Below are 89,349 nucleotides of genomic sequence, written 5' to 3' on the forward strand. Positions count from 1 at the left end.
CGCGCCCCGGCGCGGCGAAACCTCAGCCCAGTGTCGCGAGCGCCGGGAAGGTTTCGAGCAGCCAGTAAGAAAACGCCGAAAAACCCCCGGTCAGCATCAAAAGGCCGATGGTCCACAGAAGCAGCCCCATGATCCGCTCGATCCGCTCCATATGCCGCTTCATCCAGCCCATGACACCCTTCATCCGGGGGAAGAAGGCCGCGACCAGCAGGAACGGAATGCCCAGCCCCGCCGCGTAGATGGCCAGAAGGAAGGTGCCCCTCGCCACGTTCGCCTCGGACGCCGCGAGCGACAGGATCGCGCCCAGTTGCGGGCCGATGCAGGGCGTCCAGCCGAAGGCGAAGGCAAGGCCCAGAAGATAGGCGCCGAAGGCACTCCCCCCTTGGTCGCCCGCGTCCAGCCGGGCCTCGCGGTTCAGAAAGGGGATCGTGAAGATGCCAAGAAAATGCGCGCCGAACACCATGACCACGATCCCGGCCAAGGTGTTGAAGATGCTTTGGTTTTGCAGAAAGAACGCGCCGAAGGCACTGGCCGCGAATCCCATGAACAGAAACACCGTAGACAGGCCCAGCACGAAAAACAGCGCCGCCACCGTCGCCTTGCGCGACGATTTCGCGCCCTCGGACAACTCCGTCACGCTCACGCCCGACATATATGCCAGATAGGGCGGCACGATGGGCAGCACGCAGGGGCTGAGGAAACTCAAAAGCCCCGCGACCAGCGCGATGAGAAGCGCGGGCAAGAGGCTCGCGTCGATAAGGTCTATCCCGAACATGCTCCCCCTCTACCCGGCCCCGCGCCCGCCGTCACCTGCCACAACGTCACATCCGGGCGATGGACTTGTAACACCTTCGGCAGTATGTGCTTTGCCATGGATCACGACGTGGAAATCGACGCCATCGGGCTTCTGTGCCCCTGGCCGGTGCTGAAGGCAGGCAAGGCCCTGCGCGGGATGCAGCCCGGTCAGGTTCTGCGCCTGCTCGCCACCGACCCGGTCGCCGTGATCGACGTGCCGCATTTCTGCGCCGAGGAAGGGCACACGCTGATCTCGACCGACGACGACGGTGCCGCCACCGCCTATACGATCCGCAAGGGCGCCTAGCCGCGCGGCCCATCACAACCGCCTGATACCAAAAGAAAAAGGGGAGCCCATGGCTCCCCAGTTTCGCTGATAAGGCTCGTCATTGTACCGCCCGGTTGTTTTCTGCCTGCGGCCCTATCCGCGTCAGGGGCGAGCGCACCCGCCCCGTGTCTCGTCTCATCCGGCGTCGCGCGCCCGCGCAATCGCAGGCACCGCCCCGTCGGTCAGGAAGTAGGCCACCCCCTGCGTCAGGTCGAATTCACGCACATGGAGCGTGATCGTCTCGCCGGTGTCGGTCACGAAGGTGAGCGGCCCTTCGCTTTCCGACCCGATCATCGCGGCGGGCACGCGGAACGCGCCCGACCCGTGTGTTTCGCCGCCTCCGATGGTCAAGAGAATGCGAAGGTCCATCCGCTCGGTCTCGTGACCATCGACCAGAAAAGACCCCCGGTAATCTCTCAGTTCCATCGTCCGCGCTCCTCAGCTACAGCCGCTCGTCGCGCCGCAGGTGTTGCACTTCATGCAGGTGCCGTTGCGCACCAGCGTGTAGTTGCCGCAGTCGCCGCAGGCCTCGCCCTCGTAGCCCTGCATCTTCGCCTTGGCGCGGGCGTCCATCGTCATGACGGTCCCGGTCCCGAGCGAGGTTGCGGGTTCCGCGACCATCGAGCCTCCGGCCATGCCCCCCGACGTGGCGGGCACCAGCGTGTTCAGCGCCGTGAGCGCGTCGTCGGTGCCCGTGGACTGACCGCCCTGAAGCACCACCAGTTCCTGCGGCAGACGCTTGCGCAGGTAGCCGGTCGAGGACACCTGTTTCAGCATCTCGAGCGAGCGGGTCGCGGCGGTCTCGGACATTTCCTTGACGTTGGCGACGCCCTCTTCCTGACCCCGGCCCACATCGTCGAAGGACGAGCCTTCGGGCTTCACATGGGCCAGATCTGTGCGGTCGAGGTAGGACACGGCAAGCTCGCGGAAGATGTAGTCAAGGATCGACGTCGCGTTCTTGATCGTGTCGTTGCCCTGCACCATCCCGGCCGGTTCGAACTTGGTGAAGGTGAAGGCGTCCACGAACTCCTCCAGCGGCACGCCGTATTGCAGGCCGACCGACACGGCGATGGCGAAGTTGTTCATCATCGCGCGGAAGCCCGCGCCTTCCTTGTGCATGTCGATGAAAATCTCGCCCAGCTGCCCGTCCGAGTATTCGCCGGTGCGCAGGTAGACCTTGTGACCGCCGACGATGGCTTTCTGGGTGTAGCCCTTGCGGCGATCCGGCATCTTTTCGCGGCCCGCGCGGGCGACTTCCTTGATGACCACCTTCTCGATGATCTTCTCGGCCAGCACTTCGGCTTTCTGCTGCGGCGTGCCGGTGGCGAGGATTTCCTCGGCCTCGTCGTCGTCTTCGACCAGCGCGGCGGCCAGCGGCTGCGACAGCTTGGAACCGTCACGGTACAGCGCGTTCGCCTTGATCCCCAGCGACCACGACAGTTCGTAGGCGCGCTGACAATCCTCGATGGTCGCGTCGTTCGGCATGTTGATCGTCTTCGAGATCGCGCCGGAGATGAACGACTGGGCGGCGGCCATCATGTAGATGTGCGCATCCGTCGACAGGAACCGCTTGCCCTTCTTGCCGCAGGGGTTGGCGCAGTCGAACACCTTGTAGTGCTCTTCTTTCAGGTGCGGCGCACCCTCCAGCGTCATGGTGCCGAGCGCGTGGTCGTTGGCCGCTTCGATGTCGCCCTTCGAGAAGCCGAGGTGCTTGAGCAGGTCGAAGGTCGGGTCGTTCAGCTCGTCGCCAAGGCCAAGGTCGTTGCGGCAGAACTCTTCGCCCAGCGTCCACTGGTTGAACTGGAACCGGATGTCGAAGGCGGACGCGAGGCCCTTTTCGATCTTCTGGATTTCGGCATTGCCGAAGCCTTTGTTCATCAGTGTCTGGGTGTTGATCCCCGGCGCGTTGCCAAGGCTGCCGTGACCGACCGCATAGGCGATGATCTCTTCGATCTGGGCCGAAGAATATCCAAGCTTTTCAAGGGCTGCCGGGACGGAGCGGTTGATGATCTTGAAGTAGCCGCCACCGGCCAACTTCTTGAATTTCACCAGCGCGAAGTCCGGTTCGATGCCGGTCGTATCGCAATCCATGACCAGACCGATGGTCCCAGTCGGCGCGATCACCGACACCTGTGCGTTGCGGTAGCCGTGCTTTTCCCCCAGCGCGAGGGCTTCGTCCCACGACGACATGGCGAGGTCGACGAGCGCCTTGTCCGGGCAGCCTGCGTGGTCAAGGGCGACCGGCTTGATGTCCAGCGCCTCGTAGCCGTCCGTGGCGCCATACGCCGCCGTGCGGTGGTTGCGGATGACGCGCAGCATGTGGTCGGCGTTGCGCTTGTAGCCGTCGAAGGCGCCAAGCTCACCCGCCATTTCAGCCGACGTTGCGTAAGCCACACCCGACAGGATCGCGGTCAGCGCCCCGGTCAGCGCCCGGCCCTCTTTCGAGTCGTAGCCGAGACCCATGTTCATCAGCAGGCCGCCGATGTTGGCGTAACCCAGACCCAGCGTGCGGAAGTCATAGGACAGTTGCGCGATTTCCTTCGACGGGAACTGCGCCATCGTCACCGAAATTTCCAGCGTCACGGTCCACAGGCGCGTGGCGTGCATGTAGTCCTCGGCCTGGAACGTGCCGTCCTTGAGGAAGGTGAGCAGGTTCATCGAGGCGAGGTTACAGGCCGTGTCGTCGAGGAACATGTATTCCGAGCACGGGTTCGAGCCGCGGATCGCGCCGTCTTCCGGGCAGGTGTGCCATGCGTTGACGGTGTCGTGGTACTGGATGCCCGGATCGGCACAGGCCCATGCCGCGTGACCGATGTTCTCCCACAGATCGCGCGCCTTGATGGTCTTGGCGACCGAGCCGTCGGTGCGGCGGATCAGTTCCCAGTCGGCATCGGCTTCGACGGCCTTGAGGAAGGCGTCGGTGACGCGCACCGAGTTGTTCGAGTTCTGGCCCGAAACCGAAGCATAGGCTTCCGAGTCCCAGTCGGTGTCATAGGTCGGAAACTCAATGGATGCATAGCCTTGGCGGGCGTAGTCGAGAACGCGCTTGATGTAGGTCTCCGGGATCGCGACCTTTTTCGCGGCGCGCACGGCGTCTTTCAGCTGCGGGTTTTCTTTCGGGTCGGTGGCGGCGTCGATAGAGCCGTCCCAGCCGTGGATCGCGGTGAAGATGTCGTTCAGGTGACGCTCGTGCATCTTGGAGCCGGCGACGAGCGAGGCGACCTTCTGCTCTTCTTTCACCTTCCAGTTGATGTATTCCTCGATATCCGGGTGATCGGCATCGACGATGACCATCTTGGCCGCGCGTCGCGTGGTGCCGCCCGACTTGATCGCACCGGCGGCGCGGTCGCCGATCTTGAGGAAGCCCATGAGGCCCGAGGATTTGCCGCCGCCCGACAGCGGCTCGTTCGCGGCGCGCAGAGACGAGAAGTTGGTGCCGGTGCCGGAGCCGTATTTGAACAGGCGGGCTTCGCGGACCCACAGGTCCATGATGCCGCCGTCACCCACCAGATCGTCGCCGACCGACTGGATGAAACAGGCATGCGGCTGCGGATGTTCGTAGGCGGAGGCCGACTTGGTCAGCTCCTTGGTTTCGAAATCGACGTAGTAATGACCCTGCGACGGACCGTCGATGCCATAGGCCCAGTGCAGACCGGTGTTGAACCACTGGGGCGAGTTCGGCGCGGCCATCTGTTTGGCCAGCATGAAACGCATTTCGTCGTAATAGGCGCGCGCGTCTTCCTCGGTCGAGAAATAGCCGCCCTTCCAGCCCCAATAGGCCCAGGCACCCGCGAGACGGTCGAACACCTGCTTGGACGATGTTTCGCCGCCGAAACGCTCGGCCTTGTCCATGGCGTCGAGCGCCTTGGTGTCGGGGACGTGGCGCCACAGGAACTCAGGCACGCCGTCTTCCTTGACCGGCTTCAGCGCGGCGGGAACGCCCGCCTTGCGGAAATACTTCTGCGCGATGACGTCGGAGGCCACCTGGCTCCAGCTTTCCGGGATCTCGATATCGTCGAGCTTGAACACGATGGTCCCGTCCGGGTTGCGGATCTCGGAGGTCGCGCGGGTGAACGTGATCGCGTCGTATGCGTCTTTGCCTGCCTCGGTGAACTTGCGTGCGATTTTCATTTTGGCCCCTGTGTCTCTCAATGCCGGTCACTGGATGGATCACTGCTCACGCTGACCCACGTCTCAACTCGTGCTGGCGGGGCCGGCGCGAAGGGAAAAACGGCCCCGGTCGCCGGAACATCGTTTCCCGGCAACTGTCGCGGCCCCTTTGTTGGGGTCCGATGTGAGGCTAACTATCCCTACCCGCCGACAGCCACTATATGTTGTGGCTTTCCGACCAGCACAAACAAACTGACGTAGGGGGGCGCACCCGTCAACGCGTTTTCAGGCCCCGTTAACCTCTTTTTTTCGTTGACGCTGACGCGCGGTGATTCATCCCCAACCTGCCCGCGGAGAGTCGTCGAAAAAGGCGTCGGATTTTCAGGCCTTTCTGTCATCAAACTGTCAAAAAGGATGAGTGTTGTGGGTAACTCGGGTCGCGGCGCTACATATTGCGTGCGCGCCACAGTCCAGCACTCAATGTTCGATTCTGCATCGTTTCGCACAAGATTCGAGCCGAGAGCACACCACATATATTGTTAATGAACCAAATCGGACACCAGATATGGGTAGTCCAAAAGGATATAGGTCGCAGAATCGCATCCCGCCGATTCCCGGTCGACGGCCCACGCGGGCGGGAGGACGGATGCAGGACGAGGGGAATGGTCGGGGCGGCGAGATTCGAACTCACGACCTTCTGTACCCAAAACAGACGCGCTACCAGGCTGCGCTACGCCCCGACGTGCGCCTCTCTACAAAGAGCGACGAGTGATGGAAAGACCTATTGCGCGGCGCAGGACCAGGCGGCCGCGTCGCCGAAGGCGGGATGGCGCATTTCGGCCCCCGCCTCGATCCCGATGGCCCCGGCCAGACCGCCCCGGATCTCGAGCACGGCCAGAATGTCGTCGCCCCCCCGGATCGGCGTCAGATCGCCCGGCACCGCATTCTCGTGCACGTTGCGCACGACGCCGTCGGCCCCGACGAAGATCATGTCGAGCGGGATCAGCGTGTTCTTCATCCAGAACGAGGCCGGGCGCGGGCTTTCATAGATGAACAGCATCCCCTGCCCGGACGGCAGGCTTTCGCGAAACATAAGCCCCTGCGCGCGCTCCGCGTCGTCATCCGCGATCTCGACCGAGAACCGGGCGGTTCCGAACGTGCCCCGCAGATCGACCTGAGCTTCGTCACAGGTCTGGGCCGTCAGGGGGCCGGCCAGACACGCGGCCAGCAAAACACTCGTTACTTTCACGTCAGTCCTCTCCGTCCAAGGCCGCGTCCCAGGATGTCACCAACAGCGCCATGCGCCCGCGTTCGCCCATCGCCGCGCGCATCCCGATGGCTTCGCCCGGTTGCAGGTCGGCAAGACCCGACCGGCGCAACACCTCGACATGGATGAACACGTCTTCCGGTTTACCGAAGGCATTGGCGAAACCAAAGCCCTTACCCTTGTCAAACCATTTCACCCGCGCCGGTTCCAACGGATCGGCGCGCGACAGGTCCAGATCCTCGGTGAACGTGCTGGTGATCGTCTCTTCGCTTTCGGCGGCATGAATGGCGAGCACTTCGACCGCCTGCATCCCGCGCGGCGTGTCCTGCACGACGATCTCGATCCCGGCCCGGTCCGCGACCGAGCTTTGACCGAAGTTCCGAAGCACGTTGGCGTGTAGAAGAATGTCAGGCCCGCCCTGATCGGCGACCACGAAGCCAAACCCCTTGGCGGGGTCGAACCACTTTACCGTGCCACGCTGTACATAGCGGCCCGACGCTGTGTCGTCGTCCATGTCAAAGCACACCTTGTTGTCCAGCATCCCCAATTCCAAATGTGGACGATTGTGCAAAATGAAACAAGATGGCCGACCCTGACTTTTTCGACAGGACGCACGTTTTTCACCAAAGAATCACGGCTGTAAACGCTGGATTTTCCACGATGTTTGTGCTGACTCACGCGTCCAGCGGAATCGGTCGTGCAGCCGGAACGCGCCGTCGGCCCAGAATTCCATCTCGGTCGGGACGATCCGAAAGCCACCCCAGAACGGTGGCCGCTTGGGATGCGTGCCGTGGGTCGCGGTCACTTTCGCCACCTCCGCCATGAGCGATGTCCGGCTGTCGAGCGGCTGGCTCTGATGCGAGGCCCAGGCACCGAGACGGCTTTTGAGCGAGCGGGAGTCGTAATAGGCGTCGGCCTCCGGCCCGTCCGCGCGGGTCGCGGTGCCCCGCACCCGCACCTGACGCCGCAGCGTCTTCCAGTGCAGCACGAACGCCGCGCGCCCCGCCTGCTCGATCTCCTGCGCCTTTACCGAGCCGTAGTTGGTGTAGAACACGAACGCCTCGGCCTCGATATCCTTCAAAAGCACCATGCGCACATTGGGCATCCCGTCGGCGTCGACGGTCGACAAGGCGATGGCGTTCGGGTCGTTCGGCTCCGACACCTCGGCCTCGGCCAGCCAGGCCCGCGTGATGGCAAACGGGTCGTCGCCCGCGAAAATTCCAGTCCTGTCCGACATGACGCTCCCCGTTCCGACGCCGCCTGCCCCTTGGGCAACTTGCCTGCCCAGCAGGCTTGAAGGCCCCGTGGCAATCTCATAAACCGGGCTAACACGTAATCGACGGGACGGGGAACAGGCAATGTCGGGCGGATTGATGGACGGAAAACGCGGGCTGATCATGGGGCTCGCCAACGACAAATCAATCGCCTGGGGGATCGCCCGGGCCTGCGCCGAGGCGGGCGCCGAACTCGCCTTCTCCTATCAGGGCGAACAGATGAAAAAGCGGGTGGGTCCGCTGGCCGAACAACTCGGCTCGAACATCGTGGTCCCCTGCGACGTGATGGACGAAGCCTCGGTCGACGCGCTGTTCGACGAGTTGAAAGAGAAATGGGGCAAGATCGACTTTATCGTTCATGCCATTGGTTTCTCGGACAAAAACCAGCTTCGCGGGCGCTATGCCGATACCACGCGCGAGAATTTCACCATGACGATGGACGTGTCGGTCTATTCCTTCACCGCCGTCGCCCGGCGCGCCGCCGACCTGATGCCCGATGGCGGGTCGATGCTGACGCTCACCTATTACGGCGCCGAACAGGTCATGCCGCATTACAACGTCATGGGCGTGGCCAAAGCCGCGTTGGAGGCATCGGTGCGGTATCTGGCCGAAGACTTCGGAAAGGACGGTATCCGCGTGAACGCCATTTCCGCCGGGCCGATCCGCACCCTCGCCGCCTCCGGCATCGGCGACTTCCGCTATATCCTGAAGTGGAACGAGCTGAACTCGCCGCTGCGCCGCAACGTGACCATCGACGACGTGGGCAAATCGGCGCTGTATCTGTTGTCCGACCTCGGCTCCGGCGTGACGGGCGAGACGCATCATGTGGACGCGGGCTATCACGTCGTGGGCATGAAGGCTGTCGATGCGCCGGATATCGACGTCACCGTGAAGAAGGAAGACTGACATGGTCGACAATCGCCTGCCCCATGAAAAAGGCTTCCACGTCAGCTGGGACCAGATCCACCGCGACAGCCGCGCGCTTGCCTGGCGGCTCGACGGCAAGGGGCCGAACGACGGCGGGTGGAAGGCTGTGGTCGCGATCACCCGCGGCGGGCTGGCCCCCGCGATGATCGTCGCGCGCGAACTGGACATCCGCACGGTCGATACGATCAGCGTCAAAAGCTACAACCACCAGACCCAGACCGAGCCGGTCGTCATCAAATCGCCGGACATGGACGTCTGCGGCGACGGCACCGGCGTTCTGGTGGTCGACGATCTGGTCGACACCGGCAAAACGCTCGAGGTCGTGCGCGACCTGATGCCGAACGCGCATTTCGCCACCGTCTATGCCAAGCCCAAGGGCAAGCCCATGGTGGACAGCTATATCACCGAGGTGAGCCAGGACACGTGGATTTTCTTCCCGTGGGACATGGCGCTGCAATACGTTGAGCCGTATCGCGGCAAGGACTGACAGGCCGCTGCGCCAGACGAAAACCAGACGCCCGCGCATGGCTCCATACGCGGGCGTTTTCTTTTGCGGTCAGGAGTTTAGCCGATGGCTTTCAGCCCCGACCTGAACCGGCGCATGTTGTCTTGATAATGCAGCGCCGAGGCGATCAGCCCCTGTTTCGTCGCCTCGTCGAGCTCACGCACGACCTTGCCGGGCGATCCCAGCACCATCGTCCCGTCGGGGATCACCTTGCCCTCGGTCACCAACGCCCCGGCCCCGATCAGACAGCCCTTGCCGATCTTCGCGCCGTTCAGCACCGTCGCGCCCATGCCGATGAGCGATCCGTCCCCGACCGTACAGCCATGCAGCATCGCCTTGTGGCCGATGGTGACATTCTCGCCCAGCGACAGGGGAAAGCCCATGTCGGTGTGAAACACGCAGTTTTCCTGCACGTTCGTGCCCTTGCCGATGGTCAGGCGTTCGTTGTCGCCGCGCAGGGTGCAGCCGAACCAGACGCTCGCCCCCTCTTCCAGCACCACGTCGCCGATCAGGTTTGCATCGGGGGCGACCCATGTGTCCTCGTGGATGGTCGGCGCGATGCCGTCGAGTTCATAGATCATGCGTCTGCCTCGGTGAATTCTGCCTGAAGTTGGCGGATGAAGGGCGTGAGGTTGGGTTGCTGCGACTTGCGCAGCCGCTCGGCCGATACGATCACCTTCAGCTTCTCGAACGTCGCGTCGAGGTCATCGTTGACCAGAACATAGTCGTAGCCGTGCCAATGGCTGATCTCGTCCCAGCTTTTTTGCATCCGTTTTTCAATGGTTTCGGGCGCATCCTTGCCGCGCGTTATCAGACGGCGCTTCAACTCGGCAATCGAGGGCGGCAGGACGAAGATCGACAGCACATGGTGGCTGAGGCTGGAATCCTTGATCTGCTCGGCCCCCTGCCAGTCGATGTCGAAGAGCACGTCGCACCCGTTCTCGATCGCGTCGCGCACCGGGGCTTCGGGCGAGCCGTAGAAATGGCCGAACACATGGGCATGTTCGAGCATCTGACCGTCGGCCACGAGCTTCTTGAACCCGGTCTCGTCCATGAAACGGTAGTCCTTGCCGTCAACCTCGCCCTCGCGCGGGGTGCGCGTCGTGGCCGACACCGAAAACGCCAGCGTCGGGTCCCAATCCATCAGGCGATGGGCCAAGGTGGATTTCCCCGCGCCCGAGGGCGACGACAGGATGATGAGAAGGCCGCGGCGTTTCATGTCTGCCTCATTCGATGTTCTGAACCTGCTCACGCATCTGGTCGATCAGGGCCTTGAGGTCCAGCCCGATCCGCGTCAACGGCTGGAATCCGGCCTTCGAGCACAGCGTGTTGGCCTCGCGGTTGAACTCCTGCATCAGGAAGTCGAGCTTGCGTCCGCGCGGCTCATCTCCGGTCAGCAGACTGCGCGCCTGCGCGACATGGGCGGTCAGTCGGTCGAGTTCCTCGCGCACGTCCGATTTCACGGCGATCAGGGCCAGTTCCTGTTCGATCCGGGTGCCGTCCATCGTCTCGGCACTGTCCATCACGCGGGCGAAGGCGGCTTTCAGCGTCGTCGCCTGATCCTCGCTGCGGGCGTCGAGCAACGTCTCGGCCTCGCCCACCAGCGACTCGATCTCGCCCAGTTGGGCCGACAGCACGTCGCGAAGCGCAGCACCTTCGTGTAGGCGCATGTCGTTGAAGGCCGACAGGAGCGGCGGCAGGTCCGCGATCAAGGCCTTGAGAAGCGGCGCGGTATCGTCCTCGGTCTGCGCCGTTTCGACGACACCACGCATGGCGGCGACATCGGCGGCACTGGTGCCCGCCAGTTCGATCCCGTTGCGGGCGGCGGCGGCGTTGATTTCGGCCAGCATGGCGAGCGCCCGGTCGAGCCCGGCGGGATTGATCGCCAGCGCCCCCTCGTCCGCATCGCGCGTGATCCTGAGCCCGACGGTCACATTGCCCCGCGCCACGGCACCGGACACGGCCTTGCGGACCGCGGGTTCCAGCCCGTCGACCCAGTCCGGCACGCGAATCCGCATGTCCAGCCCACGGGCATTGACCGAACGGATATCCCAGCTCCAGCTCCAGGGGTGCAATGCGCCCTTGAGCGCCGCGAAGCCGGTCATCGAGTGGGTCAAGCGTTAACCCTTTCTTCAGGTTTCGCCCCAATCTGGACGAAATTGTGGCAGATTAAGGCATCGGTAAGGAACGCCGGTCATTCGTTAACAGAGGGTGCACGACGGGGCAACGTGCAGCACGAACAGGTAGTGTCATGAAGATCGAGTATCTGAAGGGTTCAAACGTCATTTCCATCGCTCCGGCGCGCGCGCAGGCGCATTTTCCGTCCATCGCCCGCGTGGACGCCTATTGGGACGCGCTGCGCAACGGGCGGGTGATGCCGACACGTGGCGACGTGGACCCGCGCGGTATCTCGGACGTTCTGGAATACGCGTTCGTCTTGGAAAAGATCGCGCCGGGCGTGGCGCGGACCCGGCTCGCGGGGATGCACCTGAACGATCTCATGGGGATGGAAGTGCGCGGTATGCCGATCACCGCCATGTTCCTGCCGGAAGGGCGGCGGGAGCTTCAGATGGTACTGGAATCGGTGCTGGAAAGCCCGGCCAAGGCGCGTCTGACGCTTGAAAGCGACTCGGGCCTGACGCGGCCCAAGCTGGAGGCGCAGATGGTGCTGCTGCCGCTCAAGGACGAACGGGGGCGTCCGACACGCATCCTTGGGGCGTTGCAGGCCAAGGGCAAGATCGGGCGCGGGCCACGCCGGTTCAGGATCACCACGCAGTCGGTCGAACCGCTCCTGTCCGACACCGGGCCGCAGTACCCGATGGCCGAAGACCGCGCCCAGGCCCGGACCCAAGCGGCGGAACAGACAGCGGCATTCGATGGCGCAGAGGCGGGAACCGCCCCGTTCCTGCGCCTCGTGCACGACGCGGACGGGAGCGAGGGGTAGCGGACGTCCGCGTCGGGGAAGCCGCCGCCTGCCATCGCGGACGGCGGCTTTCCGGTGCATCCAGACGAAAAACCCCGCGCCGAGGCGCGGGGTTTCTTGTTCAAGCATCGGGTGCCGGTCAGGCCGTCGCAGCCGCCGTTTCGATCTTGCCGCGCCCCGAAAGCTCTTCGGCCACGAGGAAGGCGAGTTCGAGCGCCTGCGAGGCGTTGAGGCGCGGATCGCAGGCCGTGTGGTAACGGTCCGACAAATCCTCGTCCGTCACAGCGCGCAGACCGCCGGTGCACTCGGTCACGTCCTTGCCGGTCATCTCGAAATGCACGCCACCGGGGATGGTGCCTTGATCGCGGTGGACGGCGAAAAACTCCTGCACCTCGGCCAGAACCTGTTCGAAGGGCCGGGTCTTGTAGCCCGAGGCCGACTTGATCGTGTTGCCGTGCATCGGATCGCAGGACCACACAACGTTCGCGCCTTCGGATTTCACCGTCTCGATCAGGCGCGGCAGATGCTCGGCCACCTTGCCCGCGCCGAAACGGGCGATCAGCGTCAGGCGCCCGGCCTCGTTCTCGGGGTTCAGCTTCTCCATCAGAACCTTGAGGTCCTCTTCGGTCGTGGTGGGGCCGCATTTCAGCCCGACCGGGTTGATGACCCCGCGCGCGAATTCGACATGCGCGCCGTCCGGCTGCCGCGTGCGGTCACCGATCCAGATCATGTGGCCCGACCCGGCGACGACATTGCCGGAGGTCGAATCGACCCGCGCCAGCGCCTCTTCGTATTCGAGCAGAAGCGCCTCGTGCGAGGTGTAGAAATCCACGGTGGACAGTTCGTGGTTCACGTCAGACGTCAGGCCCGCGGCACCCATGAAGTCGAGCGCATCCTGAATACGGCCAGCCATATCCCGATACTTCTCGGCCTCGTCGCTTTCCGTGAACCCCAATGTCCAGGAGTGGACCCGGTGGATGTCGGCAAAACCGCCCGTCGAGAACGCGCGCAACAGGTTCAGCGAAGCCGCCGACTGGGTGTAGGCCTGAAGCATCTTCTGCGGGTTCGGGATGCGCGCCTCGGGCGTGAAATCCAGATCGTTGATGATGTCGCCCCGGTAGCTGGGCAACTCCACGCCATCGATGGTCTCGGTCGGGGCCGAGCGCGGCTTGGCGAATTGCCCGGCCATACGACCGACCTTCACCACCGGAACCTTGGCGCCGTAGGTCAGCACCATCGCCATCTGCAACATCACCTTGAATGTGTCGCGGATGTTGTCGGCGCTGAATTCCGCGAAGCTTTCGGCGCAATCGCCGCCTTGCAGCAGGAACCCCTGCCCGCGCGACACCGCGCCCAACTGCTTTTTCAACCGGCGCGCTTCGCCTGCGAAGACGAGCGGCGGATACTTGGACAGCTGGGCCTCGACCTCGGCCAGCGCGGCCTCGTCGGTATAATCCGGCATCTGAACCCGCGGTTTCGCGCGCCATGCCGATTTCGTCCAGTTGGTCATTTTCTTCTCCATCGCTCGGGCCCCGGGATTTGCGCCGTGCTCATGTTAGCGTCAACATTTCCGGGGAACATGGGGTGTATACCCACGCACCCGCCTCAAGGCAAAACAAACTTGCCCCGATCCGCTGGACGGGGGATTGCAAAAGTGCGTTAAATACTCAATCCCGCGTTGGACCAGCCAGACACAGACGTCACGATGCCACCAGCCACCGCCCTCCGCACCGACAGCACGACGCGCCGCTTCGTTTTCGTGCTCATGCCCGAGTTCACCCTGCTGAGTTTCGCGGGGGCGCTGGACGCGCTGCGGCTGGCCAATCGGCAGGTCGGACACAAGGCCTATGAGTGGCGCCTTATCGGTGAGGGCGGCGGAACGGCCACCTGTTCGGCCGGCTCCAGCTTTCAGCTAGACGGCGATCTGGACGAGTTGCGCCATGACGACACGGTGATCCTGTGCGCCGGAACCAACGTGACCAAGCACACTTCGCCCAAGCTGATTTCATGGCTCCGGCGCGAGGCGCGGCGGGGCGTGACCATCGGCGGGCTGTGCACGGCGGCCTATGCGCTCGCCAAGGCCGGGCTGCTCGACGGCAAACGCGCCACCATCCACTGGGAGAACCATGACGGCTTTCTCGAGGATTTCCCCGACGTTGACCTGACCAAGTCGATCTACGTGATGGACGGCAAGATCATCACGACGGCGGGCGGCACGGCTTCGATGGACCTAATGCTGTCGCTGATCGCGCGCGATCAGGGGGCGGACGTGGCGAATGCGGTGGCCGATCAGCAGATCTACACCTCGATCCGCACCGACCGGGACACGCAGCGGCTATCGGTTCCGACCCGGATCGGCGTGCGGCACCCCAAGCTGTCGACGGTCATTCAGAAGATGGAAGCGCATATCGAGGACCCGATCAGCCCCGCGACCCTCGCCGCCGAAGTGGGCCTGTCGACCCGGCAGTTGGAGCGGCTTTTCCGCCGCTACCTGAACCGCTCTCCCAAGCGGTATTACATGGAACTCAGGCTGGGGCGGGCGCGCAACCTGCTGATGCAGACCGACATGAACGTCATCAACGTGGCGCTGGCCTGCGGCTTCACCAGCCCGTCGCATTTCTCGAAATGCTACCGCGCGCAATACGGCACGACGCCCTACCGCGAACGCGGCAGTCAGGGCGCATCGGCGGACACCTAGGCGCGCGGGCCGCTCAGTCTGCGGGTGCCAGCCGGTAGATCGCGCCCCGATCCTCGGAAATGAACCAGACCGACCCGTCCGGCGCTTCGGCCACGTCGCGCACGCGGGCGGTTTCGCGGGTGCGGATCACCTCTTCCGACCAGTCCTCGGGGTCGAGAACGTGAAGCGAGTCGAACTTCAGGCTGCCGATGACGAAGTGACCGTCCCACCCCGGTATCGCGTCCGACAGAATCGCCATGCCGGAGGGCGCGATGGAGGGATCCCAGAAGTGTTCGGGCTGCGCCATGCCTTCGGCTTCGGTCCCGACACCTATTTTCGAGCCGTTGTAATTCGTGCCGTATGAAATCTCGGGCCAGCCGTAATTCGTGCCGGGTTCGATGCGGTTGATCTCGTCCCCGCCGCGCGCGCCGTGTTCGACGGCCCAGAGCCGACCCTCACCGTCCATCGCCGCGCCTTGCGGGTTGCGGTGGCCGTAGGACCAGATTTCGGGGAGCGCCCCGTCCTGACCGACGAAGGGGTTGTCGGACGGAACGGTGCCGTCGCGGGCGACCCGCACCACGGTGCCGTTGTGATGCCCAAGGCTCTGGGCGAGGTCGGCCTTGCCCCGTTCGCCCACCGTGACGAACAGCGTGCCATCGGCGGCCTCGGTCACGCGCGAGCCATAGTGCTGGGTCGTGTTGCCGCCTTCGGCCATCTCGAAGAGCACCCGGCCCCCCGTCAGCCCGTCTCCCGCCTCGTTCAGCCGCGCGACCATCAGGGCGGTGCCCGCGCCGCTGTCCTGCGGTTTGGAATAGGTCAGGAAGATTTCGCGGCTCTCGCCGAAATCGCGGGCGACCGCGACATCGAGCAGGCCACCCTGCCCCTGCGCCACCACCTGCGGCACGCCGGACACCTCGGTGCGACCGCCCTCGGCATCGACGCGCACCAGCGTTCCGGCGATTTCGGTCACCAGAAAACCGCCATCCGGCAGGAAATCGACGCCCCACGGCATGTCGAAGCCGTCTGCGATCTCGGTGATCTCCATCGGGCCCGCTTCGGTCTCGACCGTGGCGGCATGAAGAGGAAACGCGACCGTCAGGGTCAGCGCGGCGGCGAGCGGGAGGGGGTTCATCGCGGTCATAGACAGGACGATGGGGGGCTTTGACAGGCTGGACAATCGCGCCCCACGACAACGTGACCGCACGTCAGCCAACGACAACCTGTGCGAGCCGCGCAAGCACCCCCCTTTTCATTCCCGAAATCATCGCTAGGGTGAGTGCAGGACAACGATCCAACAGGGAGAAAACACATGAAAAAACTGCTTCTCGCAAGCAGCGCCTGCGCACTTGTGGCGACGGGCGCCTTTGCCGAAAGCCATATGTCGGAAGCCAAGATCGGCATTCTGCTCGGCTTCACCGGCCCCATCGAATCGCTCACACCGCACATGGCGCAGAGCGCGGAACTCGCGCTGAAGGAAGTGAACGACTCGGGCATGTTCCTCGAAGGCGTGACGCTGACCTCGGTTCAGGCCGACACCACCTGTGTCGACGCCTCCGCCGCGACGGCAGCGGGCGAAGGCCTCGTCTCGAACGAAGGCGTGATCGCAATCATGGGCGCGGCCTGCTCCGGCTCCACCACCGCCGTTCTGGCCAACGTGGCGCTGCCCAACGGCATCCCGATGATTTCGCCCTCGTCGACCTCGCCGGCGCTCACCACCGTCGAAGACAACGGCCTGTTCTTCCGCACCGCCCCGTCGGACGCCCGTCAGGGTGAAGTCCTCGCGCAGGTGCTGTCGGACAAAGGCGTGACCTCGGTCGCCGTGACCTACACCAACAACGACTACGGCAAAGGCTTTGCCGATGCGTTCTCGGCGGCCTTCGAAGGCATGGGTGGCTCGATCACCACGACGGTGCCCCACGAAGACGGCAAGGGTGACTACTCGGCCGAAGTCGCATCGCTCGCCTCGGCTGGCGGCGACGTACTGGTCGTGCTCGGCTACGCCGATTCCGGCGGCAAGGGCGTGATCCAGTCGGCCATCGACACCGGCGCGTTCGAAACCTTCGCGATGGGTGACGGCATGTATGCCGACTCGCTGATCGCGGACCTCGGCGACATGCTCGTCGGTTCCTACGGCACCATTCCGGGCGCCGAAGGCGAAGGCGCGGAAGCCTTCGTGTCGATCACCGACGCGGCCGGCATCAACGGTTCGTCCGCTTTCACCCGTGAAAGCTATGACGCCGCCGCCCTGCTCGCCCTCGCGGCCTTCAAAGGCGGCGCGGCGACCGGCGAAGCCATTGCGGCCAACGTCATGGACGTGGCCAACGCACCGGGCGAGCCGATCCTGCCGGGTGAGCTTGGCAAGGCGCTCGAAATCCTCGCGAACGGTGGCGAAATCGACTATGTCGGCGCCTCGGGCGTGGAGCTGATCGAGCCGGGCGAAGCCGCCGGCACGTACGAAGAGTACGAGATCACCGACGACGGCTACTCGACGGTTCAGTTCCGCTAAGTCGCCTTTTCCTAGACAAACGGCCCAAGCCCGGGGACACTTCTCCCCGGGCTTGGTTCATACGGAGGTGGGGTTCCCGTGATCACGGTCGAAAACCTGCACAAACATTTCGGCGGCTTCCATGCGGTCGACGGCGCAAGTCTGACAATCGAAAAAGGGGCGATCACCGGATTGATCGGCCCAAACGGCGCGGGAAAAACCACGCTTTTCAACGTGATCGCCGGGGTTCTTGAACCCACATCCGGCCGCGTCACGATGGAAGGCGAGGACATCACCGGCCTGCCGCCGCATACGCTTTTCCACAAAGGCCTGCTCCGAACGTTCCAGATCGCGCATGAATTCGGCTCGATGACGTGCCGCGAAAACCTGATGATGGTGCCGGGCGGACAGTCGGGCGAACGGCTGTGGGACACGTGGTTCGGCCGCAAACGCATCGCGGACGAGGAACGCGCGCTTCGGGCCAAGGCCGACGAGGTGATGGAGTTTCTGACCATCGAACACATCTCGGACCTGCGCGCGGGTCAGGTGTCGGGCGGGCAGAAGAAGCTTCTGGAACTCGGACGCACGATGATGGTCGATGCACGTATCGTGTTCTTGGACGAAGTCGGCGCGGGCGTGAACCGCACGCTGCTTTACACCATCGCCGATGCGATCAAACGGCTCAACGTCGAGCGTGGCTATACCTTCGTCGTCATCGAGCACGACATGGATTTCATCGAAAAGCTCTGCGATCCGGTCATCTGCATGGCCGAGGGCAAGGTGCTGGCCGAGGGCACGCTGGCCGAGATCAAGGCGAACGAGCAGGTGATCGAGGCCTATCTGGGCACCGGGCTGAAGAACAAGGATCAGGTGGGCGCATGATCCGAGGCTTGGTCATCGCATCGCTCTTCGCCGCGGCTCCGGCCCTGGCGCAGACCTGCGACACCGTGGGGGACGGCGTGCTTTTTTGCCCCGACGACACCCCGTTCGCGGGCATCGCGGGCGATTACGACCCCGGTATGGGCGTCACCTTCTATCAGGCCGACACCGTCATGCTGTTGACCGGCCCCCTGCCGCCCTTCGCCTACGATGTCTGGGTCGCCACCCCGGGCGACCTGTCGGGCGCAGCCGAGACATTCCCGGCGCAGGAAAGCGTCGGGATCATGGATCGACCAAGCGTGCTTGGCGGCGACATCCCGGCCGAAACGCTGACCTACATGGTGCAGCCCGACATGATCTCGCTCGTGACGGTGATCGACCTGTCCGGCATCCCGCACCTCGCCCAGACGGTCGAGGGCGGCACGCAAATGACTGATAAACATATGGAATACCATCGCGCGGCTCTCCTCGCGCTGGTGGAGGACGACCTATGAGCGACGCATACAGCGGACGTGGCAACAAGGACCGTTCGGTCACGAAAGAGGGCGGCGCGACCATGACGCCCGGCCCCCAGCACGGCAAGGCGCGCCCGGCACCGGGCGGCCCTTTCCTGATCGGCGAAAGCATGACAGGCGGCTACGGCAACGGCCCCGACATCCTGCACGAATGCACCATCGCCGTGGACAAGGGCGAGATCGCGGTGATCGTCGGCCCCAACGGCGCGGGCAAATCGACGGGGATGAAGGCGCTTTTCGGGATGCTGAACGTGCGGTCCGGTTCCGTGCGGCTGGACGGCGAGGATATCACCGACCTGAGCCCGCAGGACCGGGTGAAGAAGGGCATGGGCTTCGTGCCGCAGACCCACAACATCTTCACCTCGATGAGCGTGGAAGAGAACCTTGAAATGGGCGCGTTCATCCGCACCGACGACATCCGCCCGACGATGGAGCAGGTCTACGAACTGTTCCCGATCCTCAAGGAAAAACGCTATCAGGCAGCGGGCGAATTGTCCGGCGGGCAGCGGCAGCAGGTGGCCGTGGGCCGTGCGCTTATGACCCAACCCAAAGTGCTCATGCTCGACGAACCGACCGCGGGTGTCTCGCCCATCGTGATGGACGAGTTGTTCGACCGGATCATCGAAGTGGCGCGCACCGGCCTTCCGGTCCTGATGGTCGAACAGAACGCACGTCAGGCGCTCGAGATCGCCGACAAGGGTTACGTGCTCGTCCAGGGCGCCAATGCGCATACGGGGACCGGCAAGGAACTGCTCGCCGACCCGGAAGTGCGCCAGAGTTTCCTCGGGGGGTAAGTCACAGTGAAGACAGCACTTTTCGCCACCATCCTGACAATCGCCGCAGCGCCCGCGCTGGCCGACAGCTACGATTGCCTGATGGTCGAAGAATGTTTCGGCACCGATGCCTGCACCTCGTCCGACTGGGAATTCACGGTCGGCACGATGGAGGACGGATCGCTCCTCATGTCGTCGATGGCGGGCGAAATGCGTTACGAGCTGCTGGCCGAGGACGCAGGCTACACCGCATGGTCCGCCGCCAACATGGCGACCGGCGAAGTCGGCCTGATGACCCTCACCCCCGACTGGTCTGTGGTCGAAGTCGTCACGATGGGCCTTTACGAAGGCGCCGAGCGGACCGCTTTCGCCGGGAGGTGCATGGCCCGATGATCCGCACGCTCGCCCTTCTCGCGCTCACCCTGCCCGCCACGGTCCATGCCGAAGGCGCACGCATCAACATTAATTGCGCTTCAGCCAATGGCTACTTCACCTTTGCCTTTTCGCCTATCGATACCGATTCCAGCGGGGCTGGAAGTGTCAAAGTGAACGGCAGTGCTATTGTTGGCTTGACCGGTGGGTATTGGGGGCCATGGACTTGGTCAATCAATGGAAAAATCAACACCTTGCTAATTGATGGTTCCCTTGTTGATGAAGGCATTCCAATGCTTTTTCACACGCTTGACACCAATACTTTCCCTCAAACCTCGACTCTCACTAAACTGACTTGCGAGGCCCCAAGCTGATGGACCTGCTCAACGCCATCGTCGCCCTGTCGAACTTCGTGCTGATCCCCGCCATGGCCTATGGCAGCCAGTTGGCGCTCGGCGCGCTCGGGGTCACGCTGATCTACGGAATCCTGAGGTTCTCCAACTTCGCCCACGGCGACACGATGTCGTTCGGGACGATGGTGGTGATCCTGTTCACATGGCTCTTCCAAAGCTGGGGTCTGAGCCTCGGCCCCCTGCCCGTCGCGCTTCTCGCCCTGCCCTTCGGCATCGCGATCACCGCGCTTCTGGTGCTGGGCACCGACAAGGTCGTCTATGCCTATTACCGGCGGGTCAAAGCCAAACCGATCGTGCTGGTCATGGCCTCGATCGGCGTGATGTTCGTGCTGAACGGGGTCGTGCGCCTGATTATCGGGCCGGGCGACCAGAACTTCGCCGACGGGGCGCGGTTCGTCTTTACCGCCCGCGACTTCAAGGAATGGTCCGGGCTGGCCGAAGGTCTGGCGCTGAAATCCACGCAGCTCATCACCGTCATCACCGCCGCCATCGTCGTCGCCCTGCTGTTCTGGTTCCTCAACCGCACCCGCACCGGCAAGTCGATGCGCGCCTATTCGGATAACGAGGATCTGGCGCTCCTGTCCGGGATCAACCCCGAGCGCGTGGTGGCGATCACCTGGATCATCGTGGCCGCCCTCGCCGCCATCGCCGGGACGCTTTATGGCCTCGACAAGAGCTTCAAACCCTTCACCTATTTCCAGCTTCTGCTTCCGATCTTCGCCTCGGCCATCGTAGGCGGGCTCGGCTCGCCACTGGGCGCGATCGCGGGCGGGTTCGTCATCGCGTTTTCCGAGGTCATGGTGACCTATGCGTGGAAAAAGGTCGTGACCTACATCGTGCCCGAAGCCTGGGCACCGGACGGGCTGCTTCAGCTTCTGTCCACCGACTATAAATTCGCAGTCTCCTTCGCAATTCTGGTGATCGTGCTGCTGTTCCGACCAACGGGTCTGTTCCGGGGGAAATCGGTATGAGCATCAACTGGCGCAACATCGGACTTTTCGCGGCTGTCGGTCTGCTGATCCTCGGCACCGGCGTGTTCCAGAGCTGGAACCTCGCCCTCACGATCCTGAACATGGGGCTGATCTCGGCCATCATGGCGCTCGGCGTGAACATGCAGTGGGGCTATGCCGGGCTGTTCAACGTCGGCATCATGGGCTTCACCGCGCTTGGCGGGCTGGCGGTGGTCGTCACCTCCATCGCGCCGGTGGGCGAGGCTTGGTCGGCGGGCGGCCTGCGTGTGGTTTTCGCGCTGTTCGTGGGCCTTTGGGTGATCCTCGGCGCGGTGCAGATCTACAAACGCATGACGCCCGGCAAGACCCGCACGCTGGCCCTGCTCGCATTCCTGATCGTCGGATTCTTCGTCTACCGCGCGCTGTTCGACCCCGCGGTTCAGGCCATCGAGGCCGTGAACCCGGCCTCGCAAGGCTTTCTTGGCGGTCTTGGCCTGCCTGTGATCCTCGCCTGGCCCGTCGGCGGCCTGCTGGCGGCCGGGGCGGCCTGGGCCATCGGCAAGACCGCGCTCGGCCTGCGCTCCGATTACCTCGCCATCGCGACGCTGGGGATTTCCGAGATCATCGTCGCCATGCTCAAGAACGAGGACTGGCTGGGGCGTGGCGTGAAGAACGTCGTCGGCCTGCCCCGGCCCGTGCCCTACGAGATCGACCTCCAGCAATCGGCGGGCTTTGTCGACTGGGCGCAGAGCATCGGGGCCGATCCGGTGTCCACCTCGGCGGTCGTGGTCAAACTGGGCTATGCGGGCCTGTTCCTCGCCGTGCTGCTCGTTCTCATCTGGATGTCCGAAATGGCCCTGCGCTCGCCATGGGGCCGGATGATGCGTGCGATCCGTGACAACGAGGTCGCCGCGGAAGCGATGGGCAAGGATGTGACCCGCCGCCACCTGCAAATCTTCATCCTCGGCTCGGCGGTTGTCGGCATCGCTGGCGCGATGATGACGACGCTGGACGGCCAGCTTACGCCCGCGTCCTATCAGCCGCTCCGCTTCACCTTCCTCGTCTGGGTCATGGTGATCGTCGGTGGGTCAGGGAACAACTGGGGCGCCGTGCTGGGGGGCGTGGTGATCTGGTTCTTCTGGGTGCAGGTGGAGCCGATGGGTCAGGCCCTCATGGATCTGGTGACGGCCGGCATGTCCGAGGGTCCGCTCAAGTCGCACCTTCTTGGCTCGGCGGCGCATATGCGGCTCTTCACCATGGGGCTTATCATGCTGCTCGTCCTCAGGTTCAGCCCGCGCGGGCTGATCCCGGAAAAATGACGCCCCTCGCGGTTCCCGTCCTGATCCTTGCGGCGGGAACGTCTTCGCGGATGGGCGGGCGTGACAAGCTGATGGAAGAGGTCGGGGACAAGCCGCTTCTGCTCGACCGTGTCGAAGCGGCGCTCGCCACGGGTCAGCCGGTGATCGTCACCCTGCCCGCACGTGACGAACGGCCCGACCGCTGGGATTTGCTGGACGAAAAGCCGATTGCGGTGGTCGAGGTTCCCGATGCCGCCGACGGCATGGCGCGCTCGCTGGCCGCTGGTGTGTCGGCGCTGCCCGAGGGGGCGGTGGCCGTCATGGTCCTGCTGGCCGACATGCCAGATGTCACGACCGAGGATATGCGGCGTGTGCTGGCGGCGTTCGACGGGGAGGTGATCCTGCGCGGCGCCACGGCAGACGGCAAGCTGGGCCATCCGGTCGTGTTTCCGTTCCGCGATTTCGCCGCGCTGCGGTCGCTGGAAGGCGACGAGGGCGCAAAGACGATCATGGAAGCCAATGCCGACCGCGTTCGGCCCGTCGTCCTGCCCTATTCGCACGCGCGCACCGACCTCGACACGCCCGAAGATTGGGCGGCGTGGCGGCGCGGCGGTGACAGGTAATCAGATCGCGTCGAGCAGACGGGCTTCGCGGCCGTTCAGCGACATGCGCGGCGCGATATAGTTCGCTTCGCCGTTCTCATAGCGCAGGCGCGGCACGCATTCGGTGATCTCGGCCCACTGGTCCGGGAACCCGACGCGGATCGACCACATCTCGGGCGCGAAGCTTTCCATCCAGACGCCATTGGCGCGGATCAGTTCATGGGTGTCCAGGAGCACGTGCTTGAACCGCATGACCGAGCGCGGCACGTAATCGACGCCGTCGAGATGGGTCAGATCACCCACATCGGCCAGCACTTCGTCGGTGCCGAAGTAGAGTTCGTTCACCGGGTTGCGCACCAGAAGGCGCTGACCGGCGTTCAGGACGAGATTGCCCGCCTCGGGATCGGTGCCGAGCGCACCGGCCTTGATGCGCACCGGGCCACGTTCCGCGGCCTGCGCGTTCTCGTTCTCGTTGTCGTAGACGGACATGCTTTCACCGACCCAGCGCACGGTCGCCGTGCCGTTGTCGCGGGTGATGACCTGATCGCCGGCTTTCAGATCGCGCGACAGCTTCGGGCCATCGATGGTCTCGACAACCGCCGACGGGGCGAGGCCCGAGGTGGAAAAGGTCGTGAGCGGCGAGGAGCCGCGCGCATCGAGTAGGCCGGGGTCAAGGTCGCGGTCGACGGCGGGGGAGCGAAAATGCAGCATGTCGGGGCGTCCGTTCGGGGTTTGGTCAGGGGTCGCTATTAGGTCGACTTTCAAGCTATCGGGCAATCATGCCGAAACTATGAAGTTATTCGGGAAAATGTTGCCGGACCGCGCCATTGAATCCCCTTGTTTTCTTAAGGTTTTAGACGACCCGCCCTGAAATTGCCGCATTTCGCCACATTCGGGACAAATCCGGACCCTACTCCATGGCGCATCGCGGCCCGGCTCTTGCCACGCCTTCGGCCCCCGCGCTAGGCTCTGAAAGTCCTTGTTTTACTGGCGATCAGCGTCAGAGTACGGACGAATTGTTCCCCGTTCCGAAACAATCATCGCCATCGTTTCCAATTGTCATTCGTGGCGAAACAATGGCAGCAAAATGGCGTCCCACATTGTGCGATCACTCACTCACAACGCATCGCCCAAACGGAAAACAACCCCACGAAATCGCGTGAGGTTGCCTCCTGACGACTGAAACGATGGACCGGTTCAATCCGGCCATTCGCGGCCCAAAACATCGGACCGGGGGCAGCCCCTTCCCCTTTCAGGTCGGGTTGGCCCGCCCGGTTTCCCCGGCGGGCCGCTGCATTATTTGCGGAGCATCTTGGCTTCGTGCTTCTTCAGGATCCGGCGTGCCGAGGTGAAATCCTCGAGCCCTTCGCGGGTCTCCAGCTCCGGGAACAGTTCGAACAGTTCCTGACGCTGGGCGTTGCCGATGCCCTTGAGCGAGTAGTCGCCCGGCTGGAAGCTTTCCGACCACGTGCCGTCCGAGAGCACCACCTCGTGATGATCGAAGAGGAAGTGGATATAGGTCACCTCCCGCACATCGACCGTCATGATCTCTTTCGAGTCGACCAGGTGCTTGGCGGATGCCAGAACCTCGCGTTCGTCGAAGTAGAGCGCGGTCCGGTCGTTGGCCACCAGCATCCGGTGGTTCGGCGACACCAGCATGTCACGCTCCGGCAGGCCGTTGCCAAGGCTGCCCGCCTTGATGAGCACCGGCTTGAGGTGCTGCGAGCGGTTCAGTTCCTGCCACCCGATCTGCTTGTGGCCGATCCAGCGGATTTCCTGAATACCGTTGTCGCGGGTGATGACACGGTCGCCCTCGCCCAGCTCTTCCACCGGCACCTCGCCCTTCGGCGTCGCGATCAGCGTGCCGGGGGTGAAGCAGGGAACGATGTCTTCGATGTTGATGAAGTTCATCGTGCCCGTTGACACGCCGTTCGAGTCGAAGAACTCGACGAAGCCGTTTTCGGGGTTCGTTCCGTCCTTGGTGACCTTGAGCGATCCACCCGTCGGCTTGGTGCCGGTCAGGTCGAGCGTATCCCAGTCGTCGCCGCCTTCGCCGCCGTCGACGAAGTCGCCCACGTTGACGTTGATGAAGGTATCCCGGTCGTCACCACCATAGGCGTCATCCGCCCCGGCCCCGCCGTCGATGAGATCCTGCCCCTTGTCGCCATAAAGCTCGTCGTCGCCGTCGCCGCCATAGATGGTGTCGTCGTCGATCCCACCGTCGATGAAGTCGTCTCCGGCATCCCCATAGAGAATGTCGTCGTCGTCCTGACCGTATATGGTGTCGTTGCCGTCACCGCCCCGGATCACGTCCATGCCGTTCGACGGGCGCGGATCGAGGAAGGACGGGATCGGGCTGAGCGGGTCGTTGGTATCCGCGTCGCCGTAGTCGTCCACCGGATAGGCGTCGTCTTCGAGGTTCAGGATGTCCGGCGTGACCGGCCCCAGACCGCCCCAGATCTCGTCGTCCCCGGCACCGCCGTCGATGTCGTCCGAGCCGTGGCCGCCGATGATGTAGTCGTTACCGTCACCGCCCTGGATCGTATCGTCGTCGAGACCGCCGTCGATGGTGTCGTCCCCGGTTCCGCCGTCGATGGTATCGTCGTCGTCGCCCGTGGTGATGGTGTCGTCGCCGGCACCGCCGAAGACGGTATCCTTGTCGTTGTCCTCGTCGGCATCGTCCGGCACCCACTGATCGGGGGTGGTCGGCGCGAAGGGCCAGCCCGCCACGGTCTCGCCGGGTGCAAAGCCGTAGTCCGAAGCCTCGGTCGGGGCCGAGGTGTCGATGATATCGTCCCCGTCCTCGCCGTAGACCGTATCGGACCCGTCGCCGCCGCGCACATCGTCGTCGCCGTCACCGGCATAGATCGTGTCGTCGCCGTCGTAGCCTTCGATGATGTCATCGTCCGGCCCTTTGCCCGGGAAGATGTTGTCACCCGCGTCGACCATGTCGTTTTCGGGATCGCCGGTATAGCCGGTGTCGATCAGATCGTCGCCGTCCGTGCCCTCGACGATGCCGTCGTTGACGAGAATGGTGACGGTGGCCGTATCGGTCAGCCCGTCCTCATCCTGGATCGTGTAATCGACGGTCACATAGCCATCGACGGTCGGCGTATAGGTGAGCGTCCCGTCCGGGTTGATGACCACGCTGCCTTCCGAGGCCACGGCCGAGATCACCTGAAGGTTGGCGTCGTCGCCATCCGGGTCGGTGTCGTTGGCGAGCACGTCGATCGTGACCGTCGCGTTGATCGGCACGTTCGCCGTATCGTCGTTGGCCAGCGGCGGCGCATCCACGCCCACCGAAACCGTGACCGTCGCCGTATCCGTCGCACCCTGATCGTCCGCGATCGTGTAGGTGAACGTGTCGGTGCCGGTGAACCCGGTGTCCGGTGTGTAGATGAACGCTCCGTTCGCATTGACGACGACCGAACCGTTCGACGGGTTGGTGTTCGACGTGACCGTCTGGGGATCGCCCTCGGGGTCGGTGTCGTTCGCCAGCACGTTGCCCGCGACCGCCGTGTTCAGGTCGGTGGCGAAGGCGTCGTCCACCGCTTCGGTGGTGTTCTGGTTGTTGCCGTCGTCCTGCACCACGACCGTGATGGTCGCCGTGTCGGTCAGACCGTTGCCGTCACTGATCGTGTATTCGAACGTGTCGGTCCCGGTGAAGTCCGCCGTCGGCGTGTAGGACACCGTGCCATCGCCGTTGTCGGTGACGGTTCCGTTCGTCGCCGTGCCCACGTCGATGATGGTCAGCGGATCGCCGTCCGGGTCTTCGTCGTTCGTGCGCGGATCGAAGGTCAGCGTCGTGCCCTCGTCGATCACCCGCACGTCATCCTCGGCGTCGGGTGCGTCGTTGACCGGGGTCATGGTCACCGTGACGGTGGCCGTGTCGGTGGCGCCCTGATCGTCGGTCACCGTGTAAGTGAAGGTGTCGGTGCCGGTGAAGTCGAGGTTCGGCTTGTAGGTCACCGTCCCGTCCGGGTTCAGCGTCGCGGTGCCGTTCGTGGGGGTGCCCACGCTCGTCACCGTGAAGTCGTCGCCCTCGGGGTCCGAGTCGTTCGCCGTCAGGTCCACGATCAGCGTCGTGTCCTCGTCGATCGTGTAGGCGTCGTCCACCGCGTCGACCGAGTTCATCGGGCCCATGCCGACCGAGACCGTGACGGTCGCCGTGTCGGTCGCGCCCTGATCGTCGGTGATCGTGTAGGTGAAGCTGTCCGTGCCGGTGAAGTCGGTGTCCGGCGTGTAGGTCAGCGTGCCGCCCGGTCCGGTCGTGACCGTCCCGTTCGTGCCCTGCCCGAAGGAGGTGACCGAGAAGGTATCGCCCTCGGGATCGGTGTCGTTGGCCAGAACCGGCACGTTCACCGCCGTGTTCGGATCGGTCTGGGCCATGTCGTCCACGGCATCCACCGTGTTCACGCCGTCCTGCGTCACGTTCACCGTCACCGTCGCCGTGTCGGTCGCGCCCTGCGAGTCCACGATGGTGTAGGTGAAGCTGTCGGTGCCGAAGTAATCCGGGTCCGGCGTGTAAGTCAGCGTGCCGCCCGGTCCGGCCGTCACGGTGCCGTTCGCGCCCTGCCCGAAGCTCTGGATCGAGAAGCTGTCGCCCTGCGGGTCGCTGTCGTTGGCCAGCACGTCGATGTTGACCGCGTCGTCCTCCGAGGTGGTCGCGCTGTCGTTGCGCGCCACGACCGAGTTCATGCCGCCGTCGCCGTTCACCACCACCGTCACGGTCGCCGTGTCGGTGCCGCCGTTGCCGTCGGAGATGGTGTATTCGAACGTGTCGGTGCCGACGAAATCGTCGTTCGGATCGTAGGTCACCGTGCCGTCGTTGTTGTTCACGACTGTGCCGAAGCTCGGCGTCGTGACATTGGTGACGGTCAGCGGATCGCCGTCCACGTCGGTGTCGTTCGCGATGACGTCGATCAGCAGCGGATCGGTGTCGTCGGTGACGCGCACGTCATCCTCGGCATCCGGGTTGTCGTTCACCGGCGCCATGCTGACGGTCACGGTCGCGGTATCGGTCGCGCCCTGATCGTCGGTGATGGTGTAGGTGAAGGTATCGGTCCCGGTGAAGTCCTGGTTCGGCTTGTAGGTCACCGTCCCGTCCGGGTTCAGCGTCGCCGTCCCGTTCGTGGGCGTGCCCACCGCCGTCACCGAGAAATCGTCCCCCTGCGGGTCCGAGTCGTTCCCCGTCAGATCCACGATCAGCGTCGTGTCCTCGTCGATGTCATAGCTGTCATCGACAGCGTTCACGCTGTTCTGGCCGTTGTCGCCCTGCACCACCACGGTCACCGTCGCGGTGTCCGTCGCGCCGTTGCCGTCACTGATCGTGTATTCGAACGTGTCGGTCCCGGTGAAATCGGTGTTCGGCGTGTAGGTCAGCGTGCCGCCCGGACCATCCGTGACCGTGCCGTTGGTCGGCTGGTCGTAGGAGGTGATCGTCAGCGGATCGTTGTCGGCATCCTCGTCGTTGGCGAGCACGTCGATATCGACCGAGGTTCCCTCGTCGATGACGGTGATGTCATCCTCGGCGTCGGGTGCGTCGTTGACCGGGGTCATGGTCACCGTGACGGTGGCCGTGTCGGTGGCGCCCTGATCGTCGGTCACCGTGTAAGTGAAGGTGTCGGTGCCGGTGAAGTCGAGGTTCGGCTTGTAGGTCACCGTCCCGTCCGGGTTCAGCGTCGCGGTGCCGTTCGTGGGGGTGCCCACGCTCGTCACCGTGAAGTCGTCGCCCTCGGGGTCCGAGTCGTTCGCCGTCAGGTCCACGATCAGCGTCGTGTCCTCGTCGATCGTGTAGGCGTCGTCCACCGCGTCGACCGAGTTCATCGGGCCCATGCCGACCGAGACCGTGACGGTCGCCGTGTCGGTCGCGCCCTGATCGTCGGTGATCGTGTAGGTGAAGCTGTCCGTGCCGGTGAAGTCGGTGTCCGGCGTGTAGGTCAGCGTGCCGCCCGGTCCGGTCGTGACCGTCCCGTTCGTGCCCTGCCCGAAGGAGGTGACCGAGAAGGTATCGCCCTCGGGATCGGTGTCGTTGGCCAGAACCGGCACGTTCACCGCCGTGTTCGGATCGGTCTGGGCCATGTCGTCCACGGCATCCACCGTGTTCACGCCGTCCTGCGTCACGTTCACCGTCACCGTCGCCGTGTCGGTCGCGCCCTGCGAGTCCACGATGGTGTAGGTGAAGCTGTCGGTGCCGAAGTAATCCGGGTCCGGCGTGTAGGTCAGCGTGCCGCCCGGCCCGGCCGTCACGGTGCCGTTCGCGCCCTGCCCGAAGCTCTGGATCGAGAAGCTGTCGCCCTGCGGATCGCTGTCGTTGGCCAGCACGTCGATGTTGACCGCGTCGTCCTCCGAGGTGGTCGCGCTGTCGTTGCGCGCCACGACCGAGTTCATGCCGCCGTCGCCGTTCACCACCACCGTCACGGTCGCCGTGTCGGTGCCGCCGTTGCCGTCGGAGATGGTGTATTCGAACGTGTCGGTGCCGACGAAATCGTCGTTCGGATCGTAGGTCACCGTGCCGTCGTTGTTGTTCACGACTGTGCCGAAGCTCGGCGTCGTGACATTGGTGACGGTCAGCGGATCGCCGTCCACGTCGGTGTCGTTCGCGATGACGTCGATCAGCAGCGGATCGGTGTCGTCGGTGACGCGCACGTCATCCTCGGCATCCGGGTTGTCGTTCACCGGCGCCATGCTGACGGTCACGGTCGCGGTATCGGTCGCGCCCTGATCGTCGGTGATGGTGTAGGTGAAGGTATCGGTCCCGGTGAAGTCCTGGTTCGGCTTGTAGGTCACCGTCCCGTCCGGGTTCAGCGTCGCCGTCCCGTTCGTGGGCGTGCCCACCGCCGTCACCGAGAAATCGTCCCCCTGCGGGTCCGAGTCGTTCCCCGTCAGATCCACGATCAGCGTCGTGTCCTCGTCGATGTCGTAGCTGTCATCGACAGCGTTCACGCTGTTCTGGCCGCCGGCGTTCACCGTGACCGTCACGGTCGCCGTATCGGTCGCCCCCTGATCGTCGGTGATGGTGTAGGTGAAGGTATCGACCCCGGTGAACCCGGCATCCGGGGTGTAGGTCAGCACACCGTTGGCATCCGCCGAGACGGAGCCGTTCGTGCCGTTCGAGAACCCGGTGACCGAGAAGCTGTCGCCCTCGGGGTCCGTGTCGTTCGCGAGCACGGCCACCGCGACCGCGTTTCCGGCGGTCGTCGTGGCGCTGTCGTCCACCGCATCGACTGTGTTGTTGTCGACGTCGCCCACGAACACCGTGACGGTCGCCGTGTCCTGACCGCCGTTGCCGTCGGTGATGGTGTAGGTGAAGGTATCCGTGCCGGTGAAATCGGCATTGGGCGTGTAGGTCAGCGGGCCGGTGCCGCCCCCGGTCACGGTGCCGTTGGTGCCCTGCCCGTAGCTCAACACGTTCAGCGTGTCGCCGTCCGGATCGCTGTCGTTGGCCAGCACGTCGATGTCGACAGGCGTGTTCTCATCCGTGAGTTCGACGTCGTTCTCGGCGTCCGGATCGTCCTGCACCGCGCCCACGTTGATCGTGACGGTCGCCGTGTCGGTCGCGCCCTGATCGTCGGTGATCGTATAGGTGAAGGTGTCGGTGCCGTTGAAGTCGTCATTCGGCTTGTAGGTGACCGTCCCGTCGGGGTTCAACGTCGTCGTGCCGTTGGCGGCGGAGCCGACCGAGGTGATCGAGAAATCGTCGCCCTCCGGGTCGCTGTCGTTCGCCGTCAGATCGACGATGAGCGTCGTGTCCTCGTCGATGTTGTAGCTGTCGTCCACCGCGTCGACCGAGTTCTGGCCGCCCGCGTTCACCGTGACCGTCACGGTCGCCGTGTCGGTCGCGCCCTGGGAATCGACGATGGTGTAGGTGAAGGTGTCCTGCCCGGTGAAGCCCGCGTCGGGGGTGTAGGTCAGGTTGCCGTCCGCGTCAGCGGTGACCGACCCGTTCGTGCCGTCCGAGAAGCCCGAGATCGAGAAGGTATCGCCCTGCGGGTCTGTGTCGTTGGACAGAACCGCGATTTCGATCGGATTCCCGGCCGTGGTCGTGGCGGAATCGTCGTTTGCGACGACCGAGTTGTCGTCCACGTCGCCGACCACGACCGTTACGGTCGCCGTGTCCTGACCGCCGTTGCCGTCGGTGATGGTGTAGGTGAAGGTGTCGACCCCGGTGAAGCCGGAGTTCGGCGTGTAGGTCAGCGGACCGGTGCCGCCCCCGGTCACGGTGCCGTTGGTGCCCTGCCCGTAGCTCAACACGTTCAGCGTGTCGCCGTCCGGATCGCTGTCGTTGGCCAGCACGTCGATGTCGACAGGCGTGTTCTCATCCGTGAGTTCGACGTCGTTCTCGGCGTCCGGATCGTCCTGCACCGCGCCCACGTTGATCGTGACGGTCGCCGTGTCGGTCGCGCCCTGATCGTCGGTGATCGTGTAGGTGAAGGTGTCGGTGCCGTTGAAGTCGTCGTTCGGCTTGTAGGTGACGGTCCCATCGGGGTTCAGCGTCGTCGTGCCGTTGGTGGCCGAGCCGACCGAAGTGATCGAGAAATCGTCGCCCTCCGGGTCGCTGTCGTTCGCCGTCAGGTCGACGATGAGCGTCGTGTCCTCGTCGATGTTGTAGCTGTCGTCCACCGCGTCGACGCTGTTGCCGCCGCCGTTGTCATTGACCGAGACGGTGACCGTCGCGGTATCCGTGCCGCCGTTCCCGTCGGACACGGTGTAGGTGAACGTGTCCGTGCCGGTGAAACCGGTATTGGGCGTGTAGGTGATGGTGCCGTCGCCGTTGTCCGTCACCGAGCCGTTCGTCGGGTCGGTGCCGCCGATGATCGTCAGCGTGTCGCCATCCGGGTCGCTGTCGTTGGCGAGGACTTCGACCGTCACAGCGGTGTCCGGGAAGGTGTTGGTCGTATCGTTGACCGCGTCCGGGTCCTGGTTGCCGCCGTTGGGATCGGTCACGCAGACGGTCACCGTCGCCGTGTCTTGGCCGCCGTTGCCGTCGGTGATCGTGTAGGTGAAGGTGTCTTCGCCCACGAAGCCCGGGTTTGGCGTGTAGGTGACGGTGCCGTCGCCGTTGTTGGTGACCGTGCCGTTCGCCGGATCGGTCCCGCCGATGACGGTGAGCGTGTCACCGTCCGGGTCGCTGTCGTTGCCGGTCAGGTCGATCTGGACCGGGTCGCCCTCGGTCGTGTTGGCCGCATCGTCGACCGCATCCGGGTCTTCATTGTTTTCGTTCGGATCGCATTCCACACGGATGCAGACGGTCGCCGTGTCGGTGCCGCCGTTCCCGTCGGAGATGGTGTAGGTGAAGCTGTCGTTGCCCGTGTAGCCGTCGTCCGGCGTATAGGTCACCGTGCCGTTGGCGTTGACCGTGACGGTGCCGTGGCTCGGGTTGCCGGTGCTCACGATCTTGAGCGCGTCGCCATCCACGTCGCTGTCGTTGTTCAGAACGCCGACCGTGACCGGATCGCCTTCGTAGGTGCTCGCGCTGTCATTGACCGCGTCCGGGTCGTTGTTGCGATCGCCGCCGCCGCACTTGCCGTAGGAAAACGAGCCGTACTTGAAGTAGCCGTAAAGGTTTTTGCTATAGAACGTCATTTCACTGTTTCCCTTGCTCAAGTCCGCGGCGCTCTGCGCCGTCGGTAACCGTCATGCACGCATGGTTTTCGTTACCGGCGCCTGCCGCACCGGTGCTGAAGTCGCTGATTTCATTGGGTTGAATCACTCGAACGCCGAAGGCACCCGTGCGCGTCGCACAGATGATGAGTTCGTTATCGGTCAAAGACAGCATCGTCTTCTATGTCCCCTCGCCTTGGCGTTCGTTCCTGACCCAAGCATCGGGCGACACCGCGAAGCCACGGATGTGCCGCACACACCTTGGTACACCTGCCATGTGAGGAGAGGTCGGGCCCGACTGGGACCCGGCTGGACCTGAAAAATCGATGAGGACCCCCCGTCCGCACGACCGTTCGCCCAGCTTGCAGACCGCCGCACAGCGATCGGCACACACCTCTACCCCACGGCAAATACCGTGGTTCTCGTGTGCGGCCGCCCCCGTGGCCTACAGACATCGCCCCCCAGTTGGGCACTTTGAAATTACTCCCAACCTCGTGTCCAAAAAAGGGAATTCTCGCGGAAACTTCTGTCGGGCCGCGCCGAAATCGTTAACAATCAATCACATCCGATCCGCGGATCGATCCGCCGGATGAGCCGTTTGTTTCGCCACCGGAGACAATTTCAACCCGCGCGTGCAGGCGAAACTACCAGTCTCGGTTATCAACGCCCTTTTCTGTAACACTTATCCACAGATCAGGGCGAATTTAGGTGAATATTACCCGTTCTATTGTTTCCGTAACGACAACTGGCCAAAATCGATGTCGTGGAAACAAACGGGCAAATGCCGACAGAGACTCGCCCAAATCATTGGTATGGCTAACGTTCTCAAAATGAGACCAATGCCGCCGAAACCGCCGGTTCTGTTCCGAGCGAACGTCCGAAAGGCCTTAACAAAACCCGAATCAACGACACGCGTAATCCGCAGGGCGAGGCCAAATCGGCACAGGCGCACATTCCGGCAAAGGCTTGCCGCTTCGCAAGGTCTGGATCGGCTGGATGGTGCCCGAGGTCGGACTCGAACCGACACGATATTGCTACCGGGGGATTTTGAATCCCCTGCGTCTACCATTCCGCCACTCGGGCACGACGCTTCGTCTAGCCCTGCACGGCGGCTGCGTCAACGGCGGTTAGAGCCTGTCGGTGGCGAAGGTATCGCAGGCGTTCAGATCGCCCGTCTCATAGCCGGTGGCGAACCACCGCTGGCGCTGCTCCGAGGTGCCGTGCGTGAAGGTGTGCGGCATCGGCACGCGGCCCGCGTTTCGTTGCAGCGTATCGTCGCCGATCTGTTTCGCGGCATTCATCGCCTCGGCGATGTCGCCACGTTCGAGCGAACCGAACTGCGCCTCGGCCTGCCGCGCCCAGATGCCCGAGAAACAGTCGGCCTGAAGCTCGATCCGGACCGAGATTTCGTTCGACTGCGCCGCACTGACCTGCGCGCGAACCCGGTTCGCTTCGCCGAGAATACCAAGCTGGTCCTGAACCGAATGCGCCACCTCATGCGCCACGACATAGGCGGCCGCGAAATCGCCGCCCGCGCCGAGCTGACGCTCCATCGTGGTGAAGAACGCGGTGTCGAGATAGATCTTGCGGTCGCCCGGACAGTAGAACGGCCCGGTCGCACCGGAGGCGCCACCGCAGGCGGACCGGGTCACGCCCTTGTAAAGAACCAGCGTCGGCGGTGCGTAGGCCCCGTCCACCTGACGGTCGAAGATGCCCGCCCAGACCTCCTCGGTATCGGCCAGCGTGACGGACACGAACTGGGCTGCGCGGTCGTCGGCTTCGGTGACCTCGCCCCCGCCCTGGGTTCCGGTCACTTCGTCCAGGATCGGCGTCACGTCGATCCCCGCGAAATAGCCGATGGCGAGAATGACCAGCAGGCCCACGCCGCCGATCCCCGCCGTGCCGCCGGACATCCGCCTGCGATCTTCGATGTTCCGGCTGCCGCGCCGCCCTTGCCATTTCATCCGAGTCTCCCTTCGGAATTCACAACCTGTTTATGGTGCCGCCGGTTCCCGCCGAACGCATCTGCTTGACCCTTGCTGCGTTTTCAGTGCTTTTATCCGGCAAAAAGGGGCCGGGCATGCTGAGACGACTATACGACTGGACCATCGGTCTTGCGCAATCACCCTATGCGATGTGGGGTCTCGCGCTGGTCGCATTCCTTGAAAGCTCGGTCTTTCCGATCCCGCCCGACATCCTGATGATCCCGATGATCATCGCCATGCCGCGCAAGGCCTTCCTGATCGCCGGCGTCGCGCTCGTCTCGTCCGTCGCGGGCGGGATGCTGGGCTACTACATCGGCTGGGGCCTGTTCGAGAGTATCGGACGCCCGGTGCTCGAGTTCTACGGCAAGGACGCCTATTTCGACGAATTCGCGGTGCGCTATAACGAATGGGGCGCGTGGATGGTGCTGATGGCGGGCGTCACGCCCTTCCCATACAAGGTCATCACCATCCTGTCGGGGTCCACGGGCCTGAACTTCGGCGTGTTCATGATCTCGTCGATCATCGCGCGCGGATTGCGGTTCTTCGTGGTCGCCGGGCTGTTGTGGAAATTCGGCGAACCGATCCGGGACTTCATCGAAAAGCGGCTCGGGCTCATGTTCGTCCTGCTGGTTGTCCTCCTCCTCGCGGGCTTTTACGTGGTGAAATTCATATGACACTGAACTGGAAACAACTGGTCCTCGTGGCCACCCTCGGGTCCGTCGCCCTGCTTGGCGGTGCCTTCGTGTTCCAGGCGTTGGGATATGCGCCCTGCAAGATGTGCTATTGGCAGCGTTATCCCCATGCCGTGGCGATCCTGATCGGCGTCGTGGCGCTGGCGCTCGGTCGCAGGTGGCTGGCCTGGCTCGGGGCGCTGGCCGCGCTGACGACCTCCGGCATCGGCGTGTTCCACTCCGGCGTCGAACGCGACCTGTGGGAAGGTCCGTCAAGCTGCACGGGCGGGTCCACGGCGGGGCTGTCGACCGACGACCTCATGGATCAGATCATGTCGGCGCCGCTGGTGCGCTGCGACGAGATTCCGTGGGAGATGTTCGGCGTGACGATGGCGAACCTTAACGCCCTGATTTCCCTCGCCCTCGCGGTGATCTGGGTCATCGCGGCCCGGCGCGCCGCCGCCTGATTTCGGACCGGGCTGCGCCCGATCCGACCCGCTGGAGGGGCCAGCCCCTCCAGACCTCCCCGAGGTATTTTCGGACCAGAGAAGAAGCGGTCAGTCGCCCAGTTTGCGAAAGATCTGGCGCAGCATGCCGTGGAACATCTGCACGTCGGCGCGGGTGAGCGAGAGCCGGGTCCAGGCGTTGCGCAGGACGAGCTTCATGCCCGCTGCCTTGGTCTCGGGAAAAAAGAATCCAACTTCGTCCAACCGCCGCTCGAAATGGTCCGCTAGCGCCTCGACCTCGACCTGCGTGGCGAAATCGGTCTTGGCGAGGCTCATGACCTCGGGCGCGGCGTCGATGGTCTGGCGCCCGTATTCGTAGGCGGTGAGCAGCACGGACTGGGCGAGGTTCAGCGACGCGAACTCGGGGTTCACCGGCACGGTGATGATCGCGTTGGCGCGCGACACGTCCTCGTTTTCGAGCCCCGCCCGCTCCGGCCCGAACAGCACCGCGACACGTTTGCCTTCGGCGCGCATCGCGCGGGCTTCGGCCATGGCGCGCTCCGGCGTGCGCACGGGTTTCGCCAGTTCGCGCGACCGGGCGGTCGTCGCATAGACGTAATCGCAATCGGCCAGCGCGGCGGGCAGATCGTCATAGACCACCGCCGCGTCCAGCACCCGCCCCGCACCCGAGGCCATCGCCACGGCCTTTGGATTGGGCCAGCCGTCGCGCGGGCCGACGACCCGCATCCGCTCCAGCCCGAAATTCAGCATCGCGCGCGCCGCGGCGCCGATGTTTTCACCCATCTGCGGGCGCACCAGCACGAAGGCGGGCTGCGGTCCTGTTTGATCTTCGTCGCTCATGGGCCCCGTGTTACTGTGGCGCGGTCGGACGGGCAAGGAGATGGGGATGGCGTTTGACGAGGGCGAGGCCGAGATCCTGCGCACCGACCTGTCGGGCCTGAAGGGGCTGACCGAAAAGGCCATGTTCGGGGGCCTGTGTTTCTTTCAGAACGGCAACATGATCGGCGGCGTGCGCCGGGCGGCCGAGGGCGGCGCGCTGATGCGGGTCGGCAAGGACAACATGAAGGCGGCGCTGGCGTCGGACGGTGTGACGCCGATGGTCATGGGCGGGCGCACCATGGGCGGATATGTCGCCGTGACGCGCGAGGCGCTGGCCGACGACCTGACGCGCACCCGACTGCTCGACATGGCGCTGACCTTCACCGCGAGCCTTCCACCGAAGTAGCGTTTCCCCCCAAACGCTTGTAGAAAGCCGCGAATCCCAACCGAGGACGCGTGATGGCCGAAACCGACCTGCCCCAGCTTTATCTCGTGACGCCGCCGCAGTTCGAACTGTCGAGCTTTCCCGACCAGCTCGCCCGCGCGCTGGACGCGGTCGAGATCGCCTGTCTGCGGCTCGAACTCGCCACCCGCGACGAGGATACGATCGCGCGCGCGGCCGATGCCTGCCGGGAGGTGGCCCATGCCCGCGACATCGCCATCGTCATCGCCGATCATGTGCTGATGGTGGAACGGCTCGGGCTGGACGGCGTGCATTTCACCGACGGGTCGCGCCAGGTGCGAAAGACGCGCAAGGATCTGGGCAAGGATGCCATCGTCGGCGCCTTTTGCGGCACCTCGCGCCATGACGGGATGACGGCGGGCGAACAGGATGCCGATTACGTCGCTTTCGGCCCCGTCGGCACGTCGAACCTCGGCACCGGCGAAATCGCGGGGCGCGATCTTTTCCAGTGGTGGACCGAGATGATCGAAGTGCCGATCGTCGCGGAAGGCGGGCTGACCGAGGCACTGGTGCGCGACTTCGCCCCGGTCACCGATTTCTTTTCGTTCGGCGAGGAAATCTGGACCGCAGAAGACCCGACCGCCGCCCTCACCGCGCTGGCCGCCGCCCGCGCCTAGGCCACCAGAGCGTCGAGCACCGGGCCGCGCACCGCCGCCTCGCAATGGGCGGCCAGCGTCTTGCGGTCCGCGAAATCCGCGACCCGGACCGGTTCGTGATAGACCACCTCGACCGACCCGTTCGGCAGCGCGGCCAGCACGGCGAGCAGGTGCGGACCGAGGTCCATGCCGCCCCACCAGCCGTAGAAGCGGTCGTCCCGGCCCTTGGGCGCGTGGTAGACGACGCTCACCGGCTGCACCCGCATGGTGTCGCGCAACGCCGCGTCGAAGAAGGCCGCGAAAAGCGTCGTCTTGAAGGTCAGCACCCGGCGGCTGTCGGTCGAAGTGCCTTCGGGAAAGAACAGCAGCCTGTGGCCCAGCGACAGGCGGCGCCGGAACACCTCGACCTGCCCCCGCGCCTCGCGCCGGTCGCGCACGATGAAGACGGTCCCCGTCGCCTTGGCGAGCCACGAGATGCCGGCCCATCCCGCAACCTCGGCCTTGGAAACGAAATAGATCCGTTTCGGCGCGTTCAGAACGAAAATATCGAGCCATGACGAATGGTTGGCCACGACCGCGCCCGGCCCCTTCATCGGCGTGCCACGCACCCGCAGCCTGATGCCAAGCAGGAACAGGGCCGAAAGGCAGACGATCCGGGTGACAGTCGGCGTGACCGGCCGCCCTTCGCCCGCGAGGAGTTTCTCGAACGGGCGCAGCAGAAAGGTGAAGAACAGGCCGAGGATCAGGACGATCACCAACGGCACGCCGCGCAGGATCGCCACGATCCAGCCGAATGGGCCGACGGACAGGTCGGGCTGTGCCGAGCCGTCATCCCACGGCTCGCTCACCCCTTCGCCTCGCGCTTGGCGAGTTTTTCGTACATCGCGCGCTGTTTCGGCGGCACCTTGGCCATGTCGACGATGATGCAGACGTCCGAGGTGTTGAACGGCTCGTCGATATAGACGCCGTCCCCGATCACGCCGTTCAGGCGCAGATAGGCCTTGATGAGCGCCGGCATCGCCTTCATCGCCGCCTTCTCGTCGATCTCATCCGCCGGCATCAGATCGGCCGAGGTGTAGAATTCGTCGAGCACGCGGGTGCGAAGCTCGGGCGGGGCGAGATGGCTGTGGTGCAGATGCGAAAGCGGAAGCTTGATCGCGTCGAGATCGGTTCCATGAAAGCTCGCCACCCCGAACATCACGTCGATCCCGTGGGCGTCGGAGTAGTTCATCAAACCCACCCAGAGCTGCGGCAGCGCCGATCCACCCCGGTAATCCCTGTGCACGCAAGACCGCCCGAGTTCCAAAAGCTTGCGCCCGCAGGTCTTGAGCGCGGTCAAATCGTATTCGGCATCCGTGTAATAGCGGCCCAGTTTCGCGGCCTGATCGTCGCGCATCACGCGATAGGCGCCCACCGCCTGATCGCCTTCGGGCCGGGCCCGGTCATAGAGGATCAGGTGATCGAACCAGTCGTCGAATTCGTCGCGTTCCAGCCGGTTTTCGTGATCGACGTCGACACCGTCACCGCCCAATTCCTCGACAAAGACCTGATAGCGCAAACGCTGTGCGTCGCGAATGTCGTCCTCGGTCTCGGCGATGCGCAGTTCGTAGACGGGACTGCTGTCTGACATCGGTACGGCGGGCTCCTCGTTTTCCGGGGTTCTAGGGATCACGCGGAAGATTGGCAACAGCAGCGTTCGCTGCGTTGGTTTGACACAATTCTAGGTTGTGATAGCGTCGGAGAAACGGATGAGGCGCCCGTCAGCCTTCGTCGAAAACCGGTGTGAGATCGACTGTGGAGATATCAATGACCTGCTTGCCCGCGTGCTCGAAATTCACCGTCACCTTGCCACCGACATTGGACTGCACCTGCCCCAGACCCCAGTCGGGCTGGGTCGGGCAGCGCACGAGCTGGCCGGGTTCGAGAAGCGAGGCGAGCGGGTTCATCGGGTTCCTTTCGGCGGGTGACACGGCATGAGCAAGGACGAAACCGCCCCGGCCCCGGATCTGGTCGCCCTCGTCGGATCGCGCATCTGCCACGATCTCGTCAGCCCCTTGGGTGCCATCGGCAACGGGATCGAGCTTATGACGCTGACCGGGGGAGAGGAAACCCCCGAGATGGCGCTGGTCAATGAAAGCCTTGTGAATGCGCGGGGGCGAATCCGGTTCTTTCGGATCGCGTTCGGGGCGGCCAACAGCGGCGCCGTGGTTCGTGCGGGCGATCTGGCCGAGGCCGTTGCCGGCATCGAAACCAAGGCGGTCGTGGAGTGGCGTATTCCCGGCGACATGGCCCGCACCGACGCGAAACTCGCGCTTCTGGCGCTCAACTGTCTGGCGAGCGCGATGCCCTATGGCGGGCGGATTTCGGTCGAGCGGGACGCAGGCGGCCTTGTCGTGACCGGGCGGGCCGAGCGGTTTCGCATCGAAGTCGACGACTGGGCCTTGATCGACGGGCGCGGAACGGCCACGCCCGCCAACATCCACTTCGCCCTGCTACCGGAAGAGGCCTTTGCTCAGGGCCGACAGGTCACGCAGGCACAGCTTGAAGCCGAGGTTCGGCTGACCGTCTGACCTGTCCGGTCCGGGCACAGGCCAAAGAGAACCGAAGGCTTGGTGTTCACGTCATCACAGAGCCCCGCCGAAGCGGGCGGCCTGCAACGGATATCTTGGCGAGGCCTACGGTCGGACCGTGCCGTCACCCTCGACGATGTATTTGAACGAGGTCAGTTGTTCGGCCCCCACCGGCCCGCGCGCATGCATCTTGCCGGTGGCGATGCCGATCTCGGCCCCCATGCCGAACTCGCCGCCATCCGCGAACTGGGTCGAGGCGTTGCGCATCAGGATCGCGCTGTCGAGCCGTTCGAAGAACTTGGCCGCCGCCGCATCGTCCTCGGTCAGGATGGCATCGGTGTGGGACGAGGAATAGGTGCGGATATGGTCGATCGCCGCGTCCAGATTATCCACGACCTTGGCCGCGATGATCGAGTCGAGGAATTCGGTCCCCCAATCATCGTCGGTCGCGACGACTGAGCCCTTGAGGCCCTCGCCCGCACGTACCTCGACTCCCGCCGCTATGAGCGCGTCGATCACGGTCTGGCCCAGATCCAGCGCGTCCTTGTGGACGAGCAGACATTCCGCCGCGCCGCAGATTCCGGTGCGCCGGGTCTTGGCGTTGATGACCACGTCCATCGTTTTCTGCGGGTCCGCCGCCTTGTCGATGTAGACGTGGACGATGCCTTCGAGATGGGCGAAGACCGGCACCCGCGCCTCGCGCTGGACGAGGCCGACAAGCCCTTTACCCCCGCGCGGCACGATCACGTCGATATAGTCGGTCATGGTGAGAAGCTCGCGCACCGCCTCGCGGTCGCGGGTCGGCACGCGCTGAATCGCGTCCTCCGGCAGACCCGCCGCCTTCAAACCTTCGACCAGACAGGCATGGATCGCGCCTGACGAGTGGAAACTTTCGGAGCCGCCGCGCAGGATCACAGCATTGCCCGCCTTGAGGCACAGGGCGCCCGCATCCGCCGTCACGTTGGGACGGCTTTCGTAGATCACGCCGATCACGCCCAGCGGCGTGCGCACGCGCTTTATGTGCAGGCCCGAGGGCCGGTCCCATTCCGACATCACCGCGCCGACGGGATCGTCCTGTGCCGCCACCGAGCGCACGCCGTCGCACATGCCCTGAATGCGGGCCTCGTCCAGCATCAGCCGATCCATCATGGCGGGCGACAGACCCTTTTCACGGCCATATTCGAGGTCTTTGGCATTGGCCGCAATGATCTCATCCCGCCGCGCCCACATGGCGTCTGCGGCGGCGTCCAGCGCCTTGCGCTTGGCATCCGATGGCGCGAAAGCCAGCTCCGCAGCGGCGGCCTTGGCCTTGCGGCCCAGTTCCTGCATCAGCGCGGGGATGTTTTCAGCGTCTTTCATCGGAGCCTCCGTTGTCGCCGAGCTTACATAGGCGCAAGCGGGGCGTGGGTCAAAACATGATCGTGCGATGTGGTGTCGGGATGGCGCGAGGCCGGAAACCAGAATCCTAGGATTCTGGTATCTCGCGCGGACAGCAAGTATTTGAAATCAACGCTTTGCGCGCCGCCTTTCATCCGAAAGTGTTAACAAGGGGCCTATAACCCCTGCCCGAAGCACGAAAAATCAGAGCGCCATATCGTCCCGGTGGATCAAGGCCGCGCGCCCCGGATAGCCGAGTGTCGCCTCGATCTGGTCCGACCGCTTGCCGGCGAGCAACTTGGCCTCGTCCGAGGTGTAGCGGCTGAGACCGGCCCCGATATGCGCCCCGCCCGGTCCGAGGATTTCCACCGGATCGCCGCGCCCGAACCGGCCCGTGACCAGCGTCACCCCGGCTGGCAGCAGCGACTTGCCTTTGCCGAGCGCCGCCACAGCGCCCGCGTCGAGCATGACCGTGCCTTTGGGCTTCATCGACCCGATCCAGTGCTTGCGCGCCGCACTCGGGTCTTCCCGCGCGACGAATACGGTCGCCCGCGCACCGTCTTCCAGCGCCGAAAGCGGCTGGACCGTGCTGCCTTCGGTGATGATGAGCGAACAGCCCGCCGCCATCGCCGTCTGGGCCGCGAGCAGCTTGGTCTTCATCCCGCCTTTCGACAGGCCCGTTCCGGCGTCGCCCGCCATCGCCATCAATTCCGGCGTGATCTCGTCGACCGTGGGATAATGCCGCGCCTCTGGGTCGGTCTTGGGGTTGCCGGAATAGAACCCGTCCACGTCCGACAAAAGCACCGTCAGGTCCGCGCCGATGGTCACGGCGACCTGCGCGGCCAGCCGGTCGTTGTCGCCGTAGCGGATTTCGTCGGTCGCGACCGTGTCGTTCTCGTTCACGATCGGCACCACACCGAAACTCAGAAGCTGTTCCAGCGTCGCGCGGGAGTTCAGATAGCGCCGCCGATCCGCGCTGTCCTCCAGCGTCACCAGCACCTGCGCGGTTGTGATGCCCTTGGGCGCCAGCACCTCTTCATAGGCACGCGCCAGCCGGATCTGGCCCACGGCGGCGGCGGCCTGCGACTGTTCCAGCGCCAGACCGCCCGCGGGCAGGCCCAGCACGCCGCGCCCCAGCGCGATGGACCCGGACGAGACCAGCACCACGTCCATCCCGCGTGCCTTCAGCCGCGCCACGTCCTCGGCCAGCCCGATGAGCCAGTCGGATTTCAACGCGCCGGACGTGCTGTCGACCAGAAGCGCGGAGCCGATCTTGACGACCAGCCGCCGTGCCGCCCCAAGGCTCAGGGTTGCCAAGGCTCGTTCTCCTCGTCCCCGCCCTCGGCGGCCTTCTGACGATAGCGGTCCGCCCCGATCTCGGCTTTCAAGGCGCGCAGAACCTGCGTCACGCCATCCTTGGCCACGCCCGACATCTCATAGACCGTGCCGCCCGACGCCTCTTCCAGCGCCGCGCGCTTTTCCTCGCGCTCCTCGTCCAGAAGTGCGTCGATCTTGTTCAGAACCGTGATGCGCGGCTTGTGGGCGAGGATGCCGCCATAGGCCTCCAACTCGCCCACGATGGTCTCGTAATCCGTGGCGACGTCCTCGGCCGTCCCGTCGATCAGGTGGAGGAGCACGGCACAGCGTTCGACATGGCCGAGGAAGGTATCACCCAGCCCCCGCCCTTCGTGCGCGCCTTCGATCAGGCCGGGAATGTCGGCCACCACGAATTCCACGTTGTCCACACCCACGACGCCAAGGTTCGGCACCAGCGTGGTGAACGGATAATCCGCGATCTTGGGCCGCGCGTTGGACGTGGCCGCAAGGAACGTGGATTTGCCCGCGTTCGGCAGGCCCAGAAGGCCCACGTCCGCGATCAGCTTGAGCCGCAGCCAGATCACCCGCTCGATCCCCGGCTGACCGGAGTTCGCGCGACGCGGCGCCTGATTGGTCGCGGTCTTGAAGTGCAGGTTGCCGAAGCCGCCGTTGCCGCCCTTGGCGATCACCAGACGCTCGCCCACTTCGGTCATGTCGGCGATGACGGTCTCTTCGTCCTCGTCCAGCACTTCGGTCCCGACAGGGACGCGCAGGACGATGTCGTCGCCCGATTTCCCGGTGCGCTGGTTGCCCATGCCGGGCTGGCCGTTCTTGGCGAAGAAGTGCTGCTGGTAACGAAAGTCGATCAGGGTGTTCAGACCCTCGACCACCTCGATCACCACGTCGCCACCGCGCCCGCCGTCACCGCCGTCAGGCCCGCCGAATTCGATGTATTTCTCGCGCCGGAACGACACGCAGCCGTTCCCGCCGCTGCCCGAACGGATATAGACCTTGGCGAGATCGAGGAATTTCATGGGTTTCAGGCCTTTCTGTTGGCCCCTGCGATAGAGGGAAACGGGGCGTGGCTCAAGGGCCGGTTAGGGGCGCGCGAGGCGATAGTGGATGGTGACGAGCCGGGTCTGACGCGCCCGGTTCTCGTCCAGCGTGCGCTCGACCTCGTGAAACCCGAGCTTGGTGAGGATACGGGACGAGGCCGGATTATCGGCCCAGACCCGCGCGCGAATGTCCGGGTGATCCCCGGCGTCGAAGCCGTAACCGACCAACGCCCGCGCCACCTCGGTGCCCAGTCCCCGGCCCCAGTGCGTCTTTGCCAGCAGGTAACCGATTTCGCCGTTCGCGAACTGGCCTGTGCCGACGGGCAGGTCGCCATCGCGAATGATGCCGAAGAACGCCGCCTCGCCCATCCGCGTTGCGATCCGGTCGCGCACGAAGTCGAGCGACACGGGGTGCGGCCATGTCCCGGTCATGCGCACCACGTCCCAGTCGGACATGATCGCATGAAGCGCACAGGCGTCATCCGGGGTCTGTCGTGTGATCCGCAGGCGGGGCGTGACGATCACGTCGCCTGCGCCCTGCCCTTGTGTCATGGCCTCAGCGCATCTTTCGGCTATAGGTCCAGGTCGGGACATTGGCATCGCGCGCGACCGAGAACGCCTCGCTGTCGCCGACATAGGCGAAGCCCGCGTTGGTCAGCACCCGGGCGCTCGCCGGGTTGTCCTGAAACACCTCGGCAAAGAGCGTGTCGTTGCCCAAGGGATTCGCGGCGACCAACGCCTGCACGGCTTCCGAGGCAAGCCCGGTGTTCCAGAACGGCGGCGCGACCCAGTAGCCAAGCTGGCTTTGGTTGCGATCCATCCGGGTCAGGCTGATGACGCCCAGAACCTCATGGCCCCGGTCGCCGCCCTCGACGGACGAGCCGTCCATCACCCAGACGTCTTCCAGACGGTCCGCGGTCATCGCGCGTTTGACGAAGGCGTCCGTGGTGCCGGGGGCCAGAGGATGCGGGATCGACCGCGTCTCTTCGGCCACGCGCCGGTCACCGGAGTAATGCGCGAGCATCCCAACGTCCGATGCCTTCGGCGGGCGCAGAACGAACCGTTCGGTTTCGATCAGAACCTGATCCTGATCCATGACTGTCTCGACTTTCATACGCTCTCCTCCTCGAAAGCGTTCACCGGCCCGATATGGGGGCGCAATCCTGCACCCCAAGGCCGTTCGGTAAACACTTCTTGGCGATCCGGCCTCCTCTCCGTCACGCCTAAAACGACGAAGGGGGACCGGTTTCTAGCCGATCCCCCTTGTCTTACTTTGCCGGGTATCGGCTTATTCTGCGGCCTCCGCTGCCGGGAGGACCGATACGAAGGTGCGGCCCTTGAGGCCCTTCGCAAAGGTCACGCGGCCTTCGGCGGTCGCGAAGATGGTGTGATCGCGGCCCATGCCCACGCCTTCGCCCGGCCACACTTTGGTGCCGCGCTGACGGACGAGGATGTTGCCCGGAATCACGGCTTCGCCGCCGTATTTCTTGACGCCAAGGCGGCGACCGGCTGAGTCGCGGCCGTTGCGGGAGCTACCACCAGCTTTTTTATGTGCCATATCGCTCTCTCCTTACTTCGCCAGATCGGCGGCTTCGGCAACCCATTCGGGCTTCACGTTGACCGCGTCAAAGGTTTCGATGTCGACTTTCGCGAGCTCGGCGTAGGTATTCACACCGGCTTCGTTCAGTTTCTTCTGCATCGCCGGGCCGATCCCGTTGATCGCGGTCAGGTCGTCGGACCCACCAGCGGCCGGGGCTTCGGTCTTGGCTTCCGCTTTCGGGGCGGCTTTGGCTTCGGCCTTGGGGGCCGCTTTCTTGGCGGGCTTGGCAGCGGCCGGGGCCGACGGGGCCGAGCCTGCGCCGATGGCGGCTTTGATGCCCGACTTGTCCGCGCCCGATTCGAGAATGTCGGTGATGCGGAGCAGGGTCAGCTGCTGACGGTGGCCTTTGGTGCGCTGCGAGCTGTGCTTGCGGCGGCGCTTGACGAAGTGGATGAGCTTCTCGCCCTTGATCTGGTCGATCACTTCGGCCTGCACACCGGCACCTTCCACGAGGGGCGTGCCAAGGGTCGTGCCGACCATCAGAACTTCGTTGAACTGGATCTTTTCACCGGCTTCGGCTGCAAGTTTCTCGACACGGACGACGTCGCCGGTCTGAACCTTGTACTGCTTGCCGCCAGTCTTAACGACTGCAAACATGGGGTCTTCCTTTTTCTCCCGCGTTCTGTGGCCCCGGCGATCCGGCGTTCGCGGGGGCATCCCCCGGCCTCGAACAGCGCGCCCTGCTAGGGGCGTTGTTTCATATAGCATTCCGGCCCGCGGGAATCCCCCGTGCGCCAGAGCCGCGTATATCGGGGCATTCGGACCCCAAGTCAAGGAAAACAATGGCAACCACGGCCAGCCACCGGCCCGCCGGACATTGACCCCCCAACCGCTTCGCGAAAGGCTCACGGGGATCGTCGAATCGTTTCAGACCCATTGACCGGATTCCATGCCCAAGTTCTTGAATTCCCTGACCCAGCGCATCGGTTCGCTCGCCGCCCCGCTCAGACCGCGCCGCCCAGCCCCCGCCCCCGTTTCCGGCCCCCTCGGCGGCTTCGACATTCCCGAGGTGCCGGGCATCAGTCTGGTCACCGCCAACAAGAACCGCACCGAAAACATGCTCCCCGCGCTCAGGACGTGGATCGACCGGCCCGAGATCGACGAGATCGTCATCGTCGACTGGGATTGCGACGAGCCCCTGCGCGACGTGCTGGAGGCCAAGGGCATCTCGGACCCGCGCCTGCGCGTCGTGCGGGCCGTGCAGGACGAGGTGTGGCATGGGCCGCGTGCCTTCAACACCGCCATGCGGCTTGCGCGTTACGACAAGATCCTGCGGATCGACGGGGATATCGTGCTGAAGCCCGACTTCTTCACGCGCAACAGGCTCCCCAAGAACAGCTTCGTCGCCGGGAACTACCAGATCGTCGAGCAAAGCCAGGTCCACATCAACGGCACGGTGCTGTTTCACCGCGCCGACATCGCAAGGATCGGGGGACAGAACGAATACACCATCGGTTACGGGTGGGAAGACGACGATTTCTACAACCGGCTGATGCGGGCGCGGGTGAAGCGGATCGACCTGATCCCCGAGACGGTCTACCACCTGCCCCACGACGACACGACGCGCGTGCCGCCGCCCGAAAACCAATCGACCCGCGCGCTTTACATGTCGTGGCCCCGGTTCACGATCCGGCGCAATCGTCTGCTGATCGAACAGATGCCCGCCTGGGACGCGAGCCGACCGATGCAGCCCTTCGATCATGTGGTCGCCCCCGACGGCACCGAGACGCTGGTGCGCACCGGCCCCAATCCGTCCGCAGTGTCCGACGTGATCGCCGACCGGGTGACGAACATGGCGATCCTGTTCTTTCTGGCCCGCCGCAAGGGGGCCGAGGTCATGTGGCTTGACGACATTCACCTGAGCCGCCTTCTCGACCTGCCGGAGAGCGAGATCAACCGCGACATGGTGAAAGAGATCATCGCCACGCAGAACGCATCCGGCGGCCCGTTTCTGAGCGCCGACATCGCGCGGCGGTTCGAGCCGTAGGGCGCACATTGAGGAGAACAGGATGAGCACGACGACCGACCGAAACATCGCCCGCGCCGGGCGCAACACCATCGCCGACGCGCTGACCCGTGCCGCGCGCCGTTACGGCGATCGCACCGCGCTCCATTTCGCGGACCGGACATGGACCTTCACCGGGCTCTACGATGGCGCCGGACGGATCGCCGCGCGGCTTCTCGAGGCGGGCCTCGTGCCCGGTGACCGGGTGGCGGCCTATGGGCGCAATTCCGACGCTTACCTTCTGCTCTACCTCGCCTGCGCCCGCGCAGGGTTCATCCATGTGCCGATCAATTACGCTCTGGTCGGGCGCGAACTGGCCTATATCCTCGACAACTGCGGTGCCGACGCCCTGTTCGTCGATCCGGCGCTTCAGGACATGGCGTCCCCGGTTCTGGCCGAGATGGAGCCGCTGAAACTGGTCGGCACCACCCATTCCGGTGACGGGCTGGACGCGCTGAGGATGGCGCAGGACGACGCGCAGTCCGTGCCCGGCGATCTGGGCGAAGGGATCGACGCCGAGGATCTGGTTCAGCTTCTTTACACCTCCGGCACGACCGCCGCGCCCAAGGGGGCGATGATGAGCCACCGCGCCCTGCTGGCCGAATACACAAGCTGCATCGTCGAGCTGGAGCTGTCCGCGAAGGACCGCGCCCTTGCCGGCCTGCCGCTCTACCATTCCGCGCAGATGCATGTGTTCACGGTGCCCCAGTTCATCGTCGGGGCGACCACGTGGCTGATCGAGGCGCCCCTGCCCGACCTGTGCCTCGAACTCATCGAGACGCACGGCATCACGTCGTTCTTCGCGCCGCCGACGGTCTGGATCAGCCTCCTGCGCAGTCCGGCCTTCGAGGCGCGCGATCTGACGAGCCTCGAATACGTCTACTACGGCGCGTCGATCATGCCGGTGCCGGTGCTTCAGGAACTGCGCGAACGCCTGCCGGGCGCGCGGCCCTTCAACTGTTACGGCCAGTCGGAAATCGGGCCGCTCGCCACCGTGCTCTATCCGCACGAACACGAAGAACGACCGGCTTCTGCGGGCCGCCCGATCTACAACGTGGAAACGCGGCTGGTGGACGAGGATATGAACGACGTCGCCCCCGGCGAACAGGGCGAGATCGTGCATCGCTCGCCCCAGCTTCTGTCAGGCTACTGGGACAAGGCCGAGGCCACCGAGGAGGCGTTCGCGGGCGGCTGGTTCCATTCCGGGGATGTCGGCGTGATGGACGAGGCGGGCTACATCACCGTCGTCGACCGCACCAAGGACATCATCAAGACCGGCGGAACGATGGTCGCGAGCCGCGAAGTGGAGGAGGTGCTGTTCACCCACCCGGCGGTCAGCGAAGTCGCCGTAATCGCCCTGCCCCATCCGAAATGGGTCGAAGCCGTCACGGCCGTCGTCGTCCTGCGTGAGGGTGCCGAGGCGAGCGAAGACGACCTGATCGCCTTTGCGAAAGACAACCTCGCCCCGTTCAAGCTTCCGAAACGGGTGCTTTTCGCATCCGAACTGCCGCGCAATACGGCGGGCAAGATCCTGAAACGGACCCTGCGCGACACGCACGAGGCGCTTTACGACTGACCGGGGTCAGATGTCGGTCTGCGGCGACAGATCGGCGAGCCGGGCGGCCAGCGTTTCATAGCGGTCGCCCATGATCTCATACTGGATGCCGTTCAGGATTTCGTAGACCTGCTGCATCTGCGGGTCTTCGAGGGCTTTGCGGTAGGCCACCACCTCCTCGTCCGAGAAGGACTGATAGACGTAGGCCGACCCGAAAATGCCGCTGGTGGAAATCGCGTTGGCAAGCTGATCGCTCTGCTGGCTCAGGATTTCGCGCAACTCGGCCTCGGAATACTGGATGTCCGAGGCGCCAGCGGCCATCGCCGCCATCATGTAGCGCACCTGAATCTCGATGATCGCGCGGGTCGATTGTTCGACCCCGCCAATCGCGGCGGACATCTTGCGGTATTCCTTGATCCGGTCGGGGTTTTCATCGGCCAGCCGCGTGACGATCATTTCGCCCTCGGCCATCTGGCGTTCGTTCGACACGCCATGGCCCGCGTTCTCGGCCTCGACCAGCCGCTGACCCAGCTCGGAACCGTAAAAGTCCATGCCGTGATCCACCAGCTCCTGCGGCATGATCGCTTCCATCATGTCGAGCGTGTCCTCGATCATCGCGTCGGGGTCGAACACCTGTTCCGACAGGCGCACCCATTCGCTTCCGAAAGCGTCCGGGTCCGCCCCCGCGATGCCGGGGCCGTTCATCGCCCCCTCCTGCATCGAGGTGATGGCGACATCGAATCCCGTGACTTCAAGAAATTCGCGCGAGGTTTCGCGGTCTGCGGCCACGAGCGCGGCCCCGAAACAGATGGCGGCCACGGCCACGGCGGCCCCGGTCATAACACGTTGGAAGGTCATGCTTTGCTGTCCTTTCCTTGCTGGCAACGCTCCATACCCTAAGCACCCGCGCGCCATGGCTCAAGAAACGGTCCCGTGACATGGCGGGGATGGGCGGGGCCCCGCCCGAATTTTCGTGAAGATATGGGTTGCGCCCATCCGCGCCTTACACTACATCGCCCGCCACAGACCCCCGCGGAGAGGTGCCGGAGTGGTCGAACGGGGCGGTCTCGAAAACCGTTGTGGGTGCAAGCCCACCCAGGGTTCGAATCCCTGTCTCTCCGCCACTTCGCCGATGTGCGAAGCGCGCTTTCCTGGACTTTGCCGACCCACGTGACGATCACGTGACCCGATCGGGGCTGGATTTTTCCTGCGTCCGCGCCATGTTGACCCCAAAGACGGAGGACAAGATGGCACAATACGAAAAGAACCCCGACGCCGTATCCGCGCTGGACGAAATGTCGTTCTACGTGACCCAGCAATCGGGGACCGAGCGTCCGGGCACGGGCAAATACCTCGATAACAAGGCGCGCGGCATCTATGTCGACATCGTGTCGGGAGAGCCGCTGTTCGCCTCGTCCGACAAGTACGATTCCGGCTGTGGCTGGCCGAGCTTCACCAAGCCGATCGAACCCGCCCATATCAACGAATTGCAGGACCGCACGCACGGAATGATCCGGACCGAAGTGCGCTCGACTCACGGCGACAGCCATCTGGGCCACGTTTTCCCCGACGGTCCACCCGACCGTGGCGGGCTGCGCTACTGCATCAACTCCGCCGCCCTGCGTTTCATCCCATTCGAGGATATGGAGGCCGAGGGCTACGGCGCCTACACCGATCAGGTGGAGTGACCCGGTTCCGCGCCGGGGTCAGCGCACACCGGCGGCTCGGGGTCGGCCCCGAACCGCCGACAATTCCGACGACCGCCGAGGGCTTCAGCGCCCCAACAGTTGCGCGGTGATTTCCCGGTCCACCCGCACCAGTTCGGCAGGTGTGATATCCGCGCGGCGCACCGGGCCGACGGCGGGCACCGGATTGGCGGCCCGGATGATGCGGGCACGGTTGGGTGTCATCGGTTGCGGCGCGGCGGGGGCTTCCACAAGCCCCGGCGGCAGCACCTGATCCATGGCGAGACCCGACAGCACGCTGGCGGGAACTCCGAGACGCCCGGTCAGCGCAATCGGGTCTTCCAGAGCTTCCAAAAAGGCGATGAGCGCCGGGATCTGATCCTCGGTCACATCCACCCCGTCGAATTCGATGGCCGCCGCGATGCGTGCCATTTCCTCCGGGTCGTCCAGCGCCTCGGTGTCCAGATGATCGGTGTCCACGTCATGCAGAACCGCCTGGTCGATGGTATAGGCCATGAGGCTGTCCCTCGGGTTCATGTGGTGACGGATCACCGCCTCCAGCGTCGCATAGGCGCCTGCGTGACCGTATGGCGCGGTCAGGGTCACGTTGCGAAGGGACGGCGTGCGGAACTTGTAGGCATCATTCGGGTCCTGCGTCACCGACATGCGCCCGATGTCGGCATAGATCCGGTCGGCCACATGGGCCTTGCCCGGCCCGATCTGGGGCATCCCGATGGCGTGAAAACTATTGTCGGTCTGGAACGTGCCCGCGTGGCAGCCGGAACAGCCCGCGTCACCGTAAAACAACTCCATCCCCTCCATGGCGAGGTCCGAAAGCTGGTCTTCCTCGCCCCGCAGGTAGCGGTCGAACGGGCTGTCGGTCGAGCGGAACTCGAACGTCATGAAGCTGGCCAGCGCATTGGCGATGTCGGTGATGTGCACCGGCTCGTCCGGCCCGATGATCCAGTCGAAGGCCGCGCGATAGGCCGGGACACCCTCGACCTTGGCGGCGATCGTCGACCACGCGCCGGACTCGCCCATGAAGGTCATCTTTTCGACAAGCGCGGCGGTCTCGTTCTCGTCATGTTGACCCGCCATCTCGTCGGCCGAGGTGATCGGGAGCAGCGCCTGCGCCGCCAGCGGGTTCAGGACCGGCCGTTCGAGGTCGCGGGCGGCGGGCATCAGCACCCCCTGCGGACGCTCGGCATCGGTCTGAAGGCGTCCGTCATGGAACATGGTGTGAAACAGGGTCGATCCCCGGTTCCACAGCGCCGGGGCGTTGCGCGGGATACGGGCATAGACATGCTCGCCCTCGCCCAGCCGCCGGTCGGGGCCAAGACCCACGCCCCCCTCGCCGATGGACAGCGACATGCCGTCCGATGTGCCCAGCGTCGGGTGGTGGCAGGTCGAACAGGCGATGTTCTTGTTGCCCGCGAGGATGGGATCGAAGAACAGCGACTGGCCCAGCATGGCCTGCTGAATGTCGATCTTCGGGAACATATCCGCCGTCGCCGGGTCAGGCAGATTGTCGGGCGCCGCCAGCGACGCCCCCGCGACGAGGCACATGAGCCCCGCAAGATACCCCTGTTTCATCCGATCCCCTCGCAATGTGTCTTGAGCAAATTCCTTCCCTCAAGCCTACCTCACGTTTTCGAGATCACCCAAACATTTCAGGTATTTGCCGTTACTTTGTCGCGCGTTGCGACAAGGTAGCCGGGTGCATTGCGGGATTGTTTCGATGAACCGGACAGTCGCCCGGCTCAGGTGTTTCGCGACTCACCCGTCACTCGATCGCGGCGACATCCTCGGGCGTCGCACAGGTCGTCGCTTCGTCCGGGTATTCGTGGGTCCAGACCACCGCGTTCAGAATGTCGTCGACGTCGAACCCGTAAGTGCCGTCGAAATACTGATAGCCGCGCACCCCACGCTTCATGACATGGGTGCGCTCATCCTCGGTCATGTCGTAGCCGCCGCGCAGCTTGAGCGTCACCGTTTCCGGCGCGTCGGTGTCGAGAAAGACCTCTTGATAGACGTCGCCGAACTCAGGCTCGCAGGTGAATTTCAACAGATCGGCAGAGGCCGCATTGCCCGCCAAAGCGAATGCGGAACACAGGATGAAAGGCTTCAATGGAACTCTCCTCAAACAAGTGAGGAGAGGTTAACCGCGGAACCCCGTGGCCACCACGAATTTTTCCGAGGAATCCGACCGTGACGCGGGCGGTTTGATGTTCACGACCTTGGTGAACTTCTGCTTGAGCAGCTTCTGAAGATCGCCCTCGGCCCCGCCCGCCAGAACCTTGGCGACGAATGTGCCGCCTTCTTCCAGCACGTCGAAGGCGAAATAGGCGGCGGTCTCGCACAGCGCGATGATGCGCAGGTGGTCGGTCTGCTTGTGGCCCGAAGACGCGGCGGCCATGTCGGACATGACCACGTCGGCCTTGCCGCCAAGCCATTCCTTCACCTTCTCGTCCGCATCGTCCTCCATGAAATCGAGTTGATAGGCTTCGGCCCCCGCCACCGGCTCGACCTCCTGCAAGTCGACGCCCAGAACGGTGCCGACCTTCGTGCCCTTCTTCTCGCCAAGCGCGTTCACCCGTTCGACGGCGACCTGAAGCCAGCCGCCGGGCGCGCAGCCCAGATCGACGACGCGCGCGCCGGGAACGAGAAAGCGGAACTTCTCGTCGATTTCGAGGATCTTGAAGGCCGCCCGGCCCCGATAACCCTCGTCGCGGGCGCGTTTCACGTAGGGGTCGTTCAATTGCCGTTCGAGCCACCGGGTCGAACTCAGCTTGCGCCCACGCGCCGACTTGACCTTCACGCGAAGGTCACGCTGCCCCCGGCCGGAGGCGTTCTTCTTTCCCGGTGGTTTGGTCATCTCAGTAGGGTCCGTCTTCCAGCACGCCGTCGCGCGACATCTGCGCGTAGAGCAGCCCCTCGCGCAACCCCCGGTCGGCCACGGACAGGCGGTCGGTGGGCCAGATCCGCAACAGCGCCTGAAGGATCGCGGCCCCGGACATGATGAGCGCCTGACGGTCCTTGCCGATACGCGGGTCGCGACGGCGCCCTTCCGGCCCGGCAGCGAGGTATCCGCGAATGACCTTGTCGATCTGGTCCGAAGTCATGCGCAGCCCGTCGACCTTGTTGCGGTCATAGCGCCGGAGGCCCAGATGGGTCGCGGCGACCGTCGTGACCGTGCCGGATGTGCCGATGATCTGGAACCCTTCGCGGGCCTGTTCCTTGTGGAACGGGCTGAATTCGCCCAGTTGCTCTTCGAAATACCAGCTCATCAACGCGAACCGCGCGGCGTCGTCGTCCACGTCGTCGAACTGCTCGCGCAGCGTCGCCACGCCCAGCGGGACCGAGATCCAGTCGACCACGCGGGCCAGCGGGAATGGCCCCGGATCGCCCTTGAACCCGGCGTGAAGCCGCATGATCGACTTCTGCCGGTCCTTCGGCGCGATCTTGGAGAGGTCGAGCCAGACAAGCTCGGTCGAGCCGCCGCCGATATCGACCACCAGAAGCTGCTCGGTCTTGCGCCCGACCAACGGCGCGCAGGAGATCACGGCAAGCCGCGCCTCTTCCTCGGGCCGGATGATTTCCAGCTTCAGGCCGGTCTCGCGCTGCACGAAGCGCATGAAATCGCGCGAGTTCGTCGCCCGTCGGCACGCCTCGGTCGCGATCAGCCGCATGTGGCTGACTTCGTGCTTCTGAAGCTTGCGCTGACAGATTTTCAACGCCTGAACGGTCCGGGCCATCGACGCGCGCGACAGCCGCCCGGAGCCGCCAAGCCCCTGACCGAGCTGGACAGATTTCGAGAAACTGTCCACGACGTGAAACTGGTTCCCCTTGGGCTGGGCAATCAGCATACGACAACTGTTGGTGCCGAGGTCCAGAGCCGCATACAGGCTGTCTGGATCCGGCTTGACCGGCGCGGGCTGCTCGACCGCTTTCGGGAACGCGCCCGCACCATCGGGACGCTTGGGCGCCATAACTACACGCCCTCCATATCGAGTTACCTTAAAGGTAGTGCGGGGGCGGTGCGCTGGCAAGCGCCCTAATATGCGAAGATGCTTATGTGAAACCGCACAGGCGCTCTGCGAACATGCCGATGCGGGCCGCTATCACGCGGGGATATGTCGCAAACTGGCCCGCAGCCCCTGCCCCGACGGTCTAAGCGGGTGGGAAACGGAGGGCACATGGCCGAGGTCACAATCGTCTACTGGCGCGACATTCCCGCGCAGGTCATCGTCGGCCGCGGTCGCAAGGCCGCGAAGGTGCCGTTGCCCGAACGCTTCGAACAGGCGATCGACCGGGCCGCGATGGGCGCGGGCCTTGCCGGAACCGACGACTACCTTGGCGAATGGCGCCGTGCCGCACCCTATTCGGTCGATGGCGACGACCGGGCCGTGGCGGAGGCCGAGGCCGCGAGACTCGACGCCGCGTACGACCAGGACCGCCTCAAGACCTTGATTTCAAACGCAGGCCGCGCCCCAGAGGCCGGACAAGACAGGGACAGACCATGACACGCACCGTTCTCGAAAGCGCGACCAAGACCGTCACCATCGGCTTCGACGAGCCGTTCTGCGTGATCGGCGAACGCATCAACCCGACGGGCCGCAAGAAGCTCGCCGCCGAGCTTGAGGCGGGCGATTATTCGACCGTGGAACGCGATGCCGTGGCGCAGGTCGCCTGCGGGGCCACCGTGCTCGATGTGAACGCGGGTGTCGTCTACAACTCCAACCCCAACCCGAACGAGACCGAGCCGCCGCTGATGACGGCGATCCTCGAACTCGTGCAGGGTCTGGTGGACGTGCCGCTCTGCATCGACTCGTCGGTGCCCGCCGCACTCGAGGCCGGGCTGAAGGTGACCAAGGGCCGCCCGCTGGTGAACTCGGTCACGGGCGAAGAAGAGCGCATGGATTTCGTCCTCCCGCTGATCGCGAAATACAACGTGCCGGTGGTAGCGATTTCGAACGACGACACCGGGATTTCCGAAGACCCCGACGTGCGCTTCGCCGTGGCGAAGAAGATCGTGGAACGCGCCGCCGATTTCGGCATCCCGGCCCATGACATCGTGGTCGACCCGCTGGTCATGCCCGTGGGTGCGATGGCGACGGCGGGCAAACAGGTCTTCACCCTCGTGCGCCGCCTGCGCGACGAGCTGGGCGTGAACACGACCTGCGGCGCGTCGAACATCTCGTTCGGGCTGCCCAACCGCCACGGCATCAACAACGCCTTCCTGCCGATGGCGGCGGCGGCGGGCATGACTTCGGCGATCATGAATCCGCTCGCCCTGCCCGTCCCGCAGGCGAAGATCGCCGAGAAGAAGGCCGAAGTGGAAGCCGCCGGGATCATCCTGCCCGACGGCATGGACGACGAAACCTTCGTCACCCTCTTCGGTCTCGGCTCGACCCGGCACAAGCCAGGGAAAGAGATGGAAGCGATCCGCGCGGCCAACATGCTGCTCGACAACGACCCGCATGGCGCGGAGTGGATCCGTTTCAACTCCGCCAATCAGGGCGCGGGCGGGGCCGCCGGGGGCCGTCGCGGCGGCCGCAATCGTCGGCGCGGCTGATGTGACCCAGCGGTGCGCGCCCAAGGGCGCGCGCTTGGGGAGCCTGAAATCTCGGGAGATTTCAGGCGGAATGAGGGGCGCTGCCCCTCAAACACCCCGAAGTATTTCTGAAACGAAGAAGAACGGGACCACGCGCGTTCTTTTCGGGCGGCTTCAGCCGAAATGCTCGCCCGCCTCGCCCGGCGCCATGCGGATCAGGCGTGAGGTCTTGACCCCGGCCTGCCGGTGTTTCATCGCCTCACGATAGGCCGGGTCTTTTATCATTTCGACGAAGGCGTCGACCGAGGGGTATTCGGCCACGAAGCAGAAATCCCACTGCTCGTCCTGCGGCCCGATCAGCATGAATTCCATCTTCCCGGACCAGACGATCCGCCCACCGACACGTTTGAAAATCGGCCCGCTTTCGCGCCCGTAGGCCTCGTAGGCCTCGAACCCCGTCGAGGTGCGCCCATCGTCGTAGGTGGCGATCTCTTTCATCTTGACGAGGTTCAGCATGTGGATCGGCCCGTCGCGGTCGATCCCTCGGAACTCAGCGAAGGCATCGCCTTCGAAGCCAGTGTAATCGGTCATGTCATCCTCCCTGCCCCGACCGTAACACCGGGAACGAAAAAGGCCGCCCCGAAGGGCGGCCCGTCACGCAACGTCACGCTGCGCTCATTCGTTGTCGAGTTCCTCGACCGCTTTTTCGAGCTCTTCCTTGGAGACCTCTTTCTCGGTCACCTCGGCTTTTTCCGCGATGTGGTCGACGACCTTGTCCTCGAACAGCGGCGCCTGAATCTGCTGGCGCATCTGCGGGTTCTGCTGCACGAAGTCGAAGAACTGACGCTCCTGCCCCGGATACTGACGCGCCTGGTTCATCACGGCCTGCGTGAACTCGGCATCCGTCACCTGAACTTCGGCCTTCTGACCGATGTCGGCCAGCACGAGGCCAAGGCGCACGCGGCGTTCGGCCAGTTTCTGGGCGTCGTCGCTCACCTCGATCTCGGGGTGGTCGTGGCCGTGCACGTCGGGGTTTTCTTCGTGCCACAGCTGATGCGCGATCTGCTTGGCCTCGGCCTCGACCAGCGACGGCGGCAGATCGAAGGACACCTTGCCGTCGAGCGCGTCGAGCAGGCTGCGCTTCATCACCTGACGGGCGGCACCGGCGTATTCGGCTTCGAGACGCTCGGTGACCTGCGTTTTCAGGGCTTCGAGGTTCTCGGCACCGTATTTCTGGGCGAGGTCATCGTCGATCTCGGCCGCTTTCGGCTCTTTCACTTCCTTGATCGTGCAGGAGAACACGGCTTCCTTGCCCGCAAGGTTTTCCGCGCCGTATTCTTCGGGGAAGGAGACGGTCACGTCTTTCTCTTCACCGGCCTTCACGCCAACGAGCTGCTCTTCGAAGCCCGGGATGAACTGGCCGGAGCCGAGCACCAGCGGGAAATCTTCGGCCGAACCGCCGTCGAAGGCTTCGCCGTCGATCTTGCCGACGAAGTCGAGCACGACCTGATCGCCGTCCTTGGCTTTCGAGCCTTTCTTGCGGTCTTCGAAGTTCTGCGCGTTCTCGGCGAGGTTCTTCAGCGCGTCGTTCACCTCGTCGTCCGAAGCCTTGACCACCAGACGCTCGAGCTTGATGTCGCTCAGGTCGACGTCGGGGATGTCGGGAAGCGCCTCATAGGTCATTTCGACCTCGACGTCGTCGCCTTCTTTCCAGTCCTCGTTGGTCATCTTGACCTCGGGCTGCATCGCCGGGCGGTGGCCGGTTTCCTCGAAATGCGCGTTCATCGCACCATCGACGGCTTCCTGCATCGCCTCGCCCATCAGGCGCTGGCCGAAGTTCTTTTTCAGAAGCGCCATCGGCACCTTGCCCTTGCGGAAGCCCTTCATTTCCACTTCGGGCTGCGCTTCGGCAAGCTTTTCGTTGACCTTCGCGTCCAGATCGGAGGCAGGCACCACGATCTTGTAGCCGCGCTTGAGGCCTTCGTTCAGGGTCTCGGTAACGCTCATCTTCGGTTCCTTCATAGGCAAACAGGGCGCGCGCACGCGCCCCCGGAAATTTTCACGCCCTTCTATTTGCGCGATGCGGGGTGTGCAAGCGGTTTGCCCGCGAATTCGCCGCCGGACCTGTGACACGCAAAAGGCCCCCGCCAATGGCGAGGGCCCCATGGGTCACGATGCGACAGGGCGTCAGCCGCGATCGTCGACCAGCACGTCGTAGCTGCCGTCGGCCTTGGCATAGATGCCGATGACATTCTCGGCCTCATAGCCGCTTTCTTCGAGGGCCGCCGAAAGCTCTTCGTTGGCTTCGATGTCGGCGCTCCAGTCGCCCTCCATCGACGCCATCGCATTGTCGAGCGCCTGCGCGTTGCCCGAGGCGTTGCCCTGAATTTCGGACAGGGCCATCACGTCGATCGTGGCGTCTTCGCCGATGTCGTCGAAGTTCACATCGGCGTTGGCGCCGGTCTGGATCGAGGACACGATGCGACCGTAGTTCCAGTCGCCCGACTTGCCCGGTGCCTCCATGTCGTCGCCGCCTTGGGCCACCACATCGGCATTGCCGGTCACCTCGCCCGCGACGCCGCTCTTGCCCGGCGCATCGCCAGCCGAGACCGAGCCGTTACCGCCCGCATTGGCCGAGATCGACCCGTTGCCGCCGCCGACATCGGCCGAGACGCCGCCGCCGACATCCGCGCTGACGCCCTGGGCCAGTGCCCCGGTCGCGACGGTGCCTGCAAGCAGGGCTGCGAGGGTGATGGATTTTTTCGAGTTGGTCATTGGATTTCTCCTTTGCTTCGGGCGCATCGCTGCGCCTTTGGTGAGGGGCCAATGAGGGGGGAGCGGTTTGGGTTCCTATCGATTTCGCCCTGTCGGAGCGGTCGGAACTTTCCCGCCGCATCCGACAGCGCCGCGCAGCGAACGACCGCCGATTTTTCACGCAGGTCTTCACAAGGCTGGAACACACGGCGAGTGCCGGAGGGCCCGGTCCGGCGCATTGCTTTGCATGAGAATTGAGTGGTGCGGGTGAAGGGACTCGAACCCCCACGCCTCGCGGCGCCAGAACCTAAATCTGGTGCGTCTACCAGTTCCGCCACACCCGCACGGGCGTGGATTTAGCATCACGCATTCGCGCTGGCGAGAGGCGATTGCCGCCTTTTCGACAAATTTTCTTGGCGCTTAACCCTTTGTTTGGTTAGGGTGAGGGAAAACAAACAGGCAAAATTGAGCAGGTAAACCATGACCCAGATCATGTCTCGGGTCGCGCAGGGACAGCCCCTTCGCGTCACCCTTCCCCTGTGCCGTTCAGGCCTTGGCCTTGGCACCAATGTGATGACGGCGGACGGGGCCATTCCCGTCGAGTTCCTGACCCCCGGCGACCGCATCGTGACGCGCGACGCGGGCCTGATCGACCTGACCGACATCGCCGTCAGGACCGTTCCCATGGGCGACCTTGTCCGCATCCGCCCATCGGTCCTAGACGAGGTCGGCGACGGGCGCGATCTGGTCATTTCGGCGCGCCAGAAGGTGCTGATCCGCGACTGGCGTGCGCAGGCGATGTTCGGCAAACCCGCCGTTCTGGTCGAGGCGCGCAAGATGGCCGACGGGGCCTATTTCACCCATTTGACCGGCGCTGCGCCGATGCGGTTGTTCCAACTGACGCTCAAGGGCGGTACGCATCTTATGCAGATCGCGGGCGGCATGGTGGTCACATCCGTCAAGACCCCGAAAAAGGTAACCGTGTCAAAGGGCTGACCTTCGCCGGCCCAATGACGGGCACGGTCACGTCAACGGCAGTTCGGTGGTGAACTTGATCTCTTCCATCGACAGAAGCGCGGTGACGTTGAAGATCTTCACCTCGGAAATCAGCGCCTGATAGAACTCGTCATAGGCCCGTGCGTTTCGGACCCGGACCTTCAGGATGTAGTCGATCTCACCGGCGAGGCGATGCGCCTCCATCACCTCGGGCCGCGCCTTGAGCGTGGCGAGGAATTTTTCCTGCCAGTGCGCCTCGTGCTCGGAGGTGCGGATCAGCACGAAGAAACAGGCCTCGAACCCCAGTTTTTCGGCGTCCACGATGACGGTCTGCGCACCGATCACCCCCGCCTCGCGCATCTTGCGAATCCGGTTCCAGACCGGGGTCTTGGACGAGCCGACTTTGCCCGCGATCACGTCCAGAGACTGGCTCGCATCCGCCTGTAGTTCGCTGAGAATTTTCCGGTCGATGTCATCCAGCCGTAACGTCATTCTGCCATGCTCCCGTTTCATGGGCCAATCATCCCGACTGACTTCGGACTTGGAACGAATGTTCTTATTCGCCCGCCCTACTGGCCCGGAATTGGGACAATGTCCTATATTCTGCATAAGCGAAAGCCAAGATACGACGAGGCATAACATGGCCAAACGTTTCCAGCCCGGAATTGTCAGCGCGAACGACCTGCTGTCGGGCGCCGTCATCTACCTTGCCGCCGACGGCAAGTGGGTCTCGACCATGTCGGGAGCCGAATTCATCACCGACGAAGAGCGCGCAGCCGAACGCCTGTCGCTCGCCGAAAGCCAGCCCGAGATCGCCGTGGGCCCCTACCTCGCGCCCGCCGACAACTCGGACAACGGCCCGGTGCCCAATCACTTCCGCGAAAGCTTCCGCGCCGCCGGCCCCTCGGCCCCGGCCCGCAAGTCCTGGGGGATCGCCTGATGCTCGACGCACAAAGCAACCCGACCCGCACCTACCTCGACCGCCGCGTCGAGGAGTTTCGCGCACAGGTTCAGCGCCGCATCGACGGCTCGCTGACCGAGGACGAGTTCCGCCCGCTGCGCCTGATGAACGGTCTTTACCTGCAACTGCACGCCTACATGCTGCGCGTGGCCATCCCCTATGGCACGCTGAACGCCGATCAGTTGGACGTGCTGGCCGAGATTTCCGAGCGGTGGGACCGGGGCTATGGCCACTTCACCACGCGCCAGAACATTCAGTACAACTGGCCCAAGCTGCCGGACGTGCCGGACATGCTCGCCCGTCTGGCCGACGTGAACCTGCACGCGATCCAGACCTCCGGCAACACGATCCGCAACGTGACCGCCGATCCGCTGGCGGGTGCCCATGCCGACGAGCTGATGGACCCGCGCCCGGTGGCCGAGCTGATCCGCATCTGGTCGACCGACCACCCGGAATACCAGTTCCTTGGCCGCAAGTTCAAAATCGCCGTGACCGGCAGCCCGAACGACCGCGCCGTGACCAAGGCGCACGATCTGGCCGTTCGCATCGTCGAACGCGACGGTGAGGTCGGCTATCAGATCATCGTCGGTGGCGGCCTTGGCCGCACGCCGGTCGTCGGCAAGGTCATCCGGGACTTCCTGCCGCAGGCCGATCTGCTGCCGTATCTCGAAGCGGTTCTGAGCGTCTACAACCTCGCCGGTCGGCGCGACAACAAATACAAGGCGCGCATCAAGATCACCGTCAACGAAATGGGGCTCGAGGAATTCTCGGCACTGGTGGACGAGGCGTTCGCCCGCATCCGGCCCGAATTCAAGGGCGCCGATCAGGACCTGCTGGCCGAGCTTCAGGTGGCGTTCGAGCCGCCCGCCCTGCCCGCACGCGACACCGACGCCTATGAGGCCGCCCGCGCAGCCGATCCGGTGTTCCGGTCGTGGAGCGACATCAACCTGCGCCCGCATTTTCAGGACGACCACGCGATCGCGATGATCTCGCTCAAGCCGCACGGCGGCGTGCCGGGGGATGCGAGCGCGGATCAGATGCGCCTCGTCGCGGCTCTGGCCCGCAAGTTCGGCAACAACGAAATCCGCGTGACGCAGGAACAGAACCTCGTCTTGCCGCATGTCGCCAAGGCCGACCTGCCCGCGCTCCACGCCGAACTCAAGGCCGCCGGGCTCGCCACCGCGAACGTCGGGCTGGCATCCGACATCATCGCCTGCCCCGGTATGGATTACTGCGCGCTGGCGACGGCGCGCTCGATCCCCATCGCCCAGCAGATCGCCGAACGGCTGGAAGATTACGAAGTCGAGGTCGGCGAAATGGCGATCAAGATTTCGGGCTGCATCAACGCCTGCGGTCATCACCACCTGGGCGACATCGGTATCCTCGGTCTCGACCGGGCCGGCGTCGAAAACTACCAGATCACGCTCGGTGGCGACGCCGGGGCCGACCTGAAGATCGGCGACAAGACCGGGCCGGGCTTCGGCTATGACGAGGTGACCGACGCGATCGAGCGCCTGATCCTCGCCTATCTCGACCTCAGGGCCGAAGGCGAGCGGTTCAGGGACACCATCGCGCGGACAGGCTCCGAGCCGTTCAAGGCCGCGCTCTATGAAGAAGAGGGGAACCGAGATGCCGCTTGAAGCCTTGGCCTTTCCCGACCGTCACGATCTGGCCCGCCGGATCAATGACAGGTTCGACCCGATGGACGCGCAAGGCGTCGTCGAAGCCGCGCTGACCGAAAACGGCCATGTCGCGCTGGTGTCGTCCTTCGGCACCGAATCCATCGTGCTGCTCGACATGGTGAGCCGTGTCGACCAGACCGCGCCGGTGCTGTTTCTGGAAACCGGGATGCTGTTTGCCGAAACGCTCGACTACCAGAAGGACGTGGCGCTGATCCTCGGCCTGACGAACGTGCAGATCGTGCGCCCGGCGCCCGAGGATCTGGCGGCGAAAGATCCGTTCAACCGCCTGCACATCGGCAACACCGATGCCTGCTGCGACATCCGCAAGGTTCTGCCGCTGGAACGGGCGCTGACGCCCTTCGACGGCTGGATCACGGGCCGCAAACGCGCCCACGGCGGGCAGCGCGCGCAGCTCGACCTTGCCGAGGTCGAGGGCGACCGGCTCAAGTTCAACCCGCTGGCCTATTGGTCGGGGCAGGAATTGCGCGACTACATGAAGGCGCACGGCCTGCCGAACCACCCGCTGACGGCCAAGGGGTTCCAGTCGGTCGGCTGTGCGCCCTGCACCTCGGCCACCAAGCCGGGCGAAGACCCGCGCGCGGGCCGCTGGCGCGGTTCGGACAAGGAAGAATGCGGAATTCATTTCATCGACGGAAAGGCGGTGCGCGGATGACTCGGATCGTAACCGACAAGGGCTTCGGCCAGGACGATTTCACCGGCGGCTTCGTCGCGCTCGAAGGGATTTCGGCCGGCGCGGGCTGTGACGATTGCGGCATCGACCTGTCGCCCTCCGACGACCTGAACGCCCATCGCGACCTGTTGCTGAACGCCCGTGCGATCCGCATTTCGTTCGGCTCGTTCGCCGACGGTCGCGGCTTCACCACCGCCAAGTCGCTGCGCCTCATGGGCTACACCGGGCGGCTGCGGGCGGGTGCGGGCCTGATCGCCGATCAGTATGCGATGGCGCGCCGGGCGGGCTTCGACGAAGTCGAGATCACGGACGAGCTTGCCGAACGCCAGCCCGAGGGCCAGTGGCTTTTCCGGGCCGACTGGCAGGCCTATGACCATCAGTCGCGGCTGCGCGGGTAGAAGCGCAGCCGAACCTCCTGTATAGCCTGACGAGAGGACGGGGGCGCAGGCCCCCGCATTGCTTATGAATGACGTGACCCCAGTGACCGAAGCCCAGAAAATCAAACCCGTCCCGACCCTGCCCGACGCCCAGACCGTGACCGAGGTCAAACACTGGACCGATCGGCTGTTCTCGTTCCGCTGCACGCGCCCCGCGTCGATGCGGTTCCGTTCGGGCGAGTTCGTGATGATCGGCCTGATGGGCGACCCGGACCCGAAAACCGGCAAACAGAAACCGCTTCTGCGGGCGTATTCCATCGCGTCGCCCTCGTGGGACGAAGAGTTGGAGTTCTATTCGATCAAGGTGCAGGACGGTCCGCTGACCTCGAAACTCCAGCACATCCAGCCGGGCGACGAGATCATTTTGCGTCCCAAGCCCGTGGGCACCCTGGTGCATGACGCGCTGCTGCCCGGCAAGCGCATCTGGTTCTTCGCCACCGGCACCGGCTTCGCCCCCTTCGCCTCGCTCCTGCGCGACCCGCAGACCTACGAGGATTATGACGAGGTCATCATCACCCACACCTGCCGTGAGGCGGGCGAACTGGTCTATGGCGCGGAGCTGATCGAGGGCATCAAGAACGACGAGTTGCTGCGCGAACTGATCGGTGACGAGAACCTCGCCAAGCTGAAATACTACCCGACCACGACCCGCGAAGAGAGCCCGAAGATGGGGCGGATCACCGATCTCATGCGTTCGGGCGAGGCTTTCACAGATCTGGGTGTCGAGCCGCTCAACCCCGAGACCGACCGCGCGATGATCTGCGGCAACCTCGCCTTCAACCTCGAACTGAAGGAAATGCTCGAAGACTACGGGCTTGAGGAAGGGGCGAACTCCGACCCCAAGCACTATGTCGTCGAAAAGGCATTCCTCGACTGAGATCGCCCGACAGGAACATGAGCAATCCGCCGCAAGCAATTGTGGCGGCTTGTTTTTTATTCCAGCCCCAGCGCCGCCTCGATTTCCTCGATCACGACCGGGACCAGTGCGTCGTCACGGGCGGCGGCGTCGATCTTGGTGGCGAGCGAGGCTTTCTGCACGTCGTCCAGATCGCTGTCCTGAATGAAGGCCTTTACCGCGTCCGCTTCGAAAGCCTCCGGTGTCAGGTAGTCGGCAAGCGTCATCGGCTCAGGCTCCGGGGCGGGTTGCGGCACTGGCGCGGGGTCGGGCGCGACGGTCGCTTTCTCCTCCACCACCTCCTCGGCGGTTTCGGCTGCCGTTTGGGCCACGTCAGCCGAGGTCCGGGCGCTCTCGGCGGCGTCTTGGGCCGTGCTCATGTCCCCGTCTTCCGCTGCGGCCCGGGCCGCTTCTGCGGCGTCCTGCGCGTTTTGGGCGGCCTCCTGCGCGGTCTCTGCGGCGTTTTCGGCGGCCTCAGCGGCGTCGACGTCACCCGCACTCTCGGCGTCTTCCACCGCAGCCTCGGCCTCCTGCGCGGCGTCCAGCGCCGCGTCTGCGGCGTCCTGCGCCGCTTCGACTTCGCGGTTGGTCCCGTCCGCGGCCGCGTCGGCGGGTGTTTCCGGGTCCGCCGCTTCCATCGCCTCTTCGACATCGGTGGCGATCCGTTCGGCCTCGTCTGCGTCGCTTGGGGCATCGGCTGCCGCAGCCGCTTCGCGCGCCTGTTCGGCGGCCTCGGTCGCCGCAGCCTCGGTCTCGTCCATCGGTTCTTCGGCGACGGTGTCCGCCGTGGCGTTCTCCACCGCTTCCTCCACGATGTCGCCTGCATCCTGCGCCGCCTGTTCGACCCCCGTCGGATCGCCCTGCTGCGCGTTCCAGACATAGCCGCCGACGACGACCACCGCGCCCACGACGAGCACCATCACACTGCGGTTCATTTCGACCTTCCTTTTCTCAGCCGGCATCTTCCGGCACACCATGATAGGCGGGTCGCGGGCAAAACCGTCAAGCTCCTAAAATATTTGGCCCTCTTCCCGCAGATATCGGCTTGAAAGCCCACCGGGCCGGCCTTAGGTTCTGGCCCCAAACTTTCCTGCCAACGAACGAAGGAATTCAACCATAGCCCGTAGACCCCACAACGCGCCGCCAACGCGCGATACCGGCCCCCGAGTGAACGAAAAGATCAGGGCCCCTGAAATTCGACTGATCGGTGCCGAAGGCGAAAACGTCGGCGTCGTGTCCCCGCAGCGGGGCATGGAATTGGCCGAACAAGCCGGTCTCGACCTCGTCGAAATCTCTCCGAATGCGACCCCGCCGGTCTGCAAGATCATGGATTTCGGCAAGTTCAAATACGAGACCCAGAAGCGGGAAGCGGAAGCGCGCAAGAAGCAGAAGACCATCGAGGTCAAAGAGGTCAAGTTCCGTCCGAATACGGACGTGCACGATTACGACGTGAAGATGAAGAACGTCGTGAAGTTCCTTGAAAAAGGCGACAAGGTGAAGGTCACGCTCCGCTTCCGGGGCCGCGAGATGGCGCACCAGAACCTTGGCCGCGACCTGCTGGAACGGGTCGCCGAGGACGTGAAGGAAATCGGCAAGGTCGAGAACATGCCGAAGATGGAAGGCCGCCAGATGATCATGATGATCGGGCCGCTGACCAAGTAACGCCGCCCATCATGGCGTGAGAAAGCCCTGCCGATCCGGCAGGGCTTTTTCGTTGGTCATTCGCCTTCTTGTGCGAGGCCCGCGTAGCGGATGCGCGTCAGTTGCGCGACCTCGCGTTTCCACGTGGTCAGATCCTTGGGCGAGAACTTGGCGAGCGCATCGTGACCGCAGGCGCGTGCCATCACCTGCATGAGTTGCGTGGATGCGCCGAAGAACCGGGCGAGCTTGGCGGCACCGACCTCGACGTCGAGCCGTTTGCGGAGCTCCTCCTTCTGCGTGGCTACGCCGGTCGGGCAGTTGTTCGTGTGGCACATCCTTGCGCCCACGCAGCCGACCGACTGGATCGCGGAATTGCCAAGCGCCACGGCGTCGGCCCCGAGCGCCAGCGCCTTGACGAAATCCTCCGGCACCCGCAGCCCGCCCGTGACGACAAGCGTGATTTCGCGCCCGGCCTTTCGGTCCAGATGCGCCCGCGCCCGGGCGAGTGCCGGGATTGTCGGGACCGAGATATGGTCACGAAAGATCAGCGGCGCCGCCCCCGTGCCGCCCCCGCGCCCGTCGAGGATGATGTAGTCGGCGCTGGCCGCCAGCGCGAAGTCGATGTCGTCCTCGATATGGTTGGCGGACAGCTTGAACCCGATTGGGATGCCGCCCGAGCGTTCCCGCACCTCGTCGGCCATCTTTTTGAAGTCCTCGGGTGTATCGAGGTCCGGGAAGGTCGCGGGCGAGACCGCGTCCTGCCCTTTTTCCAGCCCGCGCACTTGGGCGATCTTGTCGGTGACCTTGGAGGCCGGAAGATGCCCGCCGGTGCCCGTCTTGGCCGCCTGCCCGCCCTTAAAATGGAACGCCTGAACCATCTCGGCGATCTCGGGCGACCAACCGAACCCGGCGGAAGCATATTCGTAGAAGTAGCGCGAGTTTTCGGCCTGCTCCTCGGGAAACATACCGCCCTCGCCCGACGCGATGCCGGTTCCGGCGGCTTCGGCCCCCTTGGCAAGCGCGATCTTGGCCTCGGGCGACAGCGCGCCGAAGCTCATGTCGGTGACGAAGAGCGGGATGTTCAGCATCAGCGGCTTTTTCGCGCGCGGGCCGATCACCGTTTCAGTCGCCACATGGGCGTCGTCCATCAGCGGTTTTCGGGCCAGTTGCGCGGGCAGGATCTGGATATCGTCCCAGAGCGGCAAGTCCTTGCGCGGAACGCCCATCGCGCCGACCTCGCCATGTTGGCCCTTCAGCCCGTTCTTCGCCATGTCGTGAATGCGCGCGACGGTCGGCTCCTCGGGTGTGGGTTCCGCCTCGGGCGCGCCGTCCCCGTCGTTCACGGGCGACGGGTCGCCCGGTTCGAGATCGTCGTCCAGCTTTGCATGGGTGCCGTCGCAATAGGGCTGATCCCCCGTCGCCTTGCACCGGCACAGATAGGCCGTGCCGCTTTCCTCGGCTGTGAAGCCGACCGGCGTGATCCCGGTGCCCTTGTGGGAACCGTCGCAGAAGGGTTGGTTCTGCGACCGCCCGCAGCGGCACCAATAGTATTCCTTGCCTTCTTCAAGCTCCACTTCGGCGGGGGATTTAGCGGCGATGATCGGGACCTCGTCCTTTTCCATCTGGCTGACCTCTCTGTTTGAATTCCTTTATTCGACTACGCATGAAAAGGGCGCGAGGATCAAATCCTCGCGCCCAAATCCTTGATCTTTCAACCGCTTATTGCAGGAGCGGCGTGATGTTGCGGACGTTGGCCCGGCGGTTCTGCCGCTCGGCCTCCGAGGTCACGATCTTAAGCTCGCTTTCCCCGTAGCCCTGCGTGATCATGTTCTCGGGCGGAACGTCGAAGTACTCGGTCAGCGCGAGGGCCACGCTTTCGGCACGACGGTCCGACAGGGCCAGGTTATAGGCCGCGCCACCGACCGCGTCGGTATGACCTTCGATCAGGAAGACCGCGTCGGGACGCTCTTCGATGACGCTGCGGATCGCCTGACCCAAAGCGGCCAGCTCTTCCGCCTGCCCCGACCGGATCACGGCCGAGCCGGTGTCGAAGGTGATCGCATCCACCTCGATCACGGGGGCGAGGTCACGCACGCCCGAGAACTGACGCACCTGACGCAGCGAATAGGTGCGGCCCGGATCGCGGTCCATCGAAGCCATCAGGGCCTCGCGCAGCGCCGCCTCGTCCGAATCCGACGCGCGGATGTCGTCGATCGGCTCATAGTCCTGCACGTCCTGCTGGCTGACAGGTTGCGCCTCGACGGTATCGTCGAACAGCACGTACTGGTCGCCGTTCGGCATGACGCGGGTCCGCTTGAGCACGGTGCCGTCCGCGGCACGAATGGTCACGATGCGCACGCCGTTGTCACGCTCGACGACCGTGCGGGTCGAACCGTCGTTGTAGGACTTGGTCGAGACAACGACGCCCGGCTGACGCAGGATCGTGTCGTCGTTCTTCAGCACCTGATAGGTGCCATCGGGGTTCTGAACGACGATGCGGTCACCCGAGTTCGACACGATTTCCTTGCCATTGGCGAGGATGGTGCCGACGGCGATCCCGCCAAGACCGGCAAGCACGAGCTTTTCGAAATCGGTCAGCTGGCGGTTGAGGCCCGAGCCGTTGTTGTTGCCGCCATTGTTCGACGCGGCAGCTTCCTCGGTCACGGTCGCCGTGGTTTCGAATTCCTCACCCGAGGACCGGGCTTCGGCTTCGGTCACCTCTTCGACGACGACATCGTCATCCGACGCCATGTCTTCGTCCGTGGCTTCCGCCTCGGCATCCGCAGCGGCGGCGGCTTCGGGCGCCTGATCTTCCATCGGCTCTTCGGGGGCTGACGGCGCCTGCGCGGTTTCGGCCGAGGTCTCTTCCTCGATCCGCTCACCTGCGGTCATTTCCTCGTCCGACGCTTCGGCTTCGGCTTCGGCGGTGGCTTCGGCGTTCGCGTCTTCTTCAAGCGCGTCGGCCAGTGCGTCTTCGTCGCTCGCCGCTTCGGCTTCGGCTTCGGCTTCTGCGGTCGCTTCAGCTTCGGCTTCCACGGTTTCGTCTGCCGGCAGCTCTTCGGCCAGCTCTTGCGCCGCGTCGCCGGCTTCCTCTTCAGCCGCGTCCGCCGCAGCTTCCGCGGTGTCGGCCGCATCTTCGGCGGTCTGCTCTGCCGCATCCGCCGCGTCCTCGGCGGTCTGTTCGACGGCGTCGCCAGCCTGTTCGGCGGTTTCCTGAACCGTATCGGCAGCCTCTTCGCCCGCGTCCACCAGATCGTTGGCGAGGTTTTCGACCAGGCCTTCATCGTCGGCTTGCGCTTCGGCTTCCGCTTCCACTTCGGCCTCGGCCTGTGCGTCGGCCCGTCCCGGCGCATCGGCGGCGGGCGTTTCATCGGCCACGTCCTGACCCGGCGCATCCGGCGTCGCGGGTTCAGCGGGCGTTTCCGGTTCCTGCGGCGCGGTCTCGGCCTGCTCGCCTTCCTCCGCCTCGCTGGGCATCAGGGTTTCCTTGGCGAGTTCCATTGCGCTTTCGACCCGCACGCCGTTTTCGGTCACGCAGGGAAACGGTCCGGTGACCGTGCACTCTTCGAGGTTCTCTTCGGCATCCTGAGCCAGCACCGGCGGCGTCATCAGCGCCGTGCACAGTGCGACGACCGAGGTCGATTTCAGAGCGTTCTTGAGCATGTTGTGGTATCTCCGTGTTCTGCCCGAGCCTTGGGCTTCGTTGGCGCATCAACGTCGAAGGTATGGGTCGGGTTCCTAGACGACCTGCAAGAAAATGAGACACCTCAGCGGTAATCCGCTGAAAACACGCGCGTTTAGGCGAAACAAAGAAAAACCGCGCCCCAATGGGACGCGGCGTCGTTTTCAAATGTGGGGCTGGCGTCAGCCCGCCTTCATCACCGCGCGTTTGGTGATGACACCCACAAGGTGCGCGCGGTATTCCGGCGTGCCGTGCAAATCGCCGATCATGCCATCCGCCGGCACCGAGAGCCCTTCGAGCGCCGAGGGGGCGAAGTTGGATGACAGCGCCTCTTCCGCTTCGGTCCAGCGGAACACGCCGCCTTCCGAGGCCCCCGTGACAGCCACGCGAACGCCATTCGCGCCCTTGGTCACGAACACCCCGACGAGGGCGAAGCGCGACGCGGGCTGCTCGAACTTCACATAGGCCGCTTTTTCCGGGATCGGGAACTTGACGGCGGTGATGATCTCACCCTCGTCCAGAGCCGTCTCGAAGAGGCCTGTGAAGTAATTGTCCGCCGCAATCTCGCGATTGTTGGTGACGATGGTCGCGCCCGAGGCGAGCGCCGCCGCCGGATAGCAGGCCGAGGGGTCGTTGTTGGCGAGCGAGCCGCCGATGGTTCCCCGGTTGCGCACATGTGGGTCGCCGATGTGGCCCGCAAGGTCGGACAGCGCCGGGTAGGAGCCGTCCTTGGCGACGTCGGCATGGCAGGTCGCCCCGCCGATGGTGAGGGTGCCGCCCTCGTTCTTGATACCCTTGAGCTCGTCGATGCCCGTCAGGGACACGAGGGTCGAGGGCATCGCCAGACGCTGTTTCAACGTCGGGATGAGGGTCTGACCGCCGGAGAGGGGCTGCGCCTCCTCCCCGCCTAGAGCCTTGATCGCATCGGCCAGCGTGGTCGGCCGTTCCAGTTCGAATGCGTACATGGTGTCGGTCCTTCCTTACTGGTTCATCGCGGCCCAGACCCGCGACGGGCTGAGCGGCATGTCGATGTGGGTGACCTCGGTCTTGCCCGCGCGTTGCAGCGCGTCGACCACGGCGTTCACCACCGCAGGCGGCGACCCGATGGCCCCGGCCTCGCCGCAGCCCTTCACCCCAAGCGGGTTGTGGGTGCACGGCGTCTGGCAGGAGTGATCGACGGCGTAATACGGCACGTCGTCGGCACGCGGCATGGCGTAGTCCATGTAGGAGCCGGTCAGAAGCTGGCCGTCTTCGTCATAGACGCAACCCTCGAGCAGCGCCTGCCCGATGCCCTGCGCGATCCCGCCGTGGACCTGCCCGGACACGATCATCGGGTTCACGATGTTGCCGAAATCGTCGGCAGCCGCGAAGCTTTCGATGGTGACCTTGCCGGTTTCCGGGTCGACCTCCACCTCGCAGGCATAGGCGCCCGACGGATAGGTGAAGTTGTTCGGATCGTAGAACGCCGTTTCCTCGAGCCCCGGCTCGATGTCCTCGAGCGGGTAGTTGTGGGGCACATAGGCCGCGAGCGTCACATCCCCCCAAGCGACCGACTTGTCGGTGCCTGCGACCGAGAACGCGCCATCCTTGAGCTCGATATCCCCTTCGGAGGCTTCAAGCAGGTGGGCCGCGATCTTCTTGGCCTTGTTGATGATCTTCTCGGTCGCGCGCACCATCGCCGAGCCACCGACCGCGAGCGAGCGGGAGCCGTAGGTGCCCATGCCCATCGGGGTGTTGGCGGTGTCGCCATGCACGATCTCGACCATCGACGGGTCGATCCCGATCATTTCCGCGATGACCTGCGGGAACGCGGTCTCATGCCCCTGCCCGTGGCTGTGCGAGCCGGTCATGACGACTAGACCGCCGGTGGCGTTCACACGCACCGTGGCGGATTCGTAAAGACCCGCGCGGGCGCCGAGTTGGCCGACGAGATGCGAGGGCGCGATGCCGCAAGCCTCGATGTAGCAGTTCACGCCGAGACCGCGCAGCTTGCCCTTCTTCTTCGACTCTTCGAGACGCGCCTCGAAGCCCGACAGATCGGCGATCTCTTCCAGCTTGGCCATCGTCGCTTCGTAGTCGCCCGTGTCGTATTCCACGGCGACAGGTGTCGCGTAGGGGAACTGGGTGATGAAGTTCTGACGTCTGAGCGCGATGGGATCGACGCCCAGCTCACGTGCGGCCTTGTCCACCAAGCGTTCCAGCTGGAACGTGGCCTCCGGGCGGCCCGCGCCGCGATAGGCGTCGACAGGCACGGTGTTGGTGAACACGGCCTTGACGTTCACGTAGATGAGCGGCGTCTTGTAGTTGCCCGCCATCAGCGTGCCATGCAGCCATGTCGGAACCGACGGCGCGAAGGTGGAGAGGTAGGCCCCCATGTTCGCGTAGGTTTCCGTGCGCAGCGCGGTGAAGTTGTTGTCCGCATCCAGCGCCAGTTCGATCTTGGTCACGTGGTCGCGCCCATGGGCGTCGGACATGAAGGCCTCAGAGCGCGACGAGGTCCATTTGACCGGACGGCGAAGCTGTTTCGCCGCGAAGGTGCAGAACGCCTCTTCCGCGTAGTGGAAGATCTTGGTGCCGAAACCGCCGCCCACATCTGGGGCCACGACGCGCAGCTTGTGCTCGGGGATGCCCAGCACGAAGGCGCCCATCAGAAGCCGGATCACATGCGGGTTCTGCGAGGTCGTGTAGAGGGTCGAGTTATCGCCCGCCGGGTCATAGTCGCCGATGGCCACACGCGGCTCCATCGGGTTCGCGACAAGGCGCTGGTTCTTCAGCTCCAGCGTGGTGACGTGTGCGGCATTCGCAAAGGCCTCGTCCACGGCGCCCTTGTTCTCTTCCACGAAGCCCCAGTCGTAACACAGGTTCGACGTCAGATCGTCGTGCACCTTGGGCGCGCCGTCCTCGAGCGCCTTTTTCATGTCGATGACCGCGGGAAGCTCCTCGATGTCGGCCTCGATCGCCTCGGCGGCGTCACGCGCCTGATCGAGCGTATCCGCGACCACGGCGGCGATCGGGTCGCCCACGTGGCGCACCTTGCCCTGCGCCAGAACCGGATGGCCCGGCTCCTGCATCGGCTGACCGTGCTTGTCGGTCACCTGCCAGCCGCAGGGCAGCCCGCCGATGCCTTCGAAATCGGCGCCGGTAAAGATGCGGATCACGCCGGGCATGGCGGCCGCCGCTTCGGTGTTCACGCTGTTGATCTTCCCGTGCGCCACGCTCGAGCGCAGGAAATAGACATAGGCCTGTCCGGGCCGGTTGAGGTCGTCCGTGTAACGCCCGGTTCCCGTCAGAAACCGCACATCTTCGCGGCGCTTCATCGGTGCGCCGATACCACCATCTGCTGGCATGGTAATCCTCCCTGGATTGTCGCTGGCTGTGCGCCGTTATTCGGCAGCGATCGACGACACGTCCTGACCGGACGCCGCCATGATCGCCTTGACGATGTTGTGGTAGCCCGTGCAGCGGCACAGGTTGCCCGACAGGTATTCCCGCACTTCGCCCTCGGTGGGCGTCGGGTTTTCCTTCAGCAGCGCCGCGGCGGTCATCACCATACCGGGCGTGCAGAAGCCGCACTGAAGCCCGTGGTGATCCTGAAACGCCTGCTGGATCGTGCCGAGCGAGCCGTCGGCATTCGCCATACCCTCGATCGTCGTCACATCCGCCCCGTCGGCTTCCATCGCGAACATGTTGCAGCTTTTCACCGATGCGCCGTTCACGTGCACCGTGCAGGCCCCGCACTGCGCGGTGTCGCAGCCGACATGCGTGCCGGTCGCCCCGGCGGTTTCGCGAATGAACGTCGACAACAACGTGCGACCCTCGACCGTGCCCGAAACCGAGCGGCCGTTGATCGTCATGGTTACATTCGTCATGAGATCCTCCCTATTGAACCTGTACTAGACCACCGATCCCGGCCTCTGAGAACCGGGTATCTCGATGTAAATCCCTGTTGATTTGGCAATTTTCCGTGACCGATTGCTATAGTCCTAAAGTGTCATCCTCCCCGGGGTTGTTTTCGTGTGGGTATCTCTTTCAACAGCCCGCCGACTCCCATCGCGCCGACCTCGGCGCTGGTCGGCGGATGCCCGGCGGCAAGCCGTTCCAGCACCCAGTCGGCGCCGTTCATCGCGGGCGAGCGGGCGCAGCCCGGCAGGCCGATGACGGGACGCCCATCCCCGAGCGCCCCGTAAAACAACAGGTTTCCGGGGTCGACCGGCATCCCGAAGCGGGTCACCTGCCCGCCGGCCTGCCTGAGGGCTTCGGGGCCGACATCCGCCGGGTCCGACGTGGCCGACGCGGTCAGCACGAGGATCATCGCCGTCTTCACCCCCCTGATGGCGTCGGCGACCGCTTGGGCTTCGTGCGGCACCTGCACGGTATCGGCCAGCGTCATGCCAAGCGAAGTGAGTCGCCCCTCAATAGCCTTGAACCCCTTGCCGGTCTCTTCGCCGGACCCGGCGTCATGGGTGGTGACGATGAGCGTGGCATCGGGCGTCACCACCGGGGCAAGCCGCACCGCGCCGCGCCCCAGCGCCGCCGCCTTGTCGACCGACGCGCGCGCGGCGCCATAGGCGATGACCTTGACCGTCGCGACCATCCCCCCCTCGCCCATCCGGCGCCAATTGGGGACGGTGGCAAGCGTCACCATATCGTCGACCGCGTTCACCGCGTGAAGCCGGTCGGCATCGAGATGCGCCAGCCCGATCCTCGTCGCGTGGATGTTGACCCGTCCGGTGAAAGGCTTCGAGAGCCGCAGCCCCTCGCCCCCGTCCACGAGCGCATGGGCCAGCGTCATCGCCGCCTCGTCCTCACCCAGATCGCCCGGTCCCAACCGCGCGACCGTCACCCGCGCGATGCCCGCTGCGCCAAGCGCCGCCACGTGATCTGTATTCAGCACGGTGCCCTTCTTGAGCTTGCCACCGGGCAAGGCGACCGAATGGGCCAGAACGGCACCTGCGGCCTCGCCTACCGTGACCGCGCCGAACTCCATCAGCCCTGCCTCAGCGCCTGCGTGATCTGCGCCATCACCGAAATCGCGATCTCGGCGGGGCTTTTCGACCCGATATCCAGCCCCACGGGCGCATGAATTCTGGCGATCTGGTCGTCGGAATACCCCCGCGCCTTCAACCGATCCACCCGCTTGGCATGGGTGCGGGTCGATCCCAATGAGCCGAGGTAGAAGCACTCCGACGCAATCGCCGCCTCGATGGCCGGGTCGTCGATCTTGGGATCGTGGCTCAAAGTGACCACCGCCGTGCGCGTGTCGAGACCGTAGTCCGGCAGCACCTCGTCCGGGTAATCCTCGCGGATGTCCTCGCCGGGAAAGCGGTGCTCCTGCGCGAAGGCCCCGCGCGGGTCGATGATAAGCGGATCGTAACCCGCGAGCCGTGCCATCGGCACCAGCGCCTGCGCGATGTGCACGGCACCGACCACGACCATACGCAGCGGCGGGTTGTGGACGGCGACGAAGGTCTGCTCGTCCTCCTCGAACCCCGACCGATCGCCCCGGAACCGTTCGGGATAGTCCTCCCGGCCTACAAGTTTGCGCTCCCACGTCCCGGTGTTCACCACGTAGCCCACCGGCCTGCGCGCCGCGCGCTTGTCGACAAGGTCCGCCAGAACCTCCTCTGACACCGCTTGGCCCACCGGCTCGACCAGCACCCGGATCGTGCCGCCACAGGCCAGCCCGACCGCGAAGGCCTCGTCATCGGACACGCCGAAGGTCAGGAGCCGGGATTTGCCGTCCTCGACCGCTTCCAAGGCCTCGACGATCACCGCACCTTCGACGCAACCGCCCGAGACCGAGCCCTGAATTTCCCCGGTGCCCGACACCGCAAGCTGGCTGCCCACGGGCCGTGGTGCAGACCCCCAGGTCTGGACGACCGTGGCAAGAACCGCGCCCTTCCCGGCGCGATGCCAATCCAATGCCACCTCGGGAAAATCGTCAAACCGGTCCATCAATGGTCCTCCACTCACCCCCGACCCTGCCCCCCGCACCGCACAAGAGCAAGTCCCTCTCTGTGGTCAGCGCCGAGCCTTCGACCAAAGTCTGAGGCGCGGGGGCCAGGCCGCGCAGATTTTGCCAACAGCAACTTGCCCAAGTCCCGCGCCCTGCGTAAACCCGTGCGCATGACCAACGTGCTCGACAAGATCAAGGCCTACAAACTCGAAGACGTGGCTGCGCGTAAAGCCGCCCGGCCCCTGTCCGAAGTCGAGGCCGCCGCCCGCGACGCCACGCCCACGCGCGGTTTCGCCACCCGCCTGCAACAGGCCGCCGATACCGGATACGGGCTGATCGCGGAGGTGAAGAAGGCCTCGCCGTCCAAGGGCCTGATCCGCCCCGATTTCGACCCGCCCGCGCTTGCGATAGCCTATGAGGCCGGGGGCGCCACTTGCCTGTCGGTGCTGACCGACACGCCGTCGTTCCAGGGCGCGGACGAATTCCTCGTGGCCGCCCGCGCCGCGACCACCCTGCCCGCGCTGCGCAAGGATTTCATGTACGACACCTATCAGGTGGCCGAGGCCCGCGCGCTTGGCGCCGACTGCATCCTCATCATCATGGCCAGCGTTTCGGACACGCAGGCCGCCGAATTGGAGGCCGCGGCGTTCCAATGGGGCATGGACGTTCTGGTCGAGGTGCATGACGCCGAGGAACTGGAGAGGGCGGCCGCGCTGAAGTCGCCGCTCCTCGGCGTCAACAACCGCAACCTCAAGACCTTCGAGACCACGCTCGACACCACGCGCGAGCTTTCGAAGATCGCCCCGAAAGACCGCCTTCTGGTCTGCGAATCCGGCCTGTTCACGCCTGACGATCTGGCCGAGATGGCCAAGGTCGGCGCGCGCGCCTTCCTGATCGGGGAAAGCCTGATGCGGCAGGGCGATGTGGAGGCCGCGACCCGCGCGATCCTCAAGGACCCGGTGCCGGCATGAGCGGCAAGCTCACCCATTTCGACGAGGCCGGACAGGCCCATATGGTCGACGTCTCCGCGAAAGAGATCACCGACCGCACCGCCATCGCGACCGGACAGGTCATCATGGAACCCGCCACGCTGGCGCTCGTCATGGACGGCACCGCCAAGAAGGGCGACGTGCTGGGCGTGGCGCGGCTTGCGGGCATCATGGGGGCCAAGAAAACCGCGGACCTCATCCCCCTGTGCCATCCGCTTCCCGTGACCAAGGTCGCGCTCGATGTGGTGCCGGACGAAGAGCTTCCCGGCGTGCGCATCACCGCGACCGTCAAGACCTCCGGCCAGACGGGTGTCGAGATGGAGGCGCTGACGGCCGTCTCGACCGCCGCGCTCACCGTCTATGACATGCTGAAGGCCGCCGAAAAGGGGATGCGGATCGAGGGGATCAAGCTTCTCGCCAAAACCGGCGGCAAGTCAGGCACTTACGAGGCGAAACCGTGATTTCGGTCGAAGAGGCGCTGGGGCGGATTTTCGACCTCGTCGGCCCCGTCGGCACCGAAACCGTCCCGCTTGCCGAGGCCGCGGGCCGCATCCTTGCCAAGACCGTCACCGCCACGCGCGACCAGCCGCCATTCCCGGCCTCCGCCATGGACGGCTACGCCCTGCGCGGGGTCGAGGCCGACCCGGAGGCGCAGTTCAAGGTGATCGGCGAGGCCAAGGCGGGCGAGCGGTTCACGGGCAAGGTGGGTGCCGGTCAGACCGTGCGCATCTTCACCGGCGCACCCGTGCCCGAGGGGGCCGACAGGGTCATCATTCAGGAAGACGTGGACCTGCGCGGATCGCTCATCACGCTGCACCGCGACCTGTCCCCCGGCGCGAACATCCGGCCCGCCGGCAACGATTTCCGCGTCGGTGACACGGTCACGGCCCCGCGCCGCCTGTCGCCCCGCGACGTGGCCCTGATCGCCTCGATGAACGTGCCGCAGGTGACGGTCGCCAGAAAACCCGACATCGCGCTGATCGCCACGGGCGACGAACTGGTCATGCCCGGCGAAGAGCCCGGCCCTGACCAGATCATCGCGTCGAACTCCTTCGGCCTGAAAGCGATGCTGGAGGCCGAGGGCGCGACCGTCCGCCTCCTGCCCATCGCGCGCGACAATGCCGATAGCCTGCGCTTCGTCCTGGGCCTCGCGGCGAGCGCCGATCTGGTCGTGACCATCGGCGGGGCCTCTGTGGGCGATCACGACCTCGTCGGTCCCGTGGCGGCCGAGCTTGGGATGGAACAGGCGTTCTACAAGGTCGCCATGCGCCCCGGCAAACCGCTGATGGCGGGCAAGCTGGGCGATGCCGCGATGATCGGACTTCCGGGAAATCCCGTCTCGGCAATGGTTTGCGGAACGGTTTTCATCCTGCCCGCGCTGCGCGTCATGCTGGGTCTGCCCGCCGCGCCGGTCACGCCCCAAACCGCGACGCTCACCGCCGATCTGGCCTCGAACGGCCCGCGCCAGCATTACATGCGCGCGGTTCTGGACGAGGCCGGGATCGCGGCGATGGACCGTCAGGATTCCGCCCTTCTGTCGGTCCTCGCCACCGCGAACGCCCTGATCGTCCGCCCGCCGAACGACCCGGAACGGGCGAAGGGCGAGATCGTCGAATACCTCCCCCTCTGATTGCATATCGTTGACACGAAACGAGAACACGGGTAGAACTTTACCCGAACAGACCTGTGTGGTCAGAGAACATAACGGGCAGCCGGAGGGCGAACGATGCTGACGAAAAAGCAATTGGACCTGCTGGAATTCATTCACAAGCGCATACAACGGGACGGCGTGCCGCCCAGTTTCGACGAGATGAAAGAGGCGCTTCAGCTTCGCTCCAAATCCGGCATCCACCGCCTTATCACAGCGCTGGAGGAACGCGGCTACATCCGCCGCCTCGCCCATCGGGCCCGCGCGATCGAAGTGACGCGGCTTCCCGATGCGCTCGACCCCTCCGGCAAGGCCGGGTTCGAACCGCGCGTGATCGACGGCGACAGGCCCGACAGCCGCCCGGCGCAGGCCATGCCGCTCGAAGGCAGCGCGATGGACCTGCCGCTTCTGGGTCGGATCGCAGCGGGCACACCGATCGAGGCGATCGAGGACGGGCAGAGCCACGTCTCGGTCCCCGGCGCGATGGTCGGCAACGGCAAGCATTACGCGCTCGAGGTCAAGGGCGACTCGATGATAAACGCGGGCATCAACTCCGGCGACGTGGTCATCATTCGCGAGACGTCGCATGCCGACAACGGCGACATCGTCGTGGCACAGGTCGATGGCTACGAGGCGACGCTGAAACGCTTCCGCCGGGCGGGCGACATGATCGCGCTCGAGGCCGCGAACCCGGCGTTCGAGACGCGCATCCTGCCTCAGGGCCAGATCAAGGTTCAGGGCAAGCTGGTCGGATTGATCCGCACCTACTGACGCGCGATCAGGAGCGGCAGGTCGGACGCGGCGGGCTGGGTCCGCCGCGTTTTCGTCTGGTCCGCACGGGTCCAGGGCCGGTTGCCCGACACCTGAGCGACCGATGTGACGCGCGGACCGTCAGCGGTCAGTGTGATCGCCAGCGCGCCCGTGCGCGCCAGCGCCGCGCGGTCGAGCATATTGCACCCCTCGGGGTAGCGATCCAGCGGCTTGGCGGCGAAAATCACCAGCGCCTCGGACGCGCAGGCCCCCTCGAGCCGGTCCGCCGCGCCACGACCGCTGACCAGTCTCAACGTCAGTCCGGGCAGGTCGAACTGAGGATCGGTCGCCTGCGCCATGCGGGCCGCCGCACTTTCCTGATCCGTGGAATCACCGTCGTTTTCCAGCCAGGATCGGGCCGCGAACCCCTCGCCCCGCGCCTTGGTCAACGCGCGTCCTTCGGCGGTCATCGCCCCGATCAGGCTGCCGGATGGCGAAATCAGCACATCGGGGCGCGTCGCCTGCGTCCACAGGGCCAGCGCCGCGACGACGACGACCGCGCCAGCCGCCCGCCCCGCGCCGCGCAGAAGGATCACCGCCAGCCCGCCGAGCGCGATCATCGGCATCACGGCATCTGGCGGCGCGATCACGTGGCCCACCGCACCGTCGAGCGCGGCCACCTTCTTGGCGACCCAGAGAATCCATTCGATCGGCCAGCGCATCAGGTCCAGCGCGATCCAGCTCAGCCCCAATGGTGCCAGCAGGGCCGCGAGGACCGCGAGCGGCATGACGAGCGTGCCCATCACCGGCACCGACACCACGTTGGCGATCAGGCCATAATGCGCCACGCGGTTGAAGATCGCGGCCGAGAACGGCGCGGTGGCCAGCCCCGCCACGAGGGACGAGAGCACGACCGCGAACACGGGCCGGGCCCATTTCGGGAGCTTGCCGCGCTGCACGTCGCGCAACGCCCCGAACACGAACACGAGCGCGGTCGTCGCGGCGAAAGACATCTGAAACCCGGCCTCGACGAGCGATTCCGGTTTCAGGATCAACAGGATGAGGGCGGCGACCGCCACCGCGCGCAGTGTCAGCGCCCGCCGCCCGACGAGAATCGCGACCAGCATGACGGCGACCATGACGAAGGCACGCGAGGTGGACACGGCCCCGCCCGACATGGCGAGGTAGAACGCTCCGGCGGCCAGCGCCACGACCGCGGCCACCTTGCGCACGTCCATCGACACGCCGACCCCCGGTGTCAGCGCAAGGCCAAGCCGCAATGTGCCGAAGACGAAGCCGACGAGCAGCCCCATGTGCAGCCCGGAAATCGCCAACAGATGCGCAAGGTTCGATGCGCGCAACGCCTCGACCGTCTCCTGCCCCATCGCGGACCGGTCGCCGGTGGTGATGGCGGCGGCGAAAGCCCCGGCCTCGCCCGGAATTTCGGCCTGAACCGCCGCAGAAATCGCGGCCCGGAGCCGATGGATCGGCAAAGCCCGTTCCGCTGGCGCGAGTGCGAGGGCCGGTTTGGTCGTATAGCCGACCGCGCCGATGGACCTGAACCACGCCATGCGCCGGAAATCGAACCCGCCCGGCTCGACCGGCCCTTCGGGGCCGGACAGGTGCGACGTGACGGCGATCCGCATCCCCGGCACGGGATCGACGAACCCCTGTTGGCCATGCAGGGACACGCGAACGCGGTCCGGCACCTTCCACGGCGCCACGTCGTCCAGCCGGACCTGATCCAACGTCAGGCGCACCGCGTCGGACTGGCTTCGGTCGATCACGACGATGCGCCCCTCGACCGGGCCGTAGTAGCGGAAATCGAGCACCGGGGCCGCCACAATGGCCGTGCGCCCCCCGGCCAGCATCAGGCCCGTCATCACGGCGGCCGCGGCAAGGAACGGCAGGCCGACGCCCGGCAGGGCGCTGCGCCCGATCAACCAGCCCGCCATGGCCGCGCCGACCGCCAGCCCGGCGACGACCGCCCAGCCAATGACACCCGGTTCCGTGCGCAGAAGGAAATAGACGCCGATCCCGATGCCCAGAAAGATCGGCGCGAACAGGATCAACCGTCCGCGCAGACGCTCCAACCGTTCCGAGATCGCGCTTGCCATGGGCACACTTGTTCTCCCGCCGCGTCCCGTCTATCCCTCCCCCGACGCTACGCCCGAGATGGTTTCCAAAAGGTTAACACCCGATGTCCAACACCCCCGTCGTCACCCGTTTCGCCCCGTCGCCGACCGGATACCTCCATATCGGCGGCGCGCGCACGGCCCTGTTCAACTGGCTTTACGCGCGGGGTCGCGGCGGCAAGTTTCTGCTGCGGATCGAGGATACGGACCGCGAACGCTCGACAGCCGAGGCGACGGCCAAGATCTATGACGCGATGGAGTGGCTCGGCCTCGACTACGACGGCGAGGCGATCAGCCAGTATGAGCGCGCGCCGCGTCATGTCGAGGTGGCCGAGGCGATGTTGGCGGCGGGAACGGCCTATAAATGCTTTTCGACTCAGGACGAGATCGAGGCGTTTCGCGAAGCCGCGCGGGCCGAGGGCAAATCGACGCTCTTTCAGTCGCCGTGGCGCGATGCCGATGCGTCGACGCACCCGGACGCGCCCTACGTCGTGCGGGTGAAGGCCCCCCGCGACGGGGCGACCGTGATCGAGGACCGGGTTCAGGGCGACGTCACCTTCCGCAACGACCAGCTCGACGACATGGTCTGCCTGCGGTCGGACGGCTCGCCCACATACATGCTCGCGTCGTCGTGGACGATCACGACATGGGCGTGACCCACGTGATCCGGGGCGACGACCACCTCAACAACGCGGCGCGGCAGAAGATGATCTACGACGCGATGGGATGGGACGTGCCGGTCTTTGCACATATTCCCCTGATACACGGCCCGGACGGCAAGAAACTGTCCAAGCGGCACGGCGCGGCGGGGGTCGAGGAATACCGGGAAATGGGGTATCCGGCCTCGGCCATGCGCAACTACCTCGTCCGCCTCGGCTGGTCGCATGGCGACGACGAAGTGTTCACCGATGCTCAGGCGAAAGAGTGGTTCGACCTCGACGGGATCGGTAAGGGGGCCGCGCGTCTCGACTTCAAGAAACTCGACCACGTCTCGGGCCAGCACATCGCCATGGCCGGGGCCGACGAACTTATTTTGCAGGTGCAGGATTATCTTGACGCGACGTCCCAGGAAAAGCTGACGGACGCGCAGGTCGAAGGCCTGAGCGCAGCACTCGATTTCGTGCGCACCGGCGCCAAGACCCTGCCCCAACTGATTGAAAAAGCGAGATTCATTCTCGCGTCTCGGCCCATCGAACGGGATGAGAAAGCGCAGGCCGCGCTTGACGATGTATCCCGTGGTATACTGACGGAATTGACGCCGCAGCTGCAAACTGTTAGCTGGAACCGCGAAGAATTGGAGACTATTCTCAACGCATTGGCAGAGGCCCACGGCATCAAGTTCGGCAAGCTGGCAGCGCCCCTCAGGGCCGCCCTCGCCGGGCGCGCAGCGAGCCCGAGCGTGTTTGACATGATGCTGGTCCTCGGGCGTGACGAAACCATCGCCCGGCTCAACGAGGCCAGCCAGTAACCAGCCTGCCGCCCGGCGGGCCCCAACGAAGGGATATCGGAATGGCGAACCAGACAGGAACGGCGAAGCTGACATTCGGCGACAAGGAGTTGGATCTGCCGATCTACTCGCCAACCGCAGGGCCGGACGTGCTCGACATCACCAAGCTCTATGCGCAGGCGGCGTCTTCACTTCGATCCCGGCTATACTCGACCGGGGCTGCGAAAGCGCGATCACCTTCATCGATGGCGAAAAGGGTGAGCTTCTGCACCGGGGTTACCCGATCGACCAGCTGGCCGAGAAATCGCATTACCTCGAAGTCTGCTTCCTGCTGCTCTACGGCCACCTGCCGACCGCCGCCGAGATCGAAGACTTTGAATTCCGCGTGACGCGCCACACCATGCTGCACGAGCAGATGGCCAAGTTCTATTCGGGCTTCCGCCGTGACGCGCACCCGATGGCGATCATGGTGGGTGTGGTCGGCGCGATGTCGGCCTTCTACCACGACTCGACCGATATCGCCGATCCGTGGCAGCGCGAAGTCGCCTCGATCCGCATGATTGCGAAGATGCCGACCATCGCGGCGATGGCCTATAAATACACCATCGGCCAGCCCTTCGTGTATCCGCGCAACGACCTCGATTACGCGTCGAACTTCCTTCACATGTGCTTCTCGGTGCCGGCCGAGACCTATGAGGTGAACCCGATCCTCAGCCGTGCGATGGACCGGATCTTCACCCTGCATGCCGATCACGAGCAGAACGCCTCGACCTCGACCGTGCGTCTGGCCGGTTCGTCGGGTGCCAACCCGTTTGCCTGTATCGCCGCCGGTATCGCCTGCCTCTGGGGTCCGGCACATGGCGGTGCGAACCAGGCCTGTCTTGAGATGCTCAAGGAAATCGGCTCGGTCGACCGTATTCCGGAATTCATCGCGCGTGCGAAGGACAAGAACGACCCCTTCCGCCTGATGGGCTTCGGCCACCGCGTCTACAAGAACTTCGACCCGCGTGCGAAGGTGATGAAACAGTCGGCGGACGAAGTGCTCGACCTGCTTGGGATCGAGGACAACCCGGTGCTTCAGGTCGCCAAGGAGCTGGAGAGGCAGGCGCTGGAAGACCCGTATTTCGCGGACAAGAAGCTGTTCCCGAACGTCGATTTCTACTCCGGCATCATTCTGGAAGCGATGGGTTTCCCGACCTCGATGTTCACCCCGATTTTCGCCCTGTCGCGGACCGTCGGCTGGATTTCCCAGTGGAAAGAGATGCTTGCGGAGCCGGGCCACAAGATCGGCCGCCCGCGTCAGCTTTACACCGGCGAGACCCTGCGCGACTACGTGGACGTCGAGAACCGCTGATCCGGTTCTCACAGAACACCAAAGGCCGCCCCGACCGGGCGGCCTTTTTCGTTGCGGGCGTTCATTCAGACGGTCAGAATTGGCGCATGTCCAAGGTCACCAACCTCAACCAGATCCGAAAGCAAAAGGCTCGCGCCGAAAAACGGGCGAGCGGCGACGCGAACGCCGCTAAATTCGGGCGCACCAAGGCGCAGAAAGCGTTGGAACAGGCCCAAGCGGACAAGGCGCGGCAGGAACTGGACCGGCACCGCAGGGATGACTGACGCCCGCCCCCGCAAGCATTCGGTGACCCTGCGCGGGCATCGGACCTCGATCTCGCTCGAGGATGAATTCTGGGATGCGTTTCGCGAGATCGCCGAGGCCGAGGGCAAAGGCGTGAACGAGCTGACCGCCGAGATCGACGAGGCGCGCGGCCTGTCCTCGGGTCTGGCATCCGCGATCCGGCTTTACGTGCTGCGCCACTACCGCGGCTGACCCTGAGTGCGGCATCGCGCAGGCGCCGAAAAGTGAACCGGAAAGCTGTCCGGCACGTTACCTCGACAAAACGAGGTGTCAGCCATGCGTGCCAAATCCATCCTTCTCTTCGTCGCGGCCGTCGCCTTTGCGCTCGGCCCCTTTCTCGTGCCGGGATTCGGCGGGTTCGATCCGAACCTCTACCCGAATCCGCAGATCGATCCGCCGGTCCAGCCCGCCGGATATGCCTTCGCGATCTGGGGGCCGATCTACCTGTGGCTCGTGGCCTCGACCGGGTTCGGCCTGCTGGAACGCCATGACGTTGCGGATTGGGATCCGATGCGCCTTCCCCTGCTCGTCTCGCTGGTGATCGGGGCGATCTGGCTGCCGGTCGCGATGGTGTCCCCGATCTGGGCGACGATCCTGATTTTCACCATGTTGATCTCCGCAGCCATCGCGATGCACCGCGCGCCGGACCGCGACCGCTGGTGGGCTGCCGCTCCGGTCGCGTTCTACACCGGCTGGCTTACGGCGGCCTCCTTCGCGTCGCTCGGGCTGACCGGCGCGGGGTTCGGGATAGTGCTAGGCGAAGTCGGCTGGGCGCTGATCTGTATCGCGATGGCATTGGGCGTGGCCCTGTTCATCCACGCGGGGCGCCGCCACGAATGGGTGTATTTCCTGAGCGTGATCTGGGCGATCTTCGCCATCGCGGTCAAGAACTGGGGCGATGTATGGATCGTGGTCGGGGCCGCAGGCGTGGGCGTTGTGGTGCTGTCCGTGGCCCTCGTCCGGTCCATCGTCGGGCGCGCGCGGCACGGGGTCGACGCCGCCGCTTGACGTGGCGGACCAGCCCCGGTGGGGCACGGCGAATGCGGCATCCCGTAGGTGTGGCACCAGAATTCCAGGATACAAGAATCCTAGTATTCTGGTAGCCTCAAGCCTTTGATGCCAAACGCATAAATTCTCGATTGTTAAGAAAGAGGTTAACCGAGCCATTTCAGAGCCATCTCCAGAACCCGGCCCACATCCCGGCTCATCGGCCGCACACCCGCCTGAACATCGGGAAAAGGGACCCAGTCCGCATCGGTGACATCATCGGCCGCGCAGGGCTTCCCTGACAGGTATCGGCAAGCGACCGCGTGCAGCGCGTAGTGGAACCCCTCGCCCCTAGCCTCCAGCGTGACGAGCACCGCGCCCGCCTCCGCCCGCACGCCGGTTTCCTCGTGCAGTTCCCGCACCGCCGCCTGCTCCACCGTTTCGCCCGGCTCGACCTTGCCGCCCGGATAGCCCCAAAGGCCCGCATCCGGCGGATTGGCCCGGCGCACCAGCAGAACGCGCTCTTCCCGTAGGACCACGGCGAGCGCAGCCTGCGTGGCCGTCATTCCGCCGCCGTGCGTTTCGGGTTCAGCATGTCCTTGAGGTAATGCCCGGTGTGCGACGCTTCGACCGCCGCCACGTCTTCGGGCGTGCCGGTCGCCACCAGAGTGCCGCCGCCGTCACCGCCCTCCGGCCCGATGTCGAGAATCCAGTCCGCCGTTTTCACGACGTCGAGGTTGTGCTCGATCACGACCACGCTGTTTCCCTGATCGACCAGTTCGTGAAGCACTTCAAGCAGCTTCTTCACATCCTCGAAATGCAGGCCCGTCGTCGGTTCGTCGAGGATGTAAAGCGTGCGGCCCGTGGACCGTTTCGACAGCTCTTTCGACAGTTTCACCCGCTGCGCCTCGCCTCCGGAAAGCGTCGTCGCCTGTTGACCGACCTTGATATAGCCAAGGCCCACGCGCATCAGCGCGTCCATCTTTTCGCGGATGGTCGGCACGGCCTTGAAGAACTCCTGCCCTTCCTCGACCGTCATATCAAGAACGTCGGCTATGCTCTTGCCTTTGAACTGAATTTCCAGCGTCTCGCGGTTATATCGCTTGCCCTTGCAGGTCTCGCACTCGACATAGACATCGGGAAGGAAGTGCATCTCGATCTTGATGACACCGTCCCCCTGACAGGCCTCGCAGCGCCCGCCTTTGACGTTGAACGAAAACCGCCCGGGCTTGTAGCCGCGCGCCTTGGCCTCCGGCAGCCCGGCGAACCAATCGCGGATCGGGGTGAAGGCGCCCGTATAGGTCGCGGGGTTCGAGCGTGGGGTGCGCCCGATGGGGCGCTGGTCGATGTCGATCACCTTGTCGAGATGCTCGAGCCCCTTGATCGTCTCACACGGCGCAGGGGTCTGGCGCGCGCCGTTCAGGCGCATGGAGGCGGTCTTGAACAGCGTCTCGATGGTCAGGGTCGACTTGCCGCCGCCCGACACGCCCGTCACGCAGACGAACTTGCCCAGTGGAAACTCCGCCGTCACCTTTTGCAGGTTGTTGCCCGTGGCCTTCACCACGGTCACCGATTTGCCGTTCCCCTTCCGCCGTTCGGCCGGGACGCCGATTTCGCGCGTTCCGGCGAGGTATTGACCGGTGAGCGAAGCGGAGTCGGCGGCGATCTGGCCGGGCGTCCCCTTGGACACGACCTGACCGCCATGCACGCCCGCGCCGGGGCCGATGTCGAAGACGTAATCCGCCTCGCGGATCGCTTCCTCGTCATGCTCCACGACGATCACGGTATTCCCCTGATCGCGCAGGTTCTTGAGCGTTGTCAGAAGCCGCCCGTTATCGCGCTGGTGCAGGCCGATGGACGGTTCGTCGAGCACGTAGAGCACCCCCGTCAGGCCCGAGCCGATCTGGCTTGCCAACCGGATGCGCTGGCTCTCGCCGCCCGACAGCGTGCCGGAGTTGCGGCTGAGGGTCAGGTATTCGAGGCCCACGTTGTTCAGAAAGCCCAGCCGCTCGCGGATTTCCTTCAGGATGGCGCGCGCGATCTCGTTTTTCTGCTTGGTCAGGTGCTCGGGCACCGTCTGGCACCAGTCGTAGGCTTCCTTGATCGACATCTCGACCACCTGCCCCACATGAAGCCCGGCGATCTTGACCGCCAGTGCCTCTTCCCGCAGGCGATAGCCGCCGCAGTCGCCACAGGGGCGGTTGTTCTGATAGCGCTCGAATTCCTCGCGCACCCAGTTCGAATCCGTCTCGCGGTAGCGTCGCTCCATGTTCGGGATCACGCCTTCGAAGGGGCGCGTGACCTCATAGACCCGGCCGCCCTCGTCGAAGCGGAACTTGATCTCTTCTTCGCCCGAGCCGTGCAGGAACACCTGCTGCACATGGGCCGGAAGGTCTTTCCACGGCGTCGCCATGTCGAATTCATAGTGGCGTGCGATGGATTCGATGGTTTGCCGGAAATAGGGCGACTTGCCCTTGCGCCACGGGGCGATGGCCCCGTCATAGACCTTGAGCGCGGCGTCCGGCACGACGAGGCGTTCGTCGAAGAACAGCTCCTGCCCCAGACCGTCACAGGTCGGACAGGCGCCGAAGGGGGCGTTGAAGGAAAACAGGCGCGGCTCGATCTCGGGGATGGTGAAGCCCGACACCGGACAGGCGAAGTTTTCCGAGAACGTCTGACGCTCCGGCTCGCCTTCTTTCGGCGCGGTTTCCAGAATGGCGATCCCGTCGGCAAGGTCGAGCGCGGTGCGCAAGCTATCCGCCAGCCGCGTTTCCAGCCCCTCGCGCACGACGATCCGGTCGACCACCACGTCGATGTTGTGGCGGAATTTCTTGTCCAGAACCGGGGGTTCCTCCAACTCGTAGAACGCGCCGTTCACCTTGACGCGCTGGAAACCCTGCTTGCGAAGCTCTTGAAATTCCTTGCGATATTCGCCCTTACGGTCGCGCACGATGGGGGCCAGCAGATAGGCGCGCGTGCCCTCTTCCATCTCCATGATCCGGTCGACCATGTCCTGCACCTGCTGCGCCTCGATAGGCAGCCCGGTCGCGGGCGAAAACGGCGTCCCGGCACGCGCATAAAGCAGGCGCATGTAGTCGTAGATCTCGGTCACCGTGCCCACCGTGGAGCGCGGGTTCTTCGACGTCGTCTTCTGCTCGATGGAAATCGCGGGGCTGAGGCCCGAGATATGATCCACGTCCGGCTTTTCCATCATGTCGAGGAACTGGCGCGCATAGGCGGACAGCGACTCCACATAGCGGCGCTGCCCTTCGGCATAGATCGTATCGAAGGCGAGCGACGACTTGCCGGACCCCGACAGGCCGGTGATGACCACCAGTTCGTCGCGCGGAATATCCACGTCGATGGACTTGAGATTGTGCTCGCGCGCACCGCGCACTTCGATGAACTTCTGTTCGGGCATTTCACACCTCGGGAGGGACAGGCCCATTAGATAAGGCAATCAGACACAGGCGCAAACGGAAAATGAGAACGAAGTGTGAACTTTCGCTCTCAAATCCATTCTTCGCAAACACCCGCCTATGGGCTACGCTTCCGGTAATTCAAAAGATCATTTCCGGGGGACGTCATGTTGCGCGCCATTTTCACCGCTTTGCTTTTTCTCGCGACGACGCTCGCGGCCACGGCAC

At 64.7% G+C, this 89,349-nt stretch carries 84 protein-coding genes, 4 tRNA genes and 2 pseudogenes; 41 read left to right on the forward strand and 49 right to left on the reverse strand.

Annotation, left to right across the window (positions count from 1 at the left end; translation table 11 throughout):
• Positions 1-22: 22 nt before the first annotated feature.
• Positions 23-775: a cytochrome c biogenesis CcdA family protein gene (locus RB2654_RS04580; protein ID WP_008328981.1), complete on the reverse strand. Its 753-nt coding sequence runs from the start codon at positions 773-775 to the stop codon at positions 23-25.
• Positions 776-871: 96 nt separating this feature from the next.
• Between RB2654_RS04580 and RB2654_RS04585 the strand changes: the two genes are divergently transcribed.
• Positions 872-1,102 carry a sulfurtransferase TusA family protein gene (locus tag RB2654_RS04585; protein WP_008328982.1) on the forward strand — a complete coding sequence of 77 codons (231 nt, stop codon included), beginning with the start codon at positions 872-874 and terminating at the stop codon, positions 1,100-1,102.
• Positions 1,103-1,258: 156 nt separating this feature from the next.
• Here RB2654_RS04585 and RB2654_RS04590 read toward each other — a convergent pair whose 3' ends face one another.
• The 6 genes from RB2654_RS04590 to pdxH form a co-directional block, all read right to left on the reverse strand.
• Entirely contained in the window at positions 1,259-1,549 is a 291-nt protein-coding gene (locus RB2654_RS04590; RefSeq protein WP_040884398.1) for a hypothetical protein, read from the reverse strand.
• A gap of 12 nt (positions 1,550-1,561) precedes the next feature.
• The gene (locus tag RB2654_RS04595; protein ID WP_008328986.1) at positions 1,562-5,254 is read right to left on the reverse strand and encodes a vitamin B12-dependent ribonucleotide reductase; all 3,693 of its coding nucleotides are present in this window, start codon (positions 5,252-5,254) and stop codon (positions 1,562-1,564) included.
• 642 nt (positions 5,255-5,896) lie between these two features.
• Positions 5,897-5,973 (reverse strand) — tRNA-Pro (locus RB2654_RS04600).
• A gap of 41 nt (positions 5,974-6,014) precedes the next feature.
• Positions 6,015-6,482: a DUF192 domain-containing protein gene (locus RB2654_RS04605; RefSeq protein ID WP_148912585.1), complete on the reverse strand. Its 468-nt coding sequence runs from the start codon at positions 6,480-6,482 to the stop codon at positions 6,015-6,017.
• A gap of 1 nt (position 6,483) precedes the next feature.
• Positions 6,484-7,014, reverse strand: a complete 531-nt coding sequence (locus RB2654_RS04610; protein WP_040885449.1) for a cold-shock protein — start codon at positions 7,012-7,014, stop codon at positions 6,484-6,486.
• A 117-nt stretch (positions 7,015-7,131) separates the two neighbouring features.
• The gene (gene pdxH / locus RB2654_RS04615) at positions 7,132-7,737 is read right to left on the reverse strand and encodes a pyridoxamine 5'-phosphate oxidase (protein ID WP_008328991.1); all 606 of its coding nucleotides are present in this window, start codon (positions 7,735-7,737) and stop codon (positions 7,132-7,134) included.
• Between the two features lie 121 nt (positions 7,738-7,858).
• On the opposite strand from pdxH, the gene fabI reads away from it, so the two are divergent.
• Positions 7,859-8,680 (forward strand): enoyl-ACP reductase FabI, encoded by an 822-nt coding sequence (gene fabI, locus RB2654_RS04620; protein WP_008328994.1) that lies wholly within the window; start codon positions 7,859-7,861, stop codon positions 8,678-8,680.
• A 1-nt stretch (position 8,681) separates the two neighbouring features.
• Positions 8,682-9,188, forward strand: coding sequence for a xanthine phosphoribosyltransferase (gpt, locus tag RB2654_RS04625; protein WP_008328996.1), 507 nt, complete (start codon positions 8,682-8,684; stop codon positions 9,186-9,188).
• Positions 9,189-9,265: 77 nt separating this feature from the next.
• On the opposite strand, the gene RB2654_RS04630 is transcribed toward gpt, so the two are convergent.
• Genes RB2654_RS04630 through RB2654_RS04640 form a run of 3 tightly spaced genes read right to left on the reverse strand, consistent with a single transcriptional unit; the run spans position 9,266 to position 11,311 of the window.
• Entirely contained in the window at positions 9,266-9,787 is a 522-nt protein-coding gene (locus RB2654_RS04630) for a gamma carbonic anhydrase family protein (RefSeq protein ID WP_008328997.1), read from the reverse strand.
• The gene (gene gmk, locus RB2654_RS04635; RefSeq protein WP_008328999.1) at positions 9,784-10,425 is read right to left on the reverse strand and encodes a guanylate kinase; all 642 of its coding nucleotides are present in this window, start codon (positions 10,423-10,425) and stop codon (positions 9,784-9,786) included. Before gmk ends, RB2654_RS04630 begins: the two co-directional genes overlap by 4 nt.
• 7 nt (positions 10,426-10,432) lie before the next feature.
• A complete protein-coding gene (locus RB2654_RS04640; RefSeq protein ID WP_008329001.1) occupies positions 10,433-11,311 on the reverse strand; it encodes a YicC/YloC family endoribonuclease in 879 nt (292 codons plus the stop codon).
• A gap of 146 nt (positions 11,312-11,457) precedes the next feature.
• Between RB2654_RS04640 and RB2654_RS04645 the strand changes: the two genes are divergently transcribed.
• Positions 11,458-12,150, forward strand: a complete 693-nt coding sequence (locus tag RB2654_RS04645) for a PAS domain-containing protein (RefSeq protein ID WP_008329002.1) — start codon at positions 11,458-11,460, stop codon at positions 12,148-12,150.
• A gap of 118 nt (positions 12,151-12,268) precedes the next feature.
• On the opposite strand, the gene RB2654_RS04650 is transcribed toward RB2654_RS04645, so the two are convergent.
• The gene (locus tag RB2654_RS04650; RefSeq protein WP_040885450.1) at positions 12,269-13,639 is read right to left on the reverse strand and encodes a class II 3-deoxy-7-phosphoheptulonate synthase; all 1,371 of its coding nucleotides are present in this window, start codon (positions 13,637-13,639) and stop codon (positions 12,269-12,271) included.
• 195 nt (positions 13,640-13,834) lie between these two features.
• On the opposite strand from RB2654_RS04650, the gene RB2654_RS04655 reads away from it, so the two are divergent.
• Entirely contained in the window at positions 13,835-14,827 is a 993-nt protein-coding gene (locus tag RB2654_RS04655; RefSeq protein WP_040884400.1) for a GlxA family transcriptional regulator, read from the forward strand.
• Between the two features lie 13 nt (positions 14,828-14,840).
• Here the strand turns inward: RB2654_RS04655 and RB2654_RS04660 are convergent, their stop codons facing one another.
• Entirely contained in the window at positions 14,841-15,947 is a 1,107-nt protein-coding gene (locus RB2654_RS04660) for a PQQ-dependent sugar dehydrogenase (RefSeq protein ID WP_008329019.1), read from the reverse strand.
• A gap of 168 nt (positions 15,948-16,115) precedes the next feature.
• On the opposite strand from RB2654_RS04660, the gene RB2654_RS04665 reads away from it, so the two are divergent.
• From RB2654_RS04665 to RB2654_RS04700, 9 genes are all read left to right on the forward strand, one after another.
• Positions 16,116-17,312, forward strand: a complete 1,197-nt coding sequence (locus tag RB2654_RS04665) for an ABC transporter substrate-binding protein (RefSeq protein ID WP_008329020.1) — start codon at positions 16,116-16,118, stop codon at positions 17,310-17,312.
• Positions 17,313-17,390: 78 nt separating this feature from the next.
• Entirely contained in the window at positions 17,391-18,173 is a 783-nt protein-coding gene (locus tag RB2654_RS04670; RefSeq protein WP_008329021.1) for an ABC transporter ATP-binding protein, read from the forward strand.
• The gene (locus RB2654_RS04675; RefSeq protein ID WP_008329022.1) at positions 18,170-18,664 is read left to right on the forward strand and encodes a hypothetical protein; all 495 of its coding nucleotides are present in this window, start codon (positions 18,170-18,172) and stop codon (positions 18,662-18,664) included. Before RB2654_RS04670 ends, RB2654_RS04675 begins: the two co-directional genes overlap by 4 nt.
• A complete protein-coding gene (locus tag RB2654_RS04680; RefSeq protein WP_008329023.1) occupies positions 18,661-19,479 on the forward strand; it encodes an ABC transporter ATP-binding protein in 819 nt (272 codons plus the stop codon). The genes RB2654_RS04675 and RB2654_RS04680 overlap by 4 nt, the downstream gene beginning before the upstream one ends.
• Before the next feature lie 6 nt (positions 19,480-19,485).
• Positions 19,486-19,851, forward strand: coding sequence for a hypothetical protein (locus RB2654_RS04685; protein WP_008329024.1), 366 nt, complete (start codon positions 19,486-19,488; stop codon positions 19,849-19,851).
• Positions 19,848-20,204 (forward strand): hypothetical protein, encoded by a 357-nt coding sequence (locus tag RB2654_RS23315; protein WP_148912586.1) that lies wholly within the window; start codon positions 19,848-19,850, stop codon positions 20,202-20,204. The genes RB2654_RS04685 and RB2654_RS23315 overlap by 4 nt, the downstream gene beginning before the upstream one ends.
• The gene (locus tag RB2654_RS04690) at positions 20,204-21,214 is read left to right on the forward strand and encodes a branched-chain amino acid ABC transporter permease (RefSeq protein WP_008329025.1); all 1,011 of its coding nucleotides are present in this window, start codon (positions 20,204-20,206) and stop codon (positions 21,212-21,214) included. Before RB2654_RS23315 ends, RB2654_RS04690 begins: the two co-directional genes overlap by 1 nt.
• On the forward strand, positions 21,211-22,512 hold the full coding sequence (locus RB2654_RS04695) for a branched-chain amino acid ABC transporter permease (RefSeq protein ID WP_008329026.1): 1,302 nt from the start codon (positions 21,211-21,213) through the stop codon (positions 22,510-22,512). The genes RB2654_RS04690 and RB2654_RS04695 overlap by 4 nt, the downstream gene beginning before the upstream one ends.
• Entirely contained in the window at positions 22,509-23,114 is a 606-nt protein-coding gene (locus RB2654_RS04700; protein WP_008329027.1) for a nucleotidyltransferase family protein, read from the forward strand. Before RB2654_RS04695 ends, RB2654_RS04700 begins: the two co-directional genes overlap by 4 nt.
• On the opposite strand, the gene RB2654_RS04705 is transcribed toward RB2654_RS04700, so the two are convergent.
• The 5 genes from RB2654_RS04705 to ypfJ form a co-directional block, all read right to left on the reverse strand.
• Positions 23,115-23,804 (reverse strand): Hint domain-containing protein, encoded by a 690-nt coding sequence (locus RB2654_RS04705; RefSeq protein ID WP_008329028.1) that lies wholly within the window; start codon positions 23,802-23,804, stop codon positions 23,115-23,117.
• Positions 23,805-24,389: 585 nt separating this feature from the next.
• A complete protein-coding gene (locus RB2654_RS23320) occupies positions 24,390-32,678 on the reverse strand; it encodes an Ig-like domain-containing protein (RefSeq protein WP_008329030.1) in 8,289 nt (2,762 codons plus the stop codon).
• Position 32,679: 1 nt separating this feature from the next.
• A complete protein-coding gene (locus RB2654_RS04715) occupies positions 32,680-32,871 on the reverse strand; it encodes a hypothetical protein (protein WP_008329031.1) in 192 nt (63 codons plus the stop codon).
• An 822-nt stretch (positions 32,872-33,693) separates the two neighbouring features.
• Positions 33,694-33,779 (reverse strand) — tRNA-Leu (locus RB2654_RS04720).
• 44 nt (positions 33,780-33,823) lie between these two features.
• Positions 33,824-34,660: a KPN_02809 family neutral zinc metallopeptidase gene (ypfJ, locus tag RB2654_RS04725; protein ID WP_008329032.1), complete on the reverse strand. Its 837-nt coding sequence runs from the start codon at positions 34,658-34,660 to the stop codon at positions 33,824-33,826.
• Between the two features lie 116 nt (positions 34,661-34,776).
• Between ypfJ and RB2654_RS04730 the strand changes: the two genes are divergently transcribed.
• Complete coding sequence (locus RB2654_RS04730) at positions 34,777-35,355, forward strand: YqaA family protein (RefSeq protein WP_040884404.1); 579 nt, start codon at positions 34,777-34,779, stop codon at positions 35,353-35,355.
• The gene (locus tag RB2654_RS04735) at positions 35,352-35,819 is read left to right on the forward strand and encodes a disulfide bond formation protein B (RefSeq protein WP_008329034.1); all 468 of its coding nucleotides are present in this window, start codon (positions 35,352-35,354) and stop codon (positions 35,817-35,819) included. The genes RB2654_RS04730 and RB2654_RS04735 overlap by 4 nt, the downstream gene beginning before the upstream one ends.
• A 90-nt stretch (positions 35,820-35,909) precedes the next feature.
• Here RB2654_RS04735 and RB2654_RS04740 read toward each other — a convergent pair whose 3' ends face one another.
• A complete protein-coding gene (locus tag RB2654_RS04740) occupies positions 35,910-36,659 on the reverse strand; it encodes an RNA methyltransferase (RefSeq protein ID WP_008329035.1) in 750 nt (249 codons plus the stop codon).
• 46 nt (positions 36,660-36,705) lie between these two features.
• Between RB2654_RS04740 and RB2654_RS04745 the strand changes: the two genes are divergently transcribed.
• The gene (locus tag RB2654_RS04745; protein WP_040884405.1) at positions 36,706-37,044 is read left to right on the forward strand and encodes a TfoX/Sxy family protein; all 339 of its coding nucleotides are present in this window, start codon (positions 36,706-36,708) and stop codon (positions 37,042-37,044) included.
• Between the two features lie 53 nt (positions 37,045-37,097).
• The gene (locus RB2654_RS04750; RefSeq protein WP_008329037.1) at positions 37,098-37,718 is read left to right on the forward strand and encodes a thiamine phosphate synthase; all 621 of its coding nucleotides are present in this window, start codon (positions 37,098-37,100) and stop codon (positions 37,716-37,718) included.
• On the opposite strand, the gene olsA is transcribed toward RB2654_RS04750, so the two are convergent.
• The 3 genes from olsA to RB2654_RS04765 all read right to left on the reverse strand — a co-directional run bounded on the left by olsA (position 37,715) and on the right by RB2654_RS04765 (position 39,643).
• Positions 37,715-38,545 carry a lyso-ornithine lipid O-acyltransferase gene (gene olsA, locus RB2654_RS04755; protein ID WP_008329045.1) on the reverse strand — a complete coding sequence of 277 codons (831 nt, stop codon included), beginning with the start codon at positions 38,543-38,545 and terminating at the stop codon, positions 37,715-37,717. The two genes, RB2654_RS04750 and olsA, sit on opposite strands and share 4 nt — an antisense overlap.
• Complete coding sequence (gene olsB / locus RB2654_RS04760) at positions 38,542-39,327, reverse strand: L-ornithine N(alpha)-acyltransferase (protein WP_008329070.1); 786 nt, start codon at positions 39,325-39,327, stop codon at positions 38,542-38,544. The genes olsA and olsB overlap by 4 nt, the downstream gene beginning before the upstream one ends.
• 130 nt (positions 39,328-39,457) lie before the next feature.
• Positions 39,458-39,643: a DUF3553 domain-containing protein gene (locus RB2654_RS04765; protein ID WP_008329079.1), complete on the reverse strand. Its 186-nt coding sequence runs from the start codon at positions 39,641-39,643 to the stop codon at positions 39,458-39,460.
• Between the two features lie 27 nt (positions 39,644-39,670).
• Here RB2654_RS04765 and RB2654_RS04770 point away from each other — a divergent pair, with 27 nt between their 5' ends.
• Positions 39,671-40,267, forward strand: a complete 597-nt coding sequence (locus tag RB2654_RS04770; RefSeq protein ID WP_008329081.1) for a histidine phosphotransferase family protein — start codon at positions 39,671-39,673, stop codon at positions 40,265-40,267.
• 105 nt (positions 40,268-40,372) lie between these two features.
• On the opposite strand, the gene RB2654_RS04775 is transcribed toward RB2654_RS04770, so the two are convergent.
• From RB2654_RS04775 to RB2654_RS04805, 7 genes are all read right to left on the reverse strand, one after another.
• Positions 40,373-41,626 carry a glutamate-5-semialdehyde dehydrogenase gene (locus RB2654_RS04775; protein ID WP_008329083.1) on the reverse strand — a complete coding sequence of 418 codons (1,254 nt, stop codon included), beginning with the start codon at positions 41,624-41,626 and terminating at the stop codon, positions 40,373-40,375.
• Between the two features lie 222 nt (positions 41,627-41,848).
• On the reverse strand, positions 41,849-42,961 hold the full coding sequence (proB, locus tag RB2654_RS04780; RefSeq protein WP_008329086.1) for a glutamate 5-kinase: 1,113 nt from the start codon (positions 42,959-42,961) through the stop codon (positions 41,849-41,851).
• Positions 42,949-43,995, reverse strand: a complete 1,047-nt coding sequence (obgE, locus tag RB2654_RS04785) for a GTPase ObgE (protein ID WP_008329088.1) — start codon at positions 43,993-43,995, stop codon at positions 42,949-42,951. Before obgE ends, proB begins: the two co-directional genes overlap by 13 nt.
• Positions 43,996-44,058: 63 nt before the next feature.
• Positions 44,059-44,568, reverse strand: a complete 510-nt coding sequence (locus RB2654_RS22280; RefSeq protein ID WP_008329089.1) for a GNAT family N-acetyltransferase — start codon at positions 44,566-44,568, stop codon at positions 44,059-44,061.
• Between the two features lie 4 nt (positions 44,569-44,572).
• Positions 44,573-45,130 carry a GNAT family N-acetyltransferase gene (locus RB2654_RS04795; RefSeq protein WP_008329091.1) on the reverse strand — a complete coding sequence of 186 codons (558 nt, stop codon included), beginning with the start codon at positions 45,128-45,130 and terminating at the stop codon, positions 44,573-44,575.
• 174 nt (positions 45,131-45,304) lie between these two features.
• Positions 45,305-45,574 carry a 50S ribosomal protein L27 gene (gene rpmA / locus RB2654_RS04800; RefSeq protein ID WP_008329093.1) on the reverse strand — a complete coding sequence of 90 codons (270 nt, stop codon included), beginning with the start codon at positions 45,572-45,574 and terminating at the stop codon, positions 45,305-45,307.
• Positions 45,575-45,586: 12 nt separating this feature from the next.
• Positions 45,587-46,213 carry a 50S ribosomal protein L21 gene (locus tag RB2654_RS04805; RefSeq protein ID WP_008329098.1) on the reverse strand — a complete coding sequence of 209 codons (627 nt, stop codon included), beginning with the start codon at positions 46,211-46,213 and terminating at the stop codon, positions 45,587-45,589.
• Between the two features lie 292 nt (positions 46,214-46,505).
• Here RB2654_RS04805 and RB2654_RS04810 point away from each other — a divergent pair, with 292 nt between their 5' ends.
• A complete protein-coding gene (locus RB2654_RS04810) occupies positions 46,506-47,603 on the forward strand; it encodes a glycosyltransferase family 2 protein (RefSeq protein ID WP_008329112.1) in 1,098 nt (365 codons plus the stop codon).
• A 22-nt stretch (positions 47,604-47,625) separates the two neighbouring features.
• Positions 47,626-49,197, forward strand: coding sequence for an acyl-CoA synthetase (locus tag RB2654_RS04815; protein WP_008329113.1), 1,572 nt, complete (start codon positions 47,626-47,628; stop codon positions 49,195-49,197).
• A 6-nt stretch (positions 49,198-49,203) separates the two neighbouring features.
• Here the strand turns inward: RB2654_RS04815 and RB2654_RS04820 are convergent, their stop codons facing one another.
• Positions 49,204-50,034: a hypothetical protein gene (locus RB2654_RS04820; RefSeq protein ID WP_050771933.1), complete on the reverse strand. Its 831-nt coding sequence runs from the start codon at positions 50,032-50,034 to the stop codon at positions 49,204-49,206.
• A 176-nt stretch (positions 50,035-50,210) separates the two neighbouring features.
• Between RB2654_RS04820 and RB2654_RS04825 the strand changes: the two genes are divergently transcribed.
• Both RB2654_RS04825 and msrB read left to right on the forward strand, forming a co-directional pair.
• Positions 50,211-50,300, forward strand: a tRNA-Ser gene (locus RB2654_RS04825).
• A 123-nt stretch (positions 50,301-50,423) separates the two neighbouring features.
• On the forward strand, positions 50,424-50,864 hold the full coding sequence (msrB, locus tag RB2654_RS04830) for a peptide-methionine (R)-S-oxide reductase MsrB (protein ID WP_040884406.1): 441 nt from the start codon (positions 50,424-50,426) through the stop codon (positions 50,862-50,864).
• Positions 50,865-50,948: 84 nt separating this feature from the next.
• Here the strand turns inward: msrB and RB2654_RS04835 are convergent, their stop codons facing one another.
• The 4 genes from RB2654_RS04835 to RB2654_RS04850 form a co-directional block, all read right to left on the reverse strand.
• Positions 50,949-52,454: a cytochrome-c peroxidase gene (locus tag RB2654_RS04835; protein WP_008329127.1), complete on the reverse strand. Its 1,506-nt coding sequence runs from the start codon at positions 52,452-52,454 to the stop codon at positions 50,949-50,951.
• Between the two features lie 190 nt (positions 52,455-52,644).
• The gene (locus RB2654_RS04840) at positions 52,645-52,989 is read right to left on the reverse strand and encodes a hypothetical protein (RefSeq protein ID WP_040884407.1); all 345 of its coding nucleotides are present in this window, start codon (positions 52,987-52,989) and stop codon (positions 52,645-52,647) included.
• Positions 52,990-53,019: 30 nt separating this feature from the next.
• A complete protein-coding gene (locus RB2654_RS04845; protein WP_008329129.1) occupies positions 53,020-53,736 on the reverse strand; it encodes an RlmE family RNA methyltransferase in 717 nt (238 codons plus the stop codon).
• A 1-nt stretch (position 53,737) separates the two neighbouring features.
• Positions 53,738-54,850 carry a Ppx/GppA phosphatase family protein gene (locus RB2654_RS04850; protein ID WP_008329130.1) on the reverse strand — a complete coding sequence of 371 codons (1,113 nt, stop codon included), beginning with the start codon at positions 54,848-54,850 and terminating at the stop codon, positions 53,738-53,740.
• A 207-nt stretch (positions 54,851-55,057) separates the two neighbouring features.
• On the opposite strand from RB2654_RS04850, the gene RB2654_RS04855 reads away from it, so the two are divergent.
• Together RB2654_RS04855 and RB2654_RS04860 are read left to right on the forward strand one after the other, a co-directional pair.
• A complete protein-coding gene (locus tag RB2654_RS04855; RefSeq protein ID WP_008329132.1) occupies positions 55,058-55,384 on the forward strand; it encodes a virulence factor in 327 nt (108 codons plus the stop codon).
• Positions 55,381-56,436 (forward strand): methyltetrahydrofolate cobalamin methyltransferase, encoded by a 1,056-nt coding sequence (locus tag RB2654_RS04860; protein ID WP_008329133.1) that lies wholly within the window; start codon positions 55,381-55,383, stop codon positions 56,434-56,436. The genes RB2654_RS04855 and RB2654_RS04860 overlap by 4 nt, the downstream gene beginning before the upstream one ends.
• A gap of 153 nt (positions 56,437-56,589) precedes the next feature.
• Here the strand turns inward: RB2654_RS04860 and RB2654_RS04865 are convergent, their stop codons facing one another.
• From RB2654_RS04865 to RB2654_RS04880, 4 genes are all read right to left on the reverse strand, one after another.
• Positions 56,590-57,006, reverse strand: a complete 417-nt coding sequence (locus RB2654_RS04865) for a DUF1330 domain-containing protein (RefSeq protein ID WP_008329134.1) — start codon at positions 57,004-57,006, stop codon at positions 56,590-56,592.
• 84 nt (positions 57,007-57,090) lie between these two features.
• Positions 57,091-58,422 (reverse strand): trigger factor, encoded by a 1,332-nt coding sequence (tig, locus tag RB2654_RS04870; RefSeq protein ID WP_040884408.1) that lies wholly within the window; start codon positions 58,420-58,422, stop codon positions 57,091-57,093.
• Positions 58,423-58,602: 180 nt separating this feature from the next.
• Positions 58,603-59,190 carry a hypothetical protein gene (locus tag RB2654_RS04875; protein ID WP_008329137.1) on the reverse strand — a complete coding sequence of 196 codons (588 nt, stop codon included), beginning with the start codon at positions 59,188-59,190 and terminating at the stop codon, positions 58,603-58,605.
• 238 nt (positions 59,191-59,428) lie between these two features.
• Positions 59,429-59,513, reverse strand: a tRNA-Leu gene (locus RB2654_RS04880).
• Positions 59,514-59,649: 136 nt separating this feature from the next.
• On the opposite strand from RB2654_RS04880, the gene RB2654_RS04885 reads away from it, so the two are divergent.
• Positions 59,650-60,165: a Hint domain-containing protein gene (locus RB2654_RS04885; protein ID WP_008329139.1), complete on the forward strand. Its 516-nt coding sequence runs from the start codon at positions 59,650-59,652 to the stop codon at positions 60,163-60,165.
• A gap of 27 nt (positions 60,166-60,192) precedes the next feature.
• Here RB2654_RS04885 and RB2654_RS04890 read toward each other — a convergent pair whose 3' ends face one another.
• On the reverse strand, positions 60,193-60,657 hold the full coding sequence (locus tag RB2654_RS04890) for an Lrp/AsnC family transcriptional regulator (protein ID WP_008329141.1): 465 nt from the start codon (positions 60,655-60,657) through the stop codon (positions 60,193-60,195).
• Positions 60,658-60,805: 148 nt separating this feature from the next.
• Between RB2654_RS04890 and RB2654_RS04895 the strand changes: the two genes are divergently transcribed.
• The 5 genes from RB2654_RS04895 to RB2654_RS04915 all read left to right on the forward strand — a co-directional run bounded on the left by RB2654_RS04895 (position 60,806) and on the right by RB2654_RS04915 (position 64,813).
• A complete protein-coding gene (locus tag RB2654_RS04895; RefSeq protein WP_008329143.1) occupies positions 60,806-61,105 on the forward strand; it encodes a DUF2849 domain-containing protein in 300 nt (99 codons plus the stop codon).
• The gene (locus RB2654_RS04900) at positions 61,105-62,766 is read left to right on the forward strand and encodes a nitrite/sulfite reductase (RefSeq protein ID WP_008329145.1); all 1,662 of its coding nucleotides are present in this window, start codon (positions 61,105-61,107) and stop codon (positions 62,764-62,766) included. The genes RB2654_RS04895 and RB2654_RS04900 overlap by 1 nt, the downstream gene beginning before the upstream one ends.
• Positions 62,756-63,481, forward strand: coding sequence for a phosphoadenylyl-sulfate reductase (locus RB2654_RS04905; protein WP_008329147.1), 726 nt, complete (start codon positions 62,756-62,758; stop codon positions 63,479-63,481). The genes RB2654_RS04900 and RB2654_RS04905 overlap by 11 nt, the downstream gene beginning before the upstream one ends.
• Positions 63,478-63,897 (forward strand): DUF934 domain-containing protein, encoded by a 420-nt coding sequence (locus RB2654_RS04910; protein ID WP_008329148.1) that lies wholly within the window; start codon positions 63,478-63,480, stop codon positions 63,895-63,897. Before RB2654_RS04905 ends, RB2654_RS04910 begins: the two co-directional genes overlap by 4 nt.
• Before the next feature lie 64 nt (positions 63,898-63,961).
• On the forward strand, positions 63,962-64,813 hold the full coding sequence (locus tag RB2654_RS04915) for a ferredoxin--NADP reductase (RefSeq protein WP_008329149.1): 852 nt from the start codon (positions 63,962-63,964) through the stop codon (positions 64,811-64,813).
• A gap of 56 nt (positions 64,814-64,869) precedes the next feature.
• Here RB2654_RS04915 and RB2654_RS22285 read toward each other — a convergent pair whose 3' ends face one another.
• Positions 64,870-65,766: a hypothetical protein gene (locus tag RB2654_RS22285; protein WP_050771934.1), complete on the reverse strand. Its 897-nt coding sequence runs from the start codon at positions 65,764-65,766 to the stop codon at positions 64,870-64,872.
• Between the two features lie 232 nt (positions 65,767-65,998).
• On the opposite strand from RB2654_RS22285, the gene infC reads away from it, so the two are divergent.
• Positions 65,999-66,493: a translation initiation factor IF-3 gene (gene infC / locus RB2654_RS04925; RefSeq protein WP_008329151.1), complete on the forward strand. Its 495-nt coding sequence runs from the start codon at positions 65,999-66,001 to the stop codon at positions 66,491-66,493.
• A gap of 56 nt (positions 66,494-66,549) precedes the next feature.
• Here infC and RB2654_RS04930 read toward each other — a convergent pair whose 3' ends face one another.
• The 7 genes from RB2654_RS04930 to RB2654_RS04960 form a co-directional block, all read right to left on the reverse strand.
• Complete coding sequence (locus tag RB2654_RS04930; RefSeq protein WP_008329168.1) at positions 66,550-68,094, reverse strand: glutamate synthase-related protein; 1,545 nt, start codon at positions 68,092-68,094, stop codon at positions 66,550-66,552.
• A 97-nt stretch (positions 68,095-68,191) separates the two neighbouring features.
• Positions 68,192-70,135 carry an OmpA family protein gene (locus tag RB2654_RS04935; RefSeq protein WP_008329170.1) on the reverse strand — a complete coding sequence of 648 codons (1,944 nt, stop codon included), beginning with the start codon at positions 70,133-70,135 and terminating at the stop codon, positions 68,192-68,194.
• A gap of 201 nt (positions 70,136-70,336) precedes the next feature.
• Positions 70,337-71,119, reverse strand: coding sequence for an FAD binding domain-containing protein (locus RB2654_RS04940; RefSeq protein WP_008329172.1), 783 nt, complete (start codon positions 71,117-71,119; stop codon positions 70,337-70,339).
• 15 nt (positions 71,120-71,134) lie between these two features.
• Complete coding sequence (locus RB2654_RS04945; protein ID WP_040884414.1) at positions 71,135-73,501, reverse strand: xanthine dehydrogenase family protein molybdopterin-binding subunit; 2,367 nt, start codon at positions 73,499-73,501, stop codon at positions 71,135-71,137.
• A gap of 36 nt (positions 73,502-73,537) precedes the next feature.
• On the reverse strand, positions 73,538-74,023 hold the full coding sequence (locus RB2654_RS04950; RefSeq protein ID WP_040884415.1) for a (2Fe-2S)-binding protein: 486 nt from the start codon (positions 74,021-74,023) through the stop codon (positions 73,538-73,540).
• 122 nt (positions 74,024-74,145) lie between these two features.
• On the reverse strand, positions 74,146-75,141 hold the full coding sequence (locus RB2654_RS04955; RefSeq protein ID WP_008329178.1) for a molybdopterin-binding protein: 996 nt from the start codon (positions 75,139-75,141) through the stop codon (positions 74,146-74,148).
• Complete coding sequence (locus tag RB2654_RS04960) at positions 75,141-76,109, reverse strand: XdhC family protein (RefSeq protein ID WP_008329179.1); 969 nt, start codon at positions 76,107-76,109, stop codon at positions 75,141-75,143. The genes RB2654_RS04955 and RB2654_RS04960 overlap by 1 nt, the downstream gene beginning before the upstream one ends.
• A 171-nt stretch (positions 76,110-76,280) precedes the next feature.
• Between RB2654_RS04960 and trpC the strand changes: the two genes are divergently transcribed.
• The 4 genes from trpC to lexA all read left to right on the forward strand — a co-directional run bounded on the left by trpC (position 76,281) and on the right by lexA (position 79,518).
• Complete coding sequence (gene trpC, locus RB2654_RS04965) at positions 76,281-77,081, forward strand: indole-3-glycerol phosphate synthase TrpC (protein ID WP_008329180.1); 801 nt, start codon at positions 76,281-76,283, stop codon at positions 77,079-77,081.
• Positions 77,078-77,560, forward strand: coding sequence for a cyclic pyranopterin monophosphate synthase MoaC (gene moaC / locus RB2654_RS04970; RefSeq protein WP_008329181.1), 483 nt, complete (start codon positions 77,078-77,080; stop codon positions 77,558-77,560). Before trpC ends, moaC begins: the two co-directional genes overlap by 4 nt.
• Positions 77,557-78,729 carry a molybdopterin molybdotransferase MoeA gene (locus tag RB2654_RS04975; RefSeq protein ID WP_008329182.1) on the forward strand — a complete coding sequence of 391 codons (1,173 nt, stop codon included), beginning with the start codon at positions 77,557-77,559 and terminating at the stop codon, positions 78,727-78,729. Before moaC ends, RB2654_RS04975 begins: the two co-directional genes overlap by 4 nt.
• Before the next feature lie 96 nt (positions 78,730-78,825).
• Positions 78,826-79,518: a transcriptional repressor LexA gene (lexA, locus tag RB2654_RS04980; RefSeq protein ID WP_008329183.1), complete on the forward strand. Its 693-nt coding sequence runs from the start codon at positions 78,826-78,828 to the stop codon at positions 79,516-79,518.
• Here lexA and RB2654_RS04985 read toward each other — a convergent pair.
• A complete protein-coding gene (locus tag RB2654_RS04985; protein ID WP_008329185.1) occupies positions 79,512-81,614 on the reverse strand; it encodes a ComEC/Rec2 family competence protein in 2,103 nt (700 codons plus the stop codon). The two genes, lexA and RB2654_RS04985, sit on opposite strands and share 7 nt — an antisense overlap.
• Before the next feature lie 83 nt (positions 81,615-81,697).
• Between RB2654_RS04985 and gltX the strand changes: the two are divergent.
• The 5 genes and pseudogenes from gltX to RB2654_RS05010 all read left to right on the forward strand — a co-directional run bounded on the left by gltX (position 81,698) and on the right by RB2654_RS05010 (position 85,723).
• Positions 81,698-83,100 (forward strand): annotated as a pseudogene (gene gltX, locus RB2654_RS04990) (glutamate--tRNA ligase).
• A gap of 41 nt (positions 83,101-83,141) precedes the next feature.
• Positions 83,142-84,433: pseudogene (gltA, locus tag RB2654_RS04995) on the forward strand (citrate synthase).
• 86 nt (positions 84,434-84,519) lie between these two features.
• Positions 84,520-84,696 (forward strand): DUF4169 family protein, encoded by a 177-nt coding sequence (locus tag RB2654_RS05000; RefSeq protein WP_008329195.1) that lies wholly within the window; start codon positions 84,520-84,522, stop codon positions 84,694-84,696.
• On the forward strand, positions 84,689-84,907 hold the full coding sequence (locus tag RB2654_RS05005; protein WP_008329196.1) for a ribbon-helix-helix domain-containing protein: 219 nt from the start codon (positions 84,689-84,691) through the stop codon (positions 84,905-84,907). The genes RB2654_RS05000 and RB2654_RS05005 overlap by 8 nt, the downstream gene beginning before the upstream one ends.
• Positions 84,908-84,991: 84 nt before the next feature.
• A complete protein-coding gene (locus RB2654_RS05010; RefSeq protein ID WP_008329197.1) occupies positions 84,992-85,723 on the forward strand; it encodes a TspO-related membrane protein in 732 nt (243 codons plus the stop codon).
• A gap of 146 nt (positions 85,724-85,869) precedes the next feature.
• Here RB2654_RS05010 and RB2654_RS05015 read toward each other — a convergent pair whose 3' ends face one another.
• Together RB2654_RS05015 and uvrA are read right to left on the reverse strand one after the other, a co-directional pair.
• On the reverse strand, positions 85,870-86,268 hold the full coding sequence (locus tag RB2654_RS05015; RefSeq protein WP_008329198.1) for an NUDIX hydrolase: 399 nt from the start codon (positions 86,266-86,268) through the stop codon (positions 85,870-85,872).
• Complete coding sequence (uvrA, locus tag RB2654_RS05020; RefSeq protein ID WP_008329199.1) at positions 86,265-89,123, reverse strand: excinuclease ABC subunit UvrA; 2,859 nt, start codon at positions 89,121-89,123, stop codon at positions 86,265-86,267. Before uvrA ends, RB2654_RS05015 begins: the two co-directional genes overlap by 4 nt.
• Positions 89,124-89,349 lie beyond the last annotated feature (226 nt).

Source organism: Maritimibacter alkaliphilus HTCC2654 (assembly GCF_000152805.1).
In the GTDB taxonomy this organism is placed as follows: domain Bacteria; phylum Pseudomonadota; class Alphaproteobacteria; order Rhodobacterales; family Rhodobacteraceae; genus Maritimibacter; species Maritimibacter alkaliphilus.

Bases quoted from the DNA above. Each gene is read 5' to 3' on its own strand.
- RB2654_RS04580 (WP_008328981.1), bottom strand. From the start codon at position 775: ATGTTCGGGATAGACCTTATCGACGCGAGCCTCTTGCCCGCGCTTCTC.
- RB2654_RS04585 (WP_008328982.1), top strand. From the start codon at position 872: ATGGATCACGACGTGGAAATCGACGCCATCGGGCTTCTGTGCCCCTGG.
- RB2654_RS04590 (WP_040884398.1), bottom strand. From the start codon at position 1,549: ATGGAACTGAGAGATTACCGGGGGTCTTTTCTGGTCGATGGTCACGAG.
- RB2654_RS04595 (WP_008328986.1), bottom strand. From the start codon at position 5,254: ATGAAAATCGCACGCAAGTTCACCGAGGCAGGCAAAGACGCATACGAC.
- RB2654_RS04610 (WP_040885449.1), bottom strand. From the start codon at position 7,014: ATGGACGACGACACAGCGTCGGGCCGCTATGTACAGCGTGGCACGGTA.
- pdxH (WP_008328991.1), bottom strand. From the start codon at position 7,737: ATGTCGGACAGGACTGGAATTTTCGCGGGCGACGACCCGTTTGCCATC.
- fabI (WP_008328994.1), top strand. From the start codon at position 7,859: ATGTCGGGCGGATTGATGGACGGAAAACGCGGGCTGATCATGGGGCTC.
- gpt (WP_008328996.1), top strand. From the start codon at position 8,682: ATGGTCGACAATCGCCTGCCCCATGAAAAAGGCTTCCACGTCAGCTGG.
- RB2654_RS04630 (WP_008328997.1), bottom strand. From the start codon at position 9,787: ATGATCTATGAACTCGACGGCATCGCGCCGACCATCCACGAGGACACA.
- gmk (WP_008328999.1), bottom strand. From the start codon at position 10,425: ATGAAACGCCGCGGCCTTCTCATCATCCTGTCGTCGCCCTCGGGCGCG.
- RB2654_RS04640 (WP_008329001.1), bottom strand. From the start codon at position 11,311: ATGACCGGCTTCGCGGCGCTCAAGGGCGCATTGCACCCCTGGAGCTGG.
- RB2654_RS04645 (WP_008329002.1), top strand. From the start codon at position 11,458: ATGAAGATCGAGTATCTGAAGGGTTCAAACGTCATTTCCATCGCTCCG.
- RB2654_RS04650 (WP_040885450.1), bottom strand. From the start codon at position 13,639: ATGACCAACTGGACGAAATCGGCATGGCGCGCGAAACCGCGGGTTCAG.
- RB2654_RS04655 (WP_040884400.1), top strand. From the start codon at position 13,835: ATGCCACCAGCCACCGCCCTCCGCACCGACAGCACGACGCGCCGCTTC.
- RB2654_RS04660 (WP_008329019.1), bottom strand. From the start codon at position 15,947: ATGACCGCGATGAACCCCCTCCCGCTCGCCGCCGCGCTGACCCTGACG.
- RB2654_RS04665 (WP_008329020.1), top strand. From the start codon at position 16,116: ATGAAAAAACTGCTTCTCGCAAGCAGCGCCTGCGCACTTGTGGCGACG.
- RB2654_RS04675 (WP_008329022.1), top strand. From the start codon at position 18,170: ATGATCCGAGGCTTGGTCATCGCATCGCTCTTCGCCGCGGCTCCGGCC.
- RB2654_RS04680 (WP_008329023.1), top strand. From the start codon at position 18,661: ATGAGCGACGCATACAGCGGACGTGGCAACAAGGACCGTTCGGTCACG.
- RB2654_RS23315 (WP_148912586.1), top strand. From the start codon at position 19,848: ATGATCCGCACGCTCGCCCTTCTCGCGCTCACCCTGCCCGCCACGGTC.
- RB2654_RS04690 (WP_008329025.1), top strand. From the start codon at position 20,204: ATGGACCTGCTCAACGCCATCGTCGCCCTGTCGAACTTCGTGCTGATC.
- RB2654_RS04695 (WP_008329026.1), top strand. From the start codon at position 21,211: ATGAGCATCAACTGGCGCAACATCGGACTTTTCGCGGCTGTCGGTCTG.
- RB2654_RS04700 (WP_008329027.1), top strand. From the start codon at position 22,509: ATGACGCCCCTCGCGGTTCCCGTCCTGATCCTTGCGGCGGGAACGTCT.
- RB2654_RS04705 (WP_008329028.1), bottom strand. From the start codon at position 23,804: ATGCTGCATTTTCGCTCCCCCGCCGTCGACCGCGACCTTGACCCCGGC.
- RB2654_RS23320 (WP_008329030.1), bottom strand. From the start codon at position 32,678: ATGACGTTCTATAGCAAAAACCTTTACGGCTACTTCAAGTACGGCTCG.
- RB2654_RS04715 (WP_008329031.1), bottom strand. From the start codon at position 32,871: ATGCTGTCTTTGACCGATAACGAACTCATCATCTGTGCGACGCGCACG.
- ypfJ (WP_008329032.1), bottom strand. From the start codon at position 34,660: ATGAAATGGCAAGGGCGGCGCGGCAGCCGGAACATCGAAGATCGCAGG.
- RB2654_RS04730 (WP_040884404.1), top strand. From the start codon at position 34,777: ATGCTGAGACGACTATACGACTGGACCATCGGTCTTGCGCAATCACCC.
- RB2654_RS04735 (WP_008329034.1), top strand. From the start codon at position 35,352: ATGACACTGAACTGGAAACAACTGGTCCTCGTGGCCACCCTCGGGTCC.
- RB2654_RS04740 (WP_008329035.1), bottom strand. From the start codon at position 36,659: ATGAGCGACGAAGATCAAACAGGACCGCAGCCCGCCTTCGTGCTGGTG.
- RB2654_RS04745 (WP_040884405.1), top strand. From the start codon at position 36,706: ATGGCGTTTGACGAGGGCGAGGCCGAGATCCTGCGCACCGACCTGTCG.
- RB2654_RS04750 (WP_008329037.1), top strand. From the start codon at position 37,098: ATGGCCGAAACCGACCTGCCCCAGCTTTATCTCGTGACGCCGCCGCAG.
- olsB (WP_008329070.1), bottom strand. From the start codon at position 39,327: ATGTCAGACAGCAGTCCCGTCTACGAACTGCGCATCGCCGAGACCGAG.
- RB2654_RS04765 (WP_008329079.1), bottom strand. From the start codon at position 39,643: ATGAACCCGCTCGCCTCGCTTCTCGAACCCGGCCAGCTCGTGCGCTGC.
- RB2654_RS04770 (WP_008329081.1), top strand. From the start codon at position 39,671: ATGAGCAAGGACGAAACCGCCCCGGCCCCGGATCTGGTCGCCCTCGTC.
- RB2654_RS04775 (WP_008329083.1), bottom strand. From the start codon at position 41,626: ATGAAAGACGCTGAAAACATCCCCGCGCTGATGCAGGAACTGGGCCGC.
- obgE (WP_008329088.1), bottom strand. From the start codon at position 43,995: ATGAAATTCCTCGATCTCGCCAAGGTCTATATCCGTTCGGGCAGCGGC.
- RB2654_RS22280 (WP_008329089.1), bottom strand. From the start codon at position 44,568: ATGACACAAGGGCAGGGCGCAGGCGACGTGATCGTCACGCCCCGCCTG.
- RB2654_RS04795 (WP_008329091.1), bottom strand. From the start codon at position 45,130: ATGAAAGTCGAGACAGTCATGGATCAGGATCAGGTTCTGATCGAAACC.
- rpmA (WP_008329093.1), bottom strand. From the start codon at position 45,574: ATGGCACATAAAAAAGCTGGTGGTAGCTCCCGCAACGGCCGCGACTCA.
- RB2654_RS04805 (WP_008329098.1), bottom strand. From the start codon at position 46,213: ATGTTTGCAGTCGTTAAGACTGGCGGCAAGCAGTACAAGGTTCAGACC.
- RB2654_RS04810 (WP_008329112.1), top strand. From the start codon at position 46,506: ATGCCCAAGTTCTTGAATTCCCTGACCCAGCGCATCGGTTCGCTCGCC.
- RB2654_RS04815 (WP_008329113.1), top strand. From the start codon at position 47,626: ATGAGCACGACGACCGACCGAAACATCGCCCGCGCCGGGCGCAACACC.
- RB2654_RS04820 (WP_050771933.1), bottom strand. From the start codon at position 50,034: ATGACCTTCCAACGTGTTATGACCGGGGCCGCCGTGGCCGTGGCCGCC.
- msrB (WP_040884406.1), top strand. From the start codon at position 50,424: ATGGCACAATACGAAAAGAACCCCGACGCCGTATCCGCGCTGGACGAA.
- RB2654_RS04835 (WP_008329127.1), bottom strand. From the start codon at position 52,454: ATGAAACAGGGGTATCTTGCGGGGCTCATGTGCCTCGTCGCGGGGGCG.
- RB2654_RS04845 (WP_008329129.1), bottom strand. From the start codon at position 53,736: ATGACCAAACCACCGGGAAAGAAGAACGCCTCCGGCCGGGGGCAGCGT.
- RB2654_RS04850 (WP_008329130.1), bottom strand. From the start codon at position 54,850: ATGGCGCCCAAGCGTCCCGATGGTGCGGGCGCGTTCCCGAAAGCGGTC.
- RB2654_RS04855 (WP_008329132.1), top strand. From the start codon at position 55,058: ATGGCCGAGGTCACAATCGTCTACTGGCGCGACATTCCCGCGCAGGTC.
- RB2654_RS04860 (WP_008329133.1), top strand. From the start codon at position 55,381: ATGACACGCACCGTTCTCGAAAGCGCGACCAAGACCGTCACCATCGGC.
- RB2654_RS04865 (WP_008329134.1), bottom strand. From the start codon at position 57,006: ATGACCGATTACACTGGCTTCGAAGGCGATGCCTTCGCTGAGTTCCGA.
- tig (WP_040884408.1), bottom strand. From the start codon at position 58,422: ATGAGCGTTACCGAGACCCTGAACGAAGGCCTCAAGCGCGGCTACAAG.
- RB2654_RS04875 (WP_008329137.1), bottom strand. From the start codon at position 59,190: ATGACCAACTCGAAAAAATCCATCACCCTCGCAGCCCTGCTTGCAGGC.
- RB2654_RS04885 (WP_008329139.1), top strand. From the start codon at position 59,650: ATGACCCAGATCATGTCTCGGGTCGCGCAGGGACAGCCCCTTCGCGTC.
- RB2654_RS04890 (WP_008329141.1), bottom strand. From the start codon at position 60,657: ATGACGTTACGGCTGGATGACATCGACCGGAAAATTCTCAGCGAACTA.
- RB2654_RS04895 (WP_008329143.1), top strand. From the start codon at position 60,806: ATGGCCAAACGTTTCCAGCCCGGAATTGTCAGCGCGAACGACCTGCTG.
- RB2654_RS04900 (WP_008329145.1), top strand. From the start codon at position 61,105: ATGCTCGACGCACAAAGCAACCCGACCCGCACCTACCTCGACCGCCGC.
- RB2654_RS04905 (WP_008329147.1), top strand. From the start codon at position 62,756: ATGCCGCTTGAAGCCTTGGCCTTTCCCGACCGTCACGATCTGGCCCGC.
- RB2654_RS04910 (WP_008329148.1), top strand. From the start codon at position 63,478: ATGACTCGGATCGTAACCGACAAGGGCTTCGGCCAGGACGATTTCACC.
- RB2654_RS04915 (WP_008329149.1), top strand. From the start codon at position 63,962: ATGAATGACGTGACCCCAGTGACCGAAGCCCAGAAAATCAAACCCGTC.
- RB2654_RS22285 (WP_050771934.1), bottom strand. From the start codon at position 65,766: ATGAACCGCAGTGTGATGGTGCTCGTCGTGGGCGCGGTGGTCGTCGTC.
- RB2654_RS04930 (WP_008329168.1), bottom strand. From the start codon at position 68,094: ATGGAAAAGGACGAGGTCCCGATCATCGCCGCTAAATCCCCCGCCGAA.
- RB2654_RS04935 (WP_008329170.1), bottom strand. From the start codon at position 70,135: ATGCTCAAGAACGCTCTGAAATCGACCTCGGTCGTCGCACTGTGCACG.
- RB2654_RS04940 (WP_008329172.1), bottom strand. From the start codon at position 71,119: ATGTACGCATTCGAACTGGAACGGCCGACCACGCTGGCCGATGCGATC.
- RB2654_RS04945 (WP_040884414.1), bottom strand. From the start codon at position 73,501: ATGCCAGCAGATGGTGGTATCGGCGCACCGATGAAGCGCCGCGAAGAT.
- RB2654_RS04950 (WP_040884415.1), bottom strand. From the start codon at position 74,023: ATGACGAATGTAACCATGACGATCAACGGCCGCTCGGTTTCGGGCACG.
- RB2654_RS04955 (WP_008329178.1), bottom strand. From the start codon at position 75,141: ATGGAGTTCGGCGCGGTCACGGTAGGCGAGGCCGCAGGTGCCGTTCTG.
- RB2654_RS04960 (WP_008329179.1), bottom strand. From the start codon at position 76,109: ATGGACCGGTTTGACGATTTTCCCGAGGTGGCATTGGATTGGCATCGC.
- trpC (WP_008329180.1), top strand. From the start codon at position 76,281: ATGACCAACGTGCTCGACAAGATCAAGGCCTACAAACTCGAAGACGTG.
- moaC (WP_008329181.1), top strand. From the start codon at position 77,078: ATGAGCGGCAAGCTCACCCATTTCGACGAGGCCGGACAGGCCCATATG.
- lexA (WP_008329183.1), top strand. From the start codon at position 78,826: ATGCTGACGAAAAAGCAATTGGACCTGCTGGAATTCATTCACAAGCGC.
- RB2654_RS04985 (WP_008329185.1), bottom strand. From the start codon at position 81,614: ATGGCAAGCGCGATCTCGGAACGGTTGGAGCGTCTGCGCGGACGGTTG.
- RB2654_RS05000 (WP_008329195.1), top strand. From the start codon at position 84,520: ATGTCCAAGGTCACCAACCTCAACCAGATCCGAAAGCAAAAGGCTCGC.
- RB2654_RS05005 (WP_008329196.1), top strand. From the start codon at position 84,689: ATGACTGACGCCCGCCCCCGCAAGCATTCGGTGACCCTGCGCGGGCAT.
- RB2654_RS05010 (WP_008329197.1), top strand. From the start codon at position 84,992: ATGCGTGCCAAATCCATCCTTCTCTTCGTCGCGGCCGTCGCCTTTGCG.
- RB2654_RS05015 (WP_008329198.1), bottom strand. From the start codon at position 86,268: ATGACGGCCACGCAGGCTGCGCTCGCCGTGGTCCTACGGGAAGAGCGC.
- uvrA (WP_008329199.1), bottom strand. From the start codon at position 89,123: ATGCCCGAACAGAAGTTCATCGAAGTGCGCGGTGCGCGCGAGCACAAT.